Origin of the sequence: Chryseobacterium foetidum (assembly GCF_025457425.1) — a bacterium.
In the GTDB taxonomy this organism is placed as follows: Bacteria; Bacteroidota; Bacteroidia; order Flavobacteriales; family Weeksellaceae; genus Chryseobacterium; species Chryseobacterium foetidum.
The window spans coordinates 1-115,343 of the sequence record NZ_JAMXIA010000002.1 but is presented as its reverse complement, the minus strand read 5'-3'; the positions used below and the strand labels follow the sequence as shown (position 1 = coordinate 115,343).

The 115,343-nt window shown below is 35.8% G+C and carries 93 protein-coding genes and 3 pseudogenes (1 of these 96 running past the window's edge); 48 read left to right on the top strand and 48 right to left on the bottom strand.

Going from position 1 to position 115,343, the window contains the following annotated elements; translation table 11 throughout:
* Both NG809_RS17850 and NG809_RS17845 read right to left on the bottom strand, forming a co-directional pair.
* On the bottom strand, positions 1-681 hold the beginning of the coding sequence (locus NG809_RS17850) for a RagB/SusD family nutrient uptake outer membrane protein (RefSeq protein WP_262152689.1). It extends 699 nt beyond the left edge of the window; the window shows 681 of its 1,380 coding nt (coding positions 1-681); the start codon lies at positions 679-681; the stop codon falls past the left edge of the window.
* Positions 682-735: 54 nt separating this feature from the next.
* Complete coding sequence (locus tag NG809_RS17845; protein WP_262152688.1) at positions 736-3,600, bottom strand: SusC/RagA family TonB-linked outer membrane protein; 2,865 nt, start codon at positions 3,598-3,600, stop codon at positions 736-738.
* A 733-nt stretch (positions 3,601-4,333) separates the two neighbouring features.
* Here NG809_RS17845 and NG809_RS17840 point away from each other — a divergent pair.
* A complete protein-coding gene (locus NG809_RS17840) occupies positions 4,334-4,597 on the top strand; it encodes a helix-turn-helix domain-containing protein (RefSeq protein ID WP_262152687.1) in 264 nt (87 codons plus the stop codon).
* Positions 4,598-4,749: 152 nt separating this feature from the next.
* The gene (locus tag NG809_RS17835; RefSeq protein ID WP_262152686.1) at positions 4,750-7,452 is read left to right on the top strand and encodes an NB-ARC domain-containing protein; all 2,703 of its coding nucleotides are present in this window, start codon (positions 4,750-4,752) and stop codon (positions 7,450-7,452) included.
* Positions 7,453-7,578: 126 nt separating this feature from the next.
* On the opposite strand, the gene NG809_RS17830 is transcribed toward NG809_RS17835, so the two are convergent.
* Positions 7,579-9,123 (bottom strand): IS1182 family transposase, encoded by a 1,545-nt coding sequence (locus tag NG809_RS17830; RefSeq protein ID WP_262147575.1) that lies wholly within the window; start codon positions 9,121-9,123, stop codon positions 7,579-7,581.
* 96 nt (positions 9,124-9,219) lie between these two features.
* The gene (locus NG809_RS17825; protein ID WP_262152685.1) at positions 9,220-9,537 is read right to left on the bottom strand and encodes a DUF3892 domain-containing protein; all 318 of its coding nucleotides are present in this window, start codon (positions 9,535-9,537) and stop codon (positions 9,220-9,222) included.
* 409 nt (positions 9,538-9,946) lie between these two features.
* Here NG809_RS17825 and NG809_RS17820 point away from each other — a divergent pair, with 409 nt between their 5' ends.
* Together NG809_RS17820 and NG809_RS17815 are read left to right on the top strand one after the other, a co-directional pair.
* Entirely contained in the window at positions 9,947-12,118 is a 2,172-nt protein-coding gene (locus NG809_RS17820; protein WP_262152684.1) for an ATP-binding protein, read from the top strand.
* 499 nt (positions 12,119-12,617) lie between these two features.
* On the top strand, positions 12,618-15,176 hold the full coding sequence (locus NG809_RS17815; RefSeq protein WP_262152683.1) for an AAA domain-containing protein: 2,559 nt from the start codon (positions 12,618-12,620) through the stop codon (positions 15,174-15,176).
* Between the two features lie 81 nt (positions 15,177-15,257).
* On the opposite strand, the gene NG809_RS17810 is transcribed toward NG809_RS17815, so the two are convergent.
* Both NG809_RS17810 and NG809_RS17805 read right to left on the bottom strand, forming a co-directional pair.
* Positions 15,258-15,572, bottom strand: coding sequence for a DUF3892 domain-containing protein (locus NG809_RS17810; RefSeq protein WP_262152682.1), 315 nt, complete (start codon positions 15,570-15,572; stop codon positions 15,258-15,260).
* A 239-nt stretch (positions 15,573-15,811) separates the two neighbouring features.
* Positions 15,812-16,204 (bottom strand): hypothetical protein, encoded by a 393-nt coding sequence (locus tag NG809_RS17805; protein WP_262152681.1) that lies wholly within the window; start codon positions 16,202-16,204, stop codon positions 15,812-15,814.
* 232 nt (positions 16,205-16,436) lie between these two features.
* Between NG809_RS17805 and NG809_RS17800 the strand changes: the two genes are divergently transcribed.
* Positions 16,437-16,577 carry a hypothetical protein gene (locus tag NG809_RS17800; RefSeq protein WP_262152680.1) on the top strand — a complete coding sequence of 47 codons (141 nt, stop codon included), beginning with the start codon at positions 16,437-16,439 and terminating at the stop codon, positions 16,575-16,577.
* 41 nt (positions 16,578-16,618) lie between these two features.
* Here NG809_RS17800 and NG809_RS17795 read toward each other — a convergent pair whose 3' ends face one another.
* From NG809_RS17795 to NG809_RS17780, 4 genes are all read right to left on the bottom strand, one after another.
* Positions 16,619-18,760: a DEAD/DEAH box helicase gene (locus tag NG809_RS17795; RefSeq protein WP_262152679.1), complete on the bottom strand. Its 2,142-nt coding sequence runs from the start codon at positions 18,758-18,760 to the stop codon at positions 16,619-16,621.
* Positions 18,757-20,073 carry an ATP-binding protein gene (locus NG809_RS17790; protein WP_262152678.1) on the bottom strand — a complete coding sequence of 439 codons (1,317 nt, stop codon included), beginning with the start codon at positions 20,071-20,073 and terminating at the stop codon, positions 18,757-18,759. Before NG809_RS17790 ends, NG809_RS17795 begins: the two co-directional genes overlap by 4 nt.
* Positions 20,066-21,550 (bottom strand): tellurite resistance TerB C-terminal domain-containing protein, encoded by a 1,485-nt coding sequence (locus tag NG809_RS17785; protein ID WP_262152677.1) that lies wholly within the window; start codon positions 21,548-21,550, stop codon positions 20,066-20,068. Before NG809_RS17785 ends, NG809_RS17790 begins: the two co-directional genes overlap by 8 nt.
* Positions 21,551-21,643: 93 nt before the next feature.
* Positions 21,644-22,429 (bottom strand): hypothetical protein, encoded by a 786-nt coding sequence (locus NG809_RS17780; protein ID WP_262152676.1) that lies wholly within the window; start codon positions 22,427-22,429, stop codon positions 21,644-21,646.
* Between the two features lie 433 nt (positions 22,430-22,862).
* Between NG809_RS17780 and NG809_RS17775 the strand changes: the two genes are divergently transcribed.
* The 8 genes from NG809_RS17775 (at position 22,863) to NG809_RS17740 (ending at position 30,491) form a co-directional block, all read left to right on the top strand.
* Entirely contained in the window at positions 22,863-23,063 is a 201-nt protein-coding gene (locus NG809_RS17775) for a hypothetical protein (protein ID WP_262152675.1), read from the top strand.
* A gap of 66 nt (positions 23,064-23,129) precedes the next feature.
* Entirely contained in the window at positions 23,130-24,797 is a 1,668-nt protein-coding gene (locus NG809_RS17770; RefSeq protein WP_262152674.1) for a tetratricopeptide repeat-containing sensor histidine kinase, read from the top strand.
* Between the two features lie 12 nt (positions 24,798-24,809).
* Positions 24,810-25,475: a response regulator gene (locus NG809_RS17765; RefSeq protein ID WP_262152673.1), complete on the top strand. Its 666-nt coding sequence runs from the start codon at positions 24,810-24,812 to the stop codon at positions 25,473-25,475.
* A 132-nt stretch (positions 25,476-25,607) separates the two neighbouring features.
* Positions 25,608-25,814, top strand: coding sequence for a hypothetical protein (locus tag NG809_RS17760; RefSeq protein WP_262152672.1), 207 nt, complete (start codon positions 25,608-25,610; stop codon positions 25,812-25,814).
* A 17-nt stretch (positions 25,815-25,831) separates the two neighbouring features.
* Entirely contained in the window at positions 25,832-26,113 is a 282-nt protein-coding gene (locus NG809_RS17755; protein WP_262152671.1) for a hypothetical protein, read from the top strand.
* Positions 26,114-26,277: 164 nt separating this feature from the next.
* On the top strand, positions 26,278-28,347 hold the full coding sequence (locus NG809_RS17750; RefSeq protein WP_262152670.1) for a phospholipase D-like domain-containing protein: 2,070 nt from the start codon (positions 26,278-26,280) through the stop codon (positions 28,345-28,347).
* Between the two features lie 11 nt (positions 28,348-28,358).
* Complete coding sequence (locus tag NG809_RS17745; protein ID WP_262152669.1) at positions 28,359-29,321, top strand: hypothetical protein; 963 nt, start codon at positions 28,359-28,361, stop codon at positions 29,319-29,321.
* A gap of 45 nt (positions 29,322-29,366) precedes the next feature.
* Positions 29,367-30,491, top strand: coding sequence for a DUF4236 domain-containing protein (locus NG809_RS17740; RefSeq protein WP_262152668.1), 1,125 nt, complete (start codon positions 29,367-29,369; stop codon positions 30,489-30,491).
* Between the two features lie 614 nt (positions 30,492-31,105).
* On the opposite strand, the gene NG809_RS17735 is transcribed toward NG809_RS17740, so the two are convergent.
* From NG809_RS17735 to NG809_RS18450, 4 genes and pseudogenes are all read right to left on the bottom strand, one after another.
* Positions 31,106-31,543, bottom strand: coding sequence for a DUF3945 domain-containing protein (locus NG809_RS17735; protein WP_262152667.1), 438 nt, complete (start codon positions 31,541-31,543; stop codon positions 31,106-31,108).
* A 6-nt stretch (positions 31,544-31,549) separates the two neighbouring features.
* Entirely contained in the window at positions 31,550-31,690 is a 141-nt protein-coding gene (locus tag NG809_RS17730) for a DUF4099 domain-containing protein (protein WP_262152781.1), read from the bottom strand.
* A 147-nt stretch (positions 31,691-31,837) separates the two neighbouring features.
* On the bottom strand, positions 31,838-32,104 hold the full coding sequence (locus NG809_RS17725; protein ID WP_262152666.1) for a hypothetical protein: 267 nt from the start codon (positions 32,102-32,104) through the stop codon (positions 31,838-31,840).
* A gap of 347 nt (positions 32,105-32,451) precedes the next feature.
* Positions 32,452-32,541, bottom strand: a pseudogene (locus NG809_RS18450) (JAB domain-containing protein); the annotation flags it as partial.
* A 753-nt stretch (positions 32,542-33,294) separates the two neighbouring features.
* Between NG809_RS18450 and NG809_RS17720 the strand changes: the two are divergent.
* A complete protein-coding gene (locus NG809_RS17720) occupies positions 33,295-34,758 on the top strand; it encodes a beta-lactamase family protein (protein ID WP_262152665.1) in 1,464 nt (487 codons plus the stop codon).
* Between the two features lie 106 nt (positions 34,759-34,864).
* Here NG809_RS17720 and NG809_RS17715 read toward each other — a convergent pair whose 3' ends face one another.
* The 4 genes from NG809_RS17715 to NG809_RS17700 form a co-directional block, all read right to left on the bottom strand.
* A complete protein-coding gene (locus tag NG809_RS17715) occupies positions 34,865-35,041 on the bottom strand; it encodes a histone H1 (protein ID WP_262152664.1) in 177 nt (58 codons plus the stop codon).
* A 79-nt stretch (positions 35,042-35,120) separates the two neighbouring features.
* On the bottom strand, positions 35,121-36,545 hold the full coding sequence (locus tag NG809_RS17710; protein WP_262152663.1) for a DUF3945 domain-containing protein: 1,425 nt from the start codon (positions 36,543-36,545) through the stop codon (positions 35,121-35,123).
* Between the two features lie 1,495 nt (positions 36,546-38,040).
* A complete protein-coding gene (locus NG809_RS17705; protein ID WP_262152662.1) occupies positions 38,041-39,048 on the bottom strand; it encodes a DUF3945 domain-containing protein in 1,008 nt (335 codons plus the stop codon).
* A gap of 27 nt (positions 39,049-39,075) precedes the next feature.
* Positions 39,076-39,447, bottom strand: a complete 372-nt coding sequence (locus tag NG809_RS17700) for a hypothetical protein (RefSeq protein WP_262152661.1) — start codon at positions 39,445-39,447, stop codon at positions 39,076-39,078.
* 301 nt (positions 39,448-39,748) lie between these two features.
* Between NG809_RS17700 and NG809_RS18465 the strand changes: the two are divergent.
* Positions 39,749-40,049 (top strand): annotated as a pseudogene (locus NG809_RS18465) (IS982 family transposase); the annotation flags it as partial.
* Positions 40,050-40,307: 258 nt separating this feature from the next.
* On the opposite strand, the gene NG809_RS17695 reads toward NG809_RS18465, so the two are convergent.
* The 3 genes and pseudogenes from NG809_RS17695 to NG809_RS18460 all read right to left on the bottom strand — a co-directional run.
* Positions 40,308-40,721: a CPBP family intramembrane glutamic endopeptidase gene (locus NG809_RS17695; protein WP_262152780.1), complete on the bottom strand. Its 414-nt coding sequence runs from the start codon at positions 40,719-40,721 to the stop codon at positions 40,308-40,310.
* A gap of 318 nt (positions 40,722-41,039) precedes the next feature.
* Positions 41,040-42,095: a linear amide C-N hydrolase gene (locus NG809_RS17690; RefSeq protein ID WP_262152660.1), complete on the bottom strand. Its 1,056-nt coding sequence runs from the start codon at positions 42,093-42,095 to the stop codon at positions 41,040-41,042.
* 227 nt (positions 42,096-42,322) lie between these two features.
* Positions 42,323-42,568 (bottom strand): annotated as a pseudogene (locus NG809_RS18460) (IS982 family transposase); the annotation flags it as partial.
* Between the two features lie 1,561 nt (positions 42,569-44,129).
* On the opposite strand from NG809_RS18460, the gene NG809_RS17685 reads away from it, so the two are divergent.
* The 5 genes from NG809_RS17685 (at position 44,130) to NG809_RS17665 (ending at position 48,776) form a co-directional block, all read left to right on the top strand.
* On the top strand, positions 44,130-44,693 hold the full coding sequence (locus tag NG809_RS17685; protein ID WP_262152659.1) for a Crp/Fnr family transcriptional regulator: 564 nt from the start codon (positions 44,130-44,132) through the stop codon (positions 44,691-44,693).
* A 79-nt stretch (positions 44,694-44,772) separates the two neighbouring features.
* Positions 44,773-45,300: a GNAT family N-acetyltransferase gene (locus NG809_RS17680; protein WP_262152658.1), complete on the top strand. Its 528-nt coding sequence runs from the start codon at positions 44,773-44,775 to the stop codon at positions 45,298-45,300.
* Positions 45,301-46,308: 1,008 nt separating this feature from the next.
* A complete protein-coding gene (locus NG809_RS17675; RefSeq protein WP_262152657.1) occupies positions 46,309-46,872 on the top strand; it encodes a Crp/Fnr family transcriptional regulator in 564 nt (187 codons plus the stop codon).
* A gap of 70 nt (positions 46,873-46,942) precedes the next feature.
* Positions 46,943-47,872, top strand: coding sequence for an alpha/beta fold hydrolase (locus tag NG809_RS17670; protein WP_262152656.1), 930 nt, complete (start codon positions 46,943-46,945; stop codon positions 47,870-47,872).
* A gap of 10 nt (positions 47,873-47,882) precedes the next feature.
* Positions 47,883-48,776: an NmrA family NAD(P)-binding protein gene (locus NG809_RS17665; RefSeq protein ID WP_262152655.1), complete on the top strand. Its 894-nt coding sequence runs from the start codon at positions 47,883-47,885 to the stop codon at positions 48,774-48,776.
* Positions 48,777-50,064: 1,288 nt separating this feature from the next.
* Here the strand turns inward: NG809_RS17665 and NG809_RS17660 are convergent.
* Positions 50,065-50,229, bottom strand: a complete 165-nt coding sequence (locus NG809_RS17660; protein WP_262152654.1) for a hypothetical protein — start codon at positions 50,227-50,229, stop codon at positions 50,065-50,067.
* Positions 50,230-50,285: 56 nt separating this feature from the next.
* Positions 50,286-50,384 carry a hypothetical protein gene (locus tag NG809_RS18445; protein ID WP_396124951.1) on the bottom strand — a complete coding sequence of 33 codons (99 nt, stop codon included), beginning with the start codon at positions 50,382-50,384 and terminating at the stop codon, positions 50,286-50,288.
* A 704-nt stretch (positions 50,385-51,088) separates the two neighbouring features.
* Between NG809_RS18445 and NG809_RS17655 the strand changes: the two genes are divergently transcribed.
* Together NG809_RS17655 and NG809_RS17650 are read left to right on the top strand one after the other, a co-directional pair.
* Positions 51,089-52,546, top strand: a complete 1,458-nt coding sequence (locus tag NG809_RS17655; protein WP_262152653.1) for an SdrD B-like domain-containing protein — start codon at positions 51,089-51,091, stop codon at positions 52,544-52,546.
* Positions 52,547-52,564: 18 nt separating this feature from the next.
* On the top strand, positions 52,565-53,095 hold the full coding sequence (locus NG809_RS17650; protein ID WP_262152652.1) for a hypothetical protein: 531 nt from the start codon (positions 52,565-52,567) through the stop codon (positions 53,093-53,095).
* A 319-nt stretch (positions 53,096-53,414) separates the two neighbouring features.
* Here the strand turns inward: NG809_RS17650 and NG809_RS17645 are convergent, their stop codons facing one another.
* From NG809_RS17645 to NG809_RS17635, 3 genes are read right to left on the bottom strand one after another with little or no spacing between them, the layout of a single operon-like run.
* Positions 53,415-54,743: an MFS transporter gene (locus tag NG809_RS17645; RefSeq protein ID WP_262152651.1), complete on the bottom strand. Its 1,329-nt coding sequence runs from the start codon at positions 54,741-54,743 to the stop codon at positions 53,415-53,417.
* Positions 54,744-54,777: 34 nt separating this feature from the next.
* Positions 54,778-56,208 carry a SusD/RagB family nutrient-binding outer membrane lipoprotein gene (locus NG809_RS17640; protein WP_262152650.1) on the bottom strand — a complete coding sequence of 477 codons (1,431 nt, stop codon included), beginning with the start codon at positions 56,206-56,208 and terminating at the stop codon, positions 54,778-54,780.
* Between the two features lie 9 nt (positions 56,209-56,217).
* Positions 56,218-59,301, bottom strand: a complete 3,084-nt coding sequence (locus NG809_RS17635) for a SusC/RagA family TonB-linked outer membrane protein (protein ID WP_262152649.1) — start codon at positions 59,299-59,301, stop codon at positions 56,218-56,220.
* 422 nt (positions 59,302-59,723) lie between these two features.
* Here NG809_RS17635 and NG809_RS17630 point away from each other — a divergent pair, with 422 nt between their 5' ends.
* The 14 genes from NG809_RS17630 (at position 59,724) to NG809_RS17565 (ending at position 73,141) form a co-directional block, all read left to right on the top strand.
* A complete protein-coding gene (locus tag NG809_RS17630; protein ID WP_262152647.1) occupies positions 59,724-60,776 on the top strand; it encodes a glycosyltransferase in 1,053 nt (350 codons plus the stop codon).
* Positions 60,777-60,835: 59 nt separating this feature from the next.
* Positions 60,836-61,858: a glycosyltransferase gene (locus NG809_RS17625; protein ID WP_262152646.1), complete on the top strand. Its 1,023-nt coding sequence runs from the start codon at positions 60,836-60,838 to the stop codon at positions 61,856-61,858.
* Positions 61,855-62,907, top strand: coding sequence for a glycosyltransferase (locus NG809_RS17620; RefSeq protein ID WP_262152645.1), 1,053 nt, complete (start codon positions 61,855-61,857; stop codon positions 62,905-62,907). Before NG809_RS17625 ends, NG809_RS17620 begins: the two co-directional genes overlap by 4 nt.
* A gap of 19 nt (positions 62,908-62,926) precedes the next feature.
* On the top strand, positions 62,927-63,955 hold the full coding sequence (locus NG809_RS17615) for a glycosyltransferase (RefSeq protein WP_262152644.1): 1,029 nt from the start codon (positions 62,927-62,929) through the stop codon (positions 63,953-63,955).
* Entirely contained in the window at positions 63,948-64,781 is an 834-nt protein-coding gene (locus NG809_RS17610) for a glycosyltransferase family 2 protein (protein WP_262152643.1), read from the top strand. Before NG809_RS17615 ends, NG809_RS17610 begins: the two co-directional genes overlap by 8 nt.
* A 1,193-nt stretch (positions 64,782-65,974) precedes the next feature.
* A complete protein-coding gene (locus NG809_RS17605; protein ID WP_262152642.1) occupies positions 65,975-66,277 on the top strand; it encodes a hypothetical protein in 303 nt (100 codons plus the stop codon).
* A 106-nt stretch (positions 66,278-66,383) separates the two neighbouring features.
* A complete protein-coding gene (locus tag NG809_RS17600) occupies positions 66,384-67,010 on the top strand; it encodes a hypothetical protein (RefSeq protein WP_262152641.1) in 627 nt (208 codons plus the stop codon).
* A gap of 14 nt (positions 67,011-67,024) precedes the next feature.
* The gene (locus NG809_RS17595) at positions 67,025-67,753 is read left to right on the top strand and encodes a sensor histidine kinase (protein ID WP_262152640.1); all 729 of its coding nucleotides are present in this window, start codon (positions 67,025-67,027) and stop codon (positions 67,751-67,753) included.
* Positions 67,713-68,411 carry a response regulator transcription factor gene (locus tag NG809_RS17590; protein ID WP_262152638.1) on the top strand — a complete coding sequence of 233 codons (699 nt, stop codon included), beginning with the start codon at positions 67,713-67,715 and terminating at the stop codon, positions 68,409-68,411. The genes NG809_RS17595 and NG809_RS17590 overlap by 41 nt, the downstream gene beginning before the upstream one ends.
* A 255-nt stretch (positions 68,412-68,666) precedes the next feature.
* The gene (locus tag NG809_RS17585) at positions 68,667-70,523 is read left to right on the top strand and encodes a T9SS type A sorting domain-containing protein (protein ID WP_262152637.1); all 1,857 of its coding nucleotides are present in this window, start codon (positions 68,667-68,669) and stop codon (positions 70,521-70,523) included.
* Positions 70,524-70,587: 64 nt separating this feature from the next.
* Positions 70,588-72,444 (top strand): T9SS type A sorting domain-containing protein, encoded by a 1,857-nt coding sequence (locus NG809_RS17580; RefSeq protein WP_262152636.1) that lies wholly within the window; start codon positions 70,588-70,590, stop codon positions 72,442-72,444.
* Positions 72,445-72,538: 94 nt separating this feature from the next.
* Positions 72,539-72,691: a hypothetical protein gene (locus tag NG809_RS17575; protein WP_262152635.1), complete on the top strand. Its 153-nt coding sequence runs from the start codon at positions 72,539-72,541 to the stop codon at positions 72,689-72,691.
* Positions 72,692-72,727: 36 nt separating this feature from the next.
* A complete protein-coding gene (locus NG809_RS17570) occupies positions 72,728-72,877 on the top strand; it encodes a hypothetical protein (RefSeq protein WP_262152634.1) in 150 nt (49 codons plus the stop codon).
* Between the two features lie 30 nt (positions 72,878-72,907).
* Positions 72,908-73,141 carry a tetratricopeptide repeat protein gene (locus NG809_RS17565; protein ID WP_262152633.1) on the top strand — a complete coding sequence of 78 codons (234 nt, stop codon included), beginning with the start codon at positions 72,908-72,910 and terminating at the stop codon, positions 73,139-73,141.
* A 100-nt stretch (positions 73,142-73,241) separates the two neighbouring features.
* Here NG809_RS17565 and NG809_RS17560 read toward each other — a convergent pair whose 3' ends face one another.
* Positions 73,242-73,490, bottom strand: coding sequence for a hypothetical protein (locus NG809_RS17560; protein ID WP_262152632.1), 249 nt, complete (start codon positions 73,488-73,490; stop codon positions 73,242-73,244).
* Positions 73,491-74,225: 735 nt separating this feature from the next.
* Here NG809_RS17560 and NG809_RS17555 point away from each other — a divergent pair.
* Positions 74,226-74,447: a hypothetical protein gene (locus NG809_RS17555; protein ID WP_262152631.1), complete on the top strand. Its 222-nt coding sequence runs from the start codon at positions 74,226-74,228 to the stop codon at positions 74,445-74,447.
* 233 nt (positions 74,448-74,680) lie between these two features.
* Here NG809_RS17555 and NG809_RS17550 read toward each other — a convergent pair whose 3' ends face one another.
* From NG809_RS17550 to NG809_RS17530, 5 genes are all read right to left on the bottom strand, one after another.
* The gene (locus NG809_RS17550) at positions 74,681-75,133 is read right to left on the bottom strand and encodes a ferritin-like domain-containing protein (RefSeq protein ID WP_262152629.1); all 453 of its coding nucleotides are present in this window, start codon (positions 75,131-75,133) and stop codon (positions 74,681-74,683) included.
* Between the two features lie 286 nt (positions 75,134-75,419).
* A complete protein-coding gene (locus tag NG809_RS17545; RefSeq protein WP_262152628.1) occupies positions 75,420-75,785 on the bottom strand; it encodes a hypothetical protein in 366 nt (121 codons plus the stop codon).
* Positions 75,778-76,767, bottom strand: coding sequence for an exodeoxyribonuclease VII large subunit (locus NG809_RS17540; protein WP_262152627.1), 990 nt, complete (start codon positions 76,765-76,767; stop codon positions 75,778-75,780). Before NG809_RS17540 ends, NG809_RS17545 begins: the two co-directional genes overlap by 8 nt.
* 11 nt (positions 76,768-76,778) lie before the next feature.
* Positions 76,779-77,393 carry an alpha-ketoglutarate-dependent dioxygenase AlkB family protein gene (locus NG809_RS17535; protein ID WP_262152626.1) on the bottom strand — a complete coding sequence of 205 codons (615 nt, stop codon included), beginning with the start codon at positions 77,391-77,393 and terminating at the stop codon, positions 76,779-76,781.
* A 62-nt stretch (positions 77,394-77,455) separates the two neighbouring features.
* On the bottom strand, positions 77,456-78,232 hold the full coding sequence (locus NG809_RS17530) for an XRE family transcriptional regulator (protein ID WP_262152625.1): 777 nt from the start codon (positions 78,230-78,232) through the stop codon (positions 77,456-77,458).
* Positions 78,233-78,293: 61 nt separating this feature from the next.
* Between NG809_RS17530 and dinB the strand changes: the two genes are divergently transcribed.
* The 5 genes from dinB (at position 78,294) to NG809_RS17505 (ending at position 85,496) form a co-directional block, all read left to right on the top strand.
* Positions 78,294-79,436: a DNA polymerase IV gene (gene dinB / locus NG809_RS17525; protein ID WP_262152624.1), complete on the top strand. Its 1,143-nt coding sequence runs from the start codon at positions 78,294-78,296 to the stop codon at positions 79,434-79,436.
* Positions 79,437-79,449: 13 nt separating this feature from the next.
* Positions 79,450-82,503, top strand: a complete 3,054-nt coding sequence (locus tag NG809_RS17520) for a DNA polymerase III subunit alpha (protein ID WP_262152623.1) — start codon at positions 79,450-79,452, stop codon at positions 82,501-82,503.
* Positions 82,504-82,536: 33 nt separating this feature from the next.
* Positions 82,537-82,812 (top strand): hypothetical protein, encoded by a 276-nt coding sequence (locus tag NG809_RS17515; protein WP_262152622.1) that lies wholly within the window; start codon positions 82,537-82,539, stop codon positions 82,810-82,812.
* A 453-nt stretch (positions 82,813-83,265) separates the two neighbouring features.
* Entirely contained in the window at positions 83,266-83,622 is a 357-nt protein-coding gene (locus tag NG809_RS17510) for a prevent-host-death protein (protein ID WP_262152621.1), read from the top strand.
* Between the two features lie 725 nt (positions 83,623-84,347).
* Positions 84,348-85,496: a 1-acyl-sn-glycerol-3-phosphate acyltransferase gene (locus NG809_RS17505; protein WP_262152619.1), complete on the top strand. Its 1,149-nt coding sequence runs from the start codon at positions 84,348-84,350 to the stop codon at positions 85,494-85,496.
* 344 nt (positions 85,497-85,840) lie between these two features.
* On the opposite strand, the gene NG809_RS17500 is transcribed toward NG809_RS17505, so the two are convergent.
* The 6 genes from NG809_RS17500 to NG809_RS17475 all read right to left on the bottom strand — a co-directional run bounded on the left by NG809_RS17500 (position 85,841) and on the right by NG809_RS17475 (position 91,656).
* The gene (locus NG809_RS17500; protein ID WP_262152618.1) at positions 85,841-86,449 is read right to left on the bottom strand and encodes a Crp/Fnr family transcriptional regulator; all 609 of its coding nucleotides are present in this window, start codon (positions 86,447-86,449) and stop codon (positions 85,841-85,843) included.
* 351 nt (positions 86,450-86,800) lie between these two features.
* The gene (locus NG809_RS17495; protein WP_262152617.1) at positions 86,801-87,139 is read right to left on the bottom strand and encodes a hypothetical protein; all 339 of its coding nucleotides are present in this window, start codon (positions 87,137-87,139) and stop codon (positions 86,801-86,803) included.
* Positions 87,140-87,369: 230 nt separating this feature from the next.
* Positions 87,370-88,308: a gluconolaconase gene (locus NG809_RS17490; RefSeq protein WP_262152616.1), complete on the bottom strand. Its 939-nt coding sequence runs from the start codon at positions 88,306-88,308 to the stop codon at positions 87,370-87,372.
* 32 nt (positions 88,309-88,340) lie between these two features.
* Positions 88,341-89,519, bottom strand: coding sequence for a PQQ-dependent sugar dehydrogenase (locus tag NG809_RS17485; RefSeq protein WP_262152615.1), 1,179 nt, complete (start codon positions 89,517-89,519; stop codon positions 88,341-88,343).
* A 65-nt stretch (positions 89,520-89,584) separates the two neighbouring features.
* Positions 89,585-90,136 carry a YciE/YciF ferroxidase family protein gene (locus NG809_RS17480; RefSeq protein ID WP_262152614.1) on the bottom strand — a complete coding sequence of 184 codons (552 nt, stop codon included), beginning with the start codon at positions 90,134-90,136 and terminating at the stop codon, positions 89,585-89,587.
* Positions 90,137-90,792: 656 nt separating this feature from the next.
* Positions 90,793-91,656 (bottom strand): lamin tail domain-containing protein, encoded by an 864-nt coding sequence (locus tag NG809_RS17475; RefSeq protein ID WP_262152613.1) that lies wholly within the window; start codon positions 91,654-91,656, stop codon positions 90,793-90,795.
* 440 nt (positions 91,657-92,096) lie between these two features.
* Between NG809_RS17475 and NG809_RS17470 the strand changes: the two genes are divergently transcribed.
* The 3 genes from NG809_RS17470 (at position 92,097) to NG809_RS17460 (ending at position 94,959) form a co-directional block, all read left to right on the top strand.
* A complete protein-coding gene (locus NG809_RS17470; protein WP_262152612.1) occupies positions 92,097-92,777 on the top strand; it encodes a hypothetical protein in 681 nt (226 codons plus the stop codon).
* A gap of 95 nt (positions 92,778-92,872) precedes the next feature.
* Entirely contained in the window at positions 92,873-94,318 is a 1,446-nt protein-coding gene (locus NG809_RS17465; protein WP_262152611.1) for a hypothetical protein, read from the top strand.
* A 41-nt stretch (positions 94,319-94,359) separates the two neighbouring features.
* Positions 94,360-94,959: a hypothetical protein gene (locus tag NG809_RS17460; RefSeq protein ID WP_262152610.1), complete on the top strand. Its 600-nt coding sequence runs from the start codon at positions 94,360-94,362 to the stop codon at positions 94,957-94,959.
* Between the two features lie 180 nt (positions 94,960-95,139).
* On the opposite strand, the gene NG809_RS17455 is transcribed toward NG809_RS17460, so the two are convergent.
* The 3 genes from NG809_RS17455 to NG809_RS17445 all read right to left on the bottom strand — a co-directional run bounded on the left by NG809_RS17455 (position 95,140) and on the right by NG809_RS17445 (position 98,596).
* Positions 95,140-95,733, bottom strand: coding sequence for a hypothetical protein (locus NG809_RS17455; RefSeq protein ID WP_262152609.1), 594 nt, complete (start codon positions 95,731-95,733; stop codon positions 95,140-95,142).
* 20 nt (positions 95,734-95,753) lie between these two features.
* Positions 95,754-97,850, bottom strand: coding sequence for an L-type lectin-domain containing protein (locus NG809_RS17450; protein ID WP_262152608.1), 2,097 nt, complete (start codon positions 97,848-97,850; stop codon positions 95,754-95,756).
* A 71-nt stretch (positions 97,851-97,921) separates the two neighbouring features.
* Positions 97,922-98,596 (bottom strand): hypothetical protein, encoded by a 675-nt coding sequence (locus NG809_RS17445; protein WP_262152607.1) that lies wholly within the window; start codon positions 98,594-98,596, stop codon positions 97,922-97,924.
* A gap of 555 nt (positions 98,597-99,151) precedes the next feature.
* On the opposite strand from NG809_RS17445, the gene NG809_RS17440 reads away from it, so the two are divergent.
* Complete coding sequence (locus tag NG809_RS17440) at positions 99,152-100,141, top strand: C-type lectin domain-containing protein (protein ID WP_262152606.1); 990 nt, start codon at positions 99,152-99,154, stop codon at positions 100,139-100,141.
* 11 nt (positions 100,142-100,152) lie between these two features.
* Positions 100,153-101,112 carry a C-type lectin domain-containing protein gene (locus NG809_RS17435; RefSeq protein WP_262152605.1) on the top strand — a complete coding sequence of 320 codons (960 nt, stop codon included), beginning with the start codon at positions 100,153-100,155 and terminating at the stop codon, positions 101,110-101,112.
* An 854-nt stretch (positions 101,113-101,966) separates the two neighbouring features.
* Here NG809_RS17435 and NG809_RS17430 read toward each other — a convergent pair.
* The 6 genes from NG809_RS17430 to NG809_RS17405 form a co-directional block, all read right to left on the bottom strand.
* Complete coding sequence (locus NG809_RS17430; protein ID WP_262152604.1) at positions 101,967-107,378, bottom strand: N-6 DNA methylase; 5,412 nt, start codon at positions 107,376-107,378, stop codon at positions 101,967-101,969.
* Positions 107,365-107,802 (bottom strand): DUF1896 domain-containing protein, encoded by a 438-nt coding sequence (locus tag NG809_RS17425; protein ID WP_262152603.1) that lies wholly within the window; start codon positions 107,800-107,802, stop codon positions 107,365-107,367. Before NG809_RS17425 ends, NG809_RS17430 begins: the two co-directional genes overlap by 14 nt.
* Before the next feature lie 56 nt (positions 107,803-107,858).
* Positions 107,859-109,949: a type IA DNA topoisomerase gene (locus tag NG809_RS17420; RefSeq protein WP_262152602.1), complete on the bottom strand. Its 2,091-nt coding sequence runs from the start codon at positions 109,947-109,949 to the stop codon at positions 107,859-107,861.
* Positions 109,950-110,012: 63 nt separating this feature from the next.
* Positions 110,013-111,488 (bottom strand): DUF3945 domain-containing protein, encoded by a 1,476-nt coding sequence (locus tag NG809_RS17415; RefSeq protein ID WP_262152601.1) that lies wholly within the window; start codon positions 111,486-111,488, stop codon positions 110,013-110,015.
* Between the two features lie 75 nt (positions 111,489-111,563).
* Positions 111,564-111,878, bottom strand: a complete 315-nt coding sequence (locus NG809_RS17410) for a helix-turn-helix domain-containing protein (protein ID WP_262152600.1) — start codon at positions 111,876-111,878, stop codon at positions 111,564-111,566.
* A gap of 26 nt (positions 111,879-111,904) precedes the next feature.
* Positions 111,905-112,165 carry a helix-turn-helix domain-containing protein gene (locus tag NG809_RS17405; RefSeq protein ID WP_262152599.1) on the bottom strand — a complete coding sequence of 87 codons (261 nt, stop codon included), beginning with the start codon at positions 112,163-112,165 and terminating at the stop codon, positions 111,905-111,907.
* A gap of 853 nt (positions 112,166-113,018) precedes the next feature.
* Here NG809_RS17405 and NG809_RS17400 point away from each other — a divergent pair.
* On the top strand, positions 113,019-113,462 hold the full coding sequence (locus tag NG809_RS17400; RefSeq protein ID WP_262152598.1) for a JAB domain-containing protein: 444 nt from the start codon (positions 113,019-113,021) through the stop codon (positions 113,460-113,462).
* Positions 113,463-113,561: 99 nt separating this feature from the next.
* Here the strand turns inward: NG809_RS17400 and NG809_RS17395 are convergent, their stop codons facing one another.
* Entirely contained in the window at positions 113,562-114,812 is a 1,251-nt protein-coding gene (locus tag NG809_RS17395) for a site-specific integrase (RefSeq protein ID WP_262152597.1), read from the bottom strand.
* Positions 114,813-115,343 lie beyond the last annotated feature (531 nt).

Below are 115,343 nucleotides of genomic sequence, written 5' to 3'. Positions count from 1 at the left end.
GTACACTTTTGCAAGCAGCAACTGGGCAGCCTTCTTATTGATGAAAATTCTTTCTGTATTCCGGTAAGCATCCGGAAGTAATCCCACCGCTTCCTCCAGATCCATCTCAAGTCTGTTCATGACCTCAGCAGACGGTGTTTTGGATATTGACTGATTGATCATATAGTTCGTTGTAACAGGATATGGTATATCCCCATAGATTTGCTGAAGATAAAAGAAGAGCAGGGATCGTATAGCCAAAGCCTCCCCTTTGATTCTCTGGCGGTCTGCAGACCCTATGCCCTGCGAATATTCAATCCCCTCCAGAATCGTATTACAGACATAGACTTTCTGATAAGCCGCTGTCCAGAATGAAGAAGTTGTTGCATTGGCGTCATTGAGCGTATTGTTGGCAATCTCCAGCAACCCGCTCGTATTGCTTAAGGCATAGAAATCAAGATCGTCCGTGTAAAGACCAAGGCTGTATCCGCTTTGGTCTCCTGAGACCGGAGAAGAATCGAAGAGTCCGGCATAAAGCCCGGACAGGACTGAATTTGCTGTCTGTACGTTTTCAAAAACAGTCTCCGACTGAATCTGATTTTCAGGAAGATCCGTCTCAAGTATTTTCTCACAGGAAAAGAGCGTCAAGTATACAAAAACCGCTCCTGCCCATTGTATTGAATATAGTGTTAATTTTTTCATTGTTGTATGTTTATTGATTATCATTAGTTATGTTCCGCATACATTGTTCTGCCATTACAGGCTCAGCTGCAGTCCGAAAGAAACCGTTCTGAGGGGTGGTAAAAATGTCGCAGATCCGAGTTCAGGGTCAATGCCGAAAAATTTAGTCAGCGTTACAAGGTTCTGTCCCTGAAGAAAGATTTTCACTTCCCTGAAAACCGTCTGCTTCAGGGGTATGGAATAATTTAGCTGAACATTTTTAAGCCTTATAAATGATGCATCGGAAACACTGGCATCACTGGTCTGGAACAAGGTATGCGAAGGATGCGGAGTCGGCCGGTAAGGCATGTACAATCCGGTTGGATTTTCCGCAGACCAGACATTCAGTGCTTCCACAGGAAGATTGTTCATATTTCCGGGTGAGGCTATAGCCGCATTGTAATTCCTGCTTTGTTGCTTTACAAACTGTATCAGAAATGACAGGTTCAGATTTTTATATGCCATATTGCTGCTGAGTCCCCCAAAAAACTTCTGTCCGATATTTCTGACCAGCTGGCGGTCACCGGCAGCTGAAATCGTGCCGTCACCGTTAAAATCCGTGAACTGATAAACACCTGTTGCCGGATTGATTCCGTTCAGCTGATAGACTTTGATAATGCTCACCGGCTGGCCTACAACATACGTATTGGCATAAGTGGAACCTTCGATCCCCGGAAAAGAGATCAGCTTATTCCGTGGGAAACTTATGTTAAATGAGGAATTCCATGTGAAGTCTTTTGACTGTATAATTTTCCCGCTGACCTCTATTTCAAGTCCTGTATTCTGAATCACGGCATCCAGGTTGGAAAGCACCGACGTAAATCCCGTTACCGCAGGAAGCTGATATCCTACCAGCTGATTGCCTGAACGGTTTCTGTAATAGGCACCGCTCAAATTCAGCCTGTTCTTAAATAGTCCCAGTTCTAAGGCTGCTTCCATCTTCACAGTCCTTTCCCAACTGAAATCAGGATTATAGAGCTTCGAAGGAATCAGACCCGTGACCCCGTTATAGATCAGTGTTGAAGTTGTGAACGTGTCCAGATACTGGAAATCGCCTATATTGTCACTTCCTGATGTACCGTAGCTTCCTCTCAGTTTTCCAAAACTCAGCCAGGAACTGTCCTTTAACCACTGCTCTTCGGAAAAAAGCCATGCAGCACCTACCGCTCCAAAGTTTGCATATTTGTTGTTGGGTCCGAATCTGCTGCTGCCGTCCCTTCTTCCCGTAATATTCAGGATATACTTTTTATCAAACTGATAGTTCACTCTCCCAAAAAATGCAGCATAGCGGTATTCCGTATTGATATGGTCCAGTATCACCTTGCTCTGTGCAGCACCGATGTTGTAAATAAAGGAATTGCTTTCAAATCCTATCCCCTGTATCGCTCCCTGCCCTGCCTTATCCCTCTGATAAGTGGCTCCGGCAAGAATATCAACCTGATGCTTATCTTTTTTCCACAGATAGCTGAGCTGAGGTTCGACGATCATTGAAAACCTGTTGTTGTTACTTTTGGAAGCCTGTGAATTGGCAGGGGTTGTTCCTGATGCAGGATTGAATGCCGTATTGGGACGGAGTGACCATTCCTCCAGTGTCTGATACGTAATCCCGCCGTTCAGCTTAATCTTGAAATTCCTGAACGCTTCATATTCCGTGCTCATATTCGTCAGAAACTGAAGCTGATCATTGGAATAGGAATTTTCATAGGCAGCTACCGGATTGGTAAACGTTCCGCTTTCCCAGTTCAGGCTCCCGTCAGGAGAATACAGTGACGGGGCATTGGGAGAAAGAAGATGAGCAGATCGTGTAATGTCGGAACTGATCAGATTGTTGTCCATCGCAGAAAACTGGTTGGACATATTGAAAGTGAACCTCCTGTCCAGGGAACGGTGATTGATATTTCCGGAAACCGTGTTGGTCCTGTATTTGAAATCCTGCCCGAAGACAGTCGCCTGTTCATTGTGTCCAAGGCTCAGCAAGAATGCGGTTGTTTCACTTCCCCCGCTCAACGAAAGCTGATTGGCAGAGAATGTAGCCTGATCTCCGATCAGTTCCTTCCGCCAGTCCGTAAAACGGTTTATATCCCATTTGCCATTCACATCATACGCCGTTGCAGGATATACTGAAATATTAGCATTTACATACGCTTGTTTCCTCATGCTGATATACTGCTCAGTATTCATCATCTTCAGATTTGAAACAGCATGGCTCAGACCATAGGAAGAATTTAAAGTCACCCGAACATTACCCTTCTTCCCTTTTTTAGTCGTCACCAATATCACCCCATTCGCACCTCTCGAACCATAAATTGCTGTAGCATCAGCATCCTTCAGAATCTCAAAACTTTCTATATCATTTGGATTGATCGCATTTAACGGATTGATATCTGCATTAGGCAATACCCCACCCGCATATCTTGAGATCGTGCTTCCACCTACAGGAACCCCGTCAATAATATACAGTGGAACATTCCCGTCAACTTCAGAATTCCCGCGGTTACGGAGGGAATTCCTTCCCCTGATCTGAATGTCAAATCCAGCACCTGCTACACCGGAACTCTGGGTAATCGAGACCCCTGCCATCCTACCCTGCGCTGCTGCAAGTACATTGGTGACAGGTTGGTTCTCAATATCTGCCGAAGCAACCTTCGAAATACTGCCCGTTCTTTCCCTGTCACGAACTTTATAGTATCCTGCATTGAGCACCACCTCATCAATCCCCTTCACATCACCGGGACGAATAGAATCGCCTTTGACAGCTGTGCGTGTTGAGTCCACAGCACTTTTCTCTTTCCCTATCCCTTTCTCTTGATTAATTTTGTTCTGAGCCTTCACCGAACTGCATATCACAGCCAGCATAAAGACACAGCCCATACTTCCTATGTTATAATAGGATTTTTTCATAGTTTTGTAATGTTTTAAATTAACTTAAAACAAGGTTGCTCCATTTCCACAGTTTTAGTCAGCTCTACGGAACGGAGCACCTGTTTTTTCCAATCTGTTTTTTATAGATCTATTTCATTAATTTTAAGTTAGTCATATTAATTCGCTACCATCAGTTTTATTCCTGTTCTTCACATACTTACCCCTACATCCCAATCCCAACCTACACAAGAACAAGGCTTCCCAAATGCCCATCGGCCTGAATTAAAAAAAAAAAATCAAAGATGACTACGTCCGGGCACCGGAAAGCATTAATTAAATAATTAATATGAATGAAATTTATCCCAAGAAAGCCTAATCAGTAAGCCGCAATAGGTTGTACACCCTACTGTATCATGTCAAGATACTCTATGTGGTGAAGCAGGCTTAGATTAATTAAGTGGAAAAAACGGACAGCATTAAAAGAAAACAGCATGGACTCAACAATATCTGCCCTTAGGTACTGGTATACCGTGCATACAGATAAGAGAGCCCACGCCTAGGTCGTGAGCTTCAATACTTATCCTCTCGTATGCAAAAATTACCAGTTTTTAGGGCGAGATTCTAAGCAATAGCTTCTATATTTTTTGAAGTATCGCAAAGTTACATTTCTGTAACTTGTTTTACAAATATAATAAAATTTAATGATGTGGTGTAATTATCCCACGTTATTTTTTGCAAATTTAAAGAAATTGTCTTTCACGTACATAATGTTATGATGACAGATAAAATAAAAAAAGACTTCTTAACTCTTTTTGGTGAGAGAATTAAAGAACTACGAACAATTAAAAACCTTAGCTATAGGAAATTTGCGCAAAATTGCGATATTGATTATAGTGATATAAGTAAGATAGAAAAAGGAAAAAAAGACATACAGTTAACTACCATGTTACAACTAGCAACTGGTCTTGATTTATCAATCAAAGAACTCTTTGATTTTGAATTTGATTTGGCTAGCTATAGAATAGATGATATATAATCAAGACTATCATAAATGAAAAATATTTACTTCAGATTATCGATGTTGTGATGTTCCAGAAAATTACCAATATTTATGGTTCGGTTAGTGACCTCTTATCATTATTTGATGATTTATTAATGTATATTTGAGAATTATTTTTTTACAATCGAATGAATTATATTTTATCAAAAATTGACCAGAGAATTAATTTATTGAATTCTTTAGGTAAAAAACAGGAACTTAAAACTCATCTCCAATCAAAATTGGAGTTCTATTTAATATTCATTTTGGGATACCTTTGGAATAAAAATCTTAAGAATATTTCTGATGAAAAAAAAGAGGAGGTTTTAAACATCATCTTAAAACCTTCAATTGGAAGTATAATTTCTCTTTCTCGTACATTAGATATAGATGCCGAAATTTTCGGCAACAAAAAACTAAATAAGTTAAGAGAGTCAATTGATAAATATCCAAATTTAAGAAATGAACAGATTGGGCACGGCTATACCTTTGAAGATGAAATTGATAGTATAATAATCTCTTTTATGGATATCCTTGAGCTGTTTCAAGATACGAATTCTCCAATCTTTGAAGATCACGATTTGATTTTTGTAAGCAGCTTAGATGATGGATTTTACAAGGGAATTAATTATAAAGCAAATGGCTCTGACTATACATTATGGACATGTCCTATACAGGTTCAATCATTTGAGGTAAATTCTTTGTATATTAAATACAATAATAACACGTATTTTAGATTATCTCCTTTCATAATAATCAGCGATGATTCTGAATTCTACACCTTCTCATCAATCGAAGAAAAACTCACTGGCCGAACAAAATTCAATCAACTATTGAAAACAAGTAAGTTAATTCAAGATTTGCCGGAATTGACTACAATAAATGTATCCGAAGATCGATACAAAATCAAAACTTCTAATGGAACAATAATAAATAAATTTTCAAAAGATTGGAAAAAATACATTGATGTTGGAATCAGTAATCAAATTACAAATTTTCTTACAAAAAATCAATCATCAGTATTCGCAACTTTATGGGGACATGGTGGTATAGGAAAAACATCAGCAATACAAAATGTTTGCGAAGAACTTTCACAAAGGGAGTATAAAAAGTTTGATTATATCATTTTTCTGTCAGCAAAGGATAGATATTATAATTATTATAAAGGTGTAATTGAGGAGTTGCAAGGAAATTTTAGTAGTTATAACGAAATTATTGAATTTATAAATAGAATTTTATTTGATCGGGTTGGTGATACAACTGAAGAAAATATACTCCAATATGATGGAAAAGTTCTTCTGATAATTGATGATTTTGAAACATTTAGGAAAGATGATAAAACAAAAATTACAAACTTTATCCAAAAGCTAAATATTAACTATCACAAAGTTATTCTTACCACGAGATCAGCAACTTTAATTACTGGAGTTGAAATAGAGTCAAATGAGTTAAGTGAAAATAAAACTATAGATTTTTTAATTTCCGCAGCAAAGAATGAATTTCCAGAAGTTAACTTTGATAAAGATTATAGGTTATTTAAAAAATATTCGAAACAGATATTCGAAATTACATCAGGTAGACCTCTATTTATTTTACAGTTCTTGATACTATATATGCAGAATGGATCCATCACAGAAACTTTGCTAGTTGATATAAAGTCATTAGAACAAGCTCGTAGTTTTCTGTATGATAGAATCTACGATTATTTGTCACCCGAAGCTAAAAATATGTTTTTAGGTATAAATCTGTTGGTTTCTGCTGATGATGCTGACCTTACAGGTCTAATTGTTAATTTAAAGTTTATTTTAAATAAAGAAGATGATAGCACCAGTTTTGACAACTCCCTAAATGAGTTGATTAAGCTAAGAATAATTGAAAGATTAGATCACGACTTTTTTAAGGTTTATTCTCCAGAGATTCTAAAGCTGATGAGAGTGTATTATGAGAAAAAGGGGAAAGAATATGATGGTGATGTTACAAATCGATATAACCTTATCAAGAGTGGGGAAAAGCTGGAAACAGATTATGCACTTTTGAAAATAGCCGACTCCAAAAGGTTGGAGGCAAATGATACTGAGGTTGAAAATCAGTATAGAAGAATAATCAAACGTGAAAGTGCAAAATATGAGGTTAGGTTAAAAGCTCTCTTCAACTATGCTAGCTATTTATTTTCTCAAAAAGGACAGGCTAGTAAAGCAATAAAATTATTTTCAGATTATTGGCATTGGTTTAAATCAGATGCAGAATTCAATATAAATAATAGCAAGTTTCACTGGGCAGAAGGATCATCAGTATTTAGATACAAGGCAATTGATATTCTTGAAAACTATTTAACTACTAAACCACGCATATCAGAAGAAACCTATTTTGAAATTTTAGGAACCCAGATGACATATTCTTCAATAATGCTTGTTTCTGAAAGAAATGAGCTTAAAGATAAACGACGATTTAAAGAAATCTCCGAACGTCAGTATGATTTTTCTTATTCCGAACAAAGAAATAGATTTAATAAATTATATAATTATCCTGGAAGTAGATTATACGATTTAATTAGGGATAAAGATCTAATGGAGTTAAAACCAAAATGTAGAAACTTAGTTTTAGATGGCTTAACTCATTATGTAGAGATTTGTATAAGACTTAACAAACACGAAAAGGGGCGTGAGGTTTGTGACAAAATAATCAGTGAACTTCCGACCGATTATCATAAACCATTTGTATTTAAGGTTAATAAAATAGAATCAATCACAAATGATTTCGATGATTCTAGTGAAATTATAGATTACAAGAAAAATCAAAGTAATGAAACGCTATTGTCGGCACGATTAAGAGAGGCGTTTGACAAAAAGTAAATAATTTAAATCAATCTTGATAGTTTTTAAAATTAAAAAGAATCCGTCTCACAACAAAATTTGAGGCGGATTTTTTATTTCAGTAAAAATGTATATTATTTTGGAAAATAGAAAAAGTTGTCCTCTTTAGGCAACTTTCTTTCTTAGATTGTGTGCTAAAGCGTGTAAACCGAACTCCAATTCTACTTTTTTCAGACCTTTGAGGGTAAACCGCTTAAAATTATTGCAATGTTTGAGATGTGCAAACACAGGTTCTACTTCAACCGAGCGTTGTTTTCTTTTTTTAATGCCTTTTTCACTGTTTAAAAGCTTTCGTATTTTCTCTTTGTAATCTTCCAAATGATGGTTCCGTTCGATGCTTCGGTTTTCTTTGGAACTGTGGCAAACGCCTCTAATTGGGCATCCATAGCAGTTTTTAGCCTGATAATGGGAGAGCTTTTGAGGATAACCGGTCTTGGTTTTGCGCGTGCTTTCGTGCGTTTTTTCCATCTTTTGTCCCATCGGACAGATATAAAAATCGCCTTCCCCGTTGTAATGCAGATTTTCTTTGCTGAAAGTCTTGTGTTTCGCCTGATAATGGGCATTCTGCTCTTTGTCGAAAGTATTGTATTTTACAAATGGTGTAATATTGTTCTGTTCCAATAATTCGTAGTTCTGCTCGCTTCCGTACCCCGCATCGGCAGTGAGTTCTTCCAACTCTTCCATTCTTTTTTTACCAAACAATTTCTCAAAATTTTCCAAATGACGCTCCAAAGTATTGATATCATTGGTTTGCTGATGGATGGTATAATTGACGATGATTTGATTCTCTGTGGAAATCTGTGCATTATAAGCCGGTTTGAGCTGTCCATTCATCATGTGATCGTCCTTCATTCTCATGAAAGTAGCATCTTCATCGGTCTTGCTGTAGGAATTCCGCTCTGCTAAAATAGCTTCCTGAGCTTCGTATTTATCGAGGTTTTTCTCAAAATTGTTTTTAATGTAATTCAGTTTGGCTTTGGCTTTTTTGTCGGAATCGGTTTTACCCCCGCTGCCTTTTAATTTGGCATTGATATTTTCTGCCGTTTGCCGGATTTTTTCTTTGCTGATCTCTTTGAACTCCGGCGGTTCAGGGTCTTTATCTTCTTCCTTTGCCACACTTTGAGCGTATTTCCAGAGCTCTTCCAGTTGACGAAGCATTTTTTCTTTGTTGGTTTTGATGGAATTTGCCCAGACAAAAGTGTAGCGACCCGCCTGTGCTTCAATTTTGGTTCCGTCTACAAACACCTGTTTCAGGCTCACCAAACCTTCTTCTGCCAAAAGCAAAACCACCTGGGAGAAAATATTTTTGAAGGCGGCTTCAAGTTTATGGGCACGAAAACGGTTCACGGTATTGTGATCTACAATACTCATGTTGGAGAGCCACATGAAGTTGATGTTTTCACGAAGCGCTTTTTCGATTTTCCGCGATGAATAAATATTGTTCATATACGCAAAAACCATCACCTTGAGCATCATCACAGGGTGATAACTGGGATTTCCTTCTTTACTGTAAGCTTTCAGGAGCGGGTCAATGTTTACCTTCTCCAAAATATCATTAACGATCCGAACAGGATGATTTTCGGGAATCAAATCCTCAAAACTATAAGGAAACAGCACTAACTGATTTTGATTATAATGCTTAAAATTCATAAACAACTGTCTGATTATCAGATATAAATATACGAAATCCTGCAATAATTACCAAAAAAAACCGCCTCAGTTGTGAGACGGATTCTTTTTTTTAGTTTACCTTATCTCATCAATCAACAACAAATTCCCAAGGTTATCTCTCGCAGTAGAATCTCTATCAGTGCGTAAATAAGTTACGTATCCGATTCTTACCGTACCTACATTTGCGCCGTTAGACCACGAACCAGTTGTGTAATTATATGTAGCTGTTTTAAAAGTATGTCCTAAAGATAATGATGATATTACTTCATCTTTAGTAAAAACTCTTCCGTTACTTAATCGGCCAGCCGATACCGGTGAATGAACTAAAACATCAGTGATAAACGATGGATTACCGCTTTTAGTTCTAATTGCTGTAATGTAAAAATTACTCATAAAAAAAAATATTTCTGCTGGCCTCTTTCATCCAGGCCGGTAATGTTAGTATTTTTACCGGAGTTGATTATTTGTTCTTTGGACTATCCTTGACGACTGAACCATCCGAAATCATAATGAAGTAAAAAATGAAACCGCATTTCTTAGCATTGATTTAAAGGCTATTGTGAAGTTATTTAATAAAGCAATTTCGGTAAATCCGAATTATTTAATCTGATCCAAATGCTAGACTCCTAGTATTATGCTTCTAAATTTCTTTAACACAATACAAAGCTATGATATAAATACGCAATGTATTTGCGTAGATAAAATATTTACAATTTTTCTAAAATTTTTTAGTTTTACGGCATCCATCATATTTTGTAATCAAATAAATCATAATATTGGACTTAATTAAAAAATAAAAACTATGAAACTCCTAAAACTTGATTTTGAAAACTGCTTCGGCATAGGGCAATTAAAACATGAATTTGATTTCAGTAAGGTCAATTCATACCTTATGTATGCACCAAACGGGACAATGAAAACCTCATTTGCAAAAACATTTGATTTGATTTCTAAGAATGATAAAAAAGATGTTCCTAAAGATTTAATTTATAATAAGAAGTCAAAATTTGACGTATTATCTGATGACAACGCAATAAATCCAGATTCAATTTTGGTTATTAATGCAGAAGACAATTCTTATGATGCAACAAATAAAATCACATCATTTATTGCCCGCAAGGAACTAAAAGAAAGATATGATACGATTTACATTGAACTAAATAAAGCTAAAAGTGAGCTGTTAAAGAAGCTGAAAGCTATTTCGAACAGTTCCGATTGTGAAGTTGAATATCTACGAACCTATGACGATGGTTCTGAAAAAAACTTTTATGATATTTTATCTTCACATGTAAAAGAACTAAAAGATGATCCTGATAAAATTAATTTTAAGTACAATCATGTTTTTGACACAAAAGGAAGTGTGAAAAAATTCTTAGATAAAAATGAGGATTTGTTAGACGATTATGTAGAAAACTATAATCAAATCCTATCAAATTCTAAGTTATTTAAATTATCCGGTGAAAATACTTTCGGGACCTATCAAGCAAATGAAATAATAAAATCTATAGAGGATAATTCTTACTTTGATGCCGGCCATAAATTTGTTTTGGAGGATGGAACAGAAATAACAAATTCATCTCAACTGATAGAAATTTATAAAGCGGAACTTGAGCGTATCATTGCAGACGAAAAGCTGAAAGAATCATTTGACAAAGTTGATAAAGCTATCGGAGCTAACGTAGACCTTAGATTATTTAAAAGAGTAATTGAACAAGATAACTCATTACTTATAAGTCTAAAAGATTATGACGGTTTCAAAAAGAAAGTTTGGACTAGCATAGTTTCTGAAGTGAAGGATGATGCTGAAGTATTATCAAAAAGGTATGCGGAGAACAAAAAGGAGTTAGAAATTATTATCTCAGAAGCAAAAAAAGAGGTAGACCTATGGAAAAATATCATTTCAACTTTTAATAATAGATTCTATGTACCATTTGAAGTTAAAATGGGAAATCTCCATGATGTTATCCTAAAGCAGGAAACAGCTAATTTAGAATTTATTTTTACAGATAAAAATGAAGAGCCAAAATCTCAAACAAAAGAAAATTTGTTAAAGATACTCAGTAAAGGTGAACAACGCGCATATTTCATTTTACAGTTTTTATTTGAAATTGAATCTAGAAAAAATAACGAGCAGAAAACATTGTTAATCTTTGATGACATAGCAGATTCCTTTGATTATAAAAATAAATATGCGATCATCGAATATATTATAGATCTTCATCAAACAGACAAATTCAAATCACTTATCCTGACACATAATTTTGATTTTTACAGAACAATCGCATCAAGATTGAACATGGGTAAACAAACTTATATGACTTCTAAAGATGAAAATAGAAAGATCCAAATTGTTGAGGGACTTTATAAGCAGGACTTATTTAAAGAATTTTTAAATAATTATAATGATGCAAAAACATTTATTAGTCTAATTTCGTTTGTCCGTAATATAATAGATTACTCGGACTCTTCCGATACAGATGGCTACAAAAAACTGACCAGTTGTCTTCATGAAAAATCAGATTCCACTGATATTACTATTGACGACGTTTTTAGTATTTATAAAAATAGAATTACCAAACTTAATGACAAAGAGATTGGTTTTGACAAAACCATTAAGATACAAGATTTTATCTTCTCTACTGCCGATTCGATAATTGAAGAAAAAGATATTAATGAAATCTTACTAGAAAATAAAATTACACTAGCAATTGCATGCAGGTTAAAAGCTGAGCAATATATGATATCAAAAATACCCAATTTAAATAGAGCAAAACTTGGTAATAATCAGACTAGAGAATTATCAAAAAAATATAAGCATAACTTCAATAGCTGTCCAAATCTAATTACAATCGATAAAGTTAACCTAATGACTCCAGAAAATATACATATCAATGCTTTCATGTATGAACCATTAGTTGATATGTCTGTTTATCATTTAATTACACTGTACAAAGAAACATCACAATTAAAATAGAATAATTTGAATTCGCTTTGATTTTCTGAAAAATTAAAATACATTTGTAAAAGTAAGCACACTATAGTGATTTAATATAATACTTATTTATAATTAAATTTTTAAAGCTATGGAACAATGTTTACGATGTGCTGGTGGTAAACCAGTGTTTGTGAGAGCCTATAAAAGAATGCGCCTAGGCCGTTTAGAAAATGTAATCCAACATTGCAGGTCGAGGCCTGGTCAGCACTGAAATTAGAAGCAAAGTTTAATTACTTTGCTTCTTTTATATAAGTCAGATGTGGTTTTAAAAAAAATTAACAAAGTGATTATTTTCATGTTACAATCCAATATTAAATCTAATTAGACAATAGCTGAAATCTTTTTTTTACATAAAAAAAAGATGGATGATCCTTTAATAAAGGCTGATGATGAGGTTTAATTATAACGTATTTGTATGATTGATTTTGCTGCTGGTATTCTCACATCATGTCCTTATATTTGTAGCAACAACAATAGCATGCAAAAATCTACTTCACAAAAACTTGATAAACAAGCCATCTATATCGACGGTAAAAATAGAACCGATGAAGTAGAATCCTATTCTTTGGAAGGAGCTAAATGTGTTGTCACCTTTAAAAATAATGGCAGATCGTATTCTTATCACCAAAGTAAGATTAAAATCATCAAATCTGCATTTGTAAACGAAAGAGCCAAAAATATTTTCTGTTATTTAAAAGAGATCGCAGAGAATACCGGAGTAAAAACGCAGGAGGGTTTAAATACATTATTCGACTGTTATAACAAAATAACATTTATTCCTGAAGCCTCCATCCTCTCTAATTACTTAAACGGAAAAGAGCCAAAATCAAAATCCAACTCCACACCTATTGACCTTTTCCCGTTTGGTTTTAATCTTAGCCAGAAAAAAGCAGCTAATGAAGCATTTATCAATCCATTAACGGTCATCGAAGGTCCGCCAGGAACTGGAAAAACACAAACAATCTTAAATATCATTGCTAATGCGGTACTTAACAATCAGACTGTAGTAGTCGTTTCGAACAATAATTCAGCAACCAAAAATGTATTTGAAAAGCTTGAAGCCAATGGTTTATCTTTCATTGCTGCAGTTTTAGGAAACAGTCAAAATAGACAGGAGTTTCTTGATGTACAATCTGAAATCCCAAACCTTTCAGAATTTATGCTGACTGATGAAGATGAACAGTTTAAGCGACAATCAAATTCTGTGCTTTTTACGGAACTTTCGGAAAAGTTAGAACAAAAGAATGAGCTTGCTGCATTGAAACTTGAGATAGATAAAATTAAAACTGAGTATAATCATTTTACAAAGAATATTCATTTTCCAAGAACAATTATCTTCAAAAAGAACATTAATTCTGAACAACTTCTGTCACTGTGGATCACGCTTGGCAAATATGAACAATCAGGAAAGAAATTGAAATGGTGGAACAAAGTCACTTTTCCTTTTTTCTATGGACTCAGGGATAAAGAGTTTTACAACCTTACATATCAGGAAATGATCTCTGCAGTACAATCCAAATACTACAACGTCAAAATTTCAGAACTTGAGCATCACAAACAGACTTTAGAAAATTCCCTTCAGGATTTTTCATTTAATGATAAAATGAAAAATTACACAGAAGTATCGATGCGATTGTTTAAGAATGAATTATTTAAAAAATACCAAAAAACGAAGCGACCAAAATACAGCTACTATGATCTAAGATTTAATTCAGATGATTTTTTAAAGGACTACCCTGTCATTATGAGTACCACCTACTCTATTAAAAAATGTTTATCTGAAAATATAATGTACGATTTCGTTATAGTCGATGAATCTTCACAGGTGAATTTAGCTACAGGTGCATTAGCATTATCATGCGCAAAACAGGCTGTAATTGTAGGTGACTTAAAACAGCTCTCTCATGTAGTGGAATCTGAAAAAATTCAGAGTACAGATTTTATTTTTCAATCATATCAAATTCCGGAGCCTTACCGTTACTCCCAACACAGTTTACTATCATCAGTTATCGAACTGTTTCCAAATATTCCAAGAACATTGCTAAGGGAACACTACAGATGCCATCCAAAAATCATTGATTTCTGTAACAGGAAATTTTACAACAATGAACTGATTATTCTTTCAGAGGGACAAGATGAAAAGGAGCCTATTCTGGTCTATAGAACTGTAGCCGGAAATCATGCCCGGGATAAAACAAACTATCGTCAGATTGATTCAATAATGCAGGAGATTATTCCACAAAATAAACTTCAAAACACCAATCTTGGAATCGTAACACCTTACAGAAATCAGACGACTGCATTACAAAATGCAGTTGAGAATACAAAGATAATCGCAGATACCGTAGATAAATTTCAAGGCAGAGAAAATGATGTAATTATTCTTTCGACAGTTGACAACGAAATATCAAATTTTACGAGTGATTCTAACCGTCTGAATGTTGCTGTTTCCAGAGCAAAGGATCAACTCATATTAGTCGTAAATGGAAATGAAATTAAAAAGGACGATAATATTTCTGACCTAATCAGTTACATTGAATATAATAATTTCACGGTGGTTAACAGTGAAATTCATTCTATCTTCGACTATCTGTACAAAGGCTACGAAGCAAAACTGAAAATTTTATTGGCAAATCAAAAGAAAAAATCAGTCTTTGACAGCGAAAACCTAATGTATTATTTGATTACGGACGTTTTAGAAACAGAAGCATTTTCTAAATATGACGTTATCCTACATTTCCCACTAAGAAATCTCATTTCAAATTTCGATAAACTTTCTGCCGAAGAAGAAAAATATGCAAAACATTATGCTACTCACCTTGATTTCCTGATTTATAACAAACTCGGCAAAAATCCTGTTTTAGCGATTGAGGTTGATGGTTATGAATATCATCAGAAAGAAAGCAGGCAGGCTGAAAGAGATGATATAAAGAATAGGATCTTAGAAAAATATGGAATTTCTTTATTGAGGTTTTCGACGACAGGAAGTGGAGAAAAGGAGAAGCTTATTAGAAAGCTAACTGGTATAAAGAATTAATCTTTTTCTTCCATACTACTTTATAAAGCTTGAACAGAAAGAAAAAGTACCGAACATGAGATGTTCGGTACTTATAAATTACTAAGAAGCTATCCAATCAAAATTAATTAAATGCTCTAAATTATTTGTTTCTTTCTTATCTGCGTTCGACCGCAGATATTTACCATTTGAACCAGCAATTACTGAGACGTTTTCTCCATTACTCCACCCACAGGTTATATAATTCCAAATCCATGTAGTGGCACTGTTACCTGAAGTTTCCAAAAGTTTGACTGCTTCAGTTTTAGATTTTTTGACAGCCCTTGTAGTACCAGTAGTTGTGACCGTATGAAACGCGTAATGCGTTATTACACCTAATGAGTTCTTCCATACTCCTGAAATTCTGTAAATTGTCATGTTGTTGATTTTTTTAATTTAACTACAGCTAATTTAGGTCTCAAACAACTATTAATTTTATGGTTATCCGTAATTGGAGCTTTTTTAAAAAAAAATCTTCAAATTGTACTTCATAACATTATTCAATCCCATCTTGATCTATAACAAATATTGTGTCTTTTCTTAAACAATTTACAAATATTACCTTTTACTCAAAAAAATTATTCAAAAAAAGATGGAAAAACAAATCGCAAAAAAAATTATTTTTTCAAATCCCGTTTTGTAGGAAAATTCTTCTTCAACTCATCTTGAATATTAGCATCCAAATCATTGAATTCTTTTCTCATAAGCCAATGATACACATTTTGTTGTCCAATAGTAACGACATATGCCTGCTGGAACTCCCATCCTAAAGCACCCATATAATTCATGGCATCAACCATCGAATTAAAATCTCTGTTTGATCCATCAGTATTTTTAACACGGTTACTTTCCCAGATTGATGTCGCCTGACCATAGTCAATCTGGATAAGCACTTTTGTACTTAAAAATTTTGAAGTTCCTACAATCTCTGAATATACATACTTAGGAGTCTCCTGAGCATTAACAATAAGCGCAAAAAAAATCGCGAAAATAAGTATTAGTTTTTTCATGGTTTAAAATATTTTGGCAAATGTAGGTTAAAGAAAACATAATAAATTATGGGAAACCCTTGTTGATAATAGCAATAAAGAATATAGGTAATTCTGCCTATTGAGAAATTACGAGTATCATATTTATTCTGATTATGGTATTCCATAATGTAGAAAACAAGTATTGTTTTACTTTTGAAATAATCTTAATCCGTTTTAAGATTAAAAATTTTGTTGAACTAAATCAATTGCAATGAGCACAATTCAAGCAATCAAGCCAGGACCAAAACCTACCAAACCAAATGGTGAGCCTGACAAAAGGAGAAGGGTAAATCCTCCTAACCAGCCAAAACATCCAAAATTAAAACCTCATGAACATGAGAAGGGTGACTAAAATTGGATAAAACTAAGAAGCAGCTGACACAGCTGCTTCCTTTAATTGTTTTCAATAAAATTAAGGTTCCTCAAAAATTTAAAACATCCTTCAAAATCATATTCTTTGTTTTTAAGGATTTCAATCTGAAACTTTATAGGCAGGTGTGCTCCCCATTTAGAAACATTAATTAATTTAGGATTTAGCTCCAAATGCTTTCTGATAATATCATTAATTTCGATATCACTCAGACTGAATGATATAATTTTATTAACGGAGTCAGCCTCTGTATTTTGTTTAAAAGTAAAGGTAGATTGGTGATCAAAATACTCGTATTCTATTCCTAAATAATCATATATAAAACCGATCGATTTATTTATTTTAGAACCCGCAAAAGAAAACATTTCTAAATTATTATTGCTATTCAACAACGGCCTTTGAAACTCATAATTATTCACTGAAAATACGGAAAATTCAGATCGCATATCATCAAGAACTAACTGTCCAACTTTATCTAAGAATTCATACTGTACAATTGAAAATAGCACTTCCAGCATTTTCTCCCGTATTCTGTGAGCAGTATCCGCACCTCCACCAAAAAATATCGGTTTCTTACCATCGTTGGTACGAATAACTTCAATCTTATTCATCTCATAATCGACATATTTAATCTTCCATATTTTCGCAGACAAAAAGATGTTTTCATCTTCTTTTATCTGAGGACTTAAAGGAAGATCTCCTATTTTAACACCCTGACTTGAAACCTTAAAGAATGTTGGTGTATGAAACATACTGTAAAAGTCCTTGTGATTGACAACTTTTTCTCCCTCTACACCAACGATATATTCATGCCCTAACTTCTCTAAAAAGTCAATTTCTTGAAGATGATCTATAATTTCTTTGACCTCATCTTCAGTAATATTGCTAAATGTAGAATTTGCAGCTATTTTAGCTAGAAGTTCTTTCAGATACAAACCGGAACTTCCTTTTACAATGGACAAAATCTGATGTACTAAAACATCGTAAGGTTTCTCAATAATCTGAATTGGCTCAATATATTGTTCTGAATACAATAACCAGCAGGCAAGAGACTGCAAAAGGCTCCATTTGTCAGTAGAATATAAATAAAGATTACTGGATTTGCCTTCCCTTCTTCCACTTCTTCCAACACGCTGTATTAGCGAAGCAATACTGTGCGTCGCATCAATCTGCACCATTTCATCAACATTTCCAATATCAATTCCCAGTTCTAAAGTTGATGTACATGAAATGCAGAAATTTTCCATTTTTGCGCTCTTTGCAAAAAACTCTACATACTCTCGTACTTCTTTATCAACCGATGAATGATGTGAAAAATAATTCTGATGTCCACCAACTCTTTCCGAAATCTTTTTCAGTTTAACTGCAACTTCCTCCACCCGTCCTCTAGCATTGGGAAATACCAATATTTTAGAATCCCGAGTCCGGACGTATAAATCTTTCAAAAGATCAAGAGGTAATTCTTCAACACTTCCTGGAAAATATTTAAAGAGAGCATTAATCGGTTTTGCTGTAGTATCACGAAGAATTGTTGTGTTCTCAGAGTTCGCTAAGTAATCTTTAAGTTCCGCATATTGATTTACATCGCTTACCGTAGCTGATAACCCAACAACACTAAAACGACTGCAATTGACTTGTTGAAGCCTGCTTAAAAGCGACTTTAAGTGTAACCCTCTTTCAGAACCCAGAAAGGAATGAATTTCATCAATGACGATGTAATCTAGCGAGGAAAAGAGATGTTGAATATTTTGAGGTCTATTCACAAACATCGCTTCCAAAGACTCAGGAGTAATTAAAACAATTCCTTCAGGATTTTTTATCAGATGATCTTTTTGAGCCTTTGAAGCCTCTCCGTGCCATTTCGTAACTTTTACGTCTAAGTAATCGCAAAGCTCTTCAACCCTTACAAATTGGTCATTAATTAAGGCTATCAGTGGAGAAATATATAATACTTTAACTCCCTTTTCTTTAAAGTTCACTTTTGAAAGAATAGGAAGGAAAGCAGCTTCTGTTTTACCTGAAGCTGTCCTTGATATAATAACATAATTATTTTCTGTCTCTAGAATTCTTGGAATCGTTGCCTCTTGAATTTTTCGAAGACTTTCCCAGCGCTGATCTCTAATATATTTTCGGATTGGTTCCGATAGCAAATCAAAGGCTGTCATAGCTCTTCAATACTATCTAAAATGGCCAGATCATTGGGCCTTTCGTCAGAGATTTCAATCTCACCGAACAGACGTTTTTTATCTACATCCGGATTTTGTCTGATGATATTTAAAATATTCAGAAAATCCCTGATAACTTCTCTTGGAGTTAAAAATTCTGAAGCACCAGGTTTGTTGAACATTTCTTCCATAAATACTGAAATGTCATCGTCTGAAACGTTTAGTTCTGTTTTATAATTAAAATTAAAGATGAACTTCAACTTTTTAAGTAATACGAATATTTCGTTGTGGTCAAGAGGTTGTAATTTTATTACAGGTTGAGCATAATCTCTGATTTCAAGACTCTCAAATTTATTGCTTTCCAATCTGGACTTTAATGCCTTATAACTAAATAAACCTCTCCTTTCATTTTCAAGAAAATCTTTTGTTCCCGCAAAATTGATGAAAAGATTAGAAACTTTTCCTTGAAAACAGTCATTATAAATGCTGAGTATTTTTTCAAAATTTTTCTCACGAACAGCGGAAGTTGAAATCTTATAAAGATTAATTGCTTCATCCAGATTTATCATAAAACCACTGTATCCCATGTTGACAAACAATTTACAGAAATTCTTCAGCATATCATAGTAATTGCTGTCGTTAATTATTTCTCTAATACCTAAATCCTGACGTGCTTCAGTCTTAGTAGCATATTCACCTTTAAGCCATTTGAGTGCATTTCTTCTTAAAAGTTCGTCATTATTGATATATCCATCATAGTATTTGACAATAACAGAACCGAAATCAAAACCACCTACTTCAGTAATCTCATTGACCGTTCTCATGATTGAGTTTCTGATTAAATCTCTATACTGCTCACTTCGGATGTCTGTCAATAAAATTTTGTTTTCTTCTGCTGTCCTGCTAATCACCTGCTCAATCCATTTTTCAAGAAGTATTGGTAATGCTCCTCCTTCGGGTTTAGTCTGAATGGCTATATTATCCATAATAGCTGAATATAAAATAACGCTCTTACCATCATTGGAATATAATCTGTTATCAGGGGTGAAATCTGCGTTTGCGACAACAAATTTCTGTTTCATTGCAACCGTATTTAGAAGATGGAGCATAAATGACTTTCCACTTCCAAAATCTCCAATCCAAAATTTGACAATACTATGACCGTTCTTGACTTCTTCAAGTGAGGTGATTGCCGCATTGACTTCTTCAGACCTGCCAACAGCAATATGTTGCACTCCTATTTTTGGAACAACTCCACCTGTCAGAGAATTGATAATCGATGTAGCTTCTTTTGGTTTAATATTACTAATCATTGTTAAGTAGTTTTTTAAAATATTCGTTATTTATAATAAAATAATCTTCATCTTCCTCAATTAAAACATCGTCTAGCACATCATATAATGTATCGTTAATAGATTCTAATGTAGCACTCACAAATAGTTGTTTGGTTCTCATAAAATCTTCAAAATCGGACTGTAAAATATTCATTCCGTTCTTTTCAAAATAATCTAAAACTTCCTGTTGCGTATCGTTTAAGTTAAGACAATGCAAATATTTAGACGAAACTCCAGCTTCGATTGGTTTTGTCACATTAAATTGTATATTGTCATCATCCTGTGGAATTAAGTCTGATACTTGTACATCTGGAACTTCATTTTCATCTGCAAGCAAATCGCCCAATTTTTGGGAAGTTTCCAAATCTAATTTTTGGACACGATCGATCTCCGATCGATCAATAACAAGCTTTTTTCGCTTTGGCAGATAGATTTTATTAAGACTCTCAAAAGCAATTTTCAGATTTTTATTAAGAATAAACTCATTCACAATATTTTCAAAATCTTCAAATTGTTCTGACGTAGAAAAGAGATTTTTCTGAATGCTTTTTGTAAGCTGTTTTCTGTCAAACTTACTGCTGTTTAAATCTATTTCCAGATAATGGAAATACAATCTTAGAGAGGCATTTTTATCATATGTACTGATAAATTTTGAAGCTTCGTAATAAATTGTATCCAATGAAGGATTTTTTCTATTTACCTCTGCTAATCTTTCAATTTCTCTCTCAAATGACACTGAGCTACTGTAATCAGATACAATATATTCGTATTTATCTTTCCATCGATTGGTAGTGGTCTCATTCAAAATTATATTTGTCCGATGATCAGCATCTAAAACCTGATGCTTATTTATTTCAAGAAAAACATCTGCTTTTAAAACTATTTTCTTGTTATATTTATCTGTTATCTCTGGCTTGGTATATTTGAAATCAGCATTAATTTTACGTTTTATTGCATAAACTTCACGAACATTATTCTCACATAACTTCAGAAGATGGTTTAAGATTTCCGATTGAATTGATTCAAAAGTATATTTATAATTCAAACTTTCTCGCCTGTAGTTATATTCTAAAACAATAATGATTTCTGTTAGTTCGTCCAGAACGGTTGCATAAGCTCTATTAACGGGTTTACAATCTCTATCAAAATAATCTAACATTCTTAGAAATTGCTTCAATATCTGAACACGACAGAAATCAATCTCATTAAAAACATTATTATTAAATGCTAAGCGATCTAAAAGATTTATCTGATTTTCGCTAAGAGATAATTTTTTACAATACTTTTGACCAATCCTCCATTCATTCCTTGAAATGGGAGTTTCAGTTCTTGACCTCGAATTCGAAGGATTATCCACAAAAGTTTGACTTCCATAATTAATCTGTACTTCCTGCAAATCTGAAACATCAATGATAAAATCACTTTCGCGAGATGCGTTTGTATTGGTGTTTTCCATGTAAGTTGAAGGTTATAGTCCTACTAAGATAAGAAACTTTTATTTCTGTATCTAATGTATTAAAAACTTTAAATTAAAAATCATACAATTATTTTATTTAGATGTTAATTTTCCAGCATGTTTTTCTAAGATATGTGCTGTAGCCGGCTTAAGTTCTTTATCATTGTCAGGATTAATACCATCCATTGTAAAGAAATCAACATGATTCTGAAATTTTGAGTACCAGACATTTTCAAGTCCGTTATCAATTCTTAAGGTGTCTGGACGCGTGATTTTCTTAAAATATTTAAACTTGATCGTGTCTAATACAATGACGTCATGTTTAGGATTTAGATCAGTCACATAAGTTAACCTGTACTCCGTCCCGTTCCAGTACATATGATCCTTTTTTTTGAAATATCCGTTGAAGTGAGCGAAAGATCCACTAGCAATAAGTAAACCTATAAATCCGAAACTCATTCCTTTATTATTTTTAATAAAATCCGGGATTTTAATTACGTTCTGAATATTGATGTGCAATCCGCCCTTTGCAACTTTTGAGAAATCACCACTTAATCCCAGTGGCCTACGAATATATCCTGCATCAACTTCATCCAGAATAAATTCATCAGGATTGGTAAAATGTTCAAAAGATTTATAACCAATATACTGACTCATCTTATTCAATGTGAAAGAATCAATTTCTATTTCTTTATCTCCTGCTGTTTCTGCTATGTACGTATTGTAATAACGATTAAGAGTACGCTCCGATATTCCAAAATCTAAATTTTCTTCAAGCTTTACTACTAAGTACTCAGCTAAACCATTTTTTGTGCCCTTTCCAGACTCCCTGCGGGCTTTACAGAAAACCTCTTGTAATAATTGTTTTTTAGTGGACATACATGATTATTAAGTTATTACAAAACAAGCAATTATTTTCCACATTACATTATGGTAAACCATAAAAAGACTGTTTAATCGAAAAATAATTCTGCATTGAATTTATATCTGAATGTTCAAAGTCAAAGATTTGTCAGACGCTGTCAAAAATCTGTCAATGTTTTAGCCTCGATGACATCGTTACTTTGCCATAGAAATCAGTGAGAAACTAAAAAATCATCAACAATCTGATTTCAGAATATCTGAGAAAACGGAGGATTGATCTATGGGTTGGGAAGCAGAGGTTTCTTTTCCGTTTTCAAGGGTTTCACTTCCCAAAATTTAAGAAGCGCTTCTTTTTTCAAAAACGTGTAACACCGCCTGCAATCAGTTTTGCGGGGAAGAACACCAATGTCAATTTTTAAATTTTAAAACAGTGATACAACTCTTATTGATGCTACTTGGCTTAGCATTCGGAAACAATAACGGAAATACGTGCAGCAATAATAGCACAAATAATATCAGTATGCAGACCGTAAACCCAGGGGGTGGCGGCAGTCCGGGAACCGGGGATGATGGAACCGGAGGACCTGGCGGAGGTGGCAGTACAAGTGGGAACACGGGTCAAACACCACCCCCGAGTCCAAGACCTTAAAATAATTGAAGGGCAGATTTATGTAATCTGTCCTTTTTTTTATAATTTGCAGTCAAACTAAATAACTTGAAAAAGATAATATATACAATCTGTGGATTGCTGCTAATCTCTTGTAAAAAAGAAATTCCAGGTAATACAAAAAACGGAAAGGATAACCAGGAATACGCAATAGCCCGAAAATTTAGAGAATCGGCGATGCCTGATTCTGCATATTATCATTATAATAAAGCTAAGATTGATTACATTATTACCGGTGATTCAATTGGTGCAGCACAATCACTCATCAACATGGCTATTATCCAGACAAAGACAGGAGACTTTTATGGAGGCATAGAAACATCATTGGAGGCTGAAAAATTTCTCATTAATCAAAATGATAAACTTGTTAGAATAAATCTCGCAAGAAATTATAACAACATGGCAATTGCTTCTTCCTTTCTATATAACTACGAAGATGCAATAAGCTTTTACAAAAAAACTATAAAGTTTACGGACGATGATGCTAATAGACTTGTATATTATAATAATATGGGTGAAGTCTTGACAAGTGTTGGAAATTATACTCAGGCAATACGTTATCTTCATCTTTCTAACCAAACAACAGATTCCACCGGCTTTGCTAGATCGTTAAACAACTTAGCTACGGCTGAATTTTTATTGCACAAAAAAAATCCTCTGTCAAAATATTGGCAAGCGTTAAACATCAGAAAAAATTTGTCAGATCAAACTGAAATGAACTCAAGTTATTCGACATTGTCGGATTATTATTCTCGATCAAGGATTGATTCTGCATTAATTTACGCAAATAAGATGTTGGAGACATCCATTAAAATTCAAAATCCTGAAGATCAGTTACAGGCATTACAGAAAATTATAAATCTTGACAGAAAAAATTACCTTCAATATTTTAAAAAATTTCAACTTTTAAATGATAGCATTATTATTTCGCGAGGTAAAGCTAAAAATCAGTTTGCTCTCATAAAATCCAACATTGCAAAAACTGAGGCACGAAATATTGAGCTTCAGGCAAAAGATCTTCTGAATGAAAATAAATTGCTTTACCGCAATATTGTCGTTGGAGCGCTTTTAAGTTTACTAATGGGAGGTTTGATCTGGTATCAGAAAAGGCGTAACAGACTTAAACAGGAAAAAGAATTAGAAGTCAAAAACACAGAATTAAAATATTCCAAAAAGGTACATGATGTTGTAGCGAATGGAATCTATCAGGTAATGACAAAATTGGAGAATCATCTGGATATCAATAGAGATGAAACCTTGGATGATCTCGAATATGTGTACAATAGATCAAGAAATATTTCATACGACAATACCGAAAATGAAGATCATTCTGAAATTTTCAGTGAAAAGATAAGTAAACTGCTGAGCTACTTTAAGAATGATCAGGTAAATACAATTTTAATTGGAAATGGTCCAGAGGTTTGGGAAGATATTTCTGAAGCTAATAAATCTGAAATCTATCAGGTTCTGCGTGAATTGCTGATTAATATGAAAAAACACAGTAGAGCAGATCGTGTTACCTTGAGATTCGAAAGAACTTTCGCAAAGGTCAAGGTATCCTATTCTGATACTGGAATTGGAATCAGCAATGAAACTATTTTAAAAAATGGTATTCGCAATATGGTTAACCGTATTGAGAATATAGGTGGGTATATTACTTTTGAAACTCAAACTGAAAAAGGACTGGAAGTAAACTTCTCTTTACCTGTTTCGTAAAACTAAAATACTATGTTTAAAAAAGTTTTAATCGCAGAAGATCATGAAACTCTCAATTTATCTGTGCAGAGAACAGCGGATGAATTAAAAATATCAGTAGTTGATTATGTACATTACTGCGATGATGCTGTGGAAAAAATAAAAAAAAGTTTCAGGGATAATAATCCTTATGATTTACTCATAACCGACCTTTATTTTGATGCTGATCACAGGGAGCAGCGCTTAAAAGATGGTCGGGAGATGGTTAAGGAAATACGTGAGATTCATCCCTCTTTGAAAGTAATTTTTTTTTCCTCTGAAAATAAATCAGGAATTATAGATTCATTATTCAACAACTACAAAATAAATGGTTATGTAAGAAAAGGCAGAAATGATGGCAAAGACCTAAAGAATGCCGTCTCTGAAGTATTCAAAGGCAACAATTATCTCTCTTTGGAAGCGAGGCAAGATGTGAAAAAATTTAACAGCTACGAATTTTCGTCTTTCGATGTTACGTTAGTCTCTCTTCTTTCTCAGGGAATTCTACAAAAAAACATTCCAACATATTTGGTTAATAACAACATAAAGCCAAACAGTCTCAGCAGTATAGAAAAAAGATTAAATGTGCTGAAAGAGGAGCTGGGCATTACTAACAATGAACAGCTTATTGCATTCTGCAAGGATTTGGGCATCATTTAAAAATTAATACATTTTCAAATTCCTATAAACTTTCTAATAAATTAAATAGTTTATAATTTATGGATATCCGTAATTGAATCAGATATTATCTAAATACTTTTGAAATGTTAATCATTAAAAAATTAAAATTTTATGAAAAAGTATTACGTAAACAAAAATGCTCAAAGCAATGGAGATCACGAAGTTCATCAACAAAATTGCACTTATCTTCTTTCGCCAGGCAATCAACAGTATTTAGGAGAATTTTCCACATGTGACAGTGCAGTTAGAGAAGCCAAAAAATATTACAGGCAGTCAAATGGTTGTAAAACATGCTGTCCAACCTGTCATACAAAATAATCTGTAAAAAATTCTATATGAAAAAATTGATTTTCAGCACTCTGCTAAGTTTAGGCCTTTTACTACCTGTATTAAGCTACGCAGCAGAAATATCCAAAACGACAACTTCAGAACTTACTAACCTTCAACAGAAGAAAAAAAAATCTAAAAGCCGTAAAAATACTGCTAAAAAAACAGCTTCCAAAGGATGTACCTACAATGGATACACTCTTAATGTAGGTCCCCGTGGCGGATGCTTTTATTACTCAGGAAACAGTAAAGAATACGTAGACCGTTCGTATTGCTCAGGTTGCAATTAAATTATTTGAAATCAGTCCTCAGGTTAGGGGCTGATTTTTTTTTGCATCCATCCAAAGTCAAATATTTTTTACCATTCATCTCCAATTATGGTAAACCATAATTTACAGGCAGTCTTTCTCATTAATTTTGAAAACATAAATAAAGCACCTCAAAATTAAATTCCATGACAACAATTGTACAAGATTCCTTATCAGATGCAGATGAAATTCTATTGAGAATAAAAACTGAACTTCTAAATGCTCAATCAGAAATACTGGTAGCAATGGCCTGGTTTACCAATCCTGAACTTTTTCATATCCTTGAAAAAAAGGCTGCTGAAAACGTGAAAATTTCCTTAATCATTTCAGATCAGCCTGATAACGAAAAGCTGGATTTTGAAGCACTAAGGATGATGGGCGTAAAGTTTAACCGTATTAAAAATATAGGTTACGGTATGATGCATCTCAAATTCTGTATCATCGACAGACAACTTGCAATCTCCGGATCATACAATTGGTCAAACAATGCAAAAAACAACCATGAACAGGTGTTGGTAACTACTTTCCCTAAAACAGTCGATGAATTGGTGACCACTTTCTTTAAGATAGAAAACAGAATTGAGAAAATTAACAGTGGAATAAGTTTGGAGGATATTGAAAAAGAGGAACAATCAGAATGGAAAGAAATGTTAAATGACTCTTATGAAAAACCTACATTTTCAAAAAAAGAAGAGTTGAGTTTTCAGGAAAAGTCATTAAAGGATTTTCAGGATGTTTTAACAAGTATTATTGCCACTGAAGTAGGATCTTTTGATAAAAACCTTCTTAAAGCTAATGCATATCAGAGAGCGCATGAAAATCAGGGAGATCATCAGATTTTACCACAAGCTCTAGACAGTTTATATTCGAATTTCATCAACGATATCGAGGTCATTGAAGAAAAGAAGACCCGACTTAAAACAAAAATAGAGGAACAGCAAAAATTAAGTATCGGAAATGTAGAAATCAGAACTGAAAACGAGATTGAGAGCCTTACATCAAATCTTAATGCTGAAACTAAAAATGCACAGGATGTGATCAATATTTTGGAAAAGTCTACCGATGAGAAAAGATTTATAATAAAATCCAATACTGATACTCAAATTCCTTTTTTTCAAAATAAAATAGACTTTGTAAGAAAAAAAATCATTGATCTAAGAACGGACATTGTAAAACCTCCACTGGACGTTTTTTTAATGTCTGTACTGGGAATTTTATGTACGGCAATACTTGCATACGTATTTGTATTTTATTCATCTGTAGCTTATATATTTATTTTTTCGAAGGAAGATACAATGGCTATCCTTGAGAGCGGAGGACTGCCAACATCAACAGAAGTTTTTGACCCTAATGCATTTACTAAAGCTTCTTCCAAAGGATTTGGCGCAATATTATTTTTGTTTTTATTTGTTTTTATTCCCATTGCTCTGGGAATGATTAATCTATTTTTTAAAAATTCCAAAGATCAAAATTCAGTAGATAGTCCAATGAATAATAAATCGAATATTGAATCTTATATCGGCATTCCTTTAATTATTATTGTTGATGGATTTATGGCATACAAAGTAGCACGAAATATTGATGACATCAATTATCTCACTAATCAGTCTGACCGTAAAATGTTGTTCTCTGAATTAATTTTATCAGAAAATTTTTGGCTTGTATTTATTCTTGGGACTTTAGGGATTTATCTTTTAAAATTAATTGTAAACAAAATCTATTCTATGCTTCACGAGCGAAGCACGACCCATCAGCAACAAAAAGTAAAATTTTCTATTGTAAATTATGAAGCGGAAATAGCTGAATTTGAAAATGAAATAATGGCAGTTAAAAAAACAAATGATGTATTAAACATAGAGATTTTAGCGATGGACAGAGATAAAAAAGAGTATGAAAAATTAGTCCAGAATTTACCATTAGAGTGTAACAGAAAAATTGGTTCATTAAGAAATGCTTTTTTATCCTTCAGAGAAAAAGTTGAAAACCTTTCTCAGATTTATAAAAGCCAGGTTGACAATGATAAGCTTCCGGTTTCCAAGGCCGAAATGGAAAACAGAATTAATATTTTCATGGAAGGCTGGAGTAAATACCTGTATGAACTATTTGCTGTAAAAAAAGCAGAAATCAAGACATCTGAAGCGATCAACGAATGTGAAAACTGGTTGAGTAGTATTAGCCTTCACAAAAATTTAACTACCGATTTTGCACAAAACTAATCAAACAAAACATGAAAGCATTATACTCCTCACTTATTGTATTTCTTATTCTTTTTATTTCCTGCAAAGAAAAGGAATGCAATTCAAAAAAAGAAATTGCTTACTCTAGCAAAAGTAATTACAACGTGCTCATAGTACCTGATTTATCGAATAGAATTAATCAATCTATTCATCCTAAACCCATTGCTGACACACTAATTATAAATACAATTTTAGATAGTATTCCACAATTTTTGAAAGTGGGTAATCGAAGTCTTAATCAATTGGACATTTATAAAGTTGACTTTATTAACCGGGGCATTTTAAATGAGAAAACATTCACTAATTCCAATTTTGAAATCAGTTTTTTAAAATTTAAAAGTAAGCTTAAGCCGGCCTCTGATTACAAAAGAAATTACTTGAGATCAGATATATCAAAGTTAAAAAAAGAAACAGCCAGGATATATTCCTATGCTTTAATTCAGAGTTCAGGATCAGATGTCTGGAATTACTTTAATGAGACTATTCACTCCTCCCTATCAAGCCAGATTGATACAGTAAAAGTTTCGAAAAATAATGGAATTATCTCTAAAACGAAAAACAAGGTAGTTTTGTTGACGGATGGTTATATTGAAACAATAAATAAAACAGCTGGCTATCAACTTAATCAGGATATAATTAGAAAAGTAAGAACTGAATTTCAGAAAAGTAAATCCAATGACTTGAAAAAATTCATTCTGTCAAATCCTCAATTTCTGGTTAAAAAAATAAACACTAATCTGAATAACACAGATGTTTTGGTTTTAGAAGTTACTGACAGATCTTTGGATGTAAATGGTGTTGCGAGATTTCATCCGACCGACCTTGAAATTTTAAAGATTATCTGGACAGATTGGCTTACCAAATCCGGAGCAGACCATGTACAAATACATGCGGCATTATCAAACAAAAAGGATGTTTATACTATCGTAAAAAACTTCATAGAAAGCAAATAAAACTTTTATCAACTTATTACCATAACATCAAAAAAACTTAACATCATGGCTTGGTCTTACAGAAAAAGAATCAAAATTGTACCGGGCGTACATCTAAATTTCAGCAAAAGAGGCATCTCAACCAGCATAGGAGTAAAAGGAGCTAGTTTAAATTTCAGTTCTTCGGGAACCAGATTAAATACGAGCGTTTTTGGATTCTCAAATTCTTATAAAATTACAGGCAATCCATCACAAAGATCACAACATCCACAATCTTATCCGCTTCCTGTACCTGATTATAATCAAACTTTTCCTGATAATATATTTAGTGCAGATATACACGAAATTACCTCTCAGGATATGTCAGGAATTAAAGAATCGATCTTAGTAGCACAACGGCAAAAAATCGAATTAGAGGCAGATTTAAAGAAAATAAAAAAAGCATTAACTTTTTCTAAAACAAAGAAAATAGTAAGTTATATTTTGATTTACGGCTTTGTAAATAAAAAGGTTGTTCAGGCAATCGATCGAGATATTACTGCTCAAAAAGAGGTGATCATTGAAACACAAATTGTGATTGATAACTCGGCAATTAGTATTGATATTCAATTTGATGATCCGACAAAAAAGAAGTATGAACGTTTATATTATGCCTTTAAAAACTTAAGTACATCCCATCGTATTTGGGATATTACCGGTGCTCATTATCAAGATCGCGTAGTTGCAAGATCTAACGCCAGCACATTGGTAAACAGAAGAGAAGTTAAATTAGGATTAAAAACGCTTCCTATTATTAAATCTAATTATGAAGCACTATATTTCCAAAATATAAATGGAGCTGATCTCTACTTCTACCCTACTTTTGTACTAATGTATACCAGTAATCAAAACTTTGCAATCATTGGAATCGATGAGCTTAATCTGAGCATTACCTCTGTAAACTTCACTGAAACATCAGCTGTCCCGGGAGACTCTAAAATTGTCAGAAAAACATGGGCAAAGGTTAACAAAAATGGCACCCCCGATAAGAGGTTTAAAAATAATTATCAGATCCCCGTAGTACAATATGGCAGAATATATTTATCTACATCAACTGGGATGAATGAAGAATATCAAATGAGCAATTTTGAATTTACCAAAGAGTTTGGAGAAGCATTTCAGGAATATAAAATTTCATGTAAATCAATTTAAACTATCAATTATTGAAAAGGAGATAAAATTTAAAGAAGAAAATATAATAATTGTTTTCAGCTATCTGACGGTCAACTGATTTTAGTTATAAAAAGTTCACAATAGAAAATTTTGAATTTTAAAAGTCTGCAACTTTTTTTCAAAACATAGTGATGCACAGCAGGGCAATGTTTTTGAAATGGGGTTGCTCCAAATTCTGCAAAAATGCGTTTTCAAACACAGGGAGGAATTATATTTTTGCCGCCAGATTTTCACTAGCCACCTCCTTTTTTTAAGCCTTAAAAAAAGCAACCTGCAAAGTTAATTGACCTCGCAGGTTGCTAAAAAATAAATTAAAATTTACTTACTATCTTCTTCCAAACGACCAAATAAATTATACCACTTCCCCTATTTGTTGTGCGGATTCTTAAACGAAAACTCAATCTTCCCCGTTCTCCAATCAAAACTCACATATCCCTGATACTTCTTACCATTCTTATCCACCAACCCACTAATATAGGCCATCTCCCCTGCTCTCAACTTATCCATCTGCCACTTACGAAGATACTTCCCTCTAAAAACAGTAGGTACTTCTCTCTCAAAATCCTTCCGTACATCTCTACCATCAAAACCCTTCAAATTCTTCTTAAATAAAACTCAATCCACTGCTTATCCGTATTAAACTGCACCGTTGCAGAAAAAAGACATCCCTTCTTCGACAACATATTTTCAATAAACAAAGGCTTGCCCTCACAAAGAATCTTCACCTGTTCCAGATTCAAAGTCACCCCACAAATCACTGGAATTCTGACAAAATCCATTCTTAAAGGAATCAACTCATTGGTCAGCCTGTCCCTACTGATCAACGAAGGAAACACTTCATCTGTCCACGGATCAACAAGACCCACTACCCTTCCCATATTCCCTGACTTCAACAAGTTCAACTCATCCTCTTCCGTAAACTCATGCCCAATAAACTTCTCCCTAAGATCAGGTTTCTCACGAACCCTGTGAATACGGACAGCCACTTCCCCACGGTCATCCGACTTTAACTGCAACCGTACATCGACCATACTCAATTAATATCCATCACTCAGCGGAATAGAAATCAACATCGGCGTTTTATATCCTTTCAGCAAAGATTCCAACGCTCCCATACTTTCCAGCTTCTCACGGTCAATATCAATCTCAGCCAATGATTCCCACGGAACATCTTCAATCTGAAAGCGATATTTAGAATTATAGCTGCTAAAAGAAGAACCTTCAAAACCATTCTCTACTGCAGAAGCCTCGATGTCAATATGCTTACTGTTTCTGACAGCATTAACCGCATCAATAGAAACTTCAAACTTCTTTAAATCCTGTCTTTATAACTCCGATGAACAGTCAATAAATTCCTGTACACCTATTGCTGTTTCCTGCGCCTCATATTTCCTAACTTTAAAAAACGAATACTCCGCAGGATTTTTAAGCTGATTGTAAAAATCTGAATAAAAGTCCATAAAAGAGCCTGCCGAAGAATCAATTCGGATCATCGTATCCGCCTTTTCTTCATTGGGTTTAACATCTACGAGATTTCCGAATGGATTAACCGACTGTACAATTCCAACGGAATTGGTACTGTGATGAAGCACCAATAAACTACTGACTTCTGAATGTACTGTCTATTTCCCTGAATCTTTCATAATGATTGTTTATATAATTAATATTACCTTACTTACAACTGTACCCTACTGAAAACCCTAAATGCAAAATTCTTAATCCAAAACACTAAATCTAAATTTCAAACCTTATCTAATACCTCCGTGTCTTGTAGACAAACATATCGGGCTATCTGTCCAGCAAAAGACTTCAACCGAAATCTCCATGATTTTGCGGACACTGTCCCAAGAATTCATTTTAGGAAAACAAACCCCTGCACATCAAGTTCATCTTTCGGAAGAAGAAAAATGCGAGGAAGCTAAATTCTTTAAGTCCGCTATCAAATCATCCCATCATCCGCAAAAGAGAAATGCGAATCCGAAGTCAGAATAAAATGATCCAGCAAAGTCATACTCAGAATCTTTGCAGCCTCATTAAGCTCAACTTAATATCGTTCACAATATTGAATTTCATCTGATTTGCTCCGGGTAAGGCGGAGACCTGATTTTCCCGTACCTGACATTAAAAAAACCTGTAGATTCCATAATTTGCAGATTGAAGGAAATTTTGACCTTTTCTATTCTTATACCTGATTGTATCTTTTGAAATAGTGTCTGTATTAATATCTTCCAAAAGGACTTATAATTACATCTGTTAAGATGATTTTTACAGGGAGATTAATAAGGATCAAAATTTCAATGAACTGCATTTGCATCTTGAGAGGTGTCTGACTTTTTCTATGCAGGTAACCATTCAGGCAGTCACAAGGAAAACTGCAATCAATACCTTGAAAACAATTAAGAAAGAACATTGATGGAAGCTTGAAATATTTTTGTGGAGGCTCCGGGATGTCCGATCCCGGATACCCAAAAAGATTTTTTTTCGCAGTGACAACGGAATAAATTTGCTATAGAAAATCAGGTAGCCTCATAGGAAATTGAACATTGTTGTAATCTGATTTGCTTATGATCGCTTTAATAAAAAATGATGCGATATATCTTCAGAAATGGTAAACTGTGTAAAATAGAATTGTAAATCATCTATAAAATGGTTTTGAATAATCAAAATATTCACTAAACAAGGCTAACAATTCAAATATTTTAATTATCGAACAATGTCTTTTCATTCTTATATTTGACGCTTTAAAATCCAGTAATAACCGTATCTATAAATTAAACTGTATATGATTTTCATTTTCAAAAAGACATTGGCTGCAATTGTATTATTTTCCTGTACTGTCTCAGTTTTCTCTCAGACAGACAGCATTGATGTGTTTATCCAAAATCAAATGCAGAAACGTAAAATTCCGGGATTGGAATTGGCAATCGTCAGACAAGGTAAAATTATAAAAACAGGCTATTACGGATTGGCGAATATTCAGGATTCTATCTCTGTAAGCAGTAAATCTGTATTTACCATTAATTCCATTACCAAAGCGTTTGTGGGTGTTGCTATTTTACAATTGGTAGAAGAAGGAAAATTAAAACTGAATTCGCCTATCTCAGAATACCTTACTGATATTCCGGAAAACTGGAAATTGGTGAAAGTTCAGCAATTGTTATCTCACACATCCGGAATTCCTGACCTTGTGGATGAAGAGGAAGCTGTAATGATCGCTGATAATTTTGATGCGTCCTGGAAAAAAGTAATCGCTATGCCTAATGATTTCAAGGCTGGTGAAGAATTCAGATATAACCAGACCAATTATTATTTGCTTGGTCTGATCATTAATAAGCTGAGTGGAATGACGTTCCAGGAATTCATTACGAAAGGGCAACTTCAAAAAGTGGGCATGCCAATGACTATCCGATCTGGTTTCGGGGCAACGAAAGAATTGGTTCCCAATGCTGCTAACAGCTATCAGTTTTCAAAAGGTAAACTCAACAATATGTTCTTCTCCTTTCCTCCGGCATTACAAACGGCAGCGGGAATGAGTTCCACAGCCAACGAACTAGCCAAATGGATCATCGCATTGCAGAATATGGAATTACTAAAGCAAAAATCCAGTTTAGAAGCACTTTGGAAACCTGATGTATTGAACAATGGAAAAACAGCAGGATTCAGTTTACTTCTCAATGGTTACGCAGCAGGATGGCCAACAATCATCAGAGATGAGCATCCTGCAGTCGCACCTGTTGGAGGTGGACGTGCGGCATTATTTGTTTATCCAAACGATGACCTTTCTATTATCGTGTTGACCAATTTATCTGGTGGAACTCCTGATGTTTTTATAGATGAACTGGCTGGGTTGTTCATTCCCGATATGAAAGAAGCCAACGGTTTTGGAATGTCACCGTCAGCAAAATCCTTGAAAATGGTTTTAGACAAAAACGGGTATAAAAATGCCAGCGAAACAGCGAAAAAATTAAAATCAAAAAATAAGAATTTCGTTTTGACGGAAAATGAAATCAATATTTGGGGGTACAAATTGATTTCTCAAAAAAGGCTGGGAGATGCTTTGGAATTATTTAAATTAAATGTTTCACTGTATCCTTCAAGCGGTAATGCTTATGACAGTTTGGGAGAAACATATCTTGAACTTGAAAATTATGATCTTGCACTTAAAAATTACGAACAGACCTTAAAACTAGATCCACAAAATAAAAATGCGCAGGAAATAATCAAAAAACTGAAATCAAAGCATTAACTATTTTTATAAGAGATGACTATCAAAGCTATATCTTTAGCTAATTATAACCAAAAAGAATCCTGATTACAGTTGTGAGACGGATTCTTTTTGTTTTAGGCGAGTATTATTTTTTTGATTCCTCAAGAGAAACTTTTCGGAATTCCTTAAAAAGTTTGCTTAGTTCCAAAGCTGATTTTCCGGCTCTTGTTCCTGCTGCCTTGTTTCCTTTTTCAGATTGCAGACTCGCTTCAGTCGAAAATGCTTCAAATTCAGCATTGATTTTTTTGATAAGTTCTTTCATAACTGGATTCTATAAATTTATTTTAAGATAAATATATTTATTTTTTTGTTTTAAACAGGTAACATTGCTGTTTAAAAGCTTACATTTTGCGGCCTTTGGATTTGTTAAAAGGTTTATTTATCCTTTCCTGTTCTTTTAGCGGGTTTTTAAATGAAAATTCAAACTTTCCAATATTATTGTCATAGCTGATGTAGCCCTGGTACGTTTTTCCGTTTTTGTCTGTCAGGCCATTGATGTACGCAGGCTCTCCTTTTTTAAGTTTTTCGATCTGCCATGGGAAAAGTTTTTTATCACGGAATGTGATGGGAATTTCTGATTTCTGATGGTTGAGATTGTGTCCTTTTACGGTTTTGCTTTGAAGGGTTCTTATATTTTTGCTGAACAGGAATTCAACATACTGCCGGTCTGCATTGAACTGGACGGTGGCATTGAATAGTGTTCCTCTTTTGGAAATCATGTTTTCAAGGTAGAGCGGTTTGCCCTCTTTTAGCGTGTTTTTTTGGTTTTGGTCGAGGGTGACTCCTTTGATGGTGAGGGGAATTCTGATGTATTGTGTGCTTAATGGAATAAGGTCATTGGTCAGACGGTCTCTGCTGATAAGGGATGGCTGGATTTCGTTGGTGATGGGATGGATGAGATCGACTACCCTGCCCATATTTCCTGTTTCCTGTAAATTGATCTGGTCTTCTTTGCTGAAAGTATGCCCTAAGTAAGGTTTGGTGTAGTCAGGTTCCGGTTTAACGGGAAAAAACCGGATTTCCAGATGTCCTGCGTTTCCGACTCTGAGCGCTATTCTTGCATCTGTTGTTAAGACTGATGAACTGTTTTCGATATTGATGGGAAGAAGCATAGGAGTTTTATAGCCTTTGAGTAATGGTTCAAGTGCATTCATGTTTTCAAGCTTTTCTCTGCTCAGTCCTGTTTTGCAAATGATATCCCAGTTAATTTGTTCAGGACTGTAGAGGTAACGCTGTGAACTGAAGCGGAATTCAGATGGGTTTTGATTGGAAAAACTTTGTTGGTTGTTATAAGTGTTTTGAGTGTTATGATTGCTTTGATTGCTTAAATAATTAGTCTGGTGTGCTTCTACTGAGTCTATGGACACTTCATATTCTTTCAGCAACATGAGGTCTTCATATGATGATTCGTTGACATATTGCTGTAAATCTGTTGCGGTCTGATGAGCTTCATATTCAGTGACTTTGAAGAAAGAGTAATCTTCAGGCTTTTTTAGCTGATGGTAAAAGTCTGTATAGAACTCCTTAAAGGCATTTTCATTTTGTTCTATTCTCAGGATTTGTTCTGATGTTTTCTGATAAGGTGGTGTGTGGAGTATTGTACCGTCAGGATTAATATCCTGTACAATACCAATGATCTTACTGCTGTTATGAAGAACCAGTAAGGTATCGGATGATTTTATAGCAGGAGTGGATTTCGGATCAGCATGCTGAGCTTCGTGTTGAAGATTTTGTATATCGGCTTGTGAGTGATTATTTTTTTCCATACTTCCCATATTTGTCTTATTTACCAAGGGGTTAAAACTAAGACTTAATATAAGTACTAAGTTTATTGTTGTACTGAATGACTCTCGATGGCTCAGCATGACTATAGATCACCTGGTAGATGAATATTTCAGCTGGAATCATCCGGAAAATACTTTGGTATCTAGAAAAGGCATAGATAGAGGCAGTGTAATGCTACTGTAAGCGTGGAATAATAACAGATTTATTGGTTCTTATTTGTTTTGACGATGTTGTACAGATTGTCTTTCGGGAAAAACTATTGCTTATGTCATAATCAAGTCTTTTACTGTACAGTCAAAAGAACATTCTATCTTTATAATATGATTAACCGCTCTCCGAAGTCCCCCCGACTTTAGAGCTTTACTTTAGAGTCAGGAATAAAACCCGGTAACTTAACTTTGTCATTTTTTTTTCAATTTCATGATGCAAATAAAAGTATAGGTAACGCCATAAATAAGCAGAGCTGAATTTTTTTGTTAAAATTCCAATTTTTATTTTTTTTTATCATATGAAATAAAACGGTCAAACAAGCTAAGATTGAACTTTCGGCTCCGTTCAACTCAAATATTTTAGGTTAAGGTAAAGAAATCGATTCCTTACTAAATTTAAATGAATTAAATTATATTTTGCTATTTTTTATGGACCTTCTATTTGTGAAATAAATCCAATATTCTTCCAATGGAAAGAGAACTCCTCTTGGGTGATACTCTTAGATTCTCGGACTTATTATTATAAATAAAGCTATCGTGTAGGGCGATCCTCTAAACTATTATTTAAAGCGCTGATTGTATTGAAGGTAAGTTGCTCATCACCTTTGTTTTATCTTTGCAACATTCGCAATACATTAATAATTTGATTTAAATGTTTTTTTCTAAACAGAAATAAATTGAACTGAAATCTTTTTGTTATTGAACGCGACTGAATAATTATCTTCATGCGTTTTCCAAAGATATGGTTCCTGATTTCAAAATGCCGAATCGCCGTTTTGGGAAACTCAGCTATAGGTGAAACATATCCTTTTTTTGCAAAAGGATGGATTTTTCTAATCGTAAGACAAGCTGCTGATTCATCAATTTCAATATACTTTATTCGCAACAATAATACTGACAAAAGTACTGAAATTACGATAACAACCGGAGTCAAGTATAAATTGTGAGGAATAAATTGAAGCAGAATTATTATAAAAACACATACTGTAAGAAGAGTAACATTTAGCAACGCAAGGATTTTTACAGCCTTTAGATTTGAGATTTTCATTAAAAATACTATATTAGAGAGACATACAATAAAAAAAATATGTCATTATTTGGTCTTCAAATCTAAATATTTATTTTTATAAAATCTATCAATTTTTAACACATTTTATATAAAAAAAAATAATTTATTTAAATAATCAGGACGTGGTAGTTAATTTTTCAGCAAATTCATTTCTGGCTTAAAAAATTAACTCAGAATCAAAGCGTAGATTGATATAATTTAGAATTTATTTATCCTTGCTTGTTCTTTTACCGGATTTTTAAACGAAAATTGAAACTTCCCAATATTCTTGTCATAGGTGATGTAGCCCTGGTACTTCTTTCCGTTTTTGTCTGTCAGGCCATTGATGTATGTAGGCTCTCCTTTTTTGAGTTTTTCTATCTGCCATGAGAAGAGTCTTTTGTCACGGAATGTGATTGGTATTCCCAGTTCCGGATGGTTGAGATTGTATCCTTTTACGGTTTTGCTTTGAAGGGTTCTTATATTTTTGCTGAATAGAAATTCAACATATTGCCGGTCTGCATTGAACTGGACGGTGGCATTGAATAGTGTTCCTCTTTTGGAAATCATGTTTTCAAGGTAGAGCGGTTTGCCCTCTTTTAGCGTGTTTTTTTGGTTTTGGTCGAGGGTGACTCCTTTGATGGTGAGGGGAATTCTGATGTATTGTGTGCTTAATGGAATAAGGTCATTGGTCAGACGGTCTCTGCTGATAAGGGATGGCTGGATTTCGTTGGTGATGGGATGGATGAGATCCACTACCCTGCCCATATTACCTGTTTCCTGTAAATTGATCCGGTCTTCTTTGCTGAAAGTATGCCCTAAGTAAGGTTTGGTGTAGTCAGGTTCCGGTTTAACGGGAAAAAACCGGATTTCCAGATGTCCTGCGTTTCCGACTCTTAACGCTATTCTTGCATCTGTTGTTAAGACTGATGAACTGTTTTCAATATTGATGGGAAGAAGCATAGGAGTTTTATAGCCTTTGAGTAATGGTTCAAGTGCATTCATGTTCTCAAGCATTTCCCTGCTCAGTCCTGTTTTGCAAATGATATCCCAGTTGATTTGTTTAGGATCATAGAGGTAACGCTGTGATCTGAAATGAAACGCAGGTTTATTTTCACTTGAAAAACTGTGGTGGTCGTTTTGATTGCTTTTACTGTTTTGACTGTTTTGATTTCTTTGAATGTCTAGGTAATTACTGTAATGAGCTTCTACTGAATCTATGGACACTTCATATTCTTTCAGTACCTGTTGATTTTAGTCTCCGGAGTCAATGATGTACTGTTGTAAATCTGATGCAGTCTGTTGGGCTTCATATTCGGTTACTTTGAAGAAGGAGTATTCCTGCGGATTTTTAAGCTGGTGATAGAAGTTGATATAGAACTGAGCAAAGGCATTTTCGTTTTGTTTTATTTTCAGGATTTGTTCTGAGCTATTTTGGTAAGGGGATGTCTGCTGTACCGTACCGTCAGGATTGATGTTTTGGACAATTCCAACCAGCTTATTTCGGTTGTGGAGAACCAGTAAAGTATCGGATGCTTTTAGATCTGGATTGGATTGCGGATCAGCCTGCCGATCCTGTTGCTGCATGTCTTGTTGAGCATCTTTTAGGTGATTATTTTCTTCCATACTGCGAATGTTTGCCTGAGTTTTTTAATAGACAAAACTAAACAGTAATGCTAGTACTGAGTTTCTTGTTGGACTGAATGACTTTAGTTGGCTTTACATGTCTGCAGATCAATTGATAATTGATTATTTGAGCTGGAATCATCCTCAAAATACTTTGGTACCTGGATCAGGTATAGATAAAGCCAGGATAATGCCACTGAAAGCGTAGAATTAATATAGAGTTTTAACTTATCGTTTATTTTTGCACATGTACAGTTTGGGTTTCGAGAGAAACTGTGTCTAATGCCATATTTATTGGTCGATCAGCGAGAAATTATGGGTTAATCTGTTACATTACTCAAACATTAAACTTTCTGTTCCAATGAGAAAAATCAACATGAATTTGTGTCGTTTTCGAAAGTAAAATCTATAATCAGAAAACGGATCAAAACAGGTATACCACAAATCGGCGGGAAATTTTTATTACAAAGCAATTTACCAGACTTTTGAGGGATTGGCAACCAGAATTAGCTCTAAAATCACTCCTATTACAATGATACAATATCTTAATTTTTTGATATTTAAAAAAAAGTTTAAACAAATTAAAAATTAATTTATGGTAAATGCACAACAGGTTATAAAAAGATTAATATTGCTTAGATCCTAATTTTTTTAGATTTTTATATTCTAATTTTTTTATTCTGTTATAAAGCATATAGACAATACAATTTGTAAATTTTAAATAGGTTATAAAGAAGTTATCTTAAATATCGAATAAGACAATCTTATACTACGAGAACATTATTTTGAAACAGCTGAAATCAGTTCTTGAGTAAATGACTTACAAGCGAAAATTGCACGAAGTAATTAGAAGCACATCGTTACCAGATAAACTGGTAGAACTCTATGTATCCCAAGTAGCTCAATGTGAGAAAAACGGTATCTATCAGTCCGTGGACAATGATATTGATCCAGATATTTTTGAATTTGATATATAAAAATCCAAAAGCAATCCCGAATACGAATGTCATGATCAGTCCTGCCGTACCTTGGTACAAATGGGGCAGACAGAACATCAATGCGGAAAGGATCACTATAAGAATTTTCTTATCACCGAAGATATTTTTCAGTTGAGCGAAAGCAAATGCCCTGAACAGCAATTCCTCTCCTATCGCAGCACTGATCCACATTCTGTACAGCCATTTGAGATACTGTGCCGTGTCACCTTTGATGTGCTCAAAAGTAGAATAATCAGCTGGTTCGTTGCAAAGCCAATTGACCAGCGGCTGGATCATAAAATCCACACTCAATTCTAAGATTAGATATGAAACTAAAATATTCTTTATGTCACCTGATTTGAGGTTCTTAAAATTGAGTGATTTCAGATCTCCATTTTGCAGATAGGTACTGATTAGGATAAAAATAATGATGACACAAAAAGTATATGGAAATTTTGTCAGTGGATTATAGATCAGTAAAAAAGATATGGCAAGTAACGCTAGTGATATCCATTTAGTTTGTAGCAGCCTTTTCATCTTCATCATTTCAAAAGTTTGGTTTGCAGCCTTATGAAGCCGGAAGGATATTTTCAAAGAACTTTGCAATGTTCTTCTTCAGTTTTTCAAAATGTCCGATTCTCCAAATTCTTTATTATCATAGCCTATTGGAAACCCTTTCTCCCCATATTGATTATTTTTTAGAGTTGTAAGATTTTGAAAGTCCCCGTTCACAATTCCGGTCTCATCGGTATGGATATCTAAGTATTTTATAGCCGCATTTCTGGAGAAATCCAACTTTTTGAGATCTATGGTCTTTACCTCTTTCTTCAGATCAGATCTGAAATACAGATTCATTTTCCTGGTATCAATGACCGTCTGCCATTCGCCGGGATGTATAGAGTTTAAAATATTCCACGCATAGTCGACAGGCTTTTCATCGTACGTATAATTTTTTAGCATGTAGTACGCACGGCTGTAGCGGTCTTCCCATTTTATGTTCTGTTCAAAATCAAACTTTTCATTTCCGCCAAGAAAATCAAATTTTTTAGCAGCGGCCAGATCCTTATGGTACTGATTGTTGCATAGCAATGGCATTGGCATTTCCTTATTGGTAAGTACGGTGTATTTCCCGTTTAATAAGGCGATCGTTGCAGAATTTCCTTTGGCATCGGTCAGGAAAAAATGACTCCCTGCTGCATTGGGCCACCAGTTAATGTTGGGACCATCATTCAGATGGTCTACCACTTCTTTTACCGTTTTGTAGTTGTCCAACTGATACTGAATCCATTGTGCCCAGAACATATCAGGCTGTTTTGGATTATATACTTTACTGGTCTCTTCGAGATATAATTCAACCAAAAAAAGACCTTTTTCATTGACGCCGTAGCAGGGAAGGTCATATCCCAAAAGATTAAACGTAACGGAACCGAATTTTGAAGTCCATTGTTTATTGGCTTGTGTTTGATCAGTTGTCAGATTTTGCCAGCTGATATTCCTTTTCAGGACATCCCGCTTATTAATGACGATCATTCCTGGCATTGTTTTCCAGTTTTCATTAAAGCCAACGACGTTATAATTGTTCCCAGTCAGCAAAAATGCCGAGCACGCTTTACTTTGGACTGAGTAAACGAGAGCGGATATCAATATGTATCGGAGAAAGAAAATTTTCATAAAGAATACTAATTTATTTTAATGACCAGCAGAAATAGTTTGATCGACAGGCCTGTATTTTTTTCAGAAACTTTGTTCTGTGATTTGAATATTATATACTATACAAATTTACAATTATTGAACAAATGAAGTTGTAAATCGTCAGATTTAAGTTTCATTTATTCTTAGAAACTTATCTTTAATAACAACAGTTTCACAGAATTTCCTTACACACATTACTTTAAAATTGGGAATAGATCTTTCCAATTTACACAAACTATTTCCTGATAATAACGTTTAAATGTTTTGTGAGCACCCAAGCGATAACCTATCATGATTAAAATAATTTCGGAATCAGACATTTTTGAACTTCTGTTTCTACTTTTTGGCGTACTCAAGTGATTCCAGCTTCAATTTTTAATTTGTACATCAAACTCTTTACAAAAACCGCCTGTTTGTACAAAAATATTTATAATTTGGTATTTCAAACTCATAGCAATAAATTATTTAAATATTTGAATGTCAAAGACCTAAAGATACAAATATTGCTTTTTTTACAAATTATATTTCTGTTTTTATCCCTAACTCAGTTATGTAAATATTTTATGGAGGATATTATTAATAGAAATTGCTAAATAATTAGAAGTCCTGGCTCCAATCTAGTTAAACTATCCGAATTTAATATATTCATCTGTTTTAAGTATATCGAAATTCAGTTTCTTCTAAACTGAAACAAATTATGAAGTCTAATCCGAATTTTTATAGATACTTATAAACATTTCATTTGACTCTTCAGCAACAATGTTACTGAAACGATCATAGTATTTTAACACATCACTAATTATTTCATTTTTGGTAAAGTACTTGAAATCACAGTCTTCATGCGAATCACCAAAAGATGTTTTAGGATAATAAGTTACGTTGCTATCCGCTTCTGGCATGATGTCATCATCATCCATGAATTCGTAAACTATTCTCTTTTGACTCATTATTCCAGAAATAAAATTATTGACAACGTCGTGATCTATTTCAAAAGAACACTTTAATCTTCCGGTCAGTAATTAATATCAACAGCAATTCCATTTAATAAAATTACTTACTTTAATTCTGTGAAAGCAGGCAGGATAAGATTTTTCAGAAAAATGTTTACAAAGTTTTTCATCTTAAAAGAAATAATTTTTCCAAGTCGTCCCTTCAGGAATTCTCCTTACCACTGTGTTGTAGAATCCGAAAGTTCTTTTTAAATAGTATTGCAAGTGTATTAAAAGGTTCGTCGTTAGTGATACAACAAATTAAATCATAATTATTACGTACGGCTGTGCAGTGACAAGTATTATGGTCTGCATTGCCTTCTTCTCGTCGGTTATTTTTAACAACATTTATTCCGCTGGTCAAACTTACATCGCGACGCCTTCAAGCAGTTCCGTGCTTCTGAGTGCGGGTGATCTTATCGCCTACCGTATACTGGGTCTGACCGCCAATCAGCTGATCGGTTATGTATCCCTGCGGTACACTGAACAATAATTGGATTGTTTTTTTTGACTGGAATTAAAATGTCATGTTATCTGATAAATTTATTTATACTGACATCTGACGAATTGGTTTATAAGTGAATCTGATCAATCTGTTTGTAAGAGTCTTATCATTGAACCTGTAATAACATCTGATTAGACGATTTATCCCAAAAGTTTAATATGGATCAAAATTGCAATGAATTGTATTTGCATTGAGGTTTCTGACTTTTTTATGCTGAATACTGTTTAGGCACGCACAAGGAAAACTGCAATCAATTCCTTTAAAACAATAAGAAAGAAATTGCTCAAGCCTGAAATGTTTTTGTTGAGATTCCGGGATCCCTGATCCCGGATACGCAAAAACATTTTTTTCCGCAGTGGCCACGGTATATATTTGCTGTAGAAAATGAGATATCTTTATATGATATCATAGCAATTAAAATATGATCAGCGTATTGGAGAATCATAATGTGTAGATTGCAAAGCATCAGAAATTTGTATATTTGAGTAGTTGCTAACCTACATCCACAAAATGATTGTAATGGATATCGAACAAATACTTGATAAGATCTATCCCCTGTCAGAATCTTCTAAGCAGATACTCAAAAGTCACATCACTGAACTAAAATTCCCTAAAAATTATGTGATCATCCAACAGGATAAAATTGAAAAAGATTTTTACTTTATCAAAAATGGGATCGCCAGAACATATATTCAGTATGATGGCGATGAAACTACATTTTCCTTCGGGAAAGAAGGAGAAACCATCATTTCTTTCAATAGTTATATTGCCGATGATGAAGGCTATGAGAGTGTTGAACTGCTGGAAGATTGTACACTTTACAAACTTAATACAAAAGACCTGCGAAAGTTATACATTGAAAACATAGAGATTGCCAATTGGGGTATTAGGTTTGCGGAAGATTTGCTTTTAAGAGCAGAAAGCAGATTGCTGGCAAGGCATTTCGGAAATGCTGCCGATCGATATGAATTGTTGTTAAAAAATTATCCCCTTTTATTACAGAGAGTTCAGCTGGGATATATTGCCTCTTATTTAGGGATCACACAGGTGAGCTTAAGCCGAATCAGAGCCTGCACAAAATAGTATTATTTTTTATCATTTGTTAAATTATTATTGATACAGTTTTGAGAATTTTGTCTTCAGATAAAAAATAACAGATAAAATGCGAGATATACAAATAAGAAAAGCAGAAAACAGAGATCTTATCAGCCTGCAAAAAATTGGTAAGCTTACATTTTCCGAAACCTTCTCTTCAGATAACCTGGAAGAAAATTTAAGATCATATCTTGAAAATGCATTCTCAACAGAGAAAGTAAAAAGCGAACTCTCAGATAAAAACTCTCAGTTTTATTTGGCAGAGCTTGACAAGAAGATCATAGGTTACTTAAAAGTGAACCTGGGAGATTCACAAACTGAAATTAAAAGTAAAAAATCACTGGAAATTGAAAGGATCTACGTAGTGAAAGAGTTTCACGGAAAGAACGCCGGACAAATACTTTACGAAAAAGCTATTGAAGTGGCCAAAGAAATGGAAGTAGATTTTGTATGGCTTGGCGTTTGGGAAAAAAACCTTAGAGCAATTCGCTTCTATGAAAAAAATGGATTTACAGCATTTGACAAACATGTATTCAAACTGGGAAATGAAGAACAGATTGACATTTTGATGAAACTGATGCTTCTGCGCAGTTAATTATCTTCAAGAAAGGTCGTCCATGGATTCAGTCATAACAGTAAAAATAAGTACTGACAAAACGTCAGGGCTTTTATATTTGGCTAACAGTTTTTGAGTAAAGAATCTCAATATTCTTTCTAATTTTTTACTAATAACGTACTCAGACCCAAATTCACTGATGAACGAAATAAAAACTATTAGCTTCATCATGATCCTACTGATAAGTTTTCCCACGCGTAAAGCTGCCTTCTGATAAAAACTAAAAACCTCATCAGACCGCATCGGTTAAAACCTGTAATAGATGTTGAATCTATTTTGAGTTCTGAAGCAGCAATCTAAACCGTCCCCAAAACAATATAGACTTTTCTATACGACTTGCTAACAATTCATAAAAGCAAATAAGCTAATGTGCACCCACAGATTAATAAAGATCAAATTTTAATGAATTGCATTTGCATCTTGTGAGGTTCTGACTTTTCTATGCAGATTACTGTTAAGCAGGAAATAGGAAAACTGCAATTAATTCCATGAAAACAATAAGAAAGAAAATTAATGAAAACTTGAACTGTTATTGTGGAGATTCTACGATCCGTGATCCCCGAAACGCCAAAAGATTTCTTTCCGAAGTGACCACGGAATATATTTGCTGTACAAAATCAGCCAGACTCATATGGAAGCATTGTATTTTAATGTGATCTGCATTTTGACAGATTCAACAAAGGGAACTTTTGACAGGTCTGTATTGAAAAAAAATTGTTTCGGCAGCTGTAAATGCAGGAGCGGCAGTCAGTGAGACTGATACTACAAAACCTTCAGTACAGCTGTCACATGGCATAGAAATATTGAATTATCTCTTATCCCGAAACTTCACCGATAATAAAATTTATATATAGAAATCGCAACTTCTTTTTTTGGTGGTATGTTGTATATTAGCTAAGCCTTTAATTGAGTCAGATTCATTGTTTGGATGTCCTTGAAATATATTAAAAGCAAAGTTTTAAAAAGAATAAAATATGTAACCTATTAATGGAAAGCTTCGAAAGATTTATAAAAAAGACGATTAGTATTGATGAAACCGAATTGAAAATTGTACTGTCGAGATGCAGAAAAAAGTCGGTTCCGAAAGGGAAACTAGTCTTGAAAAAAGGACAGATTGCCAATCAGTATTTTTTTATTATTTCCGGGGGTCTGCGTTTCTTTTATGAAGGCCTGACCAGTGAAAATACAACCTGGGTCGTTTTTAAAAATGAGTTTTTGACAGAAATATCGAGCCTCAATCCGCAAAAACCAACAAGGTTTAATATCATTGCTGTCGAAGATACAGAGCTGATTGTAATTGATAAAAAAGATATGGATTTCCTGTATGGTCATATTCCTGTATGGCATGAGTTCGGCAGGAAAATCTGGGAGGAAACGACTGTCAGAATGATAGATCAGATTTTGAATTTTCAAACACTTACTGCTGAAGAACGGTATCTGGAGTTCGTCAATACACCGGAGATTCTGCAAAAAATCCCTGTCAAACAATTGGCAGGCGTCTTAGGCATCACGCCCAATGCTTTGAGCCGAATACGAAAAAATATTAAATAAATGATTTACTACCAGATGGTAGTTTTGCCCGCAATAAGACCATTTATCTTTGTATCAAATTAAAATTGATATGAACGAAAATTCAAATGATATCTCTGATCAATATTCTGATACAGAATTGATCAAAAATCTTACGGGCTTTAAAAATAGATACATTACCGTCAACGGTATTAAACTACACTATGTTGAGGGAGGAACCGGTAAACCATTAATTTGTCTTCCAGGATGGCCACAGACCTGGTATTCATTTCAACCCGTTGCGATGCAATTGGCAAAAATATACCGCGTCATTATCATTGATCTGAGAGGAATGGGAACTTCGGAAAAACCCGAATCCGGATATGATAAAAAAACAATGGCGACAGATATTCATCAGCTTGTATTACAGTTAGGTATTGAGAAAGTTAGTTTGATGGGACATGATATTGGCGGAATGGTTGCGATGAGTTTTGCTTTTAATTTCCCTGAATCCACAGAAAAACTAGTCGTTCTGGATGGCTCACATCCAGGTGAAGGAATGTACCAAATGCCATTAATACCGTCTCCAGGAACTTTCAGTGAAAAAATGGATGGCAATATGCCTTATGCATGGTGGATGGGATTCAATCAGGTAAAGGGTTTGCCAGAGCAATTGCTGGAAGGCAGGTTTCATTTGCTGCAGGAATGGCTTTTTAATTATGTGATGATTGACGAAAACAAAATGACCGGACTTGAAAGAGCGGTGTATGCGGCAGCTTATAATGACAAAGAAAGCATACGGGCATCCAACGCGTGGTATCAGGCTTTTCAGCAGGATATTGAGGATTCCAGACATTATCAGCAATTAACGATGCCAGTTTTAGGAATTGGAAGTTACATCAGTTATAATTATATGAATTACGGATTGCCTTTTGTTGCTGCCAACCTTCAGGTCATCGGGATTCTTGACAGCGGACATTATTTATTTGAAGAAAAACCACAGGAAGTGCTTGATATCGTATTACCATTTTTAGCATCGTAAAAAAAAATTTATGGAAAAAACAATTTTAGTTGCAGGCGCAACGGGCAATTTAGGAAACAGAATTTGCAGAGAATTAGTAAAACGCGGCGCTACAGTCAAAGCAATCGTGCGGGATTCAACTGATACAGATAAAATAGAAATACTTAAAGAATTGGGTGCTGAAGTTTCGATCATTGATTTAAATGATGTGAATGCCATAGCTGCAGAATGCGCCGATGCCGACTGTGTCATTTCCGCAGTCGCAGGACTGGGAGATGTCATTATTGATCTGCAAAAAAGGATTTTAGACGGAGCAATTAAAGCTGGTGTACCAAGATTTATCCCTTCTGATTTCTGTACTGATTACAATAACTTACCTGAAGGCGAAAACAGAAATTTCGATTTAAGAAGAACTTTTAAAAAATATATTGATCAATCCCCTATCCGGGCTTCATCAGTTTTTAATGGTTGTTTTGCCGACATTTTGAAATACAATACGCCTATTCTGAATTTGAAAGATAAAAGTATTGGATACTGGGGAGATAAAGCGGATTGGAAATTGGATTTCACAACAATGGATAACACAGCATCCTTCACGGCAGAAATTGCATTGGATGATTCTGCTCCCCGAGACCTGCAGATTGCAGGTTTCCAGATCAGCCCAAATATGATTTTTGATGATGTGAAAGAAATTACCGGACAGGAATTCAAATTACATCAGATCGCAACTTTAGAGGATTTTGCAGAATATATCAGGAAACAAAGAGCAGATAATCCTGCGGGAGAAAATGAATTGTACGCAAAATTTCAACAAGGTCAATATATGTATTCGATGTTTTCGACACAACATAATAATTTGGAAAATAACCGTTACAAAGGAATTTCGTGGACTATAGGTATTGATTATATAAAAACGTTTTTATAATAAGAATCTGACACTACTACTGATTTGCCAGCTATCAAGAGTCTGCATAACCGGCAAATTATTTAGTCACTTTCTTATGTGTTGCACCACTTTTTCCAACTTCCACCGAATTGTAATTAAAATGAAGATGGAACCCAGCGAATCGGTATTAAACCGGATTTTCTTAAAAAGTTTGCTTAAGTTTTTCCTTTGTTAGATTGAGCTTGCTCATGATGTTCCAGTCGATATGTTCGGGGAGATAATTCTAGGATTAGTAATAAGGTGGTTCAACTCTATCAGAAAATCAACGGAAACTCCAAAATAACGATTCACACTTTTGCCTTGACAGAAGAAATGATGGAAAAAAACCTATTTATTTGCCTGCCTGTTTAATCTCTTTAGTGAAAATCCTTATGAAGACAGCTTAAATCACCTTATAGATCCTGAATATGATCATCCGAAACAGATAAAGAGCTGGAAGAAACAATTTGATAAGTGGAATACAAAATTTGAAAATTTGCAAAATGTAGATTTTTCAGACTATCCGCTGCTCACAGATCAAGTACTTGCATGCTGTCAGCGGATTTTTTCAGTATATAATTCCTCTATACAATTTGTCCATTAGCCAATAAATTATATTATCAGTGCTGGCAAAAATCATAGTCTGCCACTATTATCAATTCAAAAAACTTTATAAATTTATAATATGATTACACGGGAAGAATATTTGAAAGCTTTGGAAACTGTACAGAGTTACAGGGATCAGATAAAGACTGAAAAAAAAAAGCTGCAGCACTAGCCGATTCTAAATTCCTTTCTGAGTTTGATATTCCGTTAAAGTTTAAGAAACTGTTCAGGGAATATTATATCTATGCTGAGAAAGTACAGGATCACCAGGGTCTGAAATGGGATGCGTGTTTTGAGTTGCTTACGGTTGCAGATTTAAAGCGGAAACCATACCGAATCGATGATTTAAGCAAGGTCAAAGGTACAGGACAGAAAACAATGGATGAGCTAAAAATACTTTACAAAAAATTAGGTATAATTTGATTGATAAAAATTTATGTCTTAAGAAGGGTTCTTTATAATTGTCTTGTAGTCATATTTCATTTTATGAAATTACATTTCTGATTGTAAACATATAGTCCGACATTTTAATGAAAACCATTCGGTACTAAGCATGGTGTTAAGAGTAATAAATAACAACAAGTAAACTAATATAATTTCCATATTGCTCTTCACCAAATTATCTGGATGGCTGGTTATAATGAGATTCCTCGATGCAATTCCGTTTTTCCGCACCATCCTTTCAATTTTCCTGCAATAAACTGAGGGCAGTTGTCAACACGAATTTTTCGGGTTTTCCACGCCATTCAACCAATTGTTCCAACTGTGGAACCTCTTTTGCAGAAGCAAGGCTGGTGTCACTCGTAATGTCCAGGATTTCCCGGTTAAAATCACCAATGATATTCATTTTGTAATAAAATACGGAAGTGTTTATGGTAAAAAGTCTATACGCATTCCGAGTGCTTATCCCGTATCGTAGAATTTAGGTTGGCTGACGCCGTGCTCACGGCAAATCTCATTAACTGTTCTTCCTTGATTTTGTTCAGCTAGATTCTTAATAATCTGAACTTCTGTAATTTACTGTTTTTATTGTCTTCCAAATCTAAAAACTATATTTTTAAATGATACGGTTTGTGGGGAAGATTACAATGACGCTTAAAGTTTAATTTCATCTTTCACCTGGAAAATTAAAAGAACTTACATTTCCCATAACAATGAACTAAAAACAACATCAAGTACCACATTATAGCATTGGAAACCATGTGGTATGCATCTTTTATCAGTGAAATAATTATGTTAAAAAAAAGAATTGTACTGAAAATCTGCTGTTAATACACTACTTTTGCCACTTCCTTTAAGGAAAACACACATACACATAAAAAAAAAAAAAAAAAAAAATGGTTACTAATAAAGTTACTACTATACTCTGTGCCACTAAGTACGGAGTTATCAAAACAGCTGATAATTCACCATCAGCTTCTACTTTCAGAGTGAACTTAAAATCTCACACCAGGATCTTCTATTGTCCTACCTGAAATTCAGTTACTTATATTCACGCATCTGCTAAAAAAACATTTTCATTCTTTATCACCCATCATACTTAAGACTGTCCTGATATCACAGATAGAGACATATCTCCTCTATCGTGTGATCTGCTGACTGAGCATGATGAATGATTTATGAATTTCTGAACTTTACAACTAAAAACTTAAGCGAAAACAATTCCGGTCTGCATGATATGCTGATCTAATCTCTTACATACTTATATGAAAGCATCATACATTCGCTTATTATTATCATTAATGCCCCTTACTGCTTTTGCCCAATCTGTTCCATCGAAGATTTATACAGATTTTAACGGGTATTGGGAAAGCAACACCAATAATCAATTAATTCCGAACAACAGCCATAATTTACTGGCTTTCAAAATTGGAAATACAGTATATTCCACAGGTGTGAACAACAATTTGCTGACTTCAAAGGGAATCGTCTTTACAGCTGGAAACTATGCTGCATTACCTATAACGTCGAACCCTGCACCCGGAGGCAGTACATTTATCGGTGTCGGAAGAGCTTTTGGAGGTGACGGAGACGTCAGCCCTATACCGGTATCTCAACCTCTTTCACAATACTTAACCGACGGAAATAACGGTTTGGATATTGGAACCGCCATTTTTAATTTTCCTTCAAGTGCAGAGATAAATTATCAGATCCAGGACATTAACGTTTCATCCATCGGTGACGGAATTCCTGATCTTCTCATCACACAGATGGGCCAGATAAGCAATGTTCAGGACCGCTATTCGTTCAGAAACAGCGCCGGAGCCGTTGTTGGAACTGAATTCAGTGTGGATTTGTCAACGGTCACAAGTCTCGGATTATTCAGGTGGAAATTTTACAATGCAAGTGCTTCACCGATTACCTACAATACTACCGTTGGACCTAATGACAGCAACAACACCAGAGACGTAAGGATACTGGCTCTTGACTGGTCTGATCTGGGAATTACAGCTTCAAATGCAAGTCAGGTTTCAAAATTCACACAGATATTTTCTGGTCAGAGTGACCTCTCTTTTACTGCTTACAACAAAAATTCGATCAGTCTTCGTATGCCGGTCAGCGGCACTGTTTTTAAAGATAATAACGGTGGAGTTCCAAATGGTCTACCCTTCTCCAATGTTACGCTCAGTTTAAAGAACAGCAACGGAAACACTGTAGCCACAACAGTGAGCGACTCTAATGGCTTTTACTCTTTTCAGAATGTACTGGGAGGAAATTACACCGTTACTTTAAGCATTCCGTCAGGATATGAGATTGTAGGGAACAGCGAGGGAACGTTGTCTAACAGCGTAAACGTGCAAATATCAGATTCTCCGGTTCAGAATAAAAATTTCGGACTCTACAGACTGCCTTGTGTGAAACCTGGCTTGAGTGGTACACCAACAGGTTTTGCAAAAATGGGAATATTAACAAAGCGGGCAATATCTGTTGACAAATGGCCAACCAATGTTCCGAACGGTCACTTGGTTTTGGATTCAGATTCCAAAGGTCTGGTTATTACTCACATGACTACAGCTCAGAGAAACGCCCTTTCTGCAGTTGAAGGAATGATAATCTACAATACAGATTTGAAGTGCGTGCAGATGTTCAGAGGAAGCAGTCCCGGAGTTGATAAATCACGTGTCGGATGGAACTGTATCGTGAGGGGATGTAATGAAGAATAAATTTTAAATAGAAAAATTATGAAAAAGATATTATACACTACGCAGTTAATTCTGATCACACTTGCATCACATAGCTTACATGCACAAATAGGGATAGGAACAACAACACTTTCCAACAGCAGTGTACTTCTTGAATTTGGAAGTGAACCGAAAGGAATAATTCTGCCACAGGTTAACACTTCTGCCCTGGCTGCAGGAGGTACATTTATATTCGATGCTACAGATAAATCTGTGAAGGTCAAGGAAGAAAAAAATAATACCATTGACAACTGGACCAATTTAACTCAAAACAGTGTTCAGGGAAAACTACACAGTTTCTCAAATGCAGGCGGAGATTTTTCGGGAAATAATGGTATGATAATTGGAAAGGATTCGAGCTTAAAGTCCGGTGTGTTGGTTCTTGAATCAACGACAAGGGCATTAGTACTTCCCAAAGTAAGCAACCCTCAGGCTTCTTTGAAGGGTTCTATTGCAGGGACAATGGTTTATGATACAGATTCCGGAATGCTCGCTGTATACGACGGAAGTACGTGGAGCTATTGGAAATAATATAAATCATTGAGATAGGCTTGACCGATTACCTGCACATGTCAGATTAATGTATTTGGGTGGCTGGTCGACTTATTGAGTGAAATAAAGTTTATAATAGATAAGCTTTAGTTTTTAGTTGGTAGCTGCGTCTTTTCGGCGCAGCTTTTTTTGATAAAACCCTGCAGGAAAAATTAATGATAAACTTTTGAAACATCTTCTATCTCGAAAAACTGTTGTTCCTCTACAGAATCCCAAACTGTAATTCAATCCACTCAATATCAATTATTTAATCTCAGATCGTCAAATCTTGCTCAGTAGTAATAAAGCTTTATATAACTTATCCTGTTTTCAACAGTTCTTTTTCCGAATGCTTTTTCTCCAGATCATTAATTTTTCCAATTTGCTGATCGATGTTTAGAATTTTAAGAATAAACCATGCTACAGCAAGAAATCCGACAAAAAACAGAAAGGAAATTTCCCAGCTGAAATTATCCTTGATTGGTCCTATCAGAGCGGCACCGGCAATAGATCCTGTTGCTCCAAAAGTCATATACAAAGTAAATTGGCTCGCTGAAACATTTCTGGAGCAGCATTGCATGGCAATAGCAAATACTCCGATCTTTGCAAACGCGTTGAAAAGCCTGTATGTAATAATAAAGCCATCCATAAACATTGTATTGCTCCATAAGGTCTTGATAAAGATAAGTGTGAGAGTAAGACCCGCAATGACTCCAAAGTAAATATTAATCATTGTCTTTTTTCCAAACTTTTCAATAAGAAAACCACCCAAAACGATTCCACCGACACCTCCGATAATATCTGCTGTAGCAAATATCTGACTGTAGTTGACATTCGTCCATCCAGTATTTTTCACGGTAAAAATGGGAAGTAGATGTTCAAAGAAATTGTACGCACCCTGAGTAATAAATACAAGAAGAACCACTAATATGGAGTTTCGTAAACTGAATACCTCAAACAAGGCTTTTAAAATGACCGGCCAGCTGGATATCTGCATTTCAGCAGATGCAGGAGATGACTTCCCGTAGGTAAAAGGCAGGATTTTTTCGCCTTGTTTTTCCCTTAATAACAAGGGCACAAAAGTGAGAATAATTACCAATACACAAATTAATAGCATGGCAATTTTGAAGCTATATTGATTTAAAGCCCAACTTCCTAAAACCAGCGCCAAAGAACTTCCAAGCATTCGTGATCCCTGCATATATCCGTTTGCCCTGGCCTGCTGATCATCAGGAATTACATCAACCGCCATTGCATCTCCTGCTGCATCCTGAATGGCGCCACATGATGAGAGTATAAATGCTGCAATATTCAGTGTCTGTAAATTATTCAGCGGATCGGGCACGAATGCAATACCGATCAAACTTAGGATCAGTCCCAAATGACTTAACAAAACCCAAGGTCTTTTTCTTCCCATAGGCAAATAAGTATATCGATCCATCAAAGGTGCAACAACAAATTTAAAAGTCCATGGTAAGGAACATGCCACGGCAAATGAACCGATCTCACTCACACTTTTCCCTTCTGTAGCCAGCCAAGCCGGAATGCCGATAAAAATCATACCCTGTGGCAAACCTTCAACAAAATAAAGAACAATGAAATTAAAATATCTCAAGAAAGCACTTGTAGACAATGCAGGTATATTCATAAAATTAATCTTCTAATAAATAAGGCAAATTTTCCTAATTGAAAATAGCTGTTTTCACAAATTGGTTAGGTGCCGGTTTTGGTGTATTGATATTGGTGTTGATTTCAGTCTCAGGATAAATGAAACGTTGTGGCTTTTGATTTCCGACAGAAAGAGGAATGGGCAATTCCACAACCGGTAAAGCTTTAGACAGACGTCTGTAATCATTAAAAGACTCATACTGCATCAGAAAGACAATATACCGCTGACTGATAATTTCGTACAAAAGTGCTGTTTGGGAGGATGCGAAATTTTTGGGATTCGCCAAACCTGCGGGGCTAAAATCAGAAGGGGTATAATTTTCGTAAAGCCTTCCTGCCGCAGGAAAAATCTTTCCGTTAAAGTATCCTGAGTTCAGCGATGCCCTCACAGAATTTAATGCGCTGATTGATTCAGTTTCATTTCCAATTCTTGCAGAAGCTTCTGCTAAAATCAGTTGGTTTTCGTAGAAAGTGATAATCGGATGTGGAGCATCAATCGTGAAAGCGCCGTCAGCAGTATTCGGGTCTAAGTTTCCGGCGCCTGTTATACCCTGTTTAGCAAAATGCTTTAACAAAGCAGTTTCATTGGTCTTCGTATTAACCGAATTAATTCTGGAGTTCATCAGAACAGGTAAGTATGAGCCGTTAAAGGCAACATCTCCGACAAATTTCACATTGAAAAAATCGTAATTCTGATTGGTATCAATTCCCTGACTTTTGCCATGTGGTACCAATGCATCGCCCGCAGTATCGGATATTCCCTGTTTTGCGGCTGTCACTGCCTCCTGATATTTTCCTGTATGAAGATATAATCTTGCTTTCAAGGTATATGCTGCCCTTCTCCATTTACTTACATCGCCTTTATAAATAAAATCCTGACTGCCAAATGCATTTCCTGCAGTGGAAGACAAATTCAGAATAGCATCATCAAGTGTATTCTGTAAACGTTGATATACCTCAAGCTGAGGGTCATAGACAGGATTTGGGAAATTTTTAATATCAAATGCCTGACTGTATGGAACATCGCCGTAAAGTGAAGTTGCTTTTGTGATGAGCAAGGCTTCAATCACCTGACCTACTCCTTTAATTTTCCTGTCTCCTAGTTCATCCGCTTTTTGTTGGATTAATCTTGCCTGTCCGGCAACAGGATAAAGGTTTCGCCAGCTAAAATTGGTTGATGATACGATATACTGTCCATAACCGAAATGTGCTCTCGCAATACCGCTCACTTCACGCGACCACATGGAAGCAATTCTGACATCAGTATCTTCGTGCAATGCACACATTCCTAAAAGTGTTCCTGATAGCAATGTTCTTACATTGACGTCTGTTGGGGCATTAGGATTGTTTTGAATATCGGTCTCATCAAAAAGGTGGCTGCATCCGGTGGTGAGAAGTCCGGCCAATAGTAAAGAAAATAAGTTTATTTTAATAATATTTTTCATAGTGGATATTTAGTAATTAATAAGAATTGAGGCCAGCAGAGATTTTGTATTGGGGTTTGTAAACCAGTCCTGTCCGCGGGAAAGTCCTGCCCCTGATACATTGGACTCCGGATCAATACCAGTATATTTTGTCCATAATATTAAATTTCTGCCTGTTACACTAAAATTGATACTTGATAATTTCAGTTTCTTTTTAAGCTTGTCGCTTTTCAGTGTGTAATTGAATGTAATTTCACGCAGTCGTGTTGCACTTCCATCTTCCACGAATTGTTTATAGGATGCTGTAGTGGATGCTGTACCTCTTCCACGGTACCAGGCCTGATTAAGAGCAACCGGACCAGCTCCGAAATCGTAAATCTGTCCCTGATAAGAAGTGCCAGCTGCTAGAAGATTACCATTCACATCGCGTAATCCGCCGGCAGGAACAATGACAGTATTTCCCTGATCACCGTGAGTACCAAAAGCATAGAGTGAACCTCTCGTTCCGTTAAAAACATCGTTTCCCTGAACCCGGTCAAACAATACATAAAGACTAAAATCTTTGTAAGAAAATGTACTTCCCAATCCTGCACGCCAGTCAGCATTAGGATCACCGATAACTTCTGTAGAAGTTCCAGGCTGAGGAAAACCGTTGGCATCGAGGATGTAATTTCCCGCACCGTCCTTTAGAAAGTCGGTTGATAAAAACACTCCAAAAGGTTGCCCAGGGATCAGCGATGAATTCTGAATAAAACTATCCGACAGAACCTGCGCAGTAACACCGGACAGTGATACCACTTTATTCTTATTCGTCGAAAAATTTCCGGAAATATTCCACCGGAAATTTCCCAGTCTTAAAATATCTCCATTCACATCAAGCTCCAATCCTTTATTCTCCAAAACAGCTGCATTGCTGTTTTTAAGTGCATATCCGGTAGATGCCGGTACATTTAGCTGTAAAATAACATCTTTTGTTTTGTTATAGTAAGCTGTTGCGGAAAAGCTGAAACGGTTTTGAAAAAAGCGCAAATCTGTTCCAACCTCATATTCAGTTTTGATTTCCGGTCTCAGAAACTGATTCCCCTCTCTCAGGTTTCGAACGTAGCCTCCACTGTACAGACTACTCACAGAAGAGACTCCGTTAGTGAAAGGATCGCTGAAATTGGCAGGGTTGAAAACCGTGAAATTCTGGTAGGGTTGAGGCTGAATTCCAACTTGTCCCCAGGTCATTCTTAATTTCCCGAAGCTGAAAATGCTTCGATCCTTCAAAAAATCAAGATTGCTGAATTGCCACGCTAGTGCTGCAGAAGGAAAGAAAAAACTGTTACTTGTTTCGGTTCCAAAAGTGGAAGCACTTTCACTTCTTCCAGTTAAAGTTAAAAAAAGCATATTATATGCTTCCACATCGATCTGGCTATAAAATGCATAAGTTCTAAGTAAGGAATAATTGTTATTTGCTTTCAAATTGGAATTAAGAGCATTATCCAAAATATCAGGCCCATCAGCAATAATCAGATTGGTTATTGTATTGAGGACAGATTCATTTCTGCGACTGTTGTAGTTAAATCCAAAGAGATATGAACTTTTAATATTTTCACTAACAGTATGTTTGGCAATAACAAAAAGATCTGTATTAAACTGTTTTTCAGCAATAGAACCTATTGATAAGTAGCCATCTGCAAAGTTGGCCGAATTTTTCGCAAATCTTTCCACTCTTTTATCAGTAAAATTATCTATACCTACCCGAGCAGTTGCACTCAGCCATTTCAGAGGGGTAATATCGATCTGCATCGTACCTAAAATACGGTCAACCTTACTTGTATTTTTGTTATTAACGATATTCCAGAAAGGATTTGCGTATGTAGTTTTCTTGTCAATGCCCAAAGGGTTTCGGTAAGAAACATGAGCATTAGGAAAAATCTGACCTGTAGGATCAGTATAAGTCCCTTCATACCGGGCATTGTCGAAATCAGGTGACGTTCTCAAACTGCTGAGCAAAAGTCCATCTACGTTGTCACCCTCCTGAACTCTGGAAGATGAACTTTTGATATAATTAACGTTGGCACTCGCCTTAAACCAATCATTAAATTTTTGCGACGCATTCAGGCGGGCGGTCTGACGGTCGTAATCGCTGAAAGATTTAATGACTCCTTCCTGATTTAAATTAGAAAAGCCAAGAAGAAAATTTGACTTTTCGTTGCCACCATCGACCGTTAAATTGTTTTCAATAAAGTGCCCTGTTCTAAAGGCATCCTTACTGTGATCAAAAACTTCCCGTGAATTCTTACCACCATTTTTTCTGTCTGCAGTTCCCGGCGCAATTGCATAACGTACCGTACCATCGGCAAAAGTTACGTATCCCTGGTATAGCGGATTTGAAGGATCTGTAATATAAAAATCTGATCCCCCGGGACGTGCGGCTATCAAATCTCCGAAACTCAATCTGTCTCCCTGAATATAAAGCCCGTTAGAACCCTGCCCGTAAGTTGTCTGCAGAGGGTGCATCTTATTAACTCTGTCAAAAGAAACAGTAGATTTTAACGAAATATTGATCTTACCTGATGTATTCTTCCCTTTTTTCGTGGTAATAATAATTACACCATTTGCGGCTCTGGTGCCCCACAAAGCCGCTGCCGAAGCTCCTTTTAAAACTTCTACGCGTTCAATATCATTTGGGTTAAGATCGTTAATTCTTGATTGTTGCACAATCCCATTGCTCAGGGACGAGCCTGTTTTATCACTTGAATTGCTAACCGGCATCCCATCAATAATAAACAGCGGCTGGGCATTTCCATTGATGGTATTCTGACCTCTGATCTGAATGTACGCTCCGGCACCCGGGTCACCACCATTTCTTGTGATCAAAACACCGGACGCCTTGGCACTAAGCCCCGTCAAAATACCGGTTTCACCAGACTGCGCAACTGCAGGGCCTTTAACGGTGCTGGCGGACGAGGCAAACTTATCGCGTTCACCTTTTAGTCCGAGGGCGGTAATAACGACTTCATCAATATTTGAAGTTGAAATCGTATCTGACACTGTTGTCTGCTGCGCAAAAAAATGGCTGCTTGATAAAATAAAAAAAATTGGTGCAATGAGTAAATTTTTTCTCATATAAGATATAAGTTAATTTTAGAGTTTTAAAATGACAGTATTGTCTGATAAAAAACTTAAACAGGTTAAAACTTTAAAATTTTATACCGTATGGAATAAAATTTTTAAAAGTAAAACGATTAAGGATTTTGGAGAAGATTTGTATCTGTAAGAATTGAAGACTTTTGATGATTAATGGTGATGAGCAAATGTACAAATAATTGTTTCTAAAAATATTTTTGTGGTATATCTTACGTTAAGTTAACATAAATTATATGATTAAGCTGTAAATATTGATTCATAGAGTGAAATAAAATTCAATGACTGAACTTACTGTAAGATTTTAGCATTCTATTTGTTTTAAGGTCATGACAACATAATTATACATAAAAGTCTTAAACTTTATTTCACAAATCTTATCTCCACAACCATTAAAAAATTATATGAATATTTTACTTGTATCAGGTCCCGGAATATCACTTAAAGAGCCCTACAATAGTGGAATCGAAGCATTTATAGTTTCCTTTGCCAAGGAGCTCACCAACGAAGGTCACAATGTTGACATTGTAGCTAAAGATTCGGATGCAGGTTTTAAATTCAAACTGATAAACCCTTTTAAAAATTATTGTCCAGATGATTCTACCGATGTTACACAGATAAATGAAGTAAATCAATTTAAAAACCTGAATCTTGAATCGTATGATGTGATCCATTTTAATATGTTTTATCCTCATTTACTGACTGCAGGATTAGATTTTAAGAAAACGATGTTTCTTACCCTGCACTCTCCCCCCGATTCGGAAAGGATATCCGTCTACAAAAAACTTCTAAAAACAGGCAGCTTTAAATTTATAGCAATATCAAACCGCATAAAGGCGCAGTGGGATCTGGCACTTTCAACAGATATTCCTGTCATTGGTAATGGCATTAATATCGATCTTTGGCCAATTACAGAAATGCATAGACCAAAATACTTACTTTGGTCAGCCAGGATTACGGAAGAAAAAAATGTGACAGCAGCAATCTCAGTTGCCAAGCAAATGCAATTGCCACTCATAATAGCAGGAAGAATTGTCAATCAAAAATACTTTGATGAACAGGTACTGCCAAATCTCAGCAGTCAAATTGAATATGTAGGTCACGTCACACAGTCTGAACTTAGCGACCTTTCTAAGAATGCGATAGCGTATCTTGCGACGGCAACCTGGCAGGAGCCATTTGGACTGGCTGCTTTGGAAATGCTCGCAAGTGGCGTTCCCGTGGTAGGTTTTACCACAGCTGTACCAAAAGACTGGCAAAATAATTGCGTGTTAACGACTTCGTCTCTGCAATGGCAGGATTTAGTTCCTTTAGTTAAAAAAAGCCTTTCACTAAGCCCCATTACATGCAGAAATTTTGCAGCTGGTATGACTATACAAAAAATGACCTCAGAATACCTGAGCTTATATGAAAAAATATTACTGAATAATAACGTTATTGAAAGTACAATGCGTTGACGTAACAACATCTCTTGGAAACTAGCCACAAAAAAATAACTTTTTCCCTCAACTTAATTATGAAAATTGCTGTAATAGCCAAAACCAGACTTCCAATAGCCGAACCTTTCAGAGGAGGCTTAGAAGCTTTTACCCATTCATTGTGTAAAGAATATATGCGTCTCGGTCATAATGTTACACTGTATGCTCACAAAGACAGCGATCCAAGGCTCAACATCAAAGGATTTTATGGCAAAAATCATCGGGAAAGTGAGCACTTTGAAATTTATGAAAATGATGAGTACCTGACCATTTTGAAGGATATTGAAAAAAATAATTTTGATGTTGTCCATAATAATTCTACACACGAACTTCCAATTATATGGGGCGTTAATGCATCCATTCCTGTTGTCACGACTCTTCACACACCACCAATAAGCAAATTAAAAGCTGCCGCAGTTATATGCTCATCATCAGAAAATCTCCATTTCGTTTTTCCATCGAAGTCATTTGAAAAGTCGTGGCAACCTTATATGAACAAACCTTCTACAGTCATCCATAACGGCGTGAACAATGAAAAATGGGCCCTTGTGCGTGAAAAGGCAGAGTATCTGTTTTGGTTTGGAAGAATAGTTCATGCCAAAGGCCTCGACATTGTAATGGATGCAGCCCAGGAATTAAAGATGCCATTGAGATTTGCCGGTTCAGTAGACGATAAGATCTATTTTGAAGAGCATATCAGAAACCGAATGACACAGAGCATCAAATATCTCGGACATTTAAACCAATCTGAAATCCAAAAGCATATGAAAGGCGCAGCTGCTGTAGTAAGTGCTGTCCGCTGGGAGGAACCTTTTGGTCTTACCACTATTGAAGCAATGTCTTCCGGAGTACCGGTTGCAGGTTTTGACCGTGGAGCCTTCCGAGAACTGGTAACTGCCGAAAGTGGTACTGTAGCCGAACAGAAAAATATAAAATCCCTGACAAAAGCTATTGAGGCTGCAATAGTACTCGACAGTAAAAAAGTCAGGCATCATGCAGAATCATTTTGTCTGCAAACAATGGCTGGGCGTTATATAAAATTTTTTGAAGAATTGATATGAAGATACTGATTGTTGCGGGACCGTTTATCTCTCTCCGTGAACCTTATAATGGCGGTACAGAAGCATTTGTTGTTGAACATGCAAACGAACTCGTTCGTCTCGGCCATACAGTTGATGTAATCGCTAAAGATGCCGATGAGAAAAATCTTTTCCAGATCATAGAATTCATTGAAAGCCCGCTATGCATGAAAGACGACTCCTACAGGGCATGTCCTGAATGGCTTGGTCAGCAGCATTATCAGACGCTTCAATTGGGCATGATGGATGTAAGTAAATACGATGTTATCCATTATAATTCGTTCATACCTGAGATTTACTCTGTCTGTGCACTCTTTAATATTCCAGGGGTATTAACATTGCATCTGCCACCTACAGAAAAGTTTGCATTGATGTATCAGTTTTTCATTAAACATGCACCAGTTGTTCCTGTAGCTATTTCGCAGAGAATGCGTAAGCATTGGCAGCCATTTTTTGAAAAGGATGTAGAGGTAATTTTAAATGGAATACCACTTGATAAATGGGAACAGAAAAACCCGAACCGGCACGGATATCTGTTATGGAGCGGACGTATTGCAAAAGAAAAAAATGTGAAAGCCGCCATAGAGCTGGCAGATCATCTTAACAAAAAACTCAAAATTATAGGTCCGGTTTTTAATGATGAGTATTTCCGTGATCAGGTCAAGCCATATCTAAATGAAAATATTGAATACATTTCTCATGTCAACCAAAAGCGAATCAGTGAAATTGCTGCGGGTGCTTCTGTCTACCTAGCCACCGCTCACTGGGAAGAACCTTTTGGTTTGAGCACGGTTGAAATGCTTGCCAGCGGTCTGCCAGTCGTAGGGTTCAGTACCGCTATACCTCCTGAACTGCGTAACAGTAATGTTTCGATAGCAGTTGATTCCGGTAGGTGGCAGGACTTGATCAGTCCTTTGGATCTGGTTCAAAAATCAGATTCAAAAGCCTGCAGGGAATTTGCAACACATTTTGATGTGAAGAAAACGACAGAAAACTATGTGAATCTTTATAACAGATTATTAGTAAAATAGATTATTATCAAATAATATAATGGGGAAGCCAACAATTTTTTATTTTGTTCATGCCCATGGAAATGGGCATCGTGCAACTTTTAATATATTATACCCGGAATTATCGCTCTATTTCAAAGTCGTGGCAGTAACTACAAACAAGGAAATAAGTGAATACCTTAATTCACATTTTGAGATGGATATATTGGAACTGCCTGCAAAATACCCGGAGCATTATGACATTCCGGAACATACATTTTCAAAAGCTTTTGAAGTAACTCCTTATGCATTGGAACCTGCTATCCGTGCGAAAGCGTTTGCAGATGCTGTTTTAAATTATAAGCCCGTTGCACTGTACTGCGATGGTGTTCCTGAACTTGCAATAATGGCCAGAAGTATGGGTCTTTCAGTCGTTTTAGTTCATCTGCCCGGAAATGTCATGAATGATCCTACGCAGGTTTTTGCTCATGAACTGGCCGATCATATCATAGCACATTTCCCCTCATTTCTGGAACAGGAAAACTATAAATACGGATCAAAAACATACTATGGCGGATATTTATCAAAATTTTCCGGAATAAGTGTAAAGCAGATTGACAGCTTTGATGATGATGTGGTTACAATCCTGTTGGGTTACGAAAACTATGATCAAAAAATCCTTCAAAACATTACCGAAGATTTGAATACAAAATTTATCATTATCGGGAATAAAAGGGAATATAAACTGGGTAAAAACTGCCGTCAGCTGGGGTTCGTAAAAAATATCAATGAAGCTGTTGCAGGAAACAGAGTAATTTCAGCAGCCGGTCAGAATACAGTTGCAGAGCTCATATCTCTTGGTAAACGGATAATTCTGCTTCCTGAATCGAGACCCTATGATGAACAGAATGTGCATGCAAATGTTTTAGCCCAAAATGGACTGGCAATACTGGCACAAGATGATTTTTCAGCAGAACAATGGCGAGATTTGCTGATGTTAGCAAAGACATTTAAACCCGCACATAATAACTTTATAAATCAATCCTCTCCAAGGGAGATCGCTCAACAAATGAAAAACTGGTATGCCTGAATTTAGTATTGTAACAATTGTCAAAGGAAGAAGAAAACAGTTAACTAATCTTCTTAAATCCATAAAGAATTCGTCAATTTTACCTGTTGACATTCAGATTGTATGTATTGATGAGCCTATCGATATCATAATCCCCAATGGATTATACGTAAATATACAGCGCATTTTAAACACTCATCCTCTGCCTCTTGCAGCAGCCAGAAATTTGGGTTTTAAGTCTTCGGAGACAGAAGACATCATTTTCATTGATGTGGACTGTATGGTATCACCGACACTTTTTGAAAATATATTAAATGCTTTGCATCATGACAAAATTATTTCTGCATACCCACTGTATCTGCCCTTTGTGCCGGAACATGAAAACTATCCTGATTTGCTGAACTGTTCAGTGTCTCATCCTGCACGTGAGCATATACCTTCAGATACCGTGGTGGATCATTTGCAATTTTGGTCTTTGATATTTGCTGTCAAAAAGATGACCTTCGAAAAAACCGGAGGTTTTGATGAATCTTTTATAGGGTATGGGGCTGAGGATACAGATTTTGCTATGGGATTTCACAAAAAAGGAATTAAACATATTTTCATAAAAGATTTTGTTTTGCATCAATACCATGATAAATATGATCCGCCCCTCAACCACTTTGATTCAATTATTGAGAATGCTCAACGCTACAGGAAAAAATGGGGTGCGCTACCCATGCAACGTTGGTTAAAGGCATTTGAAAAAATCAATCTAATAACAATAGACCATAACCAGGAAATTCTTGTTTTAAAAAAACCTACTGAAGATCAGATAAATAATTCTGTCTCATCCAATCCTTATTAAAATTAACCTTGATTTTCCCAGAGTACTTTTCGTCAGACTAAGCCTCGAAATGATTTACGGACGTATTAGGTTACATTTGTTAAAATGTCAGGGGACTTAATAAAAATTCTTTCTTATCCAAAACTAAATCCCAATAGTCTCAAATTCGGCAATCTTCAATATTTTCCGAAAGTGTCCAGCAACATTATGGCGGCACATGATTTGTAAAAAAGAGATATTTAAAAAATTGGTGGAATATAAAATTGAACTATATACTCCGAATACTGCTTCCCATCCTGCATTTCACAATCTGATCTTCAAATCTTTAAAATAAACATTATTGAACGACATCATGAAGCCATAGGGCCTGCGTGGAAAAATTCTGGAAGTTATTTTCAAAGATAAAAACATTAGATAACAAACTTATCAAATGCAAAAACGGAAATGGCAGGATTATTTAACCGATCAGGAAATGACAAAATACCGGGATTTTCACAGGCTCCTACATTCATAAGAATATTGCAGGAATATCATCAACCGTAAAGTTGCAGAATCAAAATTCGTAGATTTTTACTGATGCAGACCATAAAAAATTATAATTTTTAATAAGAAGGATAAATTTATACACGCATTAGAGGAAGTTTATTACTAATATGTTTTGAGCCGTTAATTCATTTATTCGGCTCAAATAATCAACAATGATGAGCCGAATTAAAATATTTATTTGGCAGTATGATTCTTTCTGACTGATTTTATTTGCTGCTAAAGCCTTAATTTATTTATCTGGTATACCATCCAACATTCTTTTTCTTCCTTGGAAAGCAAACAATCTATTCCATCATTTTGAAGGCAGTATCTCTTGATGCCTTTGCAGTAATGAATGAATGTCTTTCATACTGATAAACGATTCTAGTCAAAGACATCCTGTATTTTCTTAACATAGTAAAATAGACTTTATTTCCAAATGGTCTAAATAATCGTGCTTCTTCCCTGTCCGAATCATTTTTGGACTTCACACTTCCCAGCTAGAAATTTAATCAACGTAATCGGATACCTCAAAGTCGATGTAGAATCTGAAAACATGACTTCTTATTAAAACTATCATGATTTATACTGTAACAATATTAACTACTGGCATCTCTTACTGAATTAGACAGTTTGCTCATACTATTTTGGAATTATTTATAATATATTAGCATATCAAAAATTACATTATGAAAGTACAATTCACATCCGATTACCTTGCAGATTTAGGAATTCATATTCCAGCATCGCACTTTGAATTTATTCCAAAAGTCGGAGATTATATTATGATTCAGGATTATATGCAGGAAGATGAGAAACAACTATTTGAAGACCATATGAATTCAAACGATAAAATTGTACTCGGAGCTGTTAATGCTGTAATATGGAATAAAGTCAACGAAGAAAACATCGTGACGCTTTCTCTTTTTTTTGAAAATGCTGAAGAAGAAGAAGAAGAAGAAGAAGAAGAAGAAGAAGAAGAAGAAGACTGATCAGCTTGTAATTTGTCGCCCATTCATTTAATAATGAATAACTGATTTTCCAAACTGATTTTCCATCTAAACTTCTTCAATTTTAATTCGGTTTGTTTAACAAAAAATGTTTAAATTACTACTTTATATAATTTTGTTTTTAGGGATAGTGCCGGCATTGTTGGCATTGATAAATAAACTCAGGTTGGGCCCTATTGCTCCTTTTATTTATCTCACTGCAATTGCTGCTGTTTATGAGGGTGTCTTCTCGCTGTTTTTAGAAAAGGACTCTGCCATCTGGTTTTCTACCTATGATATTATGGCGTTCTTGACAATACTTTACTATTTCTACCGTTTGAATTTTCCAAAAAAGCAACTTCTTTCCCTTATATTTTTAGTGTCATTTTTGGTTACGGCGGGGAGCATTTATATTTTAAACTACAATAACATTTTTTTTAAACAGCAGGGAATTTTATTTTTGCTTAACATTCTTGTTTTCATTTTTACCATTTTGTGGTTTTGGAACACGTTTTTGAAAATGGAAGTAAGAAGTCTTTGGAAAGAACCCGACTTTTATTATATTTCAGGCTTATTCATTTATCACGCAGCAACATTTATGTTGTTTCTTTTAAGCGACATTATAATAAAATTTGATGCTGATAAGTTTATTGATTATTGGATTCTGAACATAGTAGCGAACTTTTTACTTAAATCATTTTTAATAGTAGGCGTTTGGAGAATTTCACACAAATAAAATTATTTTTCTGGATGGGTAGTGCAGTTATGGCTTTCCTTTCTATCGGTGTTGTTGCATTGGCATTGCTGTACCAAAACAGAATGTTTAAAATTAAAAAGCATCAATCTTCACTTTTATTAAAGGCAGTTTTACATAAAGAGCAGGAAGAAAGGAAAAGAATTTCCGAAGATCTGCACGATACGGTTTCAGGAAATCTGTCCTCTATTCATATATACTTCAGTCTGCTGAAAAAGAAAATTACAGATCCTGAAGTGATTTCCATACTTACGGAAGCTGCCGAAGAACTGAAAAATACCCAGCAGGAAATCCGCAGAATAAGTTTTAATCTAATGCCTCCTGCTTTGATCACTTCCGGCTTTATCCCCTCCCTGGAAGATCTTCTCCGTAGAAACAGCATGAGAAATCATTTTAAATATTATCTACATAGCGAAAGCGAAGTTTTTTTTGCTCAGAAAACAGCTTACCAGCTTTTACAGATTTTTCAGGAGCTGATCACGAACAGTTCACAACACGGATTTTCGAAAAATATTAGAGTTACTATTACTTCCGGGAAAAACGGAAATTACATCGAATACCATGATGATGGAAAAAACTATGATTTTTATAAGGAATTGAAACAAACTTCAGGAAACGGACTGAAAAACATATTGTCCAGAATTGAAAGTATCAATGGTACTTTAGAACAGAAAACTTCTTCTGATGGCAATATTTTCACCATACAGATTTACCATGAAGATTAATATTGCCATCGCAGATGACCACCGTATTTTCAGAAAAAGCTTCATCCGCTTTTTGCATGATACTGCTGATATCAAGGTAGTGATCGAAGCTTCAAATGGTGCAGATCTTTTGGAGCAGCTTACTGCTTCGGACAAAAAACCAGATCTTATTTTACTGGATATTCAGATGCCTGTGATGAACGGAATTCAATGTCTTACCCACCTGAAAGACAAATTTGCTGATATACCCGTTATTATTCTCTCGCAGCTTTTTGCAGAACAATACCTCAAAAAAGCCATGCTTTTGGGAGTATGCGGTTACTTTACAAAAGATGCAGATCCTGATGAAGTCATTGCTGCAATTCAGGAACACAGACAAGGAGTCTTTCTCTATGAAAAGAGCTTAGAGGATGAAGTTTTAAAACTGAACGATGCTAAAGAACTTTCTTATGAAAATAATAAGGAGAAAGCAGATTTTTCTAAAAGAGAACTGGAAATCATCTATTGGACTTATCAGGAACTGACAAGCAAAGCCATCGCAGATAAACTCAACATTAGCATACGCACAGTGGATTCTCATAAAGATAAACTATTGAAAAAAACAGGCTGCAGGAGTTTTCTCGGCGTGGTGGTTTTGGCTATGGAACTTCATCTTCTCATCAAAGAAAATTTCGAGTAGTATTTTTAAAGTTCAAAATAATTTCTACGTCCAAAATTTTTCTTTTTTTGATTCTAAATTTCATTTTCAACAGATGAGCTTGTTCTACCTTTCTGCTGATTTTTTCACCGGGATTTAAAAGTAAAAAACAGGTAAAATTACCTATTGCTCCTTGATCAGACAACTCCGATATTGTAAGACATAGAAAAGACCATCTGTATTCAACTTTGGTTTTTGCTATAATTGAATCTTACAAAATATCCTATGAAAAGTAAAATGTACATACTGATAGCTCTAATGGCTGTTATATTTTTTAATGCACAAGCCTTCACCTTCCAATGGGCAAAAACCGGTGGAGCCACCAATGGGTCAAGCAGTGTCGGATTTAATAATACATCCGATGAACATATTTTAGATATAGCAGTAGATAATCAGAACAATACTTACTTTCTAAGCTCCTTATTTAATACCACACCATTATTAGACGGGCAACCTGTTACAAACTATGGTGGTCGTAACTTAATAATATTTTCTACCGATTGTCAGGGAAATGTAAGATGGACGAGAACGATAGGAGGAAGTGGTAATACTGGTGGTTTAGCACAAAAAATTGTTTTAGATAATAATGGAAATCTGTATTTAAGCGTTTTCATGCCCAATAATGCCACGCCTGGCAGTGGTTTTCTTCCGCCAAGATTTGGTGACAATAATATTCAACCCACAATCACTAATAATCCCCTTGAACCACAGGCAGCATTAAGACAAGGATTTCTTTTGAAATATAGTACAGCTGACGGTCAATTGACGTGGCGCAAAGACTTTCAGGGTGATGTTACATTCTTTAATAATTACATTGATTTAAGTGAACCCGTAATTGATTCGCAGGGATATTTGCATCTCCTTTTAGGATTTTCAAATGGAACTCATTTAGGCGGATTAATTACTGTTCCCGCATCATATAATACGAATAATAATTATCAATATTATATAGTAAAGTATGATAGTTCCGGAAACATTGTTGGCAACCCTTCTTTAGTTCCATTGCAAGGTTCAACAACCTTTACAGGTGGATATTTAAATTTCATGTATGATGAAGCTAATGGCAGATATTATCTTGGTGGATCTAGAAATTATGAAGGAACAGGTAGTAATGGTGCTGCTCTTTCATACAACAATGTTCCAATTGCAGGTTCTGCTTTCCTTCTTGCTTTTAGCAGTACAACTTTCAATGAACTTTGGAGAAGAGAATTCACTACTAATTCAAGCATTGGATCTAATTTTATTTTAGGATTAAAAAAAGATCCTTTAACCAGCGACATTTATATTTCTGGGAAAATTGGAAAAACAACCAACACTGTCTCATTTGGAAGTGATTTTACTTTTTCAACTCCTCTAACAGGACAAATCGGTTATGTTATGAAACTTAGCACGTCCAATACCGGAAGTAATATTATCTGGTCGAATTATCCCACTGCTTTATCAGATGGTTCTACACAGGTAGCAATCGAAAATGCCAGAATGCCAATTACGATTAAAGGTAATGAAGTTCTTTTCGCAAAAGGAAGCATCCGTGAAACATGGGGGAATTTCCCTATGGTAAGACCTGTCAATGAGCGTACTGACCCTTTGGTTGTAAAATTTAATAAAGATACAGGTGCTGTGACAGGAACTCATGAAGTACTGGGAAGTTCGGGAGCAGAAGACCATTTCACTGCTATTGTGACTGATAACGATGGAAATATTATGCTCGGAGGGTTCATTAATGGACAATTGTTTGTTGATCCCAATGACGGGGTTCCGACAATCAGCAATGCTTCAGGATCTCAGAAAACTAATTTTTTCTTTGCAAAGCTGGCAAATACTGCATGCAGTGCACTAAGTACAGCTGAGACCCAAATTGAAGACAGCCAAATCTCATTTTACCCAAATCCAACACAGGATTTTGTAATAGTAAGCACTAAAAACACTTTACAAGGCTATTCTGTATATTCTTTAGCAGGACAGTTGGTGAAAAAAGGTAAGTTTGAAATTGGTGAAAATAAAATTCCTATGCAGAGTTTAGCAGCAGGAAATTACATTATTAACATCACAACCGATCGAGGAAATCTTAGCGGTAAAGTCATCAAGAAATAACGTCTAAAAGAATTAATTCTAAGATGATCAAACAGCATTATTAACTAATTCTATACTAAAGCCTATGAAGAAAATAATCACACTTTTTATATTGATAATTACAAATATTACAGTATTAAGAGCTCAAACCTACCAATGGCAATGGGCAAAAACAGGAGGAGCTTTTAATGGAATAAATTCTGTTGGGTTTGATCAAAAGTTTGATGAGCAGATATTAGATATTGCAGTAGATAATCAGAATAATACTTACTATCTAAGCTCTTTATTTAATACCACACCATTATTAGACGGGCAACCTGTTACAAACTATGGTGGTCGTAACTTAATAATATTTTCTACCGATTGTCAGGGAAATGTGAGATGGACGAGAACGATAGGAGGAAGTGGTAATACTGGAGGTCAAGCGCATAAAATTGTTTTAGATAATAATGGGGGGTTGTATGTAAGTGCCTTCATGCCAAATAATGCAACACCGGGAAGCGGAAATTTACCGCCAAGGTTTGGTGACAGTGACATACAGCCAATGATATCCAATAATTTTAGTGAACCTCAGGCAGCGCTGAAAACCGGATTTCTTTTAAAATACAATACAGATGACGGTCAGTTAGCTTGGAGAAAGGCGTTTCAAGATGATGTTTCTCTGTTCAATAGTTACATAGATGTGGGAACTCCACTCATTGATTCGCAGGGCATAATCCATATTATAGTGGGATTTTCTAATGGTTCGCATCTTGGAGGATTAATTACAGTACCTAGTACTTATAACACCAATAACAACTTCCAATATTTTCTGATAAAGTATAATGCTTTAGGAAATATTGTAGGAACTCCTTCGTTACTACCTATCCAAGGTTTTACCAACTTCAGTTCTGGCTATCTGAATTTTATTTATGACGAAGTAAACAGCCGATATTATCTTGGTGGAACATCCCCCATAAATACAGGATCAACCGCAGCTTTTTCTTATAATAACATTGGTATTAACGAAAGTGCATTTGTATTGGCATTTAACAGTACCACCTTTGCAGAGTTATGGAGAAAAGAAATTGATAACGGATTTGCTCAGCCATCTGATAATATATTTGGTTTAAAAAAAGATCCTGTAACAAGTGATATTTATGTTTCTGGTCTATATTCTGAAGGTGCTCCAACACCAGCAACATTTGGAAGCTACACTTTTTCAACTCCGCTTTCCGGACGTATTAGTTTTGTGGCAAAACTTAACATCTCGGGTACAGTGCTATGGTGCACTAATCCAGTAGCTTTATCTGATGGCTCTACACAAGTTGCTGTCGAAAATGCCAGAATGCCAATTACGATTAAAGGAAATGAGGTTCTTTTCGCAAAAGGAAGCATCCGCGAAACATGGGGAAATTTTCCTATGGTAAGACCTGTTAATGAGCGTACTGACCCTTTGGTTGTAAAATTTAATAAAGACACAGGTGCTATAACAGGAACTCACGAAGTACTGGGAAGTTCGGGAGCAGAAGACCACTTTACAGCAATAGCAACTGATAATGATGGAAATATTATGCTCGGAGGGTTCATTAATGGACAATTGTTTGTTGATCCCAATGACGGGGTTCCAACAATCAGCAATGCTTCAGGATCTCAGAAAAGTAATTTTTTCTTTGCAAAGCTTGCAAATACTGCATGCAGCGCACTAAGTACAGCTGAGACCAAAATTGAAGATAGCCAAATCTCATTTTACCCAAATCCAACACAGGATTTTGTATTGGTAAGTACTAAAAACGCTTTACAAAATTATGCAATCTACTCTACTGCAGGACAACTGGTGAAACAGGGTAAATTTGAGAATAATGATAACAAAATCCAAATGCAAGGTCTTTCAACAGGACACTATATTATAAAAATTACAACTGTCAAGGGAAACCTTACCGGTAAAGTGATGAAGAGATAAAACACTTTCTATTTTTTATAATTAATTTAACCAATGGTCGTTTAAGGATGACCGTTGGTTTTTTTGAATTATTTTCCTATCTTAAATGTTGAGAGTGAAGGCTGACCTGTTATTGACAGAAAGAATTTCCAGCGGAAGCTCTAACAGTAGCAATATTTCAGCCCTGTCTGTATATCCAAGAGATTATTTAGCAGTAGTCGTACTGACCAATTTCTACCTTTGCACATCGTATGGCTTCAAAGACTAATTACCGAATCATTAATACCTTATATTAAAGTTGAAAATGAATTCGGAATACTACCCTCTGCAAAAATTAAAGTTATTCTCAGACAAAGATGGTTACAAAAATGTCACGGAGACCGTAGAAAACTTAAAATCCAAAATCAAAGATTCTGTACTGACAGAAAGCGATATAAATAACTGGGGCTATTAAGAGGCTGCGCAGAAAAGACTGAAAGACACATTGGAATTATTCAAATCAAATATTTTGCTCTTTTCCTATGGGACTAATGCCTTTGATCGTTTAGGAGAAATCTATCTGGAGCTGGGGAATTTTGAACTGACCGTGAAAAACTATCAAAAGGCCCTGCAAATAAATCCGGACAATACTCATGCTAAAGAAATTATAAGCGAAATCAAAAAAAAAGTGAAGTTATTAAATGCTTACATCATTATTGATCGCAGGTCTTTTATTTAATTGACATATGCAGTTCTGAGATCTTACACATCAACCCGTATAGTCATTATAGTAATCACTTTACCGAATAAAAAAAGCACCTGTAAAGGTGCATTGTAATTTATGTAAGTTGTAATTTTACATTTAAGAACTGTTCAGATTCATTTTTATCAACATTGATAACCTTATAGATACCGGGTTCGAGCTCACTATTTTCAAAATATTTTTCTGTGCGTTTGTTCAGGAGGCTTTGATAGTATGACCCATACTCAAAAGATTCTCCAATTTTTAGCTCTTTTCCTGTTTCAAATAACTGATGAACTATAGGCTTCGTAGAATTACGAGCACAAAGTAGAAGATTTAACGTCATTTTTTCTGTAAATATAGTAAATCCATCAGATTATATCTCACTATGAGGATGTCCTGAGAGATTTTAATTAAAATCCGTCTTTAAGATTGGAGTGGCATTTAGTTTGATAACAATTAAGCGCATATACAATACTCATTCAGTAAGATCTTTCTCAATCATTTAGGAAGGTCTTATTTTTTGATTGTATCATTATATTTATTTACGGTTAATAGTGGAACGGCTATTATAAATCACAATTTTCTTTATATTTTGGTATTATTTCATGTTTCGCCGTCAACTATTCAATCAATACAATAAGTTATATCTTTCAGGCAATCAAATTTTTTGGATTCCTCATTCTTTCTGATTTATCTAACATAATCAAGATAGTGAACATATAATGTGATTGGTATATACAGCCTTTTACCAATACTGTTAAATGGATGAAGAGTTCAAAACCGAATCTAATTTCTCCTTAGGAATTAATGATACCGCGTGACAGGCGCTCTCGGTTTTATAAAAGATTCTCCTGAAGTTTCCACCCATATTACATAAGTAGTATTTCATGGGGAACAAATATCAGATCATGTTGCTATCAACCTATTTCCGTATTCTCTTCCTGCAGATGAACATAATTATTTAATATCGAAAATAAAATGGAAACATTTCCGTAGGGAGATTAAGAAAATTTTGCAATGATTATTAACAACTGTACAGTATTTGATATATACAGAGCTAACCAAATACATTAAAATTATGCAGTTCATTGATTTTACAAAGGAACATTTTACTAAAGATGACGCCACAGAAAATTATTCTCTAAAGATTTCAAAAGATGAAGTTGGATACGGTGATATAGAAGTTCTGGAAAAGCAGGATTATGACACCTACACAAAAGCTGAATACGAAATTTCCGATGATATTAATGAGATTACGATTACGATGAAAAATCCAGGTGATATCAGAGTAAGCTTCTAGTTTTAACATTCAGTAGCAGAAAATGCTAAAATTTCTATTATCATTTCTAAACATTTTAACAGGCATATGGATGATTGAGGGAATTTTTAAATCTATTAAAAAATTTAATAGATTTTTTTGTGCATTAAAGGGCTTCAGTGTAATATGATAGAGCTTTCCACATCGAATGTTATAAAAACTAAAAACTCCTGAAAGCGTTTGCGTTCAGGAGTCTTGTTTTAATTGCACGGAAATTAATCAGTACTTTTTTCAAGATTTTCGAATTTGCTGTATGAGGATCTTAATTGAGAAAGCTGCTCAGTTACGAGTGAAGAACTCTCAGGACAAAGGGATCCATCGTTTAATGCACTTTCATAAGCTTCTATAGCTGCTTTTTCACCAAAAGCCACATTTTCCAGTGTAGACTCTGCATTATCGCCTCCGAAAGAATTTTTAATATCAATCCATGTTCTGTGAAGAGCACCAGCAGTTGTGGAACTGTCATCCGGCTCCCCTCCTTTTTCTCTTATTAATGTAATGAGATCCGATTTCATTGTCTGAGACTGGCTGACCATTTGTTCATAGTCTGTTTTCAAATGTGAATAGCTGTCCCATACCTTGTCTTCAACTTTACTGAATCCCTTAATTCTGTCGTTCGTAATGTTCAAAAGATCATTTAAGGTAGATACTGTTTTACTGTTGTCCATAATAATAATTATTTTTGATTAGTGTACAAATATCTTTGCAATCCCTGTACCATACAGCATCAGCACAAATCCTAAAGTTTTCTTAAATTCAATTCAGAATGAATTTCATGTAATATGAAGAGTTATTAGATCCCCCATCAAAAGACAGCATAAACTATTAAAGAAAGCGGTTGTTATGAAACATAAGATCCGATCAGGATTATAGATAATGTAAATTCTTCTCTGCCACTGATTTTACAAATGTGTATCAATGATTTTCTCATGCTAAGAACAGGAATTATGAATTTCACGTCAATTTTGCCATTACAAATCCCATAATAAGAGCCAGAATAAATGCAGTAATGATTTTAGCATAATCCGTTACACTGTATTCTAACTTCTGATTCAATCTTCCATTTTCCTGTTTCATCATTTCGAGATTTACCTTTAGGGAACTGGTCTCTTCATTGATTGCGGACCTGAGATTCTTTTCATACATGGCAGCAATTTCTTTTTTGTAACTTTCCATGTCGGTCTGCCGCTGTTTCTGTTGTTCCTGAAAATTGTTCTGCAGATCTCCAAGCTGCTTGCCGGAACTAGCCTGAAGTTTTTGAAATTCGTCATTTCTGGCTTTCAACTGTTCAGCAAAATTCTTGTTATGATTCTCAACCAACCTGCTCTTTAAAGGTTTTTTGGGCTTCGGTGAATTCATCATTTTTTTTCTTTAGTTGCTTTTCAAGAGTTTCAACCTGCTCGAAAAACTGCCTGGAAACATCTTTTTTTACTTCATCAATCAGTAAAGTCCTTGAATTGGATCGCTCATGGGAAACCTTCTCCACAATAGAATGCAGTCCTGCACCATAATCATGTGGCAAGTGAAATCTTTTGTCAGCAAGTTTGTCTAAAAGTGTTTCATCAACTGTATGTCCGATCGCAGTCACCATGACGGATTTAAGGCTAATAAAAAGTTCTGCCAGAACCAGATCATTAAAGGTCTCCATACTCTGACGATCTCCACCGCCCCGTACGAGAGCTATAATATCGTAGTTCAAAGCTGAAACTTCGCTCAGTTTTGACATGATTGCAGTAGATGAAGTGATATTACAGATGTGGTCATCAATGTCAAAATTCATCGCCGAAACATCCAACCCTTCTAAAAAATCCTTTTGCACGATGGCATTATTACCATAAATATTGGCCACTTTGATTTTTTCTTTCTTTAGAATCTTATCCCTGATCAGGGTATCGATATTTTTTAATCCGATCTTAAGCTTGCTTTGAATAAGCTCATACTTTTCCAATTCCTCCTCTGATATTGATTTTTCCTCCTGCCGGCAGATCTCGTCAACGACAAAACGAAGCTCAATGGAAGAATTTTTTATACTCTTTTCAATAAAACCTCTCAGCGTGTAGACATCATTGTTGCTGATTTTATTTCTGAGCAATGCAGAAATTCGAACGCCGACAAAAGTATTATCACCTTCGGAAAACAGATGGTCATAGTAATGGTTACCGTACGATTTACCACCTCCAAAAGAGTATCTGCCTTTTAAATATATGAGATTGACAGTAGCACTGAACTTTAGGGCATTACTGAAAATTCCCATGATAGCTGTGGGTGAATAAACCGTATGGTTTAAGTGTTGATCCTCCATGTTGATTTAAATTACAATTCCCGGATTAACCTAAATGTCAGATTTATTCTTTCTTTCATTGGAACAGCAGATTTTGCAATTCGGTGTTGCCAGTTTTCCTGTAAATCGCCTTTCATGATAAGCAGAGATCCATTTGGAAGCGCAAGGCTGTATTTACTTTGGTGATGATCTTTTTTTCTGAAATCAAAATTTCTCGTTTGCCCAAGACTGACTGATGCAATTACCGGCCGCTTTCCGTAACTGCTTTCTTTATCCCTATGCCAGGCAACTGAATCATTATTATTCCTGTACAAATTAAGCAGAACGCCATTAAAGCGATATCCGAATTCTTTTTCAATTCTTTCCTTTAACAACAAAAGCTCCGGAGTCCAGCTGTTGTTCACTGATACATTACTGTCTGCGGTTTCATAAGATTTTCTGTCATCTCCGTACCATGCAGTCAGCCTTGGTGTTATAACCTCCCTATCATACATCTTCTGTGTTCGCTGTTCCCATTTAACAGTTTGAAGCAGATGATCTTTCAAAAGATCTGCTTCATGCATGTCGATAAAATTCTCTCTGTATTCCAACAGATCTTGGGGAAATTCGTAAAATTCATCAGCAGCAAACAAACTAAGCTGACCCATACTTCTTCTCTTTTAAAATATTTATCGTAATGTTAAATTACCTTTTATTTATCTAAAAAAAATTAATTTCTGGCACCCACTTTTTCTTTTATCTGTTTTATATCAGTCTTAATCTCCGAGATAAAATTTTGAATATGATGCTCTGCAAACTCATCAGGTCCATATTCTTTTGTATTTATACTGCAGGCAAATTCCCAAATCTCTTTGATTTCAGTTAAAGGAATTTTATATGGTTCATAAAACTGGTTGTCAGCTCGGACCCAGATCCCATCGGCTTCGTGAAACTGAAACCTTTTATAACTGATACCATCGTTGGTTGTAATGAAAACATAAGTTCTGTCGGTTTTTAAGTCCGAAAGATTTTCCACATATTTTCCCACAATATAAGTTCCGTTCTTATAAGGAGGCATTGAATCCCCATCGGCCGGAAATGCCCTGAACTTCCCTCCTTTCAAAAATGGTAAAGAAATAGTATCAAGACCTTCTATGTATTCAGGATCACTGTAACCGTTCAGATAACCCATAGAAGCTTTTTGCTGAACGATCTCAATCTGATCGTTTCCTTCATTATCGACTCTTACAGGTAGAACAATTCTGTTGTCAGGTAGTTCAATAATCTTATCGATCGAAAATTTCCTGACATCAACATTGACCAGAAGGTCAATGCTGATATCATAGTATTTTGAAATTCTAACCAATATTTCAATAGGAGGTTCTGACCTTCCATATTCATATGCCACATACCTTGATCGGGTAAGCATTAAAATATCCGCCAATTCATGTTGAGTAATATTTTTCGTACCTCTCAGGAACACGATGTTATCAGAGAATTTTGACATTGTTACAATTTTAGACAACAAAAATACAAAATTTGTTTTAAAACGTGACTAAATTTGTGCCATGGAAAGAGCAGTTGTGCATATGGATTTGGATACGTTTTTTGTTTCCTGTGAAAGGCTTAAAAACTCCGGACTGGAGAGAAAGCCGATTATCATTGGAGGTGGAGACCGTGGCGTAGTGGCATCCTGCTCTTACGAAACACGGTTTTTCGGGGTAAGAAGTGCAATGCCTATCAAGATGGCTTTAAGATTATGCCCTGAAGCAAGAGTGATCAAAGGTGACATGGAAATGTATTCCAAAATGTCCCATCTGGTCACGGATGTTATTCAGGAAAAGGTTCCGGTATTGGAAAAAGCGAGCATTGACGAATTTTATCTCGACCTGTCAGGAATGGACAAATTTTTCGGTTGCTACCAGTGGACGAATGAAATTGTGGATGCCGTTACAAAAAATACAGGCTTACCGATTAGCTTTGCCCTGTCCACAAATAAAACCGTTGCAAAGATTGGTACCGGAGAATCCAAACCGACCGGTAGATTTGAAATTAAGGAACAAAATATCAAACCGTTCTTAAATCCTCTGTCCATCAAAAAAATTCCAATGGTTGGAAATGTAACTTTTCAGCTCCTGTCAAGGCTCGGAGTCCGAACCATTGAAACTTTATCTGAAACTCCGGTTGAAGTTTTACACCAACTCATTGGTAAAAACGGAAGTGAGCTTTGGAAAAAAGCCAACGGAATTGATGATACTCCTATTGTTCCGTATTCGGAAAGAAAATCAATTTCCACAGAAAATACTTTCTCCCAGGATACAATCGATGTACAGAACCTCAGAAGTATTTTATCAGGAATGGTAGAGCAACTTGCCTTTCAGCTTCGGCAGGAAAAATGGCTCACCTCCACCATCTCTGTTAAAATCCGATATTCCAATTTTGATACAGAGACCAAACAGTGTAGAATTCCTTACACTTCAGCCGACCATACTCTGCTCAAATATGTGTTGGAGCTTTTTAAAAAAGTCTATACCCGAAGAATGCGAATTCGACTCATCGGCGTGAAATTCACAGGATTGGTTCATGGATGTCATCAGATGGATCTATTTGAAGATACTGAGGAATTGATTTCTTTGTATCAGACGATGGATAAAATTAAAAACAGGTTTGGAACCTCAAGTGTAGGCAGAGCGTCCGGACTGTTAAGATAACAAACACAAAATTATGTTTCTCAATTGCCATTCCTATCACAGCCTTCGGTACGGAACCATTTCTATTCAGGATCTGGTTCAGCAGGGTGTCGATCACAAGGTAAAAACGTTAGCACTTACCGATATCAATACCATTACGGGAATTTATGATTTTTTTAAACTTTGTAATGACAATAACATCAAACCCATTATCGGGGTTGAGATAAGAGTCGAAAATGAATTCTATTATATCTGTCTGGCTAAAAATCAAAAAAGTGTAGGAGAGATTAACCGCTTGTTGACGGATTATAATTGTGACGGAAACGAAATTCCAAAACACAATCCAATCCTTAAAGATAGCATTGTTATTTATCCTTTGCATAACATTCCAGAAGTTTTGCAGGTACATGAGTATATCGGAATACGACCTGAAGAATTGAATCATCTCGTAAAACCCGATCTCAAAAAGTTGCTTGATAAGATGGTGATTTTACAGCCTGTTACCTTCACAACCAAACTAGACTATAATCTCCACAAGATCTTAAGAGCAATCGATAACAACACCTTGATCAGTAAATTAGGTGATGACGATTGTTGCAGAGACACTGAAACATTTGTCAATAAAAAAGAACTGCTGGATTACTATCGCCATTACCCTCAGATCATTCAAAACACAGCGGATATTATTGGACAATGCAGTTTCGATTATGATTTTTCAACTCCGAAAAACAAGCAACATTTCACAGACAGCCGGGAGAATGATTTTAAGCTGTTGACCCAACTCGCCTACGAAGGTTTGGAAAAGAGATATGGAAATGATCATAGTGAAGCGAAGGCCAGAGTTGAAAAAGAACTGGGAGTCATTGACCAGCTAAAATTCAGCGGTTATTTCCTGATCACTTGGGATGTTATTCAATACAGCAACAGGATGGGATTTATGCATGTGGGAAGAGGAAGCGGAGCCAACTCCATTGTCAGTTACTGTTTGGGAATCACCGATATCTGTCCTTTGGAACTGGATCTGTATTTTGAAAGATTCCTCAACCTCAATAGGAAAACACCTCCTGATTTTGATATCGACTGGAGTTGGCAGACCAGAGATATCATCCTTGAATATATTTTTACCAAATACGGTAAAGAGCATGTCGCATTCTGTGGAACAAACGTCGAGTTTAAATATCGCTCTATTTTCAGGGAAGTGGGAAAAGCATTCGGTTTACCGAAGGAAGAATTGGATGCATTAGCGACTAAACCAATGTCAGAACACGATAGCAATTCGGTGTTTAAACTTGTTCACAAGTACGGCAAACTTTTGGAAAAGTTTCCAAATCAGAGAAGTATGCATTCCTGTGGAATTTTAATTTCGGAAGAGCCTATCACTAATTTTACAGCATTGGAAATGCCTCCCAAAGGTTTTCCGATTGTCCAGTTTGATATGCACACGGCTGAAGATATCGGATTCGAAAAGTTTGACATTCTTTCTCAACGAGGACTCGGAACCATCAAAGATACCGTAGAACTCATCAGAGAAAAAAGAGGTATTACTGTTGACATTAAAGACACGACGATTTCAAAAAATGAAGAGAAATGCAATCAATATTTGAGTATAGGAAAGACCATCGGCTGTTTTTATATTGAAAGTCCTGCCATGCGGGGTCTGCTTAGAAGATTAAAATGTGAAGACTATAAAGTTTTGGTTGCGGCTTCTTCCATTATCCGTCCGGGAGTTGCGCAGAGCGGAATGATGAAGGAATATATTTTCAGACATAATAATCCTACCAAGTTCGAATACTTTCATGATGTATTTAAAGAAGAGCTGGGTGAAACCTATGGGATCATGGTATATCAGGAAGATGTTATCAAGATAGCCCTACATTTTGGAGGTTTATCAGCAGCAGACGGCGATGTTTTAAGAAGAGCCATGAGTGGTAAAGGAAGATCGTTATCTGCATTGCAGAAAGTAAAAGACCATTTTTTTGAATCCTGCAAAGAACTGGGACACCCAGAACAATTGTCGAAAGAAGTCTATCGGCAGATCGAATCTTTTGCAGGATATTCATTTTGTAAAGCACACTCGGCATCCTATGCGGTAGAAAGTTATCAGAGTTTATATTTGAAAGTCTACTACCCTATTGAATTTATGGTTTGTGCCATTAACAACGGAGGTGGATTTTACAGGACTGAAGTATACGTCCATGAAGCAAAAATGTCTGGAGCCACAATCAACAATCCATGTGTCAACCTCAGCGAATATCAGACTACGGTTTATGGATCTGATGTCTATTTGGGGATAATGCACATTGAAAAGATAGAGGGTAAAATTGCAATGATGATTCCCGAAGAAAGAAGAAATAACGGGGAATATACTTCTTTGGAAAATTTTGTTAAAAGAATACCGATTGGAATTGAAACACTGCAGATCCTTATTTTTATCGGGGCACTCAGGTTTACAGGAAAACAGAAACATGAGCTTTTAATTCAGGCAAGATTCCTGTTTGGAAATGACCAGTCAACATTCAGACATCCCACTTTACTTGATGAACCTCAAAAAGAATATCAGCTTCCAACCATTATCAGAAATCCTTTTGAAGATGCTTTTGATGAAATTGAAATCTTAGGATTTTCTGTATCATACAGTCCTTTTGATCTGTTGCAGACCAAGTATCGGGGCAGTGTAATGGCTAAAGACTTAGTTAAAAATCATAAAAAACAGATCAAAATGCTCGCTTACCTGATTTCCAGAAAGCATGTCCCCACGAAAAGAGGAGCCATGTTTTTCGGAACCTGGATCGACGCAGAGGGAGAGTATTTTGATACGGCACACTTCCCAAACTGTCTTGAAGAATATCCCTTTCAGGGTGGAGGCTGCTATTTATTATTGGGAACTGTCGAAGTAGATTTTCACTTTCCAACCATCACCATCCACAAGATGGCCAAGATGCCCTTTATTCCTGATCCCAGATACTCAATGGATAAAGAAAAGTCATTGGAAGCAGCAAGAACACTTCACGAAGATGTTAGCATGACACAAAGAAAACCTTATCCGCAGGAACATGAAATCGGCTTACCCAGGCAGAAAATGATTTAGATAGAAAACTTACTCAAAATAACAATTTTTCACATGAAACTTAAAGCCACTATTGTTGATGAAACAAGTCCCGATCATAATTCTGTCATCGTATGTTTCGAGGGCGACAAAAACAAAAAGCATTTTGAGATTAAATGTTCATTTAATCCTTATGTTCATAAGATGAGAAAGTGGGACAGCTGGGAACTGACGATTACTTGGGACAGTGAAGTTTTTAAAGAAGAGAAGACTGGCGAAAAGTCATACTTCACCTACCTTCTTTGTGACAGGGCTGTGGAGATAAATTCTCCTTATGGTAAGAAAGATTAATAATGTGAAATTCTAAAATTTTAATGGTCTGCATTTGTATATTGTAATGTTGCTGATTTTTTTCAGATTACCATTTAGATAGGCAGAAGCAAAACTGAAATCAATTTCAAAAGAACAATTTGAAAGCATATTAATGAAGCCTGCAATATTTTTGTCGAGGTTGCGCAATCCCGGACTGTAAATACCAAAAAAAATTCCACAGGGACAACAGAATGATTTGTTATACAAAATCGGTTATTTCTACAGGTGGTGTTGAGTTCGAAAACATAGATCATTTATAAAATATTATTTTCTTCTATGTTGATTAATCGTTTTGAAAAATGGATCGTTAACATCTAAATTACCATATCTTCTACAGTGATTGCAAGCATAGTAAAAAAGAATAGACTTAACGATCTTTACCCAACTTAAATAATGATCTTCTTATATTTAAGATTTATATAATTATATTTCATGAACTTTCGAATAGAGCACGCAAAAGACCCTGACAATTTATATCTTGATTTTACAACTATAATTCTTGACGCTTTTAAGATTAATATTATTGAACGATATGCCGGCAAAACACACAACCGAAAATTGGTAGGAGTTACAATAAAACTGAGAACTCATGACAATATTATTATTGAGCGAAACGACGGTGCAGGTCGGAAATTTCTAAAAGGATCCGACTTGGAAATGTACTTTAATTTACGTCGGATATTAAATTCGTATGAATATAAACATATGCTGATTGACAGGAAGAAAGCTGAGCAGGAATATTTTTATTATGTTTTAACAGTAGTCATCACTTCTTTTAAAATTCAGTAAACTATAGATTTTTTACCACAATATAGTTTTTAGTAATTAAATAAAAAATTCAAATATGGCTTAATTTTAGAATGTTTGAGTTCGGGAAATGTTAACATTATTCACCAGTCATCTTTATATAAAAATTTCACTAAACTAAAGCTGTTATCGGTAATATCGGAATTGATAAAGGTAAAAATTATGATGGAAATACAATGAAGCTGTTATACATCAAAGTATAAATATGACAGATTAATTTCATGTATTACTGAGATTGCAGCGCAGAATTAAAAAAACTAACATCCTTAGACATGTTCAGATAACTGCTAATTAAAATTATACATAAAAACTGGAAAGTGACACACTTTTCTATTATTATAGATTTATCAGCCGGCGCAATGCCACCTCTTAAACCTGATAACAACAGAAAACTACAGAAAGTAGGTAATAAACTGCAATCTAATTGCAAGACTTACGCCCCCTTAGATTTTAGCTAAGGCAGATAAACCAGTGATTAGTAAAGGTTGTCTCTTTTAATTCTCTGGACTTAATAAGTGTTTCTTATATTCTGCATAGGACTGTTGGCTGCTTGATGCGTCTTGATCTTTGAGGAAAATACTCTAATATAAATTATCCAACTGCTTTAATTAGTTTTTTAATAATTACAACAAACATTTTTGGTCAGCATTTTGCTTGGCAGAGTATCAAAATTATGTTTACATTATTCTAAATTCAGTAACACCGTAATGAGCCAGTTCGATGCAATAAGATCTTACTATGATGATGAAGTAAATGAATCATTAAGAACAATCGCTGATGATCCCATGATGCATGCCTTAATGCAGTTTACCTTTCCTGAAGCTAAAGAGTGCTTCTGGCTGGAAGATTTTAAAAATGTAAATACTGTACATGAATTCCAACATCAGTTCATATCCAAGACCATCAGACAGATACTAAAAGAAAGTAGTGAGGGTTTTACTACTTCAGGATTTGATAAACTGGATAGAAACACATCATACCTCTACATTTCCAATCATAGAGATATTGTACTTGATACATGCCTTCTCAACTTGGCACTGATGGACTCAGGTTGTATAATGACATCTTCGGCGATTGGTGACAACCTTGTTAAAAAAGATTTCCTCCATAAAATTGCAAAACTAAACCGGAATTTTTTGGTTAAAAGAGGTTTACCTGTAAGAAGCCAGCTTGAAAGTTCAACGTTGCTTTCGCAATATATCTGTAAACTTCTAAAAAAAGATAATCGTTCTGTCTGGATCGCACAAAAGGAAGGAAGAACAAAAGATGGTGATGACCGAACAAATCCGGGAGTATTAAAGATGTTGGCTTTGAATGCAGGAAAAGAACCAGTTCACAGCTTCTTTAAAAAACTGAAAATTGTGCCTGTATCCATTTCATATGAGTTGGATCCTACAGATGTGCTGAAAATGCCACAGTTAATTGCAGAGTCAAAAAACGAAAAATACATTAAGGCTGATAACGAAGACTTTACTTCAATACTGCAGGGAGTCCTTGGACAGAAAAAGAGAATACACCTACACGCAGGAGAAGTTCTTAATCATGAATTAGACTTACTTCCAGATTCACAAAATAAAAATCAGCAACTACAGTCCATAGCAAATCTGATAGATCAATCCATCATTAAAAATTACAAGCTTTGGCCATCACAATTTATAGCGAAAGATTTACTTGAAGAAAATATATCCAACTCATCAGAATACAGTGAAGAAGAAAAAACCTTTTTTATTAATCGTCTTGAATCCAGAATAGACAGTTCGGATGTGGTTTCGAAAAATAACTTTCTGGCGATGTATGCAAGACCACTTTATAATATGGCAGATAGATGTAAAACAGATATTAATTTACTCTCCTGATTAAACTACGCTTGTGGCGATGAAAATAATTTCTTTACACTGTTTAGAAAATTGAATGTACATATTTCAGGTATGCTATTAATTTAATTAAGAACAGACCTCTCTGACATCACAAAAGATTGCCCACTATTAAACCACGTTTTGTTAAAGAATTCCATACATCATCTGACACTCTATACTTTGAAATAATGGTAGCGGATTAATTTTTACAAATCCTATATTGCTAATCCTGAGAACATATTATTACCCACTGCGGCCCAAATTGTAAGTGGAAGGAAAAATGATACAACATATGTATAGTAACTAAAAAATATTTTAATAAGAAATCAACAATAAATTTAAAATTAAACAAAAATTTTGTGATTTATTATTTTTACTAATCCCGCTCTTTCCAGTTTTTTTACAGTTCTGATTACTGTCTCTGTTCTCAATGCAGTAATTGATGCTAACTGTTTTCTGGTCAAAGTAATTTCAAAGGAATATTTTGACTGATCCTCACTGAAGCTTTTAAAGTAATTAAAAATTCCTTTCAGCCTCAGTGCTGGTTGAAATGAAGAGTTAGTCTGCATAAGTACAAATTTTTGATATAAGTGTTTAGATATAAATCTATTAATATCAAATGAAACTTCAGGATTATCTTGGAGAAGTTCAAAAAAAATCTTTTTTGGCAACTTTAATAATTTGCCGGATCTTAAACTAATCGCGTTTACAGGATAGCATTTGTCCGTAAACAGCAACAATTCACACACGCTATCGCCATCGTTCAGGATACTTTGTATTAATTCTCTTCCTTCATCATCTTCATGATTTAGCTTAATCTGTCCCTCCATAATTTGATAATAATACCTGGGTTGATCACCAGAACTAAAGATAGTTTCAGAAGGCTGGAGCTCAACCTCAGATGCACCGTATGATAACAGAAGATTTTCGTCAATAACCGGAAGTCTTTTCATAACAATATAATTTAAATGTATCATAATATTGACATTTATTGTACAAGACAAAATTAAAATATGATGATTTTAATGATGAGGCAAATCATAGAAGATGGTAGGCCCATATCACATCTGTTTTTTAGTTTCTTCCGTAAGCATTTACAAATTGTCTACTCTTAAAAGAGTTAAAGTATTAGCTAGATGAGAAGCTGTAGCGAAAACAACCACAATTTAGATTTTTGATCACAGTTAACATTGTCCATAAAAGTAAGCATCAGCTATCCGACAGGATCCTAAAACAGGCTAGAAAATGTTTAACGTACGAAAAGCTGAGTTGAATACATTCCTAAATTTTGCAGCCGATAAAAACTACATCTTACTAACCGAAGTTTCCAAATCAGTACGGATCTTGGCGTCTATACCTAAAGTGAAAGTAGTAACAAATTCCCGAAGCGATATTTGGAAATTTTCTTTATGCGGATCATCGACCATTAATTCAGGATCCAGTTCTCTACTCTGAAAAATCGACCTAATATTTTCTTCAAAATCAACTTCCATTTTATCCTGTAACGTCTTGACCAGACCCTGAAAATCGTAATCTGATAATAAATCTTTATTTGCTTTGATTTCTTCAATATAACTCTGAAGGCTGATTTCAGTTGTCAGTTTGTATTGAGACAAAAACTCTTGTAATTTCTCTGGTTCCATAATTAATTATTTAAATATTGCATTGAAACAAACATAAAAGCCTACAGCGTAACAAGTTCCGCGTTGAGGAAGATCCATTGGCAGGTAACACTGATCCATAATTGTTACAGCATTAGGGAATTTTCTATTAAAAAAAACTTTGGATAGAAGTATTAAAAAAAAAATCAAATTACTGTCTCAAAGTAGACAGAACGGATATAACGATTGTTCCGACCTGGATCGATTGTCTATTATTGCGGCAATGGCACCAGCCGTGCATGTTGCATTTCAAATCTTTTGGAAGGGACATTTGTACTGTCTGTGATTTCCGAAAACTTAGCGTTCATAACCCATACTTTATCCTTAGCCATTGTTGCGGTAGAAGGGTAGGTAAATCTATCTGCTACAAGAGTGGAGGCTGACAGTTTAGCAGAAGACCAGTCATCCTGTGATGTAAGTTCATAGATCTTATCGCTCCCTCCATTTTGCACCACCACAAGTTTACGATCAGCAGTAAGTAACAAACCATCTCCATTCATAAAAAACTGGCTGATTATTACTTTACTGACTTTTTTTGGATTGTCCAAAGCTATTTTATAGATTGCCCCGGTTCCACTACTCACGGTTAGTAGATATCCTGAAGGGTGACAAACTATACCATTCAGTCCCACTCCTTCCGTTTTAAACATTGGGCTGTCGGCAAATACTGACGCCTGGCCAGCCGGGGTTACTTTATAAATCACATTTGAAAAACTGTCGGTAACATAGGCATTATGCTGACTGTCAAAAGTAAGGTCATTTGCAAAATGGTTTCCAGAAACTAAGCTGGACAAATCAATATCATTGGTTTTTTTTCCTGTTTTCATATCAATTCCTACCAATCTTGCCATCTTTTTCCGTGTATCCGGAGATGTCAATTTACTGTAATTGGCATCACTTACACATACAAATAAACGTTTTCCATCAGGATGCACTTTTATTCCATAAGTTGATTTAAATGAGGAGTCATTCAGCAAAGCACTATAGCCCCCTGCAGGGGTCACCTTTCCCACAGTTCCAAGTCTAGCCGATGATACAAAATATAAGTCAGAAGTTTCATCGTAAGCAATTCCTTCAGGATAGCTTTCCGGAGCATTAAATTCTATTCTTTCAGTAGGCTGATCAGGAACTGCGGATGCACATCCTGTCAATAGAACACATAATATTATTTTTTTCATATTGTTTATTTTTGTTTAATACTGTAGAGAACTCCGTTCGCATCGTCTGAAATGTATACGGTGCCTGTTGAAGAAATAGCAACACCTGCGGGACGTCCGAATCTTGTTTTATTTTTAAGAAAGCCTGTAAGAAAATCTTCTGCACCTGCAGGACGGCCATTCACAAATTTTATGCGCTGAACTTTAAATCCTACAGATTTACTTCTGTTCCATGACCCATGCCAGTTTACAATTGCATCTCCGCCAAATACCGTACCGGCAGGAAAAAACTGAAATCCAATAGGTGCCATGTGCGCCTGATATTCCATAATCGAACCCTCTGTATTTTCTACCCATTTTTGCTTACTGTTTCCTGCAGGATCTTCACGTGTCAAGTCTATCTCTTTCTTTGCATAGGCAAAAGGATAGCCGTAATTTTTTCCCTCCTTAAGATTATTCAACTCTTCAGGTGGCCAGTCATCACCTTTCGCATCACCCCCATTATCCATTCCCCAAAGTTCATTTGTCTGAGGGTGCCAGTCAAAACCTATTGTATTCCGAAGACCTGAAGCGAATATCGTCCTCTTCCACGTCACAGGATCTACCTGAACCATTGTAGCCGCCTCCCGATCTGATTCTTTGCAGTCGTTACATAATGTGCCGATTGAAATGTAGAGTTTTCCATCAGGTCCGAAATCCATTGTTCTATTAGGATGCTGACCAGCCGAGGGCATGTCATTAAATAACATTTCGTGATTTCCCAATGAACCATCCCTATTGACTTTATATCGCCTGAGTTCATTGTTATTACATAGATACAGCCATTCATCTTTCATAGTAATACCGTGCACGCCCTTAAAGTCTGCGGCCACAGTCTTGCTTTCTTCAAACCTGCCGTCACCATTTTTGTCATTTAATAGAAGAACATCACCGGTATCTCTTCTTGTAATATAAAGATTCCCTGTGGGTGTATAATAAAGCATTCGGGGCTTTCCAAGCCCGGAAGCTGCTATGGAAACCGTCCAGCCTTCAGGAACTTTCAACATATTCACCATCTCAGGAAGAAAGTCGAGGTGTTCAGCATAATTAGTTGAATGCGTAATTTTTGTCACCTCTTTAGGCGGAATCCCACGTTGTGCAAGTGCATCTGAAAATGCAAATGAAGCTAATAAAGGAACAATTTTTAAAATAGTTATTTTGCTCATATTTTTTTTGTTTAATAAAAATCAGACTCCAACACTTGCAGTCTGACAAAAGAATTCAAAAGATATTAATCCTGCTCTTCGTCGGCTGCATCGAAATTAATTGCATTGTAAGCAGAATCTGTAAGCAGAGCATCGGCTTCTTTTTCTTCAGCCAAAGTTGCTTCAAGTAACACCACAACTTCATCTTGTCCCAATGTTTTGGCAAATGCAACCAATGTTCCGTAGGATGCAATCTCATAATGTTCAATTTTTTGCGAAGCAGATATAATACCTGCATCACGCACTGAACCTGGTTGCGTATCTTCCAAAATGCTTTCACCTTCTTTAATGAGACCTTCCATCGCATCACATTTTTTACCCCTATTAGATTCGCCCAGTAGTTCAAAAATTTGATCCAGTCTGTCAATTTGACCCTCTGTAACCCTGACATGTTCTTCAATTGCTGCTACAAGTTTTGGTTCACTAGCATTTTTTGCCATTTTAGGAAGTGCTTTTACAAGAGCTCTTTCAGCGTAGATGATATCTTTTAGTTCATCAATAAAGAGTTCTCTCAGCCCATCTGCTGCATCGGATTTTGCAGATACTTTTTTGTCTGTTTTTCGGTTTTCTTTTTTCATGATATAATATATTAAATTGATTAGTGTAGACTATAAGAATCTTTGCTTTTTGCTTAATAGAGTTCTGAATATAACATTACGAAATTTCGCCGCTGGCAATCTTTTAAAATGAAAAATAACTGTTCTGTATATGTGAATCATAATTCCCTCTTTATACAGTCATGATACCCTGATGAAATCAACTCTGCGATGTAGACTCCATCTTATACATTGACGTTATATCTGTCTGAATCTTCAGGCTTCGGTTTTCATAATTAAACACCTGAAACTATTTTGTTAACCTTGTGAGTAAATGCTGTCGTCTTTGGTACACAAAGTTCCACGATAAGTGACTGTAACACAGTGAATAATTCATAGTTTGATTTGGGTTAATTATATGTTATCAACTTAGAGACCTAAAAAAAACTTACGTTATGATCAAAGTCACAATTAAAGGAGTTTTTCTGTTACTCCACTCATTTACAGTATAATAAAATTCTAGTTTTACTTCAAAATATTTAATAAATTCCATAACCCAAAATGGTTTATATAATTATCAAACATTATCGACATTATTAAATTTTTTTAAAAAAACTCTCTACAAAACAACTTGTTTTAAGAAACCCAAAAATAATTTAAAAAAAACAGCTGTCGAAGGACAGCTGTTTTAAAATTTATCAGTCTTTTAGTATTTTTATTGAGACTGGTTCATTGTTAACCAATCCTGTAACGATATAATTTCCCTTCGCAAGCTCAGGTACCTTCAGTGTGTCAGTACCAGTCATCATTGCTTTCCTTAAAAGCTTTCCTGACAGCGAATAAATTTTAACATCTCGCACATTTTCGTCAAATATGATCTCACCGTTTTTTACGTGAGTATTCTTAATAAAGTTTTTTTGCAAGTGAAGTTGATTTATATCTTTTACTGAAAGAGTTCCCGATGTAGGCTGAGGAGTTGGTAAAGCCACATTAAAATCCACCGTATTACTATTGCTATCTCCGGAAGTTCTGCTGATAGAGTTCAGAATCGTTGGCGATGGAGCCGCTCCCGAACCTTCGTACTGGTCTGCAGCACCGTATCCTACGAAATCAAGTACATTTAAGGCTGTCGGTCCCGTAACCTGTGTGGAATTGCTCGCCAGTGCGACTTTACCTGACGTAAATGCAAGCCCTACACCCACAGCGACATTGGTCGAGCCATCAAATCCCAGCACAACATTTATTGTTAGATTTGGATTAAGAAGATTAATCAACCCCCCTAACCCTTCACTACCCTGTTGAATCAGATAAGTCTGATTTGGTGCAAGTGTTATGGATGGAATTGAATAATAATTTGTAAATCCTCCCGTAGCAGGCCCATATTGCAGAGTAGCACCATTAAGAGACGCAGTAGTGCTGCCGATGTTTTTAAGTTCAATGAAATCATTAGTGATTGCTGCACCTAGCAAACCTCCACCGGTATAAATTTCATTGATTACAATTTGTGCATTTGAAAATGCAAATGTCAGGATTAGTCCTATTGAAGTATAGACCTTTTTCATAATAAAATTTTTTTAGTTGGTTATACGTTTTATCCAAATTCAATGCCGAATTAATAAACATAACAGCCTTTTTTAAAGAATTTAATACCACATTATGAAATATTAATATAATATTCAATATTGAAAAACTAAAGTTATTATTACAGAATTAACAACTCATAAGACATTGTATACCATTAATGGCCTAAGTAGTGTTTATGATATTTCCAATTATAATATTCAAAAATATTCCTGTTCCAATTTTATAAATACTTTCAAGACAATCAATTTTTCATCCCATATAAATCATGTGAATATGATTTATTTAAAGATGTCAAATCCCAAATTCCGTATAAATACTGATTGATATTAAAAACCTTTTACTATGTGGTACATAATATCATAAAAATATTCTTACATTAGTGATAATTTGGTTAATATTGCATCATAAACCATTACACTTGCGGAAAATTTTATTTTTTGAAGATATGTTTGTAAAATTTATAAAATTTTCTCAGCTTTTAAGATCAGTTAAGCCTCTCTTTCTGACAGTTACAATATTTCAATTTATTTTGGCAAATGCACAAAGCAATATGCAACCTAAATATAAAACTCCCAATATTGTGATTTTTAACAGTGAAGAAGTGTGTTATATGGATGCTGATTTCAATATGCAGATTGCAGCGCCTATGTCCCCCGGTGATTCTGATCATCCTTACCATAAAAAAAAAGACAGTAAAAGAAGACGGCAGAAATTTTTACAGCAACACGTAAAACTTGGACAGTCAGAGAACACCGATACAGCAACTACAAAAATTGCAGAGGAAAAGCCAGGGAAAATAAATTGGAAAGCTTCAAAACTTAGTAAAAATTATCAGGATTTTGGGTTTATCAAATTATATCATTCGCCTTCACAGGATAGATTTTCCCTGTCTGATCGTTTTTCAACTGATTATATATTTCCGGTGCAGAATTGTTATGACTTGTGTAAACAGGGAATACATCAATGCCAAGCTCTCATTAAAACAGCACTGGATTATCTGTATTCAAATAACAATCCTTACTATTATAACAGATCCTTCGATTTTTGTTATGTAACAGTTTATTCTGTCAGGCCGCCACCTGACTCTAAGTCCATCTAAACATTATTAAATCGGAGATCATCAGATTTAACATTTCAGGCACAGGATTTTTTATGTGCTCACCCTCCCTTACTTACAACTAAAACGTTTTCATTATGATTTTTCATTCTACCAAATTTTCCGCTTTTATAAAGGCGGGGTATTGTATCATTATTGCTATTTTGTATACACAACAACTTTGCGGACAGGCACGGGTATTTGTGAATCCCGGACTCGAATTTGGGGTAACGCCTGGAACAGTAGATTATCTTGATACTAATTTTGGATTTGGCTCCACTTTCGATGCAGGATCTGCTATAACCGCTCCCTGGCACACCACACAATCCCAAAATAACCTATGTTCACAGCCAACAGCAGGCAATTGTCATGCTATTGAAGTCTGGGGCAGCACTTTCGATAATGTAAATGCAGCACAGGGAAATAATTTTGTCGAGCTTAATGCCTTTGAAAGCTCAATGATCTATCAGAATGTGTATCTCATACCCGGAGATGTAATCTCCTTTTATTACAGACACCGAGCAAGAGTACTGACTACAGAGAAGGCTTCAATGAGAATTGAGGATCAGAATCAAAATCTTATAAGCACAATCAGCACGACAGCAACACCGTCAAATACAAATTTCTGGTCCTTTAATCAGGGAAGCAGTGCACCTTTTACAGGTTCGGCAGGGATTTACAGAGTAGGATTCAGAGCCATTTCCGACGGCGGAAATAGTGGGCTGGGAAACCTTCTTGATGATATTAGGATTAGCATCAATCCTCTCATCGATTTAAAATCCTCCATTGCATTACCGTCTTGTGAAGGAAACAGTAACGGTTTATTGTTTTTAAGAATCAATGGTGCCGTTGCTGCAAATACTGTCGTTGCAGTACAGATTGTAAATCCTCAAAACGGAACTGCTTTCATTTCTGACGGAGATATTACACTGACTGCCGTTTCAAACTCACAGGGCACACCGATCGTTACCCATGCAATAGGAAGCCCGTATTACATGATTGCGATTCCGCCCGGAAATTATGATGGGGGCTTGGTAACCGGATATTCCAGTCCTAATAACGATGAAGATGGTGTAGCGATAAGTATCGCTTCAGTAAATGACGGTATAGTGGAACCGGATGAAACTTTCAGATTTCAAATAATGCCTGCTGGTTCCAACGGATCCACCACGAATTTTAGATCAGACTCATCTCCCATTTTTGGTGATATGTACTATCCGTCAACAAACAATTATATTATCCAGGAATGTGCATGCTACAGTCCGGCTAATACCTCAGCGACAGGATCTGATACAAAACACGGAATTACCATGCTTAACAGAGCTGGAGGTGGAAGCAACAATTGGCCAATGGTCCGAAAATCCGGTCACACCGTACTTGAATCAAATACAAAGGGATTTGTAATAAACCGGCTGACAAGTGCCCAAATTAGCGAAATAGTATCTCCACAGGAAGGAATGATGGTCTACGATCTTAATGCAAGATGCCTGAAAATATATGATGGTACTGCCTGGAGTTGTTTCAATACACAGACATGCCCTTAGCAATATAAAAGACATATAAAAATAAATTTACTCAGAATACAATGAAAAAAATAGTACTAATCTTAACTTTGGCGGGGACTTGCACATGTGATGCACAAATCATTATTGGCGATGCTATAGGAACAGCTGAAACAAAAACATCGGTACTGCTGGAATTTGCAGCTGGTGAAAATAAAGGAATTATACTTCCGTATGTACGATTCGTACCTCAATCACCCACAGAAGGCACCCTCCTTCTGGACGCCAGTAATCCAACGGCAGTACGTGTGAAAATTTATAATGCCAATAACTCGTTTGGAACAAACGGCTGGCTTGATCTCAGCGGTCAGGCTGCCAATATATCCGATGCCATGACTGTTCAGCCAAACTTTTCCAGCGCGCCTGAAGCTTCTTCAGCCAAAACTATTATTGGGGATATAACAAGTCCTGCCAATGGTGTGCTGATCCTTGAGTCGAAAACCAAGGCAATGGTATTGCCCATAGTTGCAGACGTACAGGACATCTTAAGCCCCTCTCCCGGAATGATAGTATATGTAAATAAAGCAGGAAGCAAAAGGCTCGCAGTGTTCAACGGATCTGTTTGGTCCTTCTGGAGAGGTGATTTCCCGACAAACACTAGTGGTACTACGGGAGGAATATAATCGTCGAAATGCTGAAGTGTGACATTTATTCAAATATTTTACAGGTATATTCTACGATACAAGATATGGAGTCAAACTCAGAACTCTGGTATAAAGTAATTACATGTAGGCAACGAAAAATACAGAAGAATCCGTCTCACAACAAAATTTGAGACGGATTCACTTTCTAATTATTATATATTATGGTTGAGTCCAGAATGACCATTCACTGCCATTAAAAACAGCAAGTTGATTGGAATTTGTTCCGGTTCCGTTGCCTGTTCCGGTGACATAGACCATCATTCCTGCACTTGGGTTTATTATATCACTTATAGAACTTACCCTTGGCAGAATCATCGCTTTATTAGTATCACCTAAAACAAACACTCCCCTTGTAGTATCAGTGGCAGGTGTTCCACCGAGAAGAACTTTGGCTGAAAGGTTATCTGTGTTTGAATCTGGGAGACTCGGAGATGTAGGAGTCTTAGCTCCTGCAGATAAGTCAGCCCAAATTGTATTGTTGTTCAGAATTCTTCTATACATAACCTTCTGGACAGAACTGTCGAAAATTATTGTACCCAGAGCCGGCGGTGGTGTAGGTGCATTACCAACCACAGCAGCAGCAGAGGTTACCCATGGTAACACAATCCCTTTGCTACCGCCTGTAGCATTTCCGAATTCCACCGAGACAGAACTATTAACGGGTGTTCCTGAGTTTTCTGTTTTTCCTATAGAAATTTGAGACCAGCTTTTTGAAAATACCAGAATCAGCGTTATCGCTATATATTTTTTCATTATTTAATACATTAATAAAGTTAAAATTGATCACAGGTTTGTCTTGTGTAACATGCCCAAACAGTACCATTATATATTTTAAGACAGTTGGAATCAGTATCGTACACCATCATACCTTTAACAGCAGTTAATCCCGCTATCTGTTGCGTATTTAGTCTGTTAACAACAAAACCATTGCTTTTGGAATCCATTACCGTATAAGCACCTCTGATTTTCATTGGCCAGTTTCCGTTGGCATCTCCTGCCCGACCCAGAGAAGTAATACCATGATTTGTTGGGGAACCACCAACACCCGGAGATGCAGCAGGTCTGAAACATCTGCACTCAAGATCCTTCAATGAAGCATTTTGAGAAGTTCCGATTGTTTGTCCTATGGAATTGAAGCCCACATCAGCTACTCCCTGTGTATTGGAAAGACCTATACTTGAATTTGTATTATTCGCAGCGTTATTTACAACCTGAGGAATACCGTTGGCCAAAGTTGCTGTGCTGATAATCTGAGAGGGAGTTCCAACGGTTACACCATCAAATCTTACCCTGATCTGTCCAGGGAACGTTGTTGAAGTCATAGGATTAATCATATTGTATGTAACATTCTCATTTCCTTCCAAAGCATCAGGACACCCGTCATTGTCTGAATCAACATCAAGATGATTTGCAATTCCATCTCCATCCGTATCAAGTTCTATAGGAAGCTGAGAACAAAAATCAGTATATCGAACACTTTGCTGATTGACGGCGCCCCCTGTCGAAGCGGTGTAACCAAAGTATACATTACTTACATTCCCAAAATAGCTTGTAATAGGATTTGATGCAGGAAACACGTGAGATCCTGCCAATATACCTCCAACCGTGTACTGCAATCTTTTGGTGGGAAAATCCCACGTAATAACTACAGTTCTCCAAACACCGTCTTCTACGTTCCCAAGATCCCTTGCCGTAGTAAGCAATCCTGCTCCAGCCTGGTTACTTGATACCCATATTTGTCCGTGGTCATTTGCTATATCTCCTACAGCGGTTCCGTTGTCATATGTATCAACTTCCAGGACTATACCGTTGGCAATACCCAGAGCGCCAACACCACCACCTGCACCACCGACAGCGTCCACGCCAGCAGGAGAATTGTGAAATACTGTCGCAATTCCATCTGCACCACTATCGCTGCTACCAAAATTTGCTTCGTAACTAATTGTAAAACTTTTAGCAAAATCAACTTTACCGTAAGACCACATTTGACCTGCTTGAGTATTTAAAGCGGGAGTCAGCTGTACCTGCTTCGTGTTAACCTGCGTAGCGGTACCGCCAAGCTTAAAAATTGTACTCACAGTCGCATTTGGATCAAATCCCTTCTCTGCACAGTCGTCGATACCATCGTTATCATCGTCGAGATCCAGAGAATTCGGTATGCCGTCACCATCAGAATCACACTCCACCGGTGTAAAAACGATATTATCAATACCAACGTCATTTCCATTATTACCGTTAGGCTGTAAATTGACAATTTCAAGTGTAACAACAGATGTGCTGGCAGTGAAGGGAAGAGTCAGTCTTCTCCAGATGTCATCATTCTTCAGACCCAGGGCAGAAGAATTAGCAGTTGCCAAACTGTTATTGTTACCATCTCTTATAGTCAACTGGAGGTTAGGCACATCACCACCGGTAGGATTATTAAGCAAACCTGCAATGTCAATTCTAAATCTGTATTCCTGACCTATGATAACACTTAGATTGCTGATACGGTAAATAGCCGAATTTACTGATGCAGCAGATCCTATATTAATCATTAGATACCTGCCGTCTGTTGAACCTGCTGTTATATCACTATAACCTGCATCCTTATTGCCGGTCAGATCTGTCATACAGTGTGAGGCTGTCTGAGTAGGAGAACTCGTGACTGTGTAAGAGCCATCTGGCGGAGTAATTGCCTGATATTGATGTAACAAAACATTTGCATCCTGCGATGTGCCTATTCCCGTTCCGAAGGTGTTACTGTAGATCGGATTTCCTTCAATTCTGTTTGCACAAGGTACTATTTGTGCTGCAGTTCTATAGCCTGCGGAAATAATTAAAAAAAGTAAGAAAAATTTAATTTTATAGACTTTGTAATATCTAGTCATATGTATAATGGTTATGTCGTTTCTTCTGATGAAAAAACAGTTTAAGGTTTTAGTTAAAAAAATTGTAAAAACTAAATCTTCGGCGGTGGCCGGACAGTATAGACCTTTAAATAAAGAGCAGAGAGCGCCTTACTGCTGTAGTCCTGATATTTAACACAATGAAGGAGACCAAGACATAAAATGACAGGAACAGACCTGAAAATTGCAGAGGCCTTGAAATTACTGTTGTCATTGCCACCTGGTACTACATATGCCTTGCAGATTTTTGAAGAACTAACAAATTGTGATGGTGGTGGAACAGCATTGATAATGACGTGTCTGCGAACAGCGAATTCATAGTTAGCAGGAAAAGCCTTTTCAATTTTTTTTTCTGAAAAAATTTTATCCTGTCTTTTTCTTTGATTTTTCGATTTAAGCTTCGAAATATCTTTCCTCGCCCTTGAAGCACCGGAAGCAACAAATTTGTATCCCAAGACAACAGCCTTGTCAGATGTTGACACTAATTCATACCTCCCAGCTGATATAATATTCTTGTTGAAATCTATATCATTTGAATAAATCTCTGCACCATTACCTATCACAACTATGCCTTCCTGCTGTGCTTTGATAAATACGCATAATGAAGGAATTACTACGGTAAGCAGTATCGTAAAAATCTTATAAACAAAAAAAGATAATTTCTTTTCGCTTACAGATATTCCCGTTATTTTTTTGAGACAGTTAATGGCATTATTTTTCGCTGGCAAAAATATAAAATTTAAACAGCAGTTGCGGAATAAAAATTAATATTATTCATAAATTTTTAATGTTCATAATAATTCACAAATTCACCAACCATCGGTGCTACATACGTTTTTTACGAAATAATATAAGATGAATAAAACACAGAAAATATTTCACAATATAACGTACTAATGATTAATTTTTACATTGAAATTTGGTATTTTATTAATGGTTAATTTACATATATTCTGATGAAAAATACATCTAAAATTCAAATAAAATATTATTTACAAAATAATATTTTCGACAAGAAAATTCTATTGTAATGAAAAATATTAATAAATTTGCAGAAAAAAAAATAAAACATAACTAAAATTGTTTGTTAAAACAAATAAATTGAACGATAAAACACAAATTAATGATTACAGTTCATCAGTGGTTATTAGAATTATGAAACTCTAAAAACTGAGAGAAGACAACCAGTTAATAGCGATTATCTTGTTATGATTTATCGAATGGCTTTTGTGAAAGTCCCCCACAACTGCACTAGGATAAGAAATATGTAATTTATATACCCGATGAAAAAAAGAAAAAGAAATGTTTACACAACAGTTAAAATTGCTGCTGTGTCAATCCCCTTAATTTTATTCAGTAACGCAAAAGCACAGGTAGGAATCAATACTGCTACCCCTAAAGCCACCCTCGATGTTACTGCCAAAAACACAAATGGTTCTTCTCCTGAAGGTGTTATCGCACCAAGACTTACAGGAAATCAGCTCGTGGCTGCTAACGATCAGTATCAACCTTCTCAAACAGGAGTTATAGTATATGCTACTTCGGTTCCGACAACTACAACTGCAAAAACAGTCAATATTACTGCGCCCGGTTATTATTATTTTGACGGAGCTGTGTGGAATGGGATGGGAGCACAAAGCACAACAACAACATTAAGCATCAGTTCTATAATTGATCCCAATATTCTTGGCTATGTTCCAAGTACGACAGCAACCGCCATAAACAGTGCTCCTGCAAGTGTGACTTCCGGAACAATAACTATGACAAGAACAGGTATCACAACTTTGAATGGTCATTCATATGCTGCTTATTCTGCATCAGCAGACAATCTTTCATGGTATGCTGCTTATATATTGGCAAAAAACATGGGCGGATACCTGGCAACATTTACAACTGATGATGAATGGAAACATATAGAGACAAATCTACTTTCCAATACTGCATTTGTAACAAATAATGCATGGATTGGATTTGCAAAATTTTCATGGTTTGCGGGTCCTGCCCTAACTCCAGATCCTGAAGAAAAATGGATTACTGGTGAGCAGCCATTACATGATTATAGCGCCGGTGGAGTAACAGCAGTTAGGAAATCGAATTGGTTTCAGGCAGGTCAACCCGATAATGCCCAAGGCGTTGAAGGATTTGTCCATACGTACAGGGGAAATGCTTCGTTCAATAAGGTGCTTAATGGGTATACTTCTAATCATCCTTGGAATGACCAGAAGGCAGATGCAGCTGGTAGATTCGGATTTATCGTGGAATTTCAACAATAATATTCTGTAGTATGAAAAAAATTTTAATATCTGGTTTATTGGCTTATTCACTGATAGTATCTGCTCAGATAGGAATAGGTACGACTCAGGCAGCATCTACACTGGATGTAACGGCAGTAAAAACTGACGGGACAACTGCCGAAGGAATTATGATGCCACGCCTCACAGGCGACCAAATTAAAAATGCAGGCAGTCAATACCTTGCTGATCAGACAGGAACTATTATTTACGCTACATCGGCACCAACATCAACAGATGCGAAAACGATTAATATTACTAAAGCCGGTTACTACTATTTCGACGGTACAGTCTGGAAAAGCATGGGGAAGATTGTCAATAATACCATCATCAGCTACTCAACAACTGTAGATCCAAATATTTTAGGTTATATCCCAAGTAAAACTTCCACTGCATCATCAGCTCCTGCGACAATGCTGATCAATGGAATTACATATACAAAACAAAATGTAATTATTCATGCAGCTAACTCGCATTCTTACACTGTTTATTCAGGTCCGCAACCTCTTGACTGGTTTCAGGCATATAATGCTGCAAAATCATTGGGAGGTTACCTTGCAACATTTACTACAGACGTAGAATGGCAGTTTGTGGAAAGTAACCTTTTAACTAACAGCCCCGTTTTCGCGAGCCAAAAAGCATGGATGGGATTTGTTAAATTTTCATGGGAAGCTGGCCCGGCATTAACTCCCGATCCTGATTTTAAATGGATTACGGGTGAACTGCCTTTACATAATTATGAACTTCAGGGCACTGGTGCGGTGAAAAAATCTAATTGGTTTGCACCTAATGAGCCAAATAACTATAATATTGGTGAGGGTTTTGTCCATACCTGGGCACGTAATGATGGATTAACCAGAACTATAGGGAACTACACCAGCGCGCAGCCATGGAATGATTATCCTTCAAATCATAATAACGTCAATTGTTTTTTAGTTGAATTTCAGCAATAAATTCAACTGAATCTCAATATTTTTTTTCTTTTTTAACAGATTATCTGCCCCTCTTAAGGGGCTTTTTAGTTTCTTGATATAATATTAAATTAAACCTGAAGAGATAGTGCGTACTTTAATAAATACGATGCCAGTTTGATTTTTATATCAGTATTTGTATCTCTGAGACCAATGCTGAGCCTATACTGACGCAAATTTGATATAACTGTACATCTGAATATAGAAACAGGCCGTTTTAGTGAATCACAATATTAAAGTCATAGAAGTAATAGCCAAATGATAATATTGAGTCCTTTTTTAAAAACCTTATTTCTGGTCGGATGCATTACAATTGCTGAATCTATGACCTTTGGCAGAGTATCAGTTAAGTTGAATACAGAAAAACATACACATTATCTTGTAATCTTCCTTTAAAAAAAATAAAATTGATTCATATACTCTAATCCCACAATGGGAATTTTCATCATTTATGTTTTTGAGCTTTCTCTGTAGGAAAGCTTTTCTAATATTTACTACTGAAAATATTATATATCAGAGAGTTTGAACTAAGATTATCTCATCGGAGCTCTTCGACTAAAATACTATCCTCTCGAAATTCGGAATTGATGATTTTCATTTTTTTTTCGTTAATACTAAATGAAAATTCCATATTTATAGACTTTAGATCATTTGATTTAAAAAATTCGTGTACAAGGATGAGCCACTGACACATTATACTTTATTGTTTTTATTTATTATCATTTGGTTTAATTTCCGTTTTGGAGAACGGAATGAGAATTGGCAAAATTTAAACACTAATAATATGATTTTGGATAGACACCAGCATTTTAATAGTATATGTCATTCAGTGTCGACTAAAAATTAATATTCTTTCTAATCTGAATAGTTTTTTTTACTTCATCACATGTTTTTTCAACGCTCTGAGGTTCTGAATGGTCTGTCAGTGATAATTGAATCTTGCGTTCTATCGCAGCTAAATCATTTTTATAGTTCGATAATAAAGTTTCTTTCTGCCACATGCTGCTGACAATTTCAGTGAGAACCGGGATGTCGGTCTTCATTTCATTTACTTTTTTCTCTTCCTGCCTGATGAGTGTGGGAAGTTTTTCCAATGCATTGAGAAAATTCATTGCTGCCAATTTGGGATCGGAAGCAACCAAACCATTGTTGTAAGAATATTTGATATTGCCTTCACCGGTGATAAAAAAACGGTTGATTTTGATATCCATTCCTTCTTTTTCCGAAACTTCTGTTTTGACCAGTAACCTGAAACCATAAAGTTCTCCAATTTCCTCATACTGCCCTGCCGTTCTTGCCTTTGAAGAGAGTTCCTTCAGTTTTGAACCTATTGATTTTATATCTGCAGTCCCGGGAAGATCATTCAGTTGAACAGGGTTGGCAATTGTTCCGTCCGGTGTATGCCGGATTCGTTTCTGCAGATTATTCCAGTCAGTTCTCATTTTATGCAATTTTGAGCTGGAGTTTTCCAACGATGCAGAGAGATCTTCCAGTTTATACCTGGAACTCATTTTAGAACGATTAAAAGAATGCCTTTCACTTTCTAAACCGTTGATCATTTTTTCCAGTTTTGCTTTTTCTAAAAGATCGGTATTGCCTGATAAGATTGCTACATATTCCGAAAAGTTCATTCCTGATTTTTCATCCATACTTCCTTCATCAATCGTGCGCTTATTTAAACTGTTGTTTTTAAGCTGATCGATGAATAGTTGTTTGTTGTACAAAAGATTAAATTTATAACTGTCCAAAGATTTTTCCACAGCATAAATAATCACATCAACTTTATTATCAGCAAAATGTTTGGCAATTTCATTTCCCTTCCGAATTGCTCTACCATCTCGCTGAGCCAGATCGCTCGGTCGCCAGGGGGTATCGAGATGATGAATGGCTACTGCTCTTTTCTGAGCGTTGACTCCCGTTCCAAGCATATCTGTTGAGCCGAATAATACCCGAACACGGCCTTCATTCATAGAATTAATGAGGTCTTTTCTCTGCTTATCATTTTTTGCTTCCTGAATAAACCGGATTTCGTTTGACGGAAGGCCATAATCTTCCGTAAGTTTTCTTCTGATCTCTGAATAAACATTCCATGTATTAGGTTTATATGTTCCAAGATCCGAAAATACAAATTGAGATCCTTTCTGAGCATTAAACCGCTGGTAGTAGTCAGAGATTGTTTTAGCACAGTGAGATGCCTTGCTGTCAGGATGATCTGAATAGTCTTCACTGATCATACGCATATCCAGTGACATCTTTCTTGCATAATCGGTAGCGATCAGCATCTTTGCTTTTTCCTCGGATGGTGAAAGTGGTTCTCTGCCTAAAAGTACGGCATTGCCGGATTTTGCAAATTCCATTAAATTTTTTATAAATATTTCCTGATCGGGGGTGGGCGGAATGTTATACAGGATTTCATTCTTTTCGGGCCGGTCAATACCGATATCCCTGGCTGTCCGATAATCTGTAATTTCTGAATAGAACTGTGCAAGTTCAGGAACTTTGATGAAATACCGAAACCGTTCTTTCTGTACAATATTATTGGCTACTGAAAATTCATAGTCAGTTGTTTTACGGGCGTAGATCGCTGCCCACGCATCAAAGCAGTTGATTCCCTGTTTTTCCAGAGCTTTTGGACGAAGATATTTAAAAAGTAAATACAGTTCCGTTAACGAGTTGCTGATGGTAGTACCCGAAAGGAAAGTAGCACCCATATCCTTTCCGGTACGTTTCTGTATGGTACGGATTGCAAAAAGCAGGTTCATCGCCTTTTGACTTCCCTGCATATTGCCTAATCCTGCAACTCTGTCATGACGCGTATTGAACACCAGGTTTTTGAAGCGATGACTCTCATCAACCAACAGATGATCAATGCCCATCATTTTAAAATCAACCACTTCGTCCTTTCTGTTGTCAATATCATGGGCCAATGTTTTCAGTTTGACTTCCAGATTCTGCTTTCTTACCAACACTCCTTTGAGCATTGCTCTTGAGATTTCTTTTCCCTGAGCTTCTAATGCCGACAAATTTTGTTCAACGCTTTTAAGTTCATTTTCTAAAATCTCTTTTTGCAGTTCGGGAGACTGGGGAATCATTCCGAACTGGTCATGCGTTAAAATGATGCAGTCCCAGTCATTATTTTTAATATCTCCAAAGATGCGCAACCTTTTTTGCGGGGTAAAATCTTCTTTGCCAGGATATAATAATTTTGCGTGCGGGTATGCAGTCCGGTAGGTTTCAGCGATTTCATGAACGTTGGCCTTTAATCCAATAATCATAGGTTTGTGAGCAAGACCTAACCGCTTCATCTCTTGGGCTGCTGTACACATAATCAACGTTTTACCTGCCCCTACTTCATGATCACAGATCGCTCCCCCATTCAGCTTGATCATCCATACTGCATCTTTCTGACTGGAATACAGATCGACAATTCCCAGTGCTTTTCGGTCAAGACCCGGAAACTGCTGATGGCTGCCGTTATATTGTGGTCTGATAAAACAGTTAAAAGTGTTGTTATACTGGTCTGTTAACCGGGATTTAAATTCATCGTTCTGAGCATATAAATAATCTGTAAACGCTTTTCGGATTTCATCGATTTTTGCATTAGCCATCTGGATTGCTTCCATATCACGAACTTTTACTTCCCTATCATCAACGTAGATTTTTTTGGTAATATCCGGGGTCGTATTGACCAATGCATTTTTTAGCAGCGCGATGCCGTCAAAAGTCCGGCTTTCAGATTTCACCGCGTACTTATCATTAATGATTATATTCTTATGATCACATTTCACTGAGAAATCATCTGAACTCTCAGAATAGGTAATACGCACATCAGTATCAAAAAGATGGGAGGCAAAATGATTATAAATACCAACGGGAATCCACCTTTCACCCAGATTAAAATCCAGTTCTTCAAATTCAATTCTTTTGGGGTGGACATCCTTTAAAACTTCTAAACTTCGTTTCGCTTCGATATCCTGTGGATGATCGGACACATATTTTTCAATTTCAGATGTTTTTTCTATTACATTTCCTGAAATCCACCGCTCGGCAATCTCATATTCTCTTGTGAGAGGATTTAAAAATAACCGGTCTTTTAAAGAGTCTTTGAGGTGTTTATTACTTAACCCGCTGATTTGAGACATAAAATCGAGATCTATAGTTCCTGTTTTGTTCAATGATGCCGCCAGCGCTTCGTCCGGATTTTCTACGGCGGTCTGTAAATTATAAAATGAAACAGGTTTGTAGAACAGGTCTGCCTTGTGCACTACGCCACCAACGGTTTTCTCCAGATAAGGAACTTCTTTTCCGGCGCTGTCGGTCTTAATCAGTTTGATATTTTCAGCTGCATTTAAATAATTGAATTGTCTGATAAAATGATCATATTCCGAATTAAGAATGCGTCTCAGTTCCTTGTGTTCAACTTGCGTGTCAGATTCCTGCTGATACAGCTGATGGTATGCATCGCGGATTTTAATATATTGCTCAGTTCTTAATTTCTGTTTAATGGGAAGTTGTAAAGGATGAAAAAAGATTATCTCATTCCGATCGTTAAAACCTTTCAGATATCCGACTTTGCCGTCAGTCATGACTAAACAGTCATTTCGGTAAAAGGAATGCAATTGTCCTGTAAATTCACGCGGTTCAAAATTTTGTGAGTCTGATATTTGAGGAAAACTTTTATTACCTGCTTCCTGATTTATGTTAGGATATTGATGGTTTTCTGTGTTGATGGCAGGTTCATTTGGCAGATTGAATAAGTCCAGCTGTTTTGTAGCATGATAACCTCTTTTCCTGTTATCTGATCGGTTGATATCTGTACTGTTAAGAGCTGTTTTTTTGTTATGTAATTCGTTCTTCTTTTTTGTGGTAATGTGGTTGGCAGGTGTTCTGGCTTCTTCTGGCTCAAACCAATCGAACAGACTCAACTGAACATCAGTGATTGACTTGTCAGCCGAAGTGGAAGAAGTTTTTAACGGCGTTAAACTTGTAACCGCAACACTATTGGAGTGGGAATTTTCAGTTTTTACTTCTTGAGTCGAATCGATCTTAAGGGTGGGATCATATAATTTCTTATTAAAGTTGATTGCCAGGTCTTGGGTAAGAATCTTTTTTACATCATTGGAAATGCCTTCCAGTCCTTCAGCATGGTGATAGATCATAGCCGGCTTTCCGTACATATCCGTACCCTCTTTATAGGATGTATGAACAATACGGTCCCGATCCTGAAACAGGGCGTTGACCGAACCATTTTCTGAAGTGGTTTGACTTTGTACGAAAAGCTTTTCAAAGTCGGAAAGTTGTGTTTTTTGTTTGTTTTTCTGAAGGATAACCAAATCGCTGCCTACGTCAGTTCCTGAATGATCGCTGAATAAATTATTGGGCAACCGAATTGCTGAAATAAGATTATTTTCTTTCATCAATGCAGACCGTATCAATTCATTTTTTGGACTGTTCATTACACCTTGTGAGGTGATGTATATTTGGAGTCCTCCATCCCGTAACATATCAGAGCCTTTCATGAAGAAATAATTATGAATTGCTTTTGTTGACTGTGCACGGGCTGAATCCTGCCCCCTTGAATAGGACAGGTCAAATACAGAGTTGTCGCCGAAAGGAATATTGCTGGCCACGAGATCAAAAGTTTCCTGATGATAATCTGCTATCTCTTCAAAACCTTCTATATTGATCTGGCTTTCCGGAAACAGCTGTTTTAAAATCTTACCCGTCAGGAGATCTTTTTCGTAAGCAGTAATTTGAAGGGATTGATTTGAGGGGATCGTGAGGGATTGAAAAAAGGTATCTTCGTCATAGTTAGCAGTAAAGGATCTTATAAAAGCTCCGGTACCAGCTGAGGGTTCTAAAAATTTCTGAAGTAAAATTCCTTCGCCGTGTATTACATCAGCAATACTGTCGATCAATTGAGAGGGAGTATAAAAAGCCGTCAAGACTGAATTTCGCAGACTGTCAACAAAACGGATATATTCCTTTTCATTGGCTGAATAATCCTGCAGAAGTTGATGAAGGCTTTTTGTTAGTGGTAAAAATGGAAGCTCTGATTTCGTCCAATATTTTTCAGCATCTTTAATAGTTGCAGCATTCAGCACAAACTTTAAGCCTCCAAAACCAGAGTATTTTTGCAACTGTTCAATTTCTGATGCTGTGGCTCTGCGTCTTTCCTTCTCCAGAGTAAAAACCAGGCGCAGAGCTTCCAGATTGTCATGCAAATGACGGAATTTATTGAAGCCCATGTTCCTCAATCCAGATTTGAATACTGCCGGTCAGTTCCGTGTACAAAACATCATAGTCTGAGCTGTCCTCAAAATATTCATTAAAATCATATCCTGTAAAAACAGACTCACATTCGGACAACATCTGTAGTGCTAATGGTTGAATATCATCATCGTCGATTACCAGACTGAATTCGCTACAGATCACTTTAAAAAGGAGATCAAATTTGGAGAAGGTTAATTCTTCAAATAAAATAGATTCTGCAATTTCAGCGCAATAGGAAATAGAATGACCTTCTTTAAAAGCATATTCATATGCGCTTTCTGCAAGTTGTGATCGCATGGTGATGAATTTGAAATCATTTAATTTCTCGGGAAAGCTTACAGACAGAAATTCTTTCAGCCGTAGAGCAAAGTAGGATAAATCTGGTTTTTGTTTGTTCATGACGATGGTATTAAGAAGATGAGTCAGTCGAAATGTGTAGAATTTCAGGATCTTATCTAATTCTTTTTTTTATCCGGAAATTTGAATCTCGTCGTGAGGTCAGACTGCAGAACAATAAACGCTTCAAACGTTTTTCCTGCCTTACTTTTTAGATTTTTAATGAGATCAGTCCTGCCTTTTTCGATCAGCAGGCAGATATCATTGACAGAAAGCTGAACACCACATATCCTGCGGAACTGAATCCATGAACATATTTCATCAAGGCATTTAAACACTTTGTCATTAATAATTAATTCGTGACTTTTACATTTTGGACAGGTGAGTTTGGGAACTTCTTCTTTCGGAATGAGCAGAGATAAAAGTTCAACAGTGATCTGCGAAGTATATTCTTTTATGTTATTGAGGAAGTACTCTGCGTCCAGCTGTCCTTGCTCTATTTTATAGAACGCCATCTCCCACTCTGCAGTCATCTCTACGCTCGCAATCTTTTTATCTTTAACCAGTTCATAAATATGCAGTCCTTTTTGAGTAGGTATAATTGTCTTTTTTTGGCGCTGGATATAATCTCTTTTTAGCAGGGTTTCAATGATTGATGCTCTTGTTGCAGGGGTGCCGATTCCAATATTTTGTATAACTTTTTGCTGTTCTTTATTATCGAGATGTTTGCCTGCATTTTCCATCGCTGATAATACATCTGCTTCTGTGAAGAGTTTTGCCGGCTGAGTCGATTTTTCCTGAATTTCCAAATGAGAAATTTTTAAATCATCTCCGGTTTTGACATCCGGGAATTCACTAAGGATTTCTGCAGTATTGTCATTTGCTTCTTCTGACAGGATTCCTTTCACTGAACGCCAGCCCATTTGCCGAATTTTTACAGCTTTTGAATTGAACTCATAGTGATGTACTTTTAAGATTATGCAGTACTGCTCTTTGATACAGTCATCACTCAAGGTCTCCAAAAGATTAAAAGCAATGAGGTCGTATACTGCATTCTCTTTTGCAGATAATGATGACGGAATTTTACCGGTAATCAATAATCCGTGATGATCTGTAACTTTAGCATCATTCACAATCCTTTTATTGAAATTTCCAAACTGGAGCATGGAAGAAGCTTTTTTAAATTGCTCATGATTTCTCAGACATCTTACGAGCTCTGGAATTTCTGACCAGACATCTTCAGGAATATACCGGCTTCCTGTCCTTGGATAGGTGATGAATTTCTTCTCATACAGACGTTGAGCAATCTCCAAAGTCTCATCCGCTGAAAAACTAAGTCTGCGGTTCGCTACTTTCTGTAAAGCAGTAAGGTCAAAAAGCAAAGGAGCGGGTTCTGAAATTGTTTTCGTCTGTACATCCACAACCTCAGCCTTTCCTTCCCGCCCGATTGATTTAAGAATTTGTTCCGCTGATTTTTTATCTTCCCAGTGATCCGATGAATCACTCTTGAAGTCGATAAAACTTTTTCGATGTTTTAATTGAATCTGCCAGTATTTTTTAACGTTGAAATTCTGATGTTCCTGGAATCTTTTGCAGATTAATGAAAGTGTCGGGGTCTGAACCCTACCTAAAGAATAAATTCCGCTGCCTGATGAAATACTCAGAGCCTGCGAAGCATTGATACCCACCAGCCAATCCGCTTCACTTCTTACTTTTCCTGCTGTATACAACCCGTCGAAATCTTTTCCAGGCTTTAACTTTTGGAATCCTTCAGCAATTGCTTTTTCTGTCAGTGAACTGATCCAAAGTCTTTCAAATGGTTTTGTACATTTCAGATAATCATAGATATATCTGAATATCAACTCTCCTTCACGCCCTGCATCGGTTGCTACAATAATACAACTGCACTGATTAAAGACTTTCTGGATAATCCTGAGTTGTTTTGTTGCATTTGGGTCAGGATGGTAAGATTTTCCTTTTTTGATTTTCCTTTGGGTGAGTTGGAAAGGATCTGGAATAATGGGTAGAGATTCTCTGTGAAAAGAGGGAGTGCTGTAATCTTCCGGCAGGGCCAGCGAGACAAGATGTCCCAATGCCCACGTTATACAGTAACCGTTGCCTGTTAAATAACCGTTTTTTTGTTCTTTGACATTAAGAAGCTGAGCGATTTCTCTCGCAACACTGGGTTTTTCTGCGATAATTGCTTTCATAGTAGTACTATTTCGTAGTTGTGATTTTGATGAAATGATTAAAAGATTGGAAATCTGTTCTTCTTATATTCTTCTCCCCTTTGATCGGGTTGGTTTTTTCTGCTGATCATCCTGCTGTTTATTTGCAGGTTCTTTCTGTTTTGGCTGTAGCGGTTCTTTGATATTTTTGGTTGCTTCGTTTGTTTTTCCTTCTGAATTAACCGCAGTCTGTGTTTTGTGGTCTTCGGAAGGTTTGGCTTTTTCTCTTACCTGGTTGGGATTGGTAAATGAAAAATCTGTTTTTGAAGTTTCCTGGTTAAAAGTGATATAACCCTGGTATTCTTTTCCTTTACTGTCTGTCAATCCACTTATGTATATAGTCTCTCCTGCTTTGAATTTGCTGTACTGTTCCTGATCAAGATCTTTCCCTCTGAAATTTTTAGGAGCCTCCAAATTTTTATCAGGAGATTGTTTTTTTAATTGCTTCTGATCTTCAGCCAGTGTCTGAGTCTGACGTTTGTGCTGGGTTCTGTCAAAAAGAAATTCTACGTATCTCTTGTCGGCATTAAATTGAACAGTCGCATTAAATGGTTCTCCTTTTTTAGAAATCATTCCCTCAATGTAGAGCGGCTTTCCTTCAAGCAAGGTTTGTTTCTGATGATCATCAAGTTGAACACCCTTAAGTTCGTCCGGTACTTTGATGTATTGGGTTTTTAAAGCAATCAGCTCATTAGTGAGTCGGTCTACACTGATAATGGATGGAATGGGTTCGCCTGTTTTAAAATGTTTTAATTCTACGACACGACCCATGTTTCCAGTTGTCAACAGGTTCTTCTTATCATCCTCAGTAAATTGATGTCCAAAGAACGGGAAATTAAGCTGTGGCTCCTTCCTGATACCATGGATCGCCATGGTCACTTTTCCTTCTTCATTTTGCTGAAGAGAAAGTCGCGCATCCAGTTTGGTAATCGTACCCTCAAAGTTGAGACTGATCGAAATCAGATCATTGGTTTTGTAGCCTTTAAGTAAGGGGTCTAAAATATTTAGTTTTTCCAGTCTTTCTTTACTGAGACCAAGATTGGACAAGGTATTCCAATCAATTTGTTCAGGTTTGTAACGGTATTCATTGTTTTCCGGGGTTGGCTCTTTTGTTTCCATTTTTGCTGTATTTTGAGTTAATTCTGTCGTAGCTGTTTTTGGCAATTGTACTTCTGTATTATCAAGGGGAGAAGCACTTTCCTTCGTTTGGTCATTTACCTTTTGTTGCAGTTCTTTGGCTTTAGCTTCCGCCTCTGCAGCCGGAACTTCAAAAAAGGAAAATTGGCTTGGATTTTTTAACTGGCTGAAAAAATTTGAGAAGAAATTTGAGAACAGGTCACCGGATTTATCAACCCTCATAAACTCGTTTTGATTTCTTTTGGTGGGAGCTGCTGTTTTCAAATTACCTTTTTCATCGATTCCTGTTATTGCCTCAATCTTCATTTTTTTCTTGTTATGAACCAGTAAAATATCAGACAGTTCTTCTATATCAGGAAATTCTTTTTGATTGGTTTCGCTCATGATTGTAGTGTTTGGATTTGAGTACGAAAATATTTAGCTTTTAGACGATAGTTTAATCTTTGAAAGCTGGAGGAACTATTTGTCATCGTCTTTCCCTGTAATCCAAACCCCATTGTGGAGATTATTACGAATAAACTGATCAACATCTGACTTTTTATAGTACAGCTTCCCACTGATTTTATAGTACGGCAGCTTCTTATCTGATCGGTATCTTTGTAGCGATCTGGAGCTGATTCTCAGGAGCTGAAGGACATCCTGGTTGTCCAGTAATTGTTCTCCGTCAATTTCTGTATTGTGTAACTGCTTCTTGACAATGGAATCTTTCAGGATATCAAATCGCTCCATAATTCTTTCCATCCATGATATAAATTCTGTTCTTTCGATATACATAATTGTAAGTTTTAGATTAATTGTAATTATTTTGATTCCATGAGCTTTTTAATCTCTTCGTAATTGTAATAGAGACTTCCACCCAGCTTTTTGTAGCTGAGCGTTCCGTTGATCCTGTAATTTTGGAGAGTACCGGATGAGACATTCAGAAGTTTTTTTACTTCTGAAGTTCGGAGCCATTGTTTTTGAATAGTGCCTTTGTTTTCATACAACGAGGTGATGTGCTGCAGGAGTTCCTTCTTAAAGTCCTGCAAATCTTCTTTTGTGATAAGGGATAATGTGACCATTTTATAAATTTTGTTGAAGCAAAGTTTAGAAATGGTCGGCATAATAAATCACTACCTTTTCGTAGTACCGAAAGATTTTCTGCGATATTTGATAAGAATGTAGTTTTCTAAAAGAAATACTATTATAAAAGCTAATGCAAACGTTTCCTGAACATCCAACAGCACCTGCTCCTGCTAAAGCTTATCAGTATTATGCTCAAACTAAATCAGTTCCTCTCACAAAATGCTAATCCTCCCCATGAAATCAGTTTTTATATACGCACTTTTGCCAGGCATACTGGAACTCAACTTATATAGTATTGGATGATATTGCTTGATATCAATTATTAAAACACAAGACTTCATTGAGGAGAAATTGTTTGGGTATTCGGGTATCTGTTGTTATAAAGTATAATAAGACCACAAAAATATAATGTGATCATTAGCACATATCTTTCGAAATCTAAGCTGTATTTGCCAGCATGGAGGTTACCGATTTTCTATAGCAAATATATTCCGTTGACCCTGCGGAAAAAAATCTTTTTGGGTATCCACAATCCTGGATTGCGGAGCCTCCGCAAAAAGATTTCAGGCTTTATCAATCTTCTTCTTTATTGTTTTCATGGAATTGATTGCAGTTTTCCTTGTGTCTGCCTGAATGGTAATCTGCATAGAAAAGTCAGAAACCTCACAAGATGCAAATGCAGTTCATTGAAATTTTGATCATAATTATTCCTTCATGTGTACATCAGTTTATCTGATGTTAAACTTAGTAAAGAATAGAAAAAGTCAAAATTTCCTTCAATCTGCAATCTACAGGTTTTAATGTCAGGTGCGGGAAAAACAAGTCTCCGCCGTACCCGGAGCAAATCAGATGAAATTCAATATTGTGAACGAAATTAAGTTGAGCTACTCAAGAAAGGGAAATTGTGAAAGGTCTGTATTGTCATCCAGGGATGCAGTGGAAATTTTCAGGGAACATTTTGATGCTGAGGAAATGGATTACAGGGAATCTTTCTATGCATTGTATCTAAACCAGGCTAGTAAGGTTTTGGGGATTAAGAAAATCTCCGAATGCGGAATTTCATCTACTTTGGTGGATGTAAGAATTATTATGCAGGCGGCACTTCTTTGTAATGCTTCCGGGATTATTATTGCGCACAATCACCCTTCAGGAAATTTAAAGCCGTCCGGGTGTGATATTAAAATGACTGCACAGATTAAGGAGGCTGCAAAAGTTTTGAGCATGAATTTGCTGGATCATTTTATTCTGACTTCGGATTCTTATTTTTCTTTTGCGGATGATGGAATAATTTAAAATATTAAAAAGTTGGAACCCGAAAAATTTCGGGTTTCTTCGTGACTAACCAAAAAAGGTTAACCACGAAGAAACAGAAATTATACATGAATGTAATTTTTATAATTTATTCTTTAAGGAAACTTCCCGCTTAGAGAGTAGGTCGCTTAATGAATCCATTTCATCGCTTACCTTTCTGTCCATGATCTTTGCATAAATCTGAGTTGTTTTAATACTCTTATGCCCTAACATTTTACTTACACTTTCAATGGATACTCCATTTGATAAAGTTACCGTTGTAGCGAATGTATGCCTCGCAATATGGAATGTCAGCTCTTTAGAGATTCCACAGAGATCTGCTACTTCTTTGAGATAAGCATTCATTTTCTGATTGCTGGGAATCGGCAATAATTTTAAAGCTCTATGTCCACCTCTGGGATAGTCTTTATATTTGAGAAGAATTTTTTCAGCCTTTTCCAACAAAGGAATGTTTGAAGAAATTTTAGTTTTTTGGCGGGCTGTGAAAATCCATTTTCTGCCGTCAATTCCCACACCAATATTATCCGCCGTAAGATTACGGGCATCAACAAATGATAGGCCTGTATAGCAGCTGAAAACAAACATATCCCTTACAACCTCCATACGTTCAATCGTAAATTCTTTATCCTCCAATTTTCGCAACTCTACATCATCTAAAAATTTTCTGTTAACTTCTGTATATTTTGATTTGTAACCCACCAGAGGATCTCTTTTAATCCATTCATTCGCAAGACAAATTCGAATGACCTTACTCAGGTTTTTAATATATTTAACCGCAGAATTATTGCTGCAGGGATTTTCATTCTTCGTTCTCAGATAGTGTTCAAAATTATTGATGAATTCCAGATTCACCTTGGAAATGTCAATATCAGATAAATTATATTTGATCCGCAAAAAATTTTTCAAATGTCTGTAGCAGCTTTTATAACGAACCAAAGTACCCTTTGCGTATTCATTGCCTATCAACTGCTCCATCTTAACATTATGATCATTAAGAATAATGAGCAATAATCGCTTACTATCTTCCACACCACAAAACATACTTCTGATCTTTTCCGTAGATATGATCTCTCCAGCCTGAATAAGATCCTTCTGTATGGTATAAATCCGTGATCTTAGAATATCGAGATAAGTATTAATCTCTCTGACTTCTGCAGATTTCCCTTTGACTTTACCTGAATCGATACACCATTTTTCAGGCTCTATAAATCTGCCGGTCGTAATTTCCAGCCTCTTTCCTTCAAACGTCACTCGTAAGTGAATAGGACAGACTCCTTTTGATGACAATTTTGATCTTTTCACAACGAAAAGAATAGATAAATGCGTACTCATAACTAATAATTATAGATTAAAACTAATTTTTACAAAATTTTTATCTACAAAATATTATATAACTAACAAATCTTCTATTCATAGGCATTACACCGTATATCAATGACGTTATTTTTCGCCATTCGGGACCCATTTTTTGTTAATTCGGGACCAATTTAACCATTGGTCCCGCGAATTTCGAGAAGTAAGACAAATATGGTCACTGGGTAATGAAAAACAAAGCTCAACATTTCAAAATTAGCACCAAAAATAGTACAAATTTTCGCCTTTATTCGGGACCCATTTTTTTCAATTCGGGACCAATTTTAACATTGGTCCCGCGAAATTTTGTCATTTTTTTAAAATATGCTCACCTCAAAGGGAAGTAAATTTTTCTAAATGTCGAGGGACCAAAATTAGTTTTTTAAAAAGAGGTCCCGAATTAGACCACTTTATATTGCTTATTCTTACTTTTTTAACAATATAACTAAAAATAAAAAACCCCTTAAAACATTAGTTTTAAGGGGTTTTGCTGAAATTTGAATAAACTTC

What these genes read in the sequence shown, in the direction of transcription:
- NG809_RS17500 (WP_262152618.1), bottom strand. Translation starts at nt 86,449, where the DNA reads ATGAAAAGACTTCCGGTTATTGACGAAAATCTTCTGTTATCATACGGT.
- NG809_RS17605 (WP_262152642.1), top strand. Translation starts at nt 65,975, where the DNA reads ATGAAAGTACAATTCACATCCGATTACCTTGCAGATTTAGGAATTCAT.
- NG809_RS17435 (WP_262152605.1), top strand. Translation starts at nt 100,153, where the DNA reads ATGAAAAAAATTTTAATATCTGGTTTATTGGCTTATTCACTGATAGTA.
- NG809_RS17505 (WP_262152619.1), top strand. Translation starts at nt 84,348, where the DNA reads ATGAGCCAGTTCGATGCAATAAGATCTTACTATGATGATGAAGTAAAT.
- NG809_RS17630 (WP_262152647.1), top strand. Translation starts at nt 59,724, where the DNA reads ATGAATATTTTACTTGTATCAGGTCCCGGAATATCACTTAAAGAGCCC.
- NG809_RS17700 (WP_262152661.1), bottom strand. Translation starts at nt 39,447, where the DNA reads ATGGAAGAAAATAATCACCTAAAAGATGCTCAACAAGACATGCAGCAA.
- NG809_RS17615 (WP_262152644.1), top strand. Translation starts at nt 62,927, where the DNA reads ATGGGGAAGCCAACAATTTTTTATTTTGTTCATGCCCATGGAAATGGG.
- NG809_RS17680 (WP_262152658.1), top strand. Translation starts at nt 44,773, where the DNA reads ATGCGAGATATACAAATAAGAAAAGCAGAAAACAGAGATCTTATCAGC.
- NG809_RS17440 (WP_262152606.1), top strand. Translation starts at nt 99,152, where the DNA reads ATGAAAAAAAGAAAAAGAAATGTTTACACAACAGTTAAAATTGCTGCT.
- NG809_RS17625 (WP_262152646.1), top strand. Translation starts at nt 60,836, where the DNA reads ATGAAAATTGCTGTAATAGCCAAAACCAGACTTCCAATAGCCGAACCT.
- NG809_RS17795 (WP_262152679.1), bottom strand. Translation starts at nt 18,760, where the DNA reads ATGACAGCCTTTGATTTGCTATCGGAACCAATCCGAAAATATATTAGA.
- NG809_RS17395 (WP_262152597.1), bottom strand. Translation starts at nt 114,812, where the DNA reads ATGAGTACGCATTTATCTATTCTTTTCGTTGTGAAAAGATCAAAATTG.
- NG809_RS17460 (WP_262152610.1), top strand. Translation starts at nt 94,360, where the DNA reads ATGAAAAAAATAGTACTAATCTTAACTTTGGCGGGGACTTGCACATGT.
- NG809_RS17740 (WP_262152668.1), top strand. Translation starts at nt 29,367, where the DNA reads ATGGCTTGGTCTTACAGAAAAAGAATCAAAATTGTACCGGGCGTACAT.
- NG809_RS17790 (WP_262152678.1), bottom strand. Translation starts at nt 20,073, where the DNA reads ATGATTAGTAATATTAAACCAAAAGAAGCTACATCGATTATCAATTCT.
- NG809_RS17750 (WP_262152670.1), top strand. Translation starts at nt 26,278, where the DNA reads ATGACAACAATTGTACAAGATTCCTTATCAGATGCAGATGAAATTCTA.
- NG809_RS17515 (WP_262152622.1), top strand. Translation starts at nt 82,537, where the DNA reads ATGAAACTTAAAGCCACTATTGTTGATGAAACAAGTCCCGATCATAAT.
- NG809_RS17475 (WP_262152613.1), bottom strand. Translation starts at nt 91,656, where the DNA reads ATGAAAAAGGTCTATACTTCAATAGGACTAATCCTGACATTTGCATTT.
- NG809_RS17665 (WP_262152655.1), top strand. Translation starts at nt 47,883, where the DNA reads ATGGAAAAAACAATTTTAGTTGCAGGCGCAACGGGCAATTTAGGAAAC.
- NG809_RS17760 (WP_262152672.1), top strand. Translation starts at nt 25,608, where the DNA reads ATGAAAAAGTATTACGTAAACAAAAATGCTCAAAGCAATGGAGATCAC.
- NG809_RS17590 (WP_262152638.1), top strand. Translation starts at nt 67,713, where the DNA reads ATGGCAATATTTTCACCATACAGATTTACCATGAAGATTAATATTGCC.
- NG809_RS17540 (WP_262152627.1), bottom strand. Translation starts at nt 76,767, where the DNA reads ATGGAGGATCAACACTTAAACCATACGGTTTATTCACCCACAGCTATC.
- NG809_RS17425 (WP_262152603.1), bottom strand. Translation starts at nt 107,802, where the DNA reads ATGAACAAACAAAAACCAGATTTATCCTACTTTGCTCTACGGCTGAAA.
- NG809_RS17645 (WP_262152651.1), bottom strand. Translation starts at nt 54,743, where the DNA reads ATGAATATACCTGCATTGTCTACAAGTGCTTTCTTGAGATATTTTAAT.
- NG809_RS17675 (WP_262152657.1), top strand. Translation starts at nt 46,309, where the DNA reads ATGGAAAGCTTCGAAAGATTTATAAAAAAGACGATTAGTATTGATGAA.
- NG809_RS17710 (WP_262152663.1), bottom strand. Translation starts at nt 36,545, where the DNA reads ATGGAAAAAAATAATCACTCACAAGCCGATATACAAAATCTTCAACAC.
- NG809_RS17720 (WP_262152665.1), top strand. Translation starts at nt 33,295, where the DNA reads ATGATTTTCATTTTCAAAAAGACATTGGCTGCAATTGTATTATTTTCC.
- NG809_RS17835 (WP_262152686.1), top strand. Translation starts at nt 4,750, where the DNA reads ATGAATTATATTTTATCAAAAATTGACCAGAGAATTAATTTATTGAAT.
- NG809_RS17405 (WP_262152599.1), bottom strand. Translation starts at nt 112,165, where the DNA reads ATGGTCACATTATCCCTTATCACAAAAGAAGATTTGCAGGACTTTAAG.
- NG809_RS17780 (WP_262152676.1), bottom strand. Translation starts at nt 22,429, where the DNA reads ATGTCCACTAAAAAACAATTATTACAAGAGGTTTTCTGTAAAGCCCGC.
- NG809_RS17530 (WP_262152625.1), bottom strand. Translation starts at nt 78,232, where the DNA reads ATGTCAAAATTCTCTGATAACATCGTGTTCCTGAGAGGTACGAAAAAT.
- NG809_RS17815 (WP_262152683.1), top strand. Translation starts at nt 12,618, where the DNA reads ATGCAAAAATCTACTTCACAAAAACTTGATAAACAAGCCATCTATATC.
- NG809_RS17635 (WP_262152649.1), bottom strand. Translation starts at nt 59,301, where the DNA reads ATGAGAAAAAATTTACTCATTGCACCAATTTTTTTTATTTTATCAAGC.
- NG809_RS17580 (WP_262152636.1), top strand. Translation starts at nt 70,588, where the DNA reads ATGAAGAAAATAATCACACTTTTTATATTGATAATTACAAATATTACA.
- NG809_RS17555 (WP_262152631.1), top strand. Translation starts at nt 74,226, where the DNA reads ATGCAGTTCATTGATTTTACAAAGGAACATTTTACTAAAGATGACGCC.
- NG809_RS17745 (WP_262152669.1), top strand. Translation starts at nt 28,359, where the DNA reads ATGAAAGCATTATACTCCTCACTTATTGTATTTCTTATTCTTTTTATT.
- NG809_RS17695 (WP_262152780.1), bottom strand. Translation starts at nt 40,721, where the DNA reads ATGATCCAGCCGCTGGTCAATTGGCTTTGCAACGAACCAGCTGATTAT.
- NG809_RS17690 (WP_262152660.1), bottom strand. Translation starts at nt 42,095, where the DNA reads ATGAAAATTTTCTTTCTCCGATACATATTGATATCCGCTCTCGTTTAC.
- NG809_RS17570 (WP_262152634.1), top strand. Translation starts at nt 72,728, where the DNA reads ATGAATTCGGAATACTACCCTCTGCAAAAATTAAAGTTATTCTCAGAC.
- NG809_RS17775 (WP_262152675.1), top strand. Translation starts at nt 22,863, where the DNA reads ATGCTACTTGGCTTAGCATTCGGAAACAATAACGGAAATACGTGCAGC.
- NG809_RS17735 (WP_262152667.1), bottom strand. Translation starts at nt 31,543, where the DNA reads ATGGTCGATGTACGGTTGCAGTTAAAGTCGGATGACCGTGGGGAAGTG.
- NG809_RS17825 (WP_262152685.1), bottom strand. Translation starts at nt 9,537, where the DNA reads ATGAGTAATTTTTACATTACAGCAATTAGAACTAAAAGCGGTAATCCA.
- NG809_RS17485 (WP_262152615.1), bottom strand. Translation starts at nt 89,519, where the DNA reads ATGAGCAAAATAACTATTTTAAAAATTGTTCCTTTATTAGCTTCATTT.
- NG809_RS17785 (WP_262152677.1), bottom strand. Translation starts at nt 21,550, where the DNA reads ATGGAAAACACCAATACAAACGCATCTCGCGAAAGTGATTTTATCATT.
- dinB (WP_262152624.1), top strand. Translation starts at nt 78,294, where the DNA reads ATGGAAAGAGCAGTTGTGCATATGGATTTGGATACGTTTTTTGTTTCC.
- NG809_RS17450 (WP_262152608.1), bottom strand. Translation starts at nt 97,850, where the DNA reads ATGACTAGATATTACAAAGTCTATAAAATTAAATTTTTCTTACTTTTT.
- NG809_RS17585 (WP_262152637.1), top strand. Translation starts at nt 68,667, where the DNA reads ATGTACATACTGATAGCTCTAATGGCTGTTATATTTTTTAATGCACAA.
- NG809_RS17535 (WP_262152626.1), bottom strand. Translation starts at nt 77,393, where the DNA reads ATGGGTCAGCTTAGTTTGTTTGCTGCTGATGAATTTTACGAATTTCCC.
- NG809_RS17550 (WP_262152629.1), bottom strand. Translation starts at nt 75,133, where the DNA reads ATGGACAACAGTAAAACAGTATCTACCTTAAATGATCTTTTGAACATT.
- NG809_RS17655 (WP_262152653.1), top strand. Translation starts at nt 51,089, where the DNA reads ATGAAAGCATCATACATTCGCTTATTATTATCATTAATGCCCCTTACT.
- NG809_RS17820 (WP_262152684.1), top strand. Translation starts at nt 9,947, where the DNA reads ATGAAACTCCTAAAACTTGATTTTGAAAACTGCTTCGGCATAGGGCAA.
- NG809_RS17520 (WP_262152623.1), top strand. Translation starts at nt 79,450, where the DNA reads ATGTTTCTCAATTGCCATTCCTATCACAGCCTTCGGTACGGAACCATT.
- NG809_RS17620 (WP_262152645.1), top strand. Translation starts at nt 61,855, where the DNA reads ATGAAGATACTGATTGTTGCGGGACCGTTTATCTCTCTCCGTGAACCT.
- NG809_RS17560 (WP_262152632.1), bottom strand. Translation starts at nt 73,490, where the DNA reads ATGACGTTAAATCTTCTACTTTGTGCTCGTAATTCTACGAAGCCTATA.
- NG809_RS17455 (WP_262152609.1), bottom strand. Translation starts at nt 95,733, where the DNA reads ATGAAAAAATATATAGCGATAACGCTGATTCTGGTATTTTCAAAAAGC.
- NG809_RS17640 (WP_262152650.1), bottom strand. Translation starts at nt 56,208, where the DNA reads ATGAAAAATATTATTAAAATAAACTTATTTTCTTTACTATTGGCCGGA.
- NG809_RS17430 (WP_262152604.1), bottom strand. Translation starts at nt 107,378, where the DNA reads ATGGGCTTCAATAAATTCCGTCATTTGCATGACAATCTGGAAGCTCTG.
- NG809_RS17755 (WP_262152671.1), top strand. Translation starts at nt 25,832, where the DNA reads ATGAAAAAATTGATTTTCAGCACTCTGCTAAGTTTAGGCCTTTTACTA.
- NG809_RS17670 (WP_262152656.1), top strand. Translation starts at nt 46,943, where the DNA reads ATGAACGAAAATTCAAATGATATCTCTGATCAATATTCTGATACAGAA.
- NG809_RS17610 (WP_262152643.1), top strand. Translation starts at nt 63,948, where the DNA reads ATGCCTGAATTTAGTATTGTAACAATTGTCAAAGGAAGAAGAAAACAG.
- NG809_RS17810 (WP_262152682.1), bottom strand. Translation starts at nt 15,572, where the DNA reads ATGACAATTTACAGAATTTCAGGAGTATGGAAGAACTCATTAGGTGTA.
- NG809_RS17400 (WP_262152598.1), top strand. Translation starts at nt 113,019, where the DNA reads ATGAAATTCAATATTGTGAACGAAATTAAGTTGAGCTACTCAAGAAAG.
- NG809_RS17415 (WP_262152601.1), bottom strand. Translation starts at nt 111,488, where the DNA reads ATGAGCGAAACCAATCAAAAAGAATTTCCTGATATAGAAGAACTGTCT.
- NG809_RS17600 (WP_262152641.1), top strand. Translation starts at nt 66,384, where the DNA reads ATGTTTAAATTACTACTTTATATAATTTTGTTTTTAGGGATAGTGCCG.
- NG809_RS17830 (WP_262147575.1), bottom strand. Translation starts at nt 9,123, where the DNA reads ATGAATTTTAAGCATTATAATCAAAATCAGTTAGTGCTGTTTCCTTAT.
- NG809_RS17840 (WP_262152687.1), top strand. Translation starts at nt 4,334, where the DNA reads ATGATGACAGATAAAATAAAAAAAGACTTCTTAACTCTTTTTGGTGAG.
- NG809_RS17480 (WP_262152614.1), bottom strand. Translation starts at nt 90,136, where the DNA reads ATGAAAAAAGAAAACCGAAAAACAGACAAAAAAGTATCTGCAAAATCC.
- NG809_RS17420 (WP_262152602.1), bottom strand. Translation starts at nt 109,949, where the DNA reads ATGAAAGCAATTATCGCAGAAAAACCCAGTGTTGCGAGAGAAATCGCT.
- NG809_RS17765 (WP_262152673.1), top strand. Translation starts at nt 24,810, where the DNA reads ATGTTTAAAAAAGTTTTAATCGCAGAAGATCATGAAACTCTCAATTTA.
- NG809_RS17510 (WP_262152621.1), top strand. Translation starts at nt 83,266, where the DNA reads ATGAACTTTCGAATAGAGCACGCAAAAGACCCTGACAATTTATATCTT.
- NG809_RS17800 (WP_262152680.1), top strand. Translation starts at nt 16,437, where the DNA reads ATGAGCACAATTCAAGCAATCAAGCCAGGACCAAAACCTACCAAACCA.
- NG809_RS17595 (WP_262152640.1), top strand. Translation starts at nt 67,025, where the DNA reads ATGGGTAGTGCAGTTATGGCTTTCCTTTCTATCGGTGTTGTTGCATTG.
- NG809_RS17410 (WP_262152600.1), bottom strand. Translation starts at nt 111,878, where the DNA reads ATGTATATCGAAAGAACAGAATTTATATCATGGATGGAAAGAATTATG.
- NG809_RS17715 (WP_262152664.1), bottom strand. Translation starts at nt 35,041, where the DNA reads ATGAAAGAACTTATCAAAAAAATCAATGCTGAATTTGAAGCATTTTCG.
- NG809_RS17495 (WP_262152617.1), bottom strand. Translation starts at nt 87,139, where the DNA reads ATGGAACCAGAGAAATTACAAGAGTTTTTGTCTCAATACAAACTGACA.
- NG809_RS17650 (WP_262152652.1), top strand. Translation starts at nt 52,565, where the DNA reads ATGAAAAAGATATTATACACTACGCAGTTAATTCTGATCACACTTGCA.
- NG809_RS17685 (WP_262152659.1), top strand. Translation starts at nt 44,130, where the DNA reads ATGGATATCGAACAAATACTTGATAAGATCTATCCCCTGTCAGAATCT.
- NG809_RS17660 (WP_262152654.1), bottom strand. Translation starts at nt 50,229, where the DNA reads ATGAATATCATTGGTGATTTTAACCGGGAAATCCTGGACATTACGAGT.
- NG809_RS17465 (WP_262152611.1), top strand. Translation starts at nt 92,873, where the DNA reads ATGATTTTTCATTCTACCAAATTTTCCGCTTTTATAAAGGCGGGGTAT.
- NG809_RS17845 (WP_262152688.1), bottom strand. Translation starts at nt 3,600, where the DNA reads ATGAAAAAATCCTATTATAACATAGGAAGTATGGGCTGTGTCTTTATG.
- NG809_RS17805 (WP_262152681.1), bottom strand. Translation starts at nt 16,204, where the DNA reads ATGAAAAAACTAATACTTATTTTCGCGATTTTTTTTGCGCTTATTGTT.